Here is a 115,343-nt window from a genome sequence, read left to right as displayed (position 1 = left end):
TTGAACACGGTCTTCAAAGATCGACAGCCGCTCTCGAGCCACGGCGAGCGCTTCCGGATCGCGATCTATTCCGATGATCGCCGTACGGGGCGACGCAGCGAGGATCGCGTGGGCGTGTCCGCCAAGCCCAATCGTGCAGTCGACGAACGTGCCTTCCTCGGGCCGCAGCCACTCGACGACCTCGTTGAGCAAAACAGGTTCGTGCAGTTCATCTTTTTCTCCGATGTTTGTCGCCACGGCCTCATCATCAGATTTCAGTTCTTCGAAGAACCTGTACGGAGTCCTCTGCGGGCGCCCCTTCTTGGTAAACGCTTCTCAGGACTAAAGGGCGCCTGCGGAGAGACGCGCGAGCGCGAGTGCTAAATCCCAAGCGCCGCGAGACTGGCGGCGTCCTCATCGGTGAACGGCTGGCCGTCGATTCGAGCCTTGAACTTGTCCAGCTCCCACACCTCCAGGTATTGCAGGTATCCCAGCACTGCCACGTTTCCGATCAGTTCGGCGCTCGATCGAAGCAAGGGGTGAACCAGGATTCGGCCCTGCGCGTCTACATCGGCGAGTTGACCGTAGTAGTTCGTCCGATCGAGGAACTTCCTGACGGCGGCGTTGCTTGTGCCTTTCGATTGGAGCTTCTCTTCGATCGCCATCCATTCGGGCATTGGATACAACCGCGCGCATTCACCCGTCAGGCTCGTCACATAAAACTCGGAGCTGTAGTTCTCGTCGATATAACGGCGGTAGGCCGCGGGAAGCTTGATCCGCCCCTTCTCGTCCATCCTGACAGTGTAGTGTCCTCTGAGCATCCAACCGGCTTCGCTCCCATCCTCTTAGTTTCTATTCCACTCCGCTCCACTCCGCTCCACTATTGCCGCCGTATGGTACGTCAGATGCCAGGGTGTGTCAAGCGTGAAATTATTTAACGATAAGAGGTTGTGGCCGTTTGGCGGGGTGTGCGGGCGAGCCTCTGGCGCAGCGTCTAGCGTCTGATGGAGTTTAGTTCCGCGAGCCGCGCAAGACTATGTTATAGTGCCGAACTTTACTGAGCGAAGCGGACACGACGCCAATGGGCAGAACCACGCTGACCATAATTTGCTACGGGCTTGCGGCCGCGGCTGCGAACCTGTTGGGCGGGCTTTTAGTCTCATCGCACAGGCTCGGACAGGCCGCGCTACGATACTTGATCGCGCTAGGCGCCGGATTCATGCTGGCCGCGGTCTTCCTTAAGATGATCCCCGAAGCGATCGAGCAATGGGCAGGCTCAGCGCTCGTTCCTATGATGTGGCTGCTGGCTGGCTATCTCCTCATCCAATTCGTGGAGCACACGGTCGCGCCGCATTTTCATTTCGGCGAAGAGACTCACGAGGAAGCGATGCTCGAGCAGCACGCGGCGATGGCCGGGGTGAGCGCGCTGATGGTGCATACGTTTTTCGACGGCGTCTCGATAGCCGTGGCGTCGCTGGTGAGTCAGCAGCTTGGAGTGTTGATCTTCATCGCCATCCTGCTGCACAAAGTTCCAGAGGGCTTCACTGTGGCGTCGATGATGCTGGCCGCGGGTCGAAGCCATCGCAGCGCGAAAATATCGGCGCTTCTGGTTGGGTTGGCGACACTTGTGGGTGTCACGCTGGTGCTTATGTTTGAGGACACAGCCGTCTACTCACGCCCATTGTCCGCGCACGTGCTCCCGTTGTCGGCCGGAGTGACGCTGTATGTCGCAGCATCAGACCTGATTCCAGAGGTCAACAATCGCGAAGGCGGCGTTAAGACTTCGGTGATGGTGTTCGCCGGAGTAGCCCTGCTGTACCTCACCGAACTGGTGATGGAGGCGCTTCAGTTTGGACACTAGACTCGGACCAGTGGCGCCTCGGGAATTAAGAATTGAAAAATGAAAATTGAAAAATGAAAACTGCAAATTGAACGAGGTCGTCGGGGCTTTCCTCAATTTTCAATTTCTAATTTTCAATTGTCATTTTTCAATTCCCTTTTTTCAATTGCCCTCCGCCGCCTGCTTCTATTTCCTTCCCGAAAGCATTTCATTCGTCACGCGGGTGTTCTCTTCGATGTCCATGAACACGTACATCCATTCGGAATACGCGTATAGAAAGACAAACACGAATACGCCGTAAACGAGCATGAGCAGGCCTCCGACGACTCCTCCGAACAGGGCCGCCGGTCCGGTGTCGCCGAACCCGCTGGTCTTCGAGCTCGAAGCCACGCCCGCCGCAAGCATCACAAGCGCCCCGATGATGCAGATGGCTCCGGCAATGAACGCAAACACCTTGATCAGCACCGCAATGAGACGGAGTACCTTGTACTTTTTCTGAACCGTTGGCGGTGTGTTTCCGCCGTAGCTCGGCGGCGGGTTCATCATCGGGCGAGCTTGTTCGTAAGACGCTTCCGGGGAAAACGGGGGTGGCTGTGGGGGAGCCGTGAGGGTGGTTCCACATCCCCCGCAGAATTTGGCGGTCGACGGAAGTTCGGCGTTGCAGACTGGGCATTTCATTTTAAGATCGCTCCTTTGAAAGTGTCCGGCAAACTTCAGTTTGCCGGAGCGTCCAAATTGCGGCTCATCAGCGACTCGGCGACAAACCGAAGTTTGCCGGTTATCGCCGCCAGAAGCGGCTCGAGGGGCTGCGGCCGGGTGACAAGATATTCTTACTTGCGCGCGAAATCAATCCGATCTTCCGCGTTTTAGCTTTCGCTTGACCATCGTTGTGCCGCTTCGTATTATGGTTCGTGCTTTTCATAGCTACTGACATGGCGTCACCGCCAAAGGCGTCAGCGGTCAATCGGGCGTCACTAACGCATCACACCCTAAAGCAGGAGAATCCATATGGTAACTGAGCAGGAACACGGCGCGATCGTGTGGCGCAACGGCAAGCTGGTCCCGTGGCAAGAAGCTACCATCCACGTGATGTCTCACGTAGTCAACTACGGCTCGTCTGTCTTTGAGGGCATCCGCTGTTACAACACCAAACGCGGCTCGGCGATATTCAGGCTCAACGCACACATCGAACGGCTGTTCAATTCAGCGCACATTTACCGGATGCAGGTTCCGTTTACATACGAAGAAATCTTTGAGGCCTGCCGCCAGCTCGTTCTAGCCAACGAGTACGAGGCGTGCTACCTGCGGCCAATCATCATTCGCGGCTACGGAACGTTCGGAGTAGATCCCTTTCCGTGCCCCATCGATGCGTATATCTGCACGTGGCAATGGGGCAAGTACCTGGGCCCGGAAGCCCTCGAGCAGGGCGTCGACGTGTGCGTTTCGAGCTGGACGCGCATTGCGCCCAACACGCTCCCTTCGATGGCCAAAGCAGGCGCTAATTACATGAACTCGCAGCTCATCAAGATGGAAGCGAAGGTCAACGGCTACGTCGAAGGGATCGCGCTCGACCCGGAAGGCTACATAAGTGAGGGCTCAGGCGAAAACATTTTTTTGGTTAAGAATGGAACGGTGATGACCCCGCCGCTTTACTCGACGATCCTGCCGGGTATCACCCGCGACTCGGTCATCAAAATATGCGAGCGAATGGGAATCCCGGTGCTCGAGCGAGCGATCCCGCGTGAGATGCTGTACATCGCCGACGAAGTCTTCTTCACCGGGACGGCTGCCGAGATCACGCCGATTCGCTCGGTGGACAAGGTTCAAGTCGGAACAGGCCGCCGTGGACCGATTACGGCTGAGATTCAAAGACAATTCTTCGACATCATTGCTGGTGAAACGGAAGACGTGTTCGGCTGGCTCACCCCGGTTGAAGAAGGTAAGGCAGCCGTGCAACACGAGCCGCAGATGGCCTAATCCAAGCGCCCGGGCTTGATGAACGAAATTGGAAAAGAGATCATAGACGGCATATAATCCGCTCAAGGGCGAGCATCTACACACGGGCGCTTCGAGGGCAGCAAGGCATTATGAGCACTAAGGCTTATGACGATGTGTTGGATCAACGGCGCCCACCGGGCGCGGTTGAGGCAGGAACTCCGCCGCTCGAAAACGGCGACCGGCTTACCAGATCGGAGTTCGAACGGCGCTACGTTGCAATGCCATCGCTCAAGAAGGCCGAGCTGATTGAAGGAGTCGTCTATATGCCGTCACCGGTTCGAGTGAAAAATCACGGGACGCCGCACGGCCAGATTATGGGTTGGGTAGCAGTCTATTGCGCGGCTACACCCGGAATAGAGTCCGCAGACAATGCAACGCTGCGCCTCGACCCCGACAATGAGCCTCAACCCGATGTAGCATTGTGGCTCCCCGAAGCCTCGGGCGGGAGAGCCCGCATCAGCGAGGACGATTATCTCGAAGGCGCGCCCGAAATGATCGTGGAGGTCGCCAGCAGCAGCGCCGCCTATGATCTTCACGACAAGCTGAACGTATACAGGCGCAATGGAGTCGAAGAATATGTCGTGTGGCGCGTCTATGACCGGCAGATAGACTGGTTCGCGCTCGAAGCCGAACGCTACACGCGCATCACGCCGGACGCGGATGGCATACTCAGAAGCCGCACCTTCGTGGGACTGCGTTTGTGCGTGCCTGCTTTGCTAGGCGGTGACCTCGCTCGAGTCCTAGCTGAATTGCAAATCGGTCTCGCCTCAGAAGAGCACGCGGCGTTCGCAAGACGGCTCGCTTCCGCCCTGTCAGAGAACACACAGAATTAGTCCTTTTGACCCGCCAAAGGCCTCGATTTCGAAACGGACCCGGTCTCACTTGCGCTTCCATTTCGTTCCCTGAGGAGTGTCTTCAAGGATAATGCCGCGCGCGGCGAGATCGACTCTTATCTGATCGGCTTTTTTGAAGTCTCGATTGCGGCGCGCCGAGTTGCGCTCTTCGATCTTCCCTTCGATCTCAGGTTCGAGAAGCTTTTCCTGCTCTTCGCCCAACACGCCCAGCACCGAGTCGATCCGCGCCAGCAACTCGAGCACAGCCGCGCGATCGCCGGCGCCGAACTCGCCTGCGTCCATCGCCGTGTTCGCGTCCCGGCGAAACTCAAACATGGCCCCGAGCGCCCTCGAAGTGTTCAGGTCATCGTTCATACCCGCTTCGAAACCGTCGCGCGCCTGCTCGATGAGTTTCTGCACTTGCGGGTGAGAGCCCCGATCCCCGTTAAAGTCCGCTACCCGGCGGCGGAAGCGGCGAAGCCCTTCGAGCGCCGTCTTCGCGCCGTGCAAGCCCTCGGTCGTGAAGTTCAACTGTGTTCGATAGGGAACCGAGAGCAACAGGTATCGAATCGCCATCGGCTCGTGACCTTGCTCGATGAGATGCCGCACCGTGTAGTAGTTGCCTTTCGACTTCGCCATCTTCTCGCCTTCGACAAGCAAGAATTCCGTGTGAATCCAGAAATGCACGAACGGCTTTCCGGTCGCGCCTTCCGATTGCGCGATCTCGTTTTCGTGATGCGGGAAGATCAGATCCACGCCGCCGCAGTGGATGTCGAACGATTCGCCGAGGTACTCCATCGACATAGCCGAGCATTCGAGGTGCCAGCCGGGCCGCCCTTCGCCAAACGGTGAAGGCCAACGCGGCTCGCCCTCCTCTTTTGCCGCCTTCCACAAAACGAAGTCGCGAGCGTCCGCCTTCTCGTACTCATCGACGTCGACTCGCGCGCCCGCCACGTTGCCTTCAAGCTTCAGACCCGAGAGCTTGCCGTAGCCGGGGAACGACGAGATGCTGAAATACAACGAGCCGTCGCTCTGGTAGGTGTGCCCGCCATCCGCCAGACGCTTCATGATTTCGATCATCTGGGGAAGGTGCTTCGTCGCATAGGGCATCATCTCCGGCCGCTCGATGTTGAGCGCATCGCTGTCCTTCAAGAATTCTTGAGTGTAGAACTCGGTGTACTCTTCCAGGCTCTTGCCGGATGCGAGCATCCCGCGAATGATCTTATCTTCGACGTCGGTGATGTTCATGATGTGCTGCAGTTGATACCCGAGATATTTCAGGTAGCGGCGCAGCACATCAACCGACACGAACGTCCTGAAGTTGCCGATGTGACCGTAGTCGTAGACCGTCGGCCCGCAGGCGTACATCCGCACGGTATTGCCTTCGAGCGGCTTGAACTCTTCCTGATTGCGGGTGAGCGTGTTCCTTAGCCTGAGCATTTCGTTTAGGCCTTGTCCTCGGTCATCGATCTTTGGCTGAAATCAAAAATCAGATCGTAGCGATGGCCAGACGACGTTGTCAACAAACGCAACTTTCATCGCGCCCTCAACACCGCCTTAAAAGTTTTGGGCGGCCCGTTGTGGCCGCCCCTCGCTCAATGACTGGCGCTGTGATTCGAATCGCGCGACGCAGGGGCGGGCGTGGAGGCCCGCCCCTGCAAGCTCACAACTGCAGCGACTTCGTTTCCAGGAACTCCTCCAGTCCGTACTTGCCCATCTCGCGCCCGTTCCCCGATTGCTTGTAGCCGCCGAACGGCGCGAATACGTTGAACTTGCCGCCGTTGATGTCCACCTGCCCGGTGCGAAGCCGCCGTGCCACGCGCTTGGCCCGTTCAACATCCGAAGACCACACACCGCCCGCCAGTCCATACACTGTGTCGTTCGCTATTCTCACCGCGTCGTCTTCGTCTTCGTATGGAATGATCGAAAGCACCGGACCGAAAATCTCTTCACGTGCGATCGTCATATCGTTGCTCACGTTCGCGAATACGGTAGGCCGAATGAAATAGCCCTTGTCCAAACCCTCGGGCGCTTCGGGGCCGCCGGTGACAAGAGTTGCGCCTTCGTCCAAACCTTTCTTGATGTAGCCGCGCACCCGATCGCGCTGAACTTCGGAGACGAGCGGGCCGAGCTTGGCTTTGCCTTCGCGAGGATCGCCGACCGTAAAACTCTCGGCTGCCTCTTTGGCGATTCCTACCGCTTCGTCGTGGCGCTCTCGCGGGACAAGCATTCGAGTCTGAGCGGAACAGGTCTGGCCCGAGTTGAAGTAGCAATTGCTCACGCCGCCTCGAACAGCTTTCTCGAAGTCCGCGTCGTCCAGGATGATGTTCGCCGACTTGCCGCCGAGTTCGAGAGCGACCCGCTTCACCGTCTGGGATGCAAGCTCGCTCACTCGCTTACCCGCCCTGGTCGAGCCGGTGAACGAAATCATGTCGACGTCGGGATGCGACGCCAGCGCTTCACCGACGACGGGACCGAGGCCAGTGACGAGGTTGAAGACGCCCGCAGGTAGACCGGCGTCGTCGACGATCTCGGCGAGGATGAAGGCGGTGAGCGGCGCGACTTCACTGGGCTTCAAGACGACGGTGCATCCGGCGGCAAGCGCGGGCGCGACCTTCGCCACGACTTGATGAAGCGGATAGTTCCACGGCGTTATGCACCCGACCACGCCAACCGGCTCTTTCACCACAAGCGAGTTGCCGACCTGCTCCTCGAACGAGTAGTCGGCTAGAAGCTTCGCGTAGGAGCCCATCACCATCGCGGGCATTCCGGCTTGAACCATTGTCGCCAGCGGCAGCGGCATGCCGACTTCGCTGGCGATGATCGCTGCGATCTCGTTTTGACGCGCCGCGAGTCCCGCCGAGATCTTCCCGAGGAAGCCGGCGCGCTCGGCCGCTGAAGTCGCCGACCACGAATCGAAAGCTGCGCGCGCCGCGGCTACCGCGCGATTGATGTCTTCGGGCGAGCCTTCGGGAACGCGCCCCATCACTTCTTCGGTTGTCGAGTTGATCACATCGAGCATTCCCTTGCCTGCGGGCTCGGCCCATCCGCCGTTGACGTAGAGTTTGTCGTGAACGCTCACTTCTGGTTGTCGTGAAGCTGTCATTGGTGGTCTCCTTGAATAAATATCTCTTTGTCTTTTGAGTGAACTCACATTGTAACGGCTGCCGAGCCGGTGCGCCAAAAGAATCGGGCCGCGCGATCGGATCGACCTCGCGGCCCGCGTTGTTGCGCAATTTCGAAGACCTGTTCTTCAGGTCCCCGTCGATTCATTCACGACGATGGTTCTCGAACCTGATGCCCGGGCATCACACCGGTGTGCCGCAGCTCGCACAGAATTTCGATCCGGGCTGAACCGGCGACTGGCAGTTCTTGCACGCTTGAGGAGCAAGCGACGTCCCGCAGCTTGCACAAAATGTGGTCCCGGCCTGCACCTGCGCGTGGCAGGAGGGACATTCCACGGAAGCGGCTTGAGGAGCCTGTTGTGTGGCGCCGCAGTTTGAGCAGAACTTCGCGCCGGTTGGATTCTGGGTACCGCATTTCGCGCACGGTACGGTCTGAGTCTGGGCCGCGCCCGATCCCTGGGCATGCGCGCCGCCAATCGCTCCGGCCATCATCTGCCCGTAGCCCAACCCGAGCCCGAGTCCCATTCCTTGCCCGGCTGCGCCGCCTTCTTGTTTCGCCGCGTCCGGCAGTGCCTGAGCGGCTTTGAACTGCATGTAGGCGGTCATATCGCCGATTGCGCCCATCCCCGAGCGCTCGTCGATCATCTTTTGAACTTCCTCGGGCGGAGTGATCGCCGAGATGATCAAATCGACAAGCTCGAGCCCCTGCTTGGAGAAGTCATCGGCCACCCGCGACTTTACTCCGGCGGCGAGCTCATCGTAATAAGCTGGGAGATCGAAAATGGTCTTAAGGTTTTCGCCGAGCAGGTCGTTGAGCCGGGATACGACGATGTCGCGCAGGAATGAGCCTATCGCCTCGGACGATACGATTCCGCGGGTGCCGACGATCGAGCCGGCGAATAACTGCGGATCGGTGATTCGCATCGAGTACTTGCCAAACGCCCGCAGCCGAACCATTCGAAGCTCAGTATCGCGAAACGCTATTGGCTCTTTCGTTCCCCATTTCAAGTCTTGAAACGTGTGTCGCGCAACGAACAACACGCTTGCTTGAAACGGAGACTTTCCTCCAAACGGGATCGACAAAAGCGTGGTTAGCAGTGGTATGTTGTTAGTCGTGAGCGTGTGGCGCCCAGGACCAAAAGTATCGAGCGCCTTTCCATCGCGGAAGAAGACCGCCGCCTGGTTCTCCTGCACGATCAACTGAGCGCCCAGCTTGATGTCCGAGGATCCACTCTCGGGTATGCGATGAACCAACTCGGTTCCTGTTTGGTCGAAATACTGTAAGACTTCAATTGCCATTCTTTGCTCTCCTTGAAAGTTCACTGCTTCGCGAGTTTGATGCTGCCGTTGACAGTCGTAAGCTTGAGGGGCGGGCCCCCTGACCCGATCTGTCCGCTTGCACGTTGACCCACGACTTGCCTTTGCACCTGGATTCCAAACTCGTCATCAATGTCTATGCCGCCGTGAACTGTTGAAGCTTCCAGGTTGGCGTCAAAGTCGGATTTGATCGTCAAGTCTATTTTGCCGTTGACCGCAGTGAACTCCATCGGGTCGTTCGTCGCTTCTTGCAGGACGGCAATAATCTTCCCGTTGGTTGTTTGAACCTTTGACACCCCGACAACATCGGTCAGCTCTATATTGCCGTTAGCACTTTCTGCGCTTATCTGGCCGGTCACTTCAGAGAGCTTGATTGAGCCGTTGACCGAGCTGAGTTGTACACGGCCCATCTCGCGAGGGAGCTTCACCTCGTAGCGAATATCCTGGTTGCCGCCATTGCCGCCATTGCCGCCGGGCACTCCAGTCCTCAGAGTTACGCTATTCGCGCTACTGGTGAAGAAAACCTGTGCGCCACGATCGGCGCCGCGCTTTATCACTTTCACTTCGGCCTTCGGTTGATCCCAGCCCTCGACAGAAATGCTCCCGTTGACGTTCTTAATCGAGAATCGCGCGCCGTCCCTGAGCGGAAATGTCTTGACCAGCGTGGTCTCGTTTCCGTAAGACACGACCTGGTCAGCATTCGTTTCGCTCAAGACCTTCTCGTCGCCCTGTGGCACAGCCGGAATCGACGGAGGTCGATCGGGAATGCTGCCTAACTGGCGGCGCCCAAAGCGCGCGACCATCATCACGGCGAAAACCACCGCGACGAACAGCCCGATGCCGATGAAGGCTATTATCCACCCCACGCGCGAGCGCGCAGGCGGCGGGGTGTATGGCGGGAAAGCTTGAGGGTGCATCGCCGGCGCCATCGGTTGATAGCCAACGGGATCATAAACAGGACTCGTCTCGGGCCGGGAGGTTGGGGCAGTGCTGGCGGCGCTGCGCGCGCCCCAATCCTCGGGTTGTGGAGGCATCCTGCGGGTGGGTGCATGCTCGTCGGATAGCTCTTCGGTCGATGCGCCGCAAGCGCGACAGAATCGCTGGCCGACGAATAACTCCAACCCACAGTTTTTACAGTTTTCTGCCATCGGCTTAAAAGCGGTTCCGGGTTTCGGGTTCAGGGTTCAGGGTTCCTGGTGCAGAGGTTTGTGGTTTCTAGTTTCTGGTTTCTCGTCTTTAGGCTCGCCAGCGAATTTCCCAACCAGAACCCGGAACTCTGAACTCTGAACCCTTAACTAACTGAACAGCGGTTTGCCCGGAGGCTGGCCTTCCGCGAAGTTGTTAATTGCTTTGTAGCGTTCGTCGAAAGCGCGACCAGTCTGATCGATCTCGGCCGCGACTTCGGCGACTGCCGACTTCAGCCCATCCGGAGTTCCAGCTCGGGGGCTCAACTCTGATAGCTTCGCTTCAATTTTGTCAACGCGCTCGACCAGCGCGAGATCGAACTGGTAAATCGCGTCCAATTGTTGTTGCTCGATCTTCACAACATCGAAGAAGCCCGCATAGCCATAGCTGGCAAACCTCACTCGGTTTTCAAGGTGATCAAGTTTCTTTATCGCGGCATCGACAGGCCCGACCTCAAACAGCCGTCCGCTGCCGGTCAACTCACGCATCAGGTCCGTCAGCGGCGCCTTGAGAGCGCGCAATCGGTCTGCCAGATGCTCACGGTGAAGCTTATCGATGTCGCGCCGGCGCTCGCGGTCAACGTAGCCGCTGTAGCCGGGTATCTTGCTGCTCAATCGCTCGATCCAGTTGCGTCCCTCTGCTGTGTCACTGCTCATTGAGAATCCCCCCGAATGTTGTCAGAACTTTCCACTCTGACGATTCAAATCGAATCGGGCTGACAACGGGTTAACGATCTCGGCGCTGCTCGCGGTTTCATAATAATAATCCGCGCGCTTTTTCATCCCCCCGGAGAGGTCGAAGTCGAGTCAGCGCTGCGAAAACTATGCCGGCGCCTTCTGGTTGCCGGTGTCCCGAGAAAGCATTTTCAAGTATTCGTCGTAAGCCTGACGGTCTGCTGCAGCCATGTCTCGTATGTAAACGCCGACGACCCAAAACAGCCCTTCCGCTTCGGGTCTGTACCACGCGGCAAATCCTGTGTACCGGACCGTACCGTTTGGCAAATCAACTTCGACTTCAAGCTTGTTCTTGAACGCGACTGTGTGGTCGCGAATGATATGAAGCTGTCCGGTCTCGATCGTGCCCGTCTGTATGCGCATGCCCTGTTTGCCGAAATCGAGGCCGAGCCCATCTATTACGCGCGAGCGATGTCCCTCATCGCTCTGATCAATTATCGTGAGCCGCAACGGCACCGGCTTCGGCGGAGGCGGAATCTGCCGTTGACCCTCGCCCTGCTGAAGCTCGTCTGTGTTCTGAACGGAGCGAATAAGCTTCAGCCCGTCGAAACTGCAGAAGGTATTCTGATCTGGAAAAAAACGGCGGCAGGTTGGACATTCTTTCATAGCATCACCCTTCGGCGCTCCGCCGATTATACTAGTACAGTCGTCATTAGTCATTGGTCAACTATGGAGTAGTGACCAGTGACCAATGACTAAAGAGGAATATTTCCGTGCTTCTTCGGAGGGTTCTGATCCCGTTTGGTATCCAGCATCTCCAGAGCGCGAATAAGTTTAAGCCGGGTCACTCTCGGCTCGATGACTTCGTCTATAAAGCCGCGTTCGGCTGCCACGTAAGGCGATGCGAACTTCTCGCGAAACTCGTCGGCGCGACGCTTTGCTTCTACCTCGGGGTTCTCAGCCTGAGCGATCTCGCGGCGGTATAAAATACCGACCGCGCCCTCTGCCCCCATCACCGCGATCTCGGCCGTTGGATAGGCGAAGTTGACGTCGGCGCGGATGTGCTTGCTTGCCATCACGCAATACGCTCCGCCATAGGCCTTGCGAGTTATCAGGGTGATCTTCGGCACGGTCGCTTCAGCGAACGCAAACAGCAGCTTCGCGCCGTGACGGATGATCCCGCCGTGCTCTTGCTGCACGCCCGGCAGAAAACCTGGAACGTCCTCGAACGTGATCAGCGGGATGTTGAAGCAGTCGCAGAAGCGGACGAACCTCGCAGCCTTGATTGAAGCGTCTATATCCAGCACGCCGGCCAGGTGCGCCGGCTGGTTGGCGACGATCCCAACGGGCCGGCCATCGAGCCGCGCGAATCCTACGACGATATTTTTCGCATAGTGCTCATGCACTTCAAACAGATAGCCGTCGTCAACCACCAGATGAATGATGTCGCGGATGTCGTAAGGCACATTTGGCGCTTCGGGCACGATCCGGTTTAGCCGCTCGTCGGCACGATCGACCGGGTCTGTGGTTGCGATGCGAGGCGGGTCCTCGAGGTTATTGGACGGAATGAACGAGAGCAACTCGCAAATGGTCCGCAAGCACTCCTCGTCGTTTTCAGCGGCGAAGTGAGCTACGCCCGAAACCGAGTTGTGAGTCATCGCGCCGCCCAATTCTTCCTTGCTCACCTCTTCGTGCGTCACCGTCTTTAGGACGTCGGGGCCGGTGATGAACATATAGGAGCTTTTCTTCACCATGATGTTGAAGTCGGTGATTGCCGGCGAGTACACCGCCCCGCCCGCGCACGGTCCCATGATCGCCGAGATTTGAGGCACGACTCCCGAAGCGAGAGTGTTGCGCAAAAAGATGTCGGCGTAGCCGCCGAGCGAAACCACTCCTTCCTGTATACGGGCGCCGCCCGAATCATTCATACCGATTACCGGCGCTCCGACTTTCATCGCCATATCCATTACCTTGCAAATTTTTTCGGCGTTGGTCTCGGAGAGCGAGCCCCCGAAGACTGTGAAGTCCTGGGCAAAGACAAAAACCCTGCGGCCGCCGATCAGTCCGTGGCCCGCGATTACGCCGTCGCCTGGGTATTGCTGAGTCTCCATGCCGAAGTCCTGACTCCTATGCTTCTTTAAGCGATCGAACTCTTCGAACGTGCCGTCGTCCAGCAGGAACTCGATACGTTCGCGAGCGGTCATCTTCCCGGAGGCATGTTGGCGCTCGATACGCTCGCTACCACCGCCGGCGAAAGCGGCCGCGTTCTTCTCCGCCAGCTTCTTCAATCCGTCAGTGGGCGGTTTCTCTTCAATTTTGCTTTCGGACATAGCCATCGTTGATCCTCAACTGGGTGATCGTAGAATGGGCGATCGCAATCCGCCCGGCGTCGGGTCACAGTCTATCAAAGCAGCGCCGGTCAGCGAAGCTGTCGCAGTGATGTTCATACCGATTTGCTTCGCTTTCGTGCGCCGCTCAAAACACATCCGCGAGCGCATCATCTTTTCGTTGACACCCCATTGGTCGGCTCCTATAATGCAGCCCTACTAAATCGGACTCTCAGTGTTTCAAACAAAGTCGTGAGCGGGAGGCCAAAGTGATCAAGCTTGATATAGTGAATCAGGTTGCCGACAGGACTGGCGTTCCTAAGATCAAAGCCGAAGTGGCGGTCGAGTCGTTGTTCGATGCAATGAAGAAAGCTCTGCAACGCGGCGAGCGAATCGAGTTGCGCGGGTTCGGCGTCTTCGTCGTTAAGCCTCGTAAGCGCGGCGTTGGGCGCAATCCTCGAACGGGAGAGGTCACCGACATTCCGCCCGGCAAGACGATCAGGTTTAAGCCCGGGAAAGAACTCCAATCGTGATGGTTGACAGTTAACTGTTCCAGGGTTGTATTCTAAATCCGTGGAGAACACAGAGCAGCCATACCTCTTCACTGAGTTTCAATCTGCGCCACCTTCAGTCCAAACACGCGAGATCGAGTTATCGCCGTCTCGCGTGCTGCTCCACACCGCATTGCTCGTGACAACGGCCATCAGCACTACCCTGACCGGGGCGGCGTTCGCTGTTCAGGTGCAGGATGATCCCACGGTCATCGGCTCGCTGCTCGCTCCCGTCCTGGCAGTCCTGAAAGAAACCGCCATTGGGAATCTCGATCCGCTGCTGAAGGGGCTTCTGTTCACATTCACGCTGCTGACTATTCTGGGCGCGCACGAACTCGGGCATTATTTCGCGTGCCGCCACTACGGTATTCGTGCCACCTTGCCGTTTTTCATCCCCGCTCCTCCGACCATAACTTTGTTCGGCACATTCGGCGCGGTCATCAAAATCAAGGAACCAATCAGATCGCGCCGCGCACTGTTTGACATAGGAATCGCCGGACCGTTAGCCGGCTTCGCATTCGCTTTGCCCGCGGCGATAGTGGGTCTGGTCTTTGCTACACCGGCGGCACCCAGCGCGGTGTCTGCCGCAAGCGCGGGCATACAGTTCAATGACCCCCTGCTCTTCATCATAGTCACCAAGCTGCTGGGGCTTCCCAAGTGGATCGACTGGAACCCGATCTATTGGGCGGCGTGGGGAACGATGTTAGTGACGGCGTTGAACCTGTTTCCGGTCGGGCAGCTCGACGGGGGCCACGTGCTCTACGCGATCGCAGGACGCCGGACACACAAGTGGATTTCGCGTATCGTCGCGTTCGCGTGCGCCGGACTCGCGATCGTTTCGATTGTGCTGCATCAGCCGCCGGTCTACTTGTTATGGACTCTTGTGCTGCTGTTCTTGATGGCGGTCGGGCACCCGCCGGTGATCGAGGAAGAGCCGCTCGGAACAGCCCGAGTCACGTTAGCCGTCGTCGCTGCGCTTGTATTTCTGCTTTGCTTCATGCCCTTTCCTATTACTTCGAACTGATCCGTGTCTTGCAAAAGTGCGGAGGATATCTTTAGGAAGCCGTGCAATCGGTGTGCTATCATCGAGCCGTTCGAGCCCGAAGTAGCGACCATCAATAGCTAGTTGGAGCCAACAGATGGACTCAACCATCACCGCCGCACTCACTTTTGGATTTATCCTGGGACTCCGTCACGCACTCGACCCGGACCATCTGATAGCGGTTTCGGCGATCGTGAGCGAACACAGGAGTGTAGCGCGCTCTTCGCTGGCCGGCACGTTCTGGGGACTCGGACATACGGCTTCACTCCTCGCGATAAGCATCGTCATCCTTTTGCTCCGCGCATCGATACCTGAACATATCACGCTGTGGATGGAAGTTCCGGTTGCCGGCATGCTGATCGCGCTCGGCGTAACTGCGACATGGCGAGCGATGCGAGAGCGCGGATGGCTGATCCATACTCATACTCACGCCCACGAGGAAGGTACTTCGCCACATGCTCACATCCACATGCATACGCGCGACGAACACAGCCATCAGCATCGCTTGTTTCGGATAGGCCGCAGACCTTTCATCGTGGGCATGGTGCATGGCGTAGCCGGCAGCGCGGCGCTCACTCTCGCGGTGCTGACGACTATTCCTTCAGTCGCGCTCGGCTTGGTTTACATCGCGGTGTTCGGGATCGGCTCAATCGGAGGAATGCTTTTGATGAGCGCGATGATTGGTCTTCCCTTCGCGGTGACCGCCCGGCGCTTTTCAATCGTCAACGGCGGGATAAGGCTTTTTGCGGGGATCTTCAGTGTGCTGTTTGGGCTTGTGCTCGCGTGGAAGTTGCTTCATGAAATCTGGAAGGTGAGTTCATAACCCAACGGTCCACGGTAAATCCGGGCCCTTGCTGGGTTCGTCGATGGTTCTCAGATAAAGATGTCACTGCCAAATCCTCCCAACTCTCCGCCGCTGCCATACCTGAACGCCGAGTTTTTGAAGAGCCCGGAAGCGCGGGTCATCAGAATACTGTCAGAGTACCTCGAGCCGGAGGCGCGACTGCGGCGACATCGGGTGCGCGACACTATAGTTTTCTTCGGTTCAGCGCGCTCGATATCACCCGAGCAGGCGGCGGCAGAACTCGCATTGGTAAGGGAAGGACTAAAACCCGGCGATGAGATTACGCGCGAGGTTCAGGCCAAACTGATGCATGCCGAACAGGCGACGAAACTGGCCCGCTATTACAACGATGCGATGGAACTGGCGCGCAGGGTAACCGAGTGGTCGAAAGGGTTGACCGGCAACTATCACTTCATAGTGTGCTCGGGGGGATCACGCGGGATGATGGAGGCAGCAAATCGAGGAGCATCGATGGCCCGAGGCCAGACGATCGGCTTGAATATCCAATTGCCGCTCGAACAAGAGGTAAATCCATACGTCTCTCGCGAGTTGATCTTCAACTTCCACTACTTCTTCATGCGCAAGTTCTGGTTTGTTTATCCGGCCAAAGCGCTGGTGGTTTTCCCGGGAGGCTTCGGCACGATGGATGAGCTGTTCGAAGTGCTCACGCTGATTCAGACTAAGAAGCCCAGCAAAACGATGCCGGTGATACTGTTCGGCTCGGAGTTCTGGGACGAGGTACTTAACTTCGACGCGCTGGTGCGCTGGGGTGTCGTGAGCTCAATGGATCTGGATATATTTCACAAGACCGATTCAGTTGACGATGCGTTTGAATACCTGACGAGCCGCCTTGAAAAGCTATATCTCTCACCTAAGGGACTAGAGCAGGTGAAGCTGACGTGATGCTGTCTGCCGCGTCGTTTCATCCGTTGTCTACTGTATCAATCACTTTCTCGATTTGGGCCAGATACTTCGCGAAGGTCTCGTTGGTTTCGGACTCCAGCCAAACTTCTTCATCGGGCGCATATTGGAAGATGCGCGCGAGAACGTTCTTATCCAGACGCAGCTCGTCGGCGAGGGCCATGACGCATTCACGCTTATTGAAGGGCGCTTCCTTTCCAAGCATCACGAGCACGTGCCGAAATAGAACTGCAAAATTGTCCAACGATTCAGCCATCAGCCGCGCGAGCAGATTGGCATTTCGCGAGGACGGTATGTAAACCCTTCTCAGCCTCAGCAATTTGGCGCGCAACTCATACTCGAGTTGATGACGAAGATTCTTTGTGGAAATATCGAGTCCCTCGAACGGATCTTTCCCGTAGAGGACGTGGTGGACCTGACTCATATCAATGAACTCTATTGGGAACACATCCGACGAGTCGGCCATCTCTTTGGTTGTGAAGTACACAGCGACCGGATTGCCTTCTGATCGCCACCACTCGGCAATCCCATGTTCGGCCTTTAGTTCGTCAGGCGTGATTCGATCGAGCACAATAAGAACCTTCTTTGGTCGATCGTCATCAAGCTGCCCTCCGAGAACTGCGGAGCCGTAGAGCACCACAGATCCCAGATTCTCCCCGTGCGCTTTTTTCAGCTTTTCTACAAGCTCGTTTAGTTCGTCAGCCAAGGTGTCCTCCAACTCCGAATGATGACCTATCTCGCGGCTATCGATCACCATCCTTCGTTCATCGTTAAGTGTCTTACCAACTATCGCTCGCGCCGCCGCCGCCGAAGTCGCCGCCGCCGCCGCCGCCGCCGAAGTCACTTCCACCGCCGCCGCTGAACCCGCTTCCAAGGAAGCCGCCCCAGCCACTGCTCGCCGTGCTTGAGTCCGGGCTGCTGCTCCAACTACTCGGGTCGGAGTGCCCATCGTTGCCAAAGAGACTAATTGGGGCGTCTGGATGACCGCGTACCTCCGGATACGTCGAGCTTGAGTGCGGGCTACTGCTCCGACTACTCGAGTCGGAGCTTCCGGTGTTAAATAGACCAATCAGTTCCCCCGAATCGGCGCCCCGCAGCCGACGGGAGATCGCATAAAAGATTAGTCCAGCGATGAACATCAACACCATGCCGAGGATGATATCTCGGAGAACGAGGTTCTCTGCCTTGCTAGCCCCAGACACGCTTGCTGGCTGGACAACGGGTTGCCTTGCTGCTTGCCCAGGATCGATTCCCTCTATCGAAACTGCAAGCCGCTCAGCAAGAGTGGCGAGGATCGTTTGCGTACCGGTCGTGAGTGCTTGATCGAAGCGCCCAGCCACGAAACCGTCTCGCATCTTGCGAATGAGCTCGGCCGCAAGAATGTCTGGTATGTCGCCTTCAAGGTGCCGGCTAACTTCCAGCCGCGTGCCTCCGCTATAAACGCCTTGGGCGCTGGCCGGTTTGATCGCCACCAGAAGCAACAGCGCGCGCTTTTGTGAATCGCGGCCGACGCCCCACAGTCGACCGAGTCGAAGCGCGTACTCTTCGATCGGATAGCCCTGCATATCACTAAAAGGAATCGTCACGACGGCAACCTCGATGCCCGTACGATTCCGAAAGTTCAACAGCAACGTTTCGATTTGCCGCTTCGTCGCGGGGCTGAGCTTGCCCGCAAAGTCGCTTACCATGCCTCGCGGTAACGGCAGTCGCTGCTCGCTGGCCGAGGCCTGAGTTGATAAGCACGAACCAAACGCAGAGAGAAGGAGCAATACCGCTGCTCCTTGCAGGACTCGTCGTGCTCCTATCGTTACCATCTTTCCCTCGAAACGAGCTTACCAGCTATCGCTCGCGCCGCCGCCTCCGAAGTCGCCGCCGCCGCCAAACCCGCCGAAGCCTCCTCCGTCGCTACCGCCGCCGCCGCCCCAGCTTGAGTCTCCACCGCCGCCGAAGCTACCCCAGCCGCCGCCTCTGCCGCTGCCAAACAAAACGGCCCAGAGCAGCCAGTCCGAGCCAATTCCTCCCCGTCGTCCTCCGCCTCCTCCGCGGCCTCCACCAAACAGCGCTCGGATGATCGCGAACAAGACAAACCCGATGATGACGATTGTGAACAGGGAGATTCCGCGTCCGCTGCTTCGGCTCCCGCGAGCCGGCTGCCGGACGGGTTGCCGCGCGGCCTGACTTGAATCGATGCCGTCCATTGAGATCCCGAGCCGCTGAGCCAGGGTCGCCAGGATTGTTTGAGTGCCGGTCGTCAGAGCTTGATCGAACCGCCCCGCGATGAAGTCAACGCGCATCTTGCGAATCAGCTCCCCCGCAAGAATGTCCGGCACGTCGCCTTCAAGGTGACGGCTGACTTCGAGTCTTGTTCCTCCGTGATAACCTTCACCGTCAGCCGGCTTGATCGCGACAAGAAGCAACAGCGCACGCTTTTCCGAATCCCGGCCGACGCCCCACTGCCGGCCCAATCGAAGCGCGTAGTCTTCGATCGGGTAGCCTTCCATGTTGTCGAACGGAATCGTCACGACGGCGATCTCGATGCCGGTGCGATCGCGAAAGTTGCGAAGAAGCGTTTCAATTTGCTGCTTATTTGCCGGGCTAATTTTCCCCGCAAAGTCGCTCAACATGCCTTGCGGCTGAGGCAACTGCGGATCCGCGAATGATGCATTCCCGAGGAGAAGCAGGATCGCTGCGGTTGCAAGGGATAATCTAAGTACTTTGACCATAAATTCCGAGAAACGTCGCGACACTCAAGGTTCTACAACTTTTGCGTTATCTCGTCCGGCTTGACGACGATCGGTTGCTAGGCCTGACGTTGCCGCCACTGGATTATGACTGATGACTGACTGCGCGCGAAAGGAAACTATTAACAGCCCTTGCAAGCGATCCGTTAGGTGTAGAAATAATGGGCGCTAGTTCCTGAAGACACATAGTTCCTGAAGACACGTTGACAGGCCGCCCTCGGGAACATATACTTAGCAGTCTCGTTGGAGAGTGCTAACGCGCGCATGTATTTCATTCTCATCAGCGCTTAGTTTCAATTCATTAGAAAGGAGCGAAAAAAACGTATGGCAAGAATACGCCCACTTCAAGATCGTGTGATCATCAGGCGGATCGAGGAAGGGGAGCAGATCCGTGGGGGCATCATCATTCCCGACAGTGCCAGAGAAAAGCCGCAGGAGGGCGAAGTCATCGCCGCCGGAGAAGGCAAGAAGCTCGATAGTGGCGAGCGCCTGGCGATGGACGTCAAAGAGGGAGACCGTGTGCTGTTCGGCAAATACGCCGGCACCGAAGTCAAACTCGATGACGAAGAGTATCTGATCATGCGCGAGGACGACATTCTCGGCGTGATCGAGAGGGCCTCCGAGCACTCGAAGGCAAAAGGAAAAGGCAGATAGCAATTCTTATAACCAGGAGAAGAACAAATGGCTAAACAGATAGCATACGGGGAGGAGTCGCGACGAGCTCTGCTCACGGGAATTAATCGCCTTGCAGACGCGGTCAAAGTGACTCTCGGCCCCAAAGGTCGCAACGTCGTCATCGAGAAGAAGTTCGGATCCCCAACGATCACCAAGGACGGTGTTACCGTCGCTAAGGAGATCGAGTTGGAAGACAAATTGGAGAACACCGGAGCGCAGATGGTGCGCGAGGTCGCTTCGAAGACCTCTGACATCGCTGGCGATGGAACCACCACTGCTACCGTTCTTGCTCAGGCAATTTTCCGCGAAGGCGTGAAGACTGTAGCCGCCGGAGCGAGCCCGATGGCTTTGAAGCGCGGCATCGACAAGGCAGTCGAGAAAGCCGTCGAAGAGATTCAGCGTTTGTCCAAGAAGGTCAAGGACAACGAGGCGATTGCCCAGGTCGGGACTATCTCCGCCAACGGCGATGCGACCATCGGAAATTTGATCGCCGAAGCGATGGGTAAGGTTGGACAAGACGGCGTCATCACCGTCGAGGAGTCCAGGACGCTTGAGACGGCCCTCGAAGTAGTAGAAGGCATGCAGTTCGACCGGGGCTATCTCTCGCCCTACTTCGTCACCGATCCGGAGAGAATGGAAGCCGTGCTCGAAGACGCCGTAATCCTTATTCACGAGAAGAAGATCTCGTCCATGAAGGACCTGCTTCCGCTGCTCGAGCAGGTTGCTCGCGGAGGCAAGCCGCTGCTCATCATTGCTGAAGATGTAGAAGGCGAGGCGCTGGCTACCCTGGTTGTGAACCGGCTGCGCGGTACCTTGCAGGTGTGCGCAGTGAAGGCGCCGGGATTCGGCGATCGCCGCAAGGCGATGCTTCAAGACATCGCGATCCTCACCGGCGGCAAGGCCATTACCGAAGACCTCGGCATTAAGCTCGAGAGCATTCAGATCGCAGACCTCGGCCGAGCGAAGAAGATCGTGGTCGACAAGGACAACACGACAATCGTCGAGGGCGGCGGCAAGCCTGCCGAGATCGAAGGCCGCGTAAAGCAGATTCGCGCTCAGGTCGAAGACACCACTTCCGACTATGACCGCGAGAAGCTGCAGGAGCGGCTGGCGAAGCTCGTGGGCGGCGTGGCGGTCATCAAGGTCGGCGCGGCTACCGAGACCGAGTTGAAGGAGAAAAAGGCTCGGGTCGAGGACGCCATGCACGCGACCAAGGCTGCAGTTGAAGAGGGCATCGTGCCGGGCGGGGGCGTTGCTTTCATCCGGGCACAGAAGGCTCTCGAAAGCTTCAAGCTTGACAACGAAGACGAGAACATCGGTGTTGCCATCGTAAAGCGCGCTCTTGAGGAGCCGCTTCGCCAGATCGTCGCGAACTCAGGTCACGAAGGCGCTGTGGTAGTCGACAAGGTCAGGAACAACAAGTCAGCGAACTACGGCTTCAACGCGGAGACCGAGGAGTACGGCGATATGCTGGCGATGGGCGTGGTCGATCCGACCAAGGTCACCCGCTACGCGCTGCAGAACGCAGCTTCGATTGCCGGGTTGCTGCTGACCACCGAAGCTCTGGTGTCCGAGCTTCCTGAACACGAGAAGGAAGCTCCTCAGATGCCAGGCGGCGGCGGAATGGGCGGATTCTAGAAATCCGTTACCTGTTCTAAGAAACTTGTACGGGCGACCCTCTGTGGACGCTCCTCTTCCGCACAGAAGCAGCAACCGGAATGAGGGGCGTTTTCAGATGGTCGCCCGTACTCGCATGATTGAGCTTGCTTTTTATTGGGCGCGAAGCGTTACCAGCGGCTTGCGAGAGAGCACGTCAACGGTTGCCAGCGTTCCCACCGCGGTAACCATTATGATTGTAGCTACGATCCCTCCGAGGTTTACTACGGGGGTAAAGCTCCACGGAATCTCGAACACGAACCGCGATGTCACGTAGGACAGGCCAACCGCCGCGAGCGAACCAATGACTCCGGCGACAAAACCTATCAACCCATACTCCGCGAGTAAAATCTTCAAGAGCACCTTTCGTTTTGCGCCGAGTGTCTTCAGAACAGCGACTTCGTAGATCCGCTGGAACTTTGTCATCGCAAGCGAGCCGATCAGTATCAGCGCGCCGCTTAGCAGAACGAATACGCCCACGAATGAAACCGCCAGCGTGATGTTGTTTATGATTCGCTCGATCGCGCGGACTATGTCCACCACGTCGATGACCGAAACGTTGGGATACTTATCGACCACCGCCCGTTGAAAACGTGACCGCTCCAATTCACCGGCCGGTCCGTTCAGCGCGCCGACCATCATCTGAGGCGCGCTTTCAAGCGCCCCCGGCCGAAACAGCACCATGAACCCCGTTCGCGAGTTGCGCCAGTCAACGTGCCGAATGCTCGTCACTCGAGCCGCCAGCTTGCGGCCTTGAATGTCGAACGTGATCTCACCGCCAACGTCCAGTCCCAACATCCCGCGCATGCTTTCCTCGATTGAGACCTCGGGTTCGGACGAAGGCAACGCGTCCCAAAACTGACCGGCGATGATCTTTTCGTTTGACTCCAGCCCGGGCCGATAGGTCACAACATACTCTCGGCTTAGCCGGCCGCGCTCGCGTTTCATCTCCGCGTCGTTGAAGTCGATGTCCTTGCCGTTAATCGAGACCATACGAACGCGAACGGTGGGAACCAGCAGCGGGCGCTCGCCGGTTATCTGCGAGACCAACTCCGCGAGGCCCTGCTCTTGATCCTTCTGAATGTCGATCAAAAACATGTTAGGAATGTTGCCGCCGCGGCCCAGATTAAATTCGCGTATGAGGTTCGATTGAAGCGACTGGATCGTGATCACCAGGAACACTCCCAGCCCTACCACCATAACGATCACACGCGTTTGATTGCCCGGCCGATGAAGACTGTTGATCGCTTGTTTCAATGCAAACGACGCTACAGGACGCGTCCGGCGCACGAGTAAGATCAGCAGCGTTGCCGCGAGGTACAAAGCTCCAGCGGTCACCGCCAGCCCGCCCAGAAAAAAAAGACCGACTCGGAGCGATCCCGCTTGCCACGAGACGACAAGAAGCAAACCCAATATCACTAAACCCGCTGTCGCCCATCGCAATACATCTATGGCGCCGCGCTTCGACACCGCGCTCTCGCGCAGAAGCACGTTGGGTCTTATATGCCGAATGCGCAGCAGCGGCAGCGCAGAAAAAAGTATCGATATCAGGATGCCTGTGCCGAGACCTTGAGCGGCCGCTCCAAAACGAAGGCCGTAAGTCATGTAAGCCGGCAGCTTGTCGGCGAAGATGTATTGGATTAGAAACAGCACCGCCTTCCCGAACAGGAGTCCCAGCGCGCTTCCAATCACGCCCATCGTGAGCACCTGAGCCAAATAGGCAACCGTTATTCGCTTGCCGGTTGCCCCGATGCACTTCAATACGGCTATGGTCTTTTTCTTTTGCTCGATGAATACGCGAGTAACGTTTGATATGCCGATTCCGCCGAGGACCAGGATCACAAGTCCGGTCAAAGAAGAATAGTCTTCGGCGCGCGAAAACTGCTCGCTGAGGTTTTCTTGCGACTCCTTGTATGAGCGAACGTTGACCAGATTGTTCTTCAACTCGTCTCGCAGTTGCCGCACTAGTGTTGGGATGTTATCTACCGAAGTTGTGAAAAAGATCTTGCGTCGCGCGCGGCTACCGAATCCAGTTAGCCCCGCTGATTCAACCGCCGCTCGCTCGATGAACACTCGAGGACCGACACGAAAGCCGCTTCCGCCTCCGGGTTCTTTGTCGATCGTACCGCGAATCTGAAAGGTCGAGTTTCCGATCTTCACGTCGTCGCCAACTTGGAGCTTCAATCGATCAAGCAGCGCAATCGACACGACCGCGCCATTGTTTTGAATGAGCGAGTAAGTAACCGGTTCACCGTTTGTCAGGTTGAACTCACCGACCAGGGGGAAGCCCGAATCGATTCCCTTCAGCTCAACCATCATCGCGCCCTCGTGAGCCGGATCGGCCGGGCGGAGCATCGTCGGCGATTCAATCGTTTCAGTTCGTGCTTCGGCAAAAGGCAGCGCGACGCGATCAATTGCGGCGAGGGTTTCGGGGGTCCACGGGCGACTCGAATCAACCTGCACATCGGCGGTCAGGAGGTTGCGCGCTTCCGCCGCGATCGCGACGGCCGCGTTTTGCAGCATCGACCGGCCCGCGACGATCGCGCCCACGCCGATCGCTATGCAAGCGAAGAAGAACAGCAGCCTGCGCCACGAGGCTCGAAGCTCCCGCCGCGCCATTTGCAGAATAAATCTCATGAGCGGCTCGCCTCCACGGCGTCTTCCTTTGGACTCAACACGTCCGCATCGCTGTCGCTGACGACTCGGCCGTCTCTCAACGAAATTCGCCGGTCGGCCAGCGCTGCAAGCTCGTGATCGTGGGTTACGAGCACGAGCGTCGCATTGTGCTTTCGATTCATCTCGACCATCAACTCGAAAACGTGACGGCCGTTGTGCGAATCGAGATTCCCCGTAGGCTCGTCCGCAAGCAGGATCGACGGGCCGTTGGCGAACGCGCGGGCGATCGCGACTCGCTGCTGCTCACCCCCGGAAAGCTGCGAAGGATAATGATGTGCGCGCGCCACCAGATCCACGTCTTCCATCAACTGATTAGCACGCTCCGCCGCGTCGCGCGCGCCCGCGATCTCCATCGGTACCAGAATGTTTTCGAGCGCGGTCAGCGAAGGTATCAGATGAAAAGACTGAAAGATGAAGCCGATCTTGCCGCCGCGCAGCTCGGCGAGCGAGTCTTCATTCATAGCGGTGATGGCCTGGCCGTCGATGCGGATTTCGCCAGAAGTCGGCTCGTCGAGTCCGGCAATCAACCCAAGCAGAGTGGACTTCCCGCTGCCAGAAGGCCCTACGACCGCGATGAACTGGCCGTCTGGAATCGTCAAATCGAGCGGGTGAAGAATCGTGAGCATCTCTGCGCCAGAGGGAACAACTTTGGATACCTTGTATAATTGAATCATGAATCGTCTTCTACTTTACCTGGTCCTGATCGCGGCGTTGGCCGTTACAGCCTGCAGAGCCGCGGCCCCGAAGGAAGCGTCTCCAGCATCGCCTGCCGCTCGCGCGAAGCCTGCGAAGAGTTTACCGAAGATAGTAGCATTCGGCGACAGTCTCACGGCAGGCTTCGGACTTCCCGAGGGTTTGAGCTATCCGGCGCTTTTGCGAAAGAAGCTCGACGCCGAAGGCTTTGCTTATGAAGTCGTCAACGCCGGTGTATCAGGAGACACATCAGCGGGGGGAGTGAGACGAATCGATTGGGCGCTCGACGGCGACGTCAAGATAGTGATCATCGAGCTGGGCGCGAATGACATCTTGCGCGGCCAGCCAATCGACGCGATGAAAGAGAATCTCGCGCAGATTATCAAGCGAGCGAAAGCTCACGGCGCAACAGTGTTGCTGGCCGGGATGGAAGCTCCGACGAACTCAGGCGCCGAGTATCGAATAGCGGTTCACGAGGCATTCGCATCTCTAGCGCGAGATCATCAAGTGCCCCTCATTCCATTCTTCCTCGAGGGGGTGGCAGGAATCGACACGCTGAATCAACGTGACGGCATTCATCCGAGTGAAGAGGGGACAAAGGTCGTGACAGAGACGGTGTATCGGTCGCTTGTGCCGTTGTTGGAGAAGCAAGGACTGTGAATCGAACCGCCTGCAAGAAAACGCCAAGCTTACCTGCGCACCAACGCTCCACATCACCGTGCCGCGCGGTTTGCGGCTCTTAAGAAACCATCTCGCATATTTCGATGTAGAAGATACACTCTTATTGGAGAGGGTGTGGGTGTGGGTGCGCTTCGGCGCGCTATTTCCTGGCGAGTGCAGAAACTTGTTCGCACTTCTCGTACAGGGTTTCAGGAGCAATGTCCGCCCCGTTGGGCCAAGCGATGGTGCCTCCTTCGATTCTTGCCTGCCGGAAGAAGTCGCGATCCTTGAGTGGCGCAAAAATGGGTCCGCGTTGCAGGTACTCCGAGAAATCAATGACAGCACTGGTGCCGTCATCAAAAACGATCAGGAAAGAATAGTCTGCTTTGTACTCAATCTGTTTGACGTCGTTGAGATTCCACATGGCTCGCCTCAATCCAATGGGTCGATCTTCTTGATTTCCTTCCCCGCCTGGGCGAGCTCCCAATCCTCGAGCAATTCGGCGACGTGCAAGTCGATCCATTCACGCACGAGTTTGATGGCGGTTCGCGATTTCAGATTTCCCTGCGTGATATTTCCACTCAGATCAAACACCGCCTTGTTACCTTGATGCTCCGCGTGGATATGCGGAGGATTATGCTCGTCAAAAAACATCCGAATGATGATCCCGAAGAACCTGCTGATCTCAGGCATTCACCATCTCCTACTAATCGTTCCTACTTGCCTCAAAGTACCATACGCCCCGATCTTTGTCAGTTCCATTCCTGTGCATCGAGCGAATGAAAGCGCGAGGCGCAACGGTGTTGCTGGCGGGAATGGAAGCTCCGACGAACGCCGACGACGAGTATCGCAAAGCCATTCACTAAGCATTCTTGTCTCTCTCGCGCGACTACAACGTGCCTCTGATTCCATTCTTCCTGGATCGTGTCGCAGGAATCGAATCGCTCAATCAGAGCGATGGCATTCATCCGAATGAAGACGTACAAAAATAGTGGCTGACACCGCAGTAGCGCTTCGTCTCGCCGTCGGATCTAAGACGGCCATTTCACCAACGTGGCGACCCGCCGCTCTAGTCGCAATTTGTCGACCGTTTACTGTGATGCCAAACTCCCCGCTAATTATGAAAAACAAGTCGTTATCGGCGTCACCTTGCACAGCGATCCGATCTCCTGGTTTAACGTCGACCAGCGTGCCCGCAGTAACCAGTTCACGCGCCAAAGCCAAGTTACCCGCAACACACGTCTGAACAGATACGCATTCGATAAGTCTCCTGCGTCCATCCTTACCGCTGAAGCGGCGAATCATGCTTGGCGAGGACTTGGTGGTCATTTGTCCTTATCGTGTCTAGTGGGTAAGTAAGAAATATCGTCGAAATTGACCGCCCAACGATACCATGACCTAGTGCCTTACTGAATAGGAGTGTGATAACGTTGCACCCGGTTTTGGGTGCAAACTCTAATTGCACCGTTTGAGGGGTGCAGAAGAATGGTTCGCTACAAATGGAACTTAAGCGGATGGGGTCAGGCGTGCAAATTGCAATTTCGTACGGGTTCAGCGCCCGAGAGTTGAATGATTCGACGCACGATCGAGACGCATCGAGCCTCGTTTCTGGATGCCTGGCATGAACATTTTGGCTAGCAGCGATCCGGTCGTCCAAGACGTGCAGGTCGCCGACGACGAAATCATAGTGAAGCTTGCCGACGGTCGCGTCATTAGCGTCCCGCTAGCGTGGTCTTGGCGACTGTCTGAGGCAACTCCGGCGCAGCGAGCAAACTGGCGGTTAATCGGGACCGGCCAAGGGGTGCACTGGCCAGACATCGATGAAGACCTCAGCGCCGAGGGCTTGCTCTACGGCGTTCCCGCGTATCGTCCACCTTCAGTAGCAGCCGAGCCGAAAGCCGCCGCCAGCCGCCCGGCTAAGAAACGCGTGCAGCCCGGACGCAGCAGCGCCAAGCTTCGGCGAGGTTCGAACCGAACCACGGAAAAGCCACGATAACGTCGTGCAGAACATAGCGAAGGCCATTCCTGCGCCTACTCGAGTCTCAAAGTTGGCCGGCACCCCAAGTCATTCAAACACGCGACGCAAGGCGGCTAGCAATTGAGCTTTGTTAGTCTCAATGAGCCGATGCCTGGTGAATGCCAAAGACAAACATCGGCGCGGAGCGCATTCGGCTGGTACATTTTGGCTGTTTATTCACTATGTGCCGAGTCTCAAAAGAAGGGCGATTGTCCGACAAACTTCAGTTTGTCGCATAGGACGGCTCGACGATAAACTGAGGCTAGTCGACATCGGACCGCTGCGACGACAAACTGAAGTTTCTCGGACAATCAAGCCGCCTGATGTTGAGAATGCGGACACTGGATACGAAGAAGAGTCGCAAGAAGCGAAGAAGGCTGAAAGCATACCCTTACCTTCGCCAGCAGATAACCTTCACGCACGCCGGCAAGAGGTCGTAATTGGCCGGCGCTGTGCGGCGTGACTTCCTCCGGCTGCGAGCGCCGGAGTCTTCAAAGGAGAGTTGAAGATGAAAAAACTGATCCCGAGCGCGTTGTGTATTGCCTTCATCGTCATAATGCTGGTTCCCGAGGACTCGATGGCCCAGCGCCGCCGCCGGGTGGTGGTCCGCACGCGGCCCCATCGCACTACGATCGTCGTTCGACCTGGGCATCCCATCCGCCGGGCGCTGCCTGTCACAGTACTGGTAAGGCCCGCGCGAAGGGCAGTAGTGGTGGCGGCCCCGCTGTTGTTCTTGACTGCGGTGGCATGGACGGCGGCGGTGGTTACGCTACCAGCCCGCGAGCGGTTCGTGTGGCAGGACAGCGAGACCATCGAAAAAGATGAAGGCTGGGTGGATACAAACTTCGGCGTCGATGGCAGGGGCGACGCGCTATACCTCGAGATCATCGGCAACGCTGAACTCAACTTCGCCGAGGTCACCTTCAACAACGGCAACGTGCAGGTCGTGGATTTCAATGAGAAGACGCACGGCAGCGGAATCTACAAACTGCTGGACTTCGCCGACGGCCGGCACGTATCGACCGTGCGAATCCTGGCGTTGTCAAAGTCGGAGGACACCAAGCTGGTCGTCTACCTTAGCAAGTAGCCACCGCAGGGCTGGTAGTCAGATTCTCTGAAATCTGCCAGACCAACTGACTTCAAAAGATAGATAGTGGGGTAACCTCACCCCACTAACTTCAATCCGACACGCATGATCGTCGGCGGCGCTGACGGTTCACGGGTGCTCATCTGCGGGGTTGTGCTTCTGCAGCCTTACCTCTCAGCCCGTTAGCTCTCAACACCCGGTCTTCCTGCGCCAACGCGAGGCTCAACGCTTAGCCGGCACTCCAAGTCATTCGAACACGCGACGCAACGCAGCTAACAATTGATCTTTGTTAGGGCCGCCGATGGCCTCCTCTGCTCGTTTTCGCATGGTCACGTCCTCGCGGTAGATGCCCAGCGTAGCGATTGCAGCCGTAGCCAGCCGGTCGTCGCCCGATTCCAAAACCGATATCAGGAAGTCACGCGCTGCTTCAGATCTCGTAAGCGCTATTGGAAGCAGTAGAGTTTGCTTGAACTCGCGGTCGAACGTAGCGGTCCACTTCGACTTCAACACCTCGAAGACCTCAGGCAGCCGTGACTCCGAAAGTGCGAGCGCGGCATGCTCGTAAAGCGAGGGGTAATGTTGATCGACAAACCTGGCGACGAACTCGAACGAAGCGCTCGCCGAAAGAGCCATCAACCCATTAAAGCACTCGGCAATCACTGCCGGCTCGGCGTCGCCCGTGAGCACCTTGAATCTCAGAAGCGGCGCCGCGGAGGGTCCGCAATGTCCGAGCGCACGTGCCGCGCCTATGCGGGCATCGGCCTCGGAGTCGGCGAGCAGCGCCGCCAGTTCATTCATCGCGTCCGTGGAACCTACTTGGACCAAACCGAGAGCGCACAGCGCTCTCAACGGCGCGGCTGTGTCGGCGCGCCCACCCCAGGTTGGTTCGAGTTGCACGTGCCGGATGCCGGTTAGAAAAATCTCTTCGTCATCGCAATTGGCGGCAAGCAGCGCTTTGACGACGGCGCTCTTAGCGGCGCAGCCCTTGTCAGTTTTCACCGCGTTCAGCATAAAGCGATGAAAGGCCGCGATGAGATCGGGAACTAACTCGTGGTCCTCGATATGAGCGACGATCTCCGCGGCCTTGGCGACGACGAGACTGACCTTGCTCGCAAGATGCTTCCGAAATTGCTCGCGAACTTCGGGTGAGTCCGGCAGCTTGCTGAGCCTGGTAACTTCAGCTAGTTGTTCTTCTATTGAAGCTGCCTTAGCCACGCTCGCTCCACTTGTTCCCTTAGGTTGACGCGCGTTGAGTTTCTACCTGCGGCGGGTGCGTTGTGGAAACTTTACGCGGCGGTAGACTTGACCGACGGTGAGGGTGAGCCCGATCGACTCGAGATGCAGCTCATCACTGAGTTCGGTGAGTACCTCCCAGTTCCAGCGGTCACCTCGCCCGCGGCGGAACACCTCGATGCGCACGCGGTCCTGGGAGACGATCACGTACTCTTTCAGACTCTTCACCTGCTTGTACGCTAGCAGCTTCTCAGACCTGTCAATGCGTTCGGTGCTGGGCGAGCTGACCTCTATGATGAGTCGTGGTTGTTTTCGGTAGTACTCATCTGCGCCGGGACCGTCGCACGCAACCACGACATCGGGATAATAGTAGACAGTCTCGTTGACCCAAACCTTCATATCGGCCATGAACACTTCGCAGGGCCCATCGCCCAGTTTGTCATCGAGCCTGCCGGTCAGATTGATCGCGATGCGGTTATGCCGGTCGCTTGCGCCCGCCATTGCATAGATCTGGCCGTCGACGTACTCGTGGCGCACAGGGCTTTCCTTCTCAGCCTCGAGATACTCGGCGACGCTCAGGCGCTGAAGTTTCTTCGGCACGCTCATAGAATTCCTCGCGGCAATCTTAGCATACGCAGCCACAATTCATCCTTGACGATCCGGTCCGCGCATAAGCCGAGAATCTCAGTCTGTCGTCGGGTATATCTGATACTATGTCGCTCGTCGGACAAGGCGACAAATGGCTTCTAGTAAACATACCGCTGCCGCTCTTCGACAGTAAGCAGTGTTCTTTGTGATTTCGTCTTCCGGGTGATGGGAGGAGTATGCGCCACTTCAATTGTGCGGTTCTTGCGCTTGTTGTAGCCCCGCAGGGCATTTTGCTCGAGGCCAGATACATCAGTGCACCCCCTGTGCGTGATGCCATCGTCAAGTCGGAGTTCATCTTCGAACAAGCGCCCTTCCCGTCGTGTCACGCGTCAACCATAGCCGAGTCAAGAGCCGGCCTGGTTGCCGCCTGGTTCGGAGGCACGCGCGAGAGGAGTCCCGACGTTGGAATCTGGGTCTCCCGGCACGATAAGAACGGATGGTCGAAGGTTGCTGAGGTTGCTAACGGCGTTCAACCAACCGGCGAACGTTACCCTTGCTGGAACCCTGTTCTGTTTCAGCCCGCGCGCGGACCTCTATTGCTCTTCTACAAAGTGGGACCGAGCCCAAGCGAGTGGTGGGGCATGCTGACTACTTCTACCGACGGCGGCGCTAGCTGGTCGAAGCCGCGGCGGCTGCCCGACGGTATTCTCGGCCCTATCAAGAACAAACCGATTCAATTGCTGGACGGCTCGATCTTGTCCGGCTCCAGCACCGAGCACGCGGGCTGGCGCGTTCACATGGAATACACGAGCGACCTGGGCGCAACCTGGCGCAAGAGCGAACCGCTGAACGACCGGACTCAGTTCGGCGCCATCCAGCCGGCGGTCGTGGCTTATCGCTCGGGCGGCATCCAGATTCTTTGTCGCAGCCGGCAGGGCAAAATCACCGAGAGCTGGTCCAGTGACAGTGGAAAAACCTGGAGCGAGATGAAGTCTACGACGCTGCCGAATCCGAGCGCGGGCATCGATGCGGTGATGCTCAAGGACGCACGCGCTTTGCTTGTGTACAACCACACCGAGAAGGCTCGCAGCCCGCTCAACGTCGCCGTTTCATCGGACGGTGAGACCTGGAAGGCGGCTCTGATATTGGAGGACCAACCCGGCGAGTACTCGTACCCGGCGGTAATACAGAGCGCCGACGGATTGGTGCACGTTACCTACACGTGGCACCGCGAGCGAATCAAACACGTTGTGATCGATCCGCGGAAGCTGGTGTTGCGAGAAATGCCCGACGGTCGCTGGCCCGGATGATCCTCTGCGTTCCCCTGCGTCCTCTACGGTTAAAATCCGGATCGAACCGCGGAGGACGCAGAGGAACGCAGAAAATCAACTGACAGCGCCCCGCGAACGCAATGCCAGAAGGAACCTACAAATGGTGGGTCGTCGTCATGCTTTGGTTCGTGTGTTTTTTCAACTACGCGGACCGGCAAGCGATTTTCTCAGTCTTCGAACTGCTCAAATCAGAAATGAATCTAAGCGACGTGCAGCTTGGCATCGTCGGCGCGTCGTTCATGTGGGTGTACGCCGCTTTCGGTCTAATTGCCGGGCTGATAGGTGATCGTAGCAACCGCAAGACGCTCATCATTGGCGGGCTGGTCTTCTGGTCATTGATCACCATTGCGACCGCGCTCTCTACAAAGTACTCACACCTGGTCTTGTTCCGCGCGCTGGAGGGCTTCGGCGAGGCATTTTACTTTCCCGCGTCTATGTCTCTGTTGAGCGACTATCACGGTCCGGGGACCAGGTCGCGCGCGATGTCGATCCATCAGTCAAGCGTTTACGCGGGGACGATCGCCGGAGGGGGCGTTGCTGGAGTGCTCGGCCAGCATTACGGCTGGCGTTCTAGCTTCTACCTGTTTGGCTCGTTGGGCATATTACTCGGGGTACTGCTGCTTGCTTTGCTTCGTGAGCCCGCTCGCGCCCATTCAACTGAGCCCGCCTCGAAGGACCCCGAACTGCGTGGCGCCAATGCGACTAGTCGGGCGCAGCCGGCTGTGCTCGTCGCGGAGTCATTCGCCAACCGGGTCGTGCGTTCACTGAAGAATGCTCTGGCGGCGATCAAAGAGCTATTAGCCAACCCGATGGTGCGAATCCTTACTATGGTGTTCGTCGGCGCGAATTTTGTGGCGATGATCTTCCTGACTTGGATGCCGTCGTTTCTCTTTCGCAAGTTCAACCTGAGCCTGGCGATGGCCGGCATAAGCGCAACCGCCTATTTGCAGATTGCGTCGGTGCTCGGCGTGTTGAGCGGAGGCGTGCTTGCGGACAGGCTTGTCAGAAGAAACCGCGGCGGGCGGATGCTAACTCAAGCGATTGGGCTGACGCTTGGAGTCCCGTTCATCTTTCTGGCCGGCTGGACGCTCTCGGTGCCGGTTGTGATAGTGGCGTTGATCGGGTTTGGATATTTCAAAGGGCTTTATGATGCGAACATCTGGGCTTCGCTTCACGACGTAGTGCGTCCCGAGCGCCGAGCGTCGGCGGTTGGCTTCATGAACTCTCTGGGCTGGATTGGCGGCGGAGTTGCGCCGGTGGCGATCGGCGCGGCGAGCGGGCGCTTCGGCATGGGCGCATGCATAAGCGCGAACTCGGTAATTTATCTTCTCGTCGCGGCGTTGTTGTTCTACGGCATTCGGAGCTACGGGCGATCGTCTCTCGTGGCTGCCCCTGCCGGAGACAACGCGCACGGTGGCAGGTGAGTCGTAAACAGGTTCGGGCGCGGGACGCTGAGCAGGTTGGCTCAATCGAGTTGTGGCGATAGAGTGTCGGCGATCCTTGACCTCAACATCACTTCGCCTTGTAATACTTCTGCCTTCTTTTCATATGAGTGTAGAGCCGCAGCGAAAGCAGCAGCCGATTCAGAAAAGGAGAAGAATCGCAGTTGCTTAACACCCTTTGCTTGATGCCGCCTCACTATGCAACATATGCACATTTCCGAACCGTAAGCATCTATAACTCGGAGCATTGTGTCGGCTTGATCACTGCGAGCGAAAGGCGTAAGATAGCGCCGCTTTGAGGGCCCCGACCAGGCGAAAGAACGAAGACTTCTAAGTGAACCGGGCTGAAAACCTCACTCCAGGTCACTGAAAGACGCGGACGTTTGAGTCGGCAATGGGAAGACCCCTTATGAGTCCAAAGAGAAGTCGGAATATTCTCCGCGCCCATTTTGCCTTTACGAGAACTACTCCTACTCTGAAGCGCAAAGCGAAACCGTCTTCGATCTGCAATCCATGGTTGCGCAGGTTTTTGACTGTTGTCTTTCTTGACGCTCTCCTTGCTCTCATCTCCTTCTCGTCTGAGGCTCAAACGTTGCGAGGGAAACACGCCGTCTCTTTTCATGATTCCGGGACGCACGCCGATCTAACTGGCTGCACAATCGCGCCGGCAGAGATGCAGCAGGCCGATCAGAGCCGGTTGTTTGTACAGTTGACTTTGAAAAACGGCAAACCGCTGGTCGCCCCGGCTGACGCGCAGTTGCGACTGACGGAGAAGTTTTGCGCGAATTTCAGGTGCAATAGAAGCGCGGACGGCACGCTGCTTCCGGCCGACAATGCCTTGCTTGGCCGGTTGTTGAAGCGGCTCAATGCGGCGCTCGCTGCATTGCGCTTTTTTGACGAAGAGGCGCGCGTTGATTTGTTCCCTGAGGAGCCGCTGCCCGCGCCTGTAGAGCCGCCCGCTGATGGCCCTCAAGAAGCAATAGACGACTACAACAAGGCGAAGAAGAAGAAGGAGCTAAGCGACGCCCTCAATAGCGCGATTAACAGTCTGGAGATGACAGCCACACTGCGCAACCACAACGGCAGTTTCGGACCCTTTTTCAAACAAGACGGCCTGTTCGATCAATGGCGCAATGCGGTATTGGAGAATCAGACGGTAAGAAAGGCTTTCGAGGAGTTTTGGAAAGCCAACGAAGAACCAGACCGAGCGTTCACCATTAAAGGTACCGCGGACACCTTGAGGGTATCTTTTCTAGCACTGATCAGCATAGAAGGTGCTTCCAAGCTTGGTAGAAGCGCACTCTCACTGTTCGAGCAGGGCACTATACCCGATACCCGATACCAGGACGGCCTGCTTTGCCACAGAGTCTACGACCCGATCGTTGCGGCCGAGCGAACGGCCGGCGATACGCTGGCCTTCACCGTAGCTCCGGAAGAAGAAACCGCGCGGGTGATCGCAGCGTTAGAGGAGGCCAGGCTGATAAGGCTCCCCTGGTCACAAGAAGAGATCGAGGCGGCGCTTAGAGACTTTTATGCAGACAAAGGCGATCAAGCCAAATTCAAAGTCAGCGACATTCAGGATGAGAAGAAGACGATCAAGGTACTGAGGCAGCGCATTGACTTTATCCGCTTGCCCCAAGTGGCCAATGAAGAGCTTTTCCAAGTGTTACAGCGCACCTTGTCGCGCAAAGAATTCTATGAATTTGCCAGGAATGAGCAGGCGGCCAGTGGCCAGAAATACCTGCGCCGCCCGGCAGCAGACGATCCCGAGGGCTCGATCGCAATCGGGTTGAAGAAAGCTCCAGAGCCGGATGAGCAAGAGGATTCCAAACGGCTGCCAGTGCGCGACACGTTGATCCACTTGAACGCTTTTACGGCGCAGCGCATCGGCGCCGCGCTCAAAGATATTGATTACATACCGGTCCCGAGCCAACCAACGGACGATGCAGACAAGCTTGCCTCTTTTATCAATCTAACGATGATGAAGTCTGAGGAGGCAGCGAAGAAACCGCAGCATCCCAGCCTGCACGCCTTCTTAGACCAGACCCTGTACAAGGTCTGCCCGCAAAACAACAACTACTTTTATGGCGGCTTGGAGTACCGTCCGGGGCAGGGGATTCGCGGGCTGGGCGGCTACAAGTGCTTAAAAGCCGGGCCGGGTACCGCAGGATTTGAAGCCGGAGCCGACGGCGCGGCGATCGGCAATATCAGTTATTCCGGTGTCGTGCCTTTCTTCGGCACAGGACCGGGCGGCGCTTTTCAACGTCCGCTCTTCCTGCAGGTTGAAGGTTCCAGCCTGTATGAACGCAACCGGGTATTCGGCGGGCTGATGACCAACGAGCGCCGGACCGGTGCGATGCTGCGCGCCGTCTTACCTATCCTGACCCCGGCCGAGTCCACGCAATTCGATGTGTTGGCCGAAGCCAAGCGCCAGACCGTGGCGTTGATCAGAGAAACGAAGACCGTTGATAAATTGAACCTGACGACCCTCGAGATGGGAGCGCGGTTCTTTCTTGATAAGCGCGGTGCCGACCGCCCGAGCTTTCTGGAATTGACGCAGCGCTTGAAACTCGGATTGGGCGCGGCCGAACAGGAACCGGTGTTCTCGGTCATCACCCTCAACGGGGTTTTTCATAGAGAGGCCAGCCAGTTATTCGAGTTCGATGTGAAAGGGCGCGTAAGTCTGGCGAGTGACCGCACGCCCGTCTTTGAGTTGCCCGTGTTCGGCGGCGTCGAAACGGTGCGCGGGTTCCGGGAGGATGATGCTCTCGGACGCCGCCTCTGGAGCGTCCAGCCAGAAGTCTGGTTGCGTGCTCGCGGTTTGTTGGCGCCCGACTTCGACCCGGCCACTGGCGGGCAGACGAAATTGAGACAGACGTTGCGGGACAGCCTCGCCCTGGCTTTTTTCTCCGATATCGGAGGTGTTTACCGCACCTTCAGTTCCACGGCCGGGAAGCGCTACGGTCCGGGTTTAGGCATCAGATTCAAGTATGCGAAACAAGCGACCCTCAGACTTGACTGGGCATATGGGATTGGCGACGGCATCAGCGGCAAAGGACATGGCCGTTTCTATTTCTCGTTTGACCTGCTGGAAAATCCCTTTTGATCGCAGCGGATCACCAGCCGCCGAAGCGTAGACGGCGACGCTTCGCGCACCGGGACCGTTGCGACCGTAACCGCGCCGTGACGACGGCGAAAGGAGCAGACGATGGCAAGCTTCACGCTAACCAAAGGGACAGACACGTTTGACTTGGACGTGCTTGGCCCTGTCAAGAATCAGGCAGGGAAGGCAATCGGCAAATGGGATACCGACAAGAACAGCAAGATCGTCGTCAAGAAAGACGCCGGCGGCACGGTGGTCTTCGACGATGTCATTTGGAAATTCAATTCGAACAATCAACTTTGTCTCAACGTCGGCGATACCGAGGTCATCAATTTCCATAAGGCCGGCAACCGGCCATTTTTCGCCACCAACAACGCGACGCTGGTCGTGCGGCCCGACCAGAATAACGTTTTCAGCTTCACTCTGCGCGGCGAGTGGGATCTGAGCGACAAGCACGACTTGAGCATCACCATCAACGGCGTCGTCTCGGTCATAGACGGCTTCATCCAGGATCTGCGCGGGCGCTTCATGTATCACTTCTTTGATAAAGGGTCGAGCACCATCGAAGAATCCATCCTGGGCTTTGCCGGCGAGTGGAAGCAAGATCAGAACGACCCGCTGAAGCTGATCTTCAAGTACAAGAGAGAGAACGCGACCGATGACGAATTCGCATTGGCCAAATCCGTCACGATCAATCGCACTCTCAATCAGTTCATGTACGAGTATGACAAGAAGGGCCAGAAGTTCCGGCTCCAATTCATGGGGCTGGTTAAGATCTCGGACGATTTCGTCATCTCTTACACACTCGATCAGCAGAAGTCGCAAAACGGCGACGTGCTCTCCAAGCAGACGACGCTCACGATCAAGGCCGAAATCGACAAGAAGGACTTCAGCGGCAATGTCGAGTTCAAAGTCACCAAGAGGGATGGCACGAGTTCGTCGATCTCGTTGCGCGGAAACTTCACCGCGCTTCATAAGAAAGGCGTCAAACTTTCGGTCGGGTTCGCCTTTGAACAGACGACCAGCCAGGGGAAGGTTCAATCCAACTTCGCCTTTAACGGCAAGCTCGAATTCGCCGGCGGCGGCAAGATCGTTTGGACGTTCGAGAAGAATTCGACGCGGACTTCAATCACGATCTCGGCAACCGACATCGCCGTTGGCCCGGCCCGCATCGATGGGTCTCTCAATCTTGTGCGCGAAAACGGGCAGTTGGCGGGTGTTCGCGTGATGTTCGGAATCGTGCTCTAACCCTGGATTCAAAGACTCTGTGCAGCGGTCTTTAATAGCCCGGAGTCTAATTGAGTTCACGCTACTTGCCTAAGAGAAAGGAGTCTTCATGTCTGAGCGTCCCGTGGCGCTCTGATTTGCAGACGTGTGCGACCGCCGGTGAGCTTCATCCAGCTATCGCTTGTGCTCCGCGTCATTCGCTAAGACTTCGTTTGCCACCGCATCGTTCCCATCGTTGGGCGCCGGAGTTAAGCCGAGAATCCTCGTCATCACGTTATAGACCTGAACGTTTTCAAACGGCTCGATGACGGCGCCTTTCTTGAACGCCGAGCCGTGCGCTATGAAGATCGCCCGCATTGAGGGAAGCTCATTGTCGTAGCCGTGCCCCCCTCTCAAGCCGTCCATTCGGCCCTCCGCTTTCATCTCTTCGAATTTGGCTCGGGTAGTCAATGCCCAGCCTTCGTCAGGCAGGACCAACAGCGGAGCGATGCGCGGGCTGTTCGAGTAGTGAAACCGCGCGGGCATTTCCGCCTTGCGATGGACCTTCGCTTGCGGCGGCAACTTGGCCTTCAGCGTTTCGTACATCACGGCTTCCTTGCCTTCTCTTGGAAAGATGCTGATGATCTCACTCGTCCATATGACCTTCTCTGCAAGCCTGGTATCGATAAGCTCATCCAGAATAATTGTGTTCTTAGGATCCTGGGCAGTCATGCCGTGATCGGAAACGATGATCAGGTTGACCTGCTCGAATATCCCACGCGCCTTAAGACCATCGACGAGTCTCCCCAGGTCTCTATCGACATTGAGAACAGCATTGCGCGTTTCGACCGAATCCGGACTGAAGTCATGCCCGGCAGTGTCAACATCGCTGAAATACAAACTCAAGAAAGTCGGCCGCTCTCCCGACGGCAGATCGAGCCACGACAAGATCGTATCGACGCGTGCCTCGTTGGTCACCTTCCCGTCATAAGGCTTCCAATAGGTCGGCCGCGTGCCCCCTATTTCAGCCTCGCTTCCAGGAAAGAAATACGGAGCGGCTCTCTGACCCTGCTTTTCGGCGGTGACCCAGATCGGCTCGCCCAACCACCAGCGCCCGTTCTGCACTTCTTCGCGCTTGCTCATCGTGAACATCGCATTGAAGCCTTTGTCGAAAACGTTGTTCTCGACAATGCCGTGATTTTGCGGATAGAGACCGGTCGCGATCGTGTAGTGATTAGGAAACGTCTTGCTTGGAAACGCAGGAATCATCCACTTCGCCTGCACGCCTTCTCGAGCCAGAGACCTGAGGTTCGGTGGTTCGTACTTCTCCAGGTAGTCGCCTCGAAACCCATCAAGCGAAATCAAGATGACCGTTGGTCGAAGGTCTTTGATCGACTTCGATTGAACGCAGCCCCAGAGGCATGCAGTCAGCAACACACACGCTGTAAGAAGCAGGAGATTGAATCTCGCTCTGACTATTCTTCTCATTGGTCCTATTCAAGCGAGGGAACTTGAGGCCAGCTAACTTCGCCGGCCAATCAAGTCAGGGAAGGTAATAGGGTTGAACAGAATATGCAAGACGTAGCTGCGCTGTGCATGGAAGTACTCCGCTACGCACCAGGTGATCATCCGCGGCCACGGCTGTCGGCGCAGGTGATGAGTTGTAGATTTTAGTCCGCCAATTTCGGCTCACTGATCTGTCTCATCAAACTGAGCGTGTCCCAGTTAGTAAAGACCTCTGAGATCTTACCCCGATCAACTTGAAGAATGCTGATTCCATCTACCAGAACCCGCTTCCCAGTCGGAGCGACCCCCAGGAACTCGCCGCGGTGTGTGCCGGACGAGATCCAGTGAATCGCCACCATACGGCTCTCTGCAATCAGGTGTTCGGTTTGGAGCACCAGATCAGGAAACGCGTTGCGATACATCGTGACCAGTCGCTTAGTCGCCTCCGGGCCCATTCCGAGCCGAGGCCCGCCGGGTCGTGATTGACGGCATCCATGTCGATGAGCTCATCCGCGACATTGAGGTTGCCATTGTTCCAGAGCTCTGAGAAGAACCTCCGGACGACGGCTCTGCTTTCGTCTGATAGTGCTGCTGCTGGCATGGCACTGCTCCTTTCGAAAAGCCGGCGGGGAAGTGTGCAGGGATTAAAGTGCGCGTCTTGAGTATCGTTCAGGCGTCCTGAATGTCGTGCGCACAACCGACTGCCAGAGGTGAGCCGACTGTACTCCGGGGCGTTCGGTTTGTCAATGACCGGGTGCAACTTCTCTTAGCTAGGCGCGTTCAATTGTGCTAGATTTTCTTGTGCGCCCCAAAACGCTCGAACAAGGACTCGACTTAGTGATCACCACCGCCGGGAAGCTGGAAGAACTTCAAGCTACAATCGAGACAGTCATACACGGCAAGTCCGACGTCGTGGAGCTTGCTCTTGTGTCGCTTCTGGCTGGCGGGCACCTGCTGATTGAAGACGTCCCCGGCGTCGGCAAGACGACCCTTGCGCAAACTCTGGCGCGAAGCTTCGACTGCACGTTCCAACGTATTCAGTTCACTTCCGACATGTTGCCCTCGGACATCGTTGGATTGGAAGTCTTCAACCAGCGGACCAGCACTTTCGAGTTCAAGTCGGGTCCGATCTTTGCCAATGTGGTGCTGGCCGACGAGATCAACCGCTCGACTCCCAAGACCCAATCGGCGCTGCTCGAAGCGATGGCCGAGGGGCACGTCACCGTCGAGCAGGAAACCTATCAGTTGCCGCGGCCGTTTATCGTGCTTGCTACGCAGAACCCCATCGAGCATCACGGAACTTACCCGCTGCCGGAATCGCAGCTCGACCGGTTTATGATGCGGCTGCGAATGGGTTATCCCGACTCGGAAGACGAAAAGACAATACTCCGGGAGCAAACCCTGAACTCCGCGGTGGACCGCGTCGTCCCGGTGATGCACAGCGACGGCGTGCTCGCGCTGCAACACGAGGTGCGAGAGGTGACCGTCGAGGAATCGCTCATCGATTACCTCATTCGCATAGTGCGAGCAACGCGCGAAGCCGACATACTCGATCTTGGCGTGAGCCCGCGCGGAAGCCTCGCTCTCTACCACGCTGCTCAGGCGCTGGCTTTTTTGGAAGGACGCGACTTCGTGATTCCCGATGACATCAAACGGCTGGTGGTTCCGATCTTCGCTCACCGAATCGTGGTGAACTCGCGCTACTCGACGGGATTGCGCCGCTCGGACGAATCGCAAGCCGCCCTCCAGGAAATTCTCAAAACCGTAAACGTGCCGCTGTGAGGTAGTATGAATCGGCAAGCGTGGCGCGACTTCTTCATCACGGTTTTCTTTCTAGGCCTCGCTTTCATAATCGCACTGCTCAGCTCGGCGGCAGCAGACCAGAAGAGCACGCAACTCGCCGCGATCGCTGCAGCCATCTCTCTGGTGCTGGCGTTGATCGGTGCGCTTTATATCATTCCCCGGCTCGCGCGAAATGTGCGTCTCGAAGTCCTTCGATTCGCCATCCGAACAAGTTTCACAGTCGAAGGCCTGTTGTTCGTTGTGTTCCTGATAATCATCGGATTCGCTGCCTGGAACAACGGCAACAATCTTCTATACCTGGTGTTGTCGGCGATGCTGGCGTTTCTGATCGCAGCGAACCTGATAGCGCGCATCTCGCTGGCAGAGGTATCGATCCAATTGCGCTTCCCCGATCACATATTCGCCGGCGAGCCTGCGAACATAACTGTCACGCTCCTGAATCACAAGCGGTTAATGCCCAGCTATAGCTTGATGGTCGAAGCGCTGTCGGAGGCAGAGGAACGGGACGACGACGAGGAAGAGGACAAGGCGCGCGGCGCGGCTGGGCAGCAGAGAGGCAGGGCCGAAAGAAAGGCGTCCAGTGGAGCGTTGGCTCCGCGCAGCGGCCTGGGCAAGCTGGCCTATTTCGTTCTTGCGCCCGCGCGGTCGAGCGCCAGGCAGCGCATCGAGCACACCTTCGAACGTCGCGGCCGTTATCCGATAACCGGGTTTCACATCGCTACGAAATTCCCGGCGGGCTTCTTCAAAAAGTGGCGAAGGATCGACGCGGCCGGCGAGATACTCGTCTATCCGAAGCCGCAGCCGCTCGACGATTTCTATCACGCGCTACCGATGCTGGCGGGACAGATTCAGAGTCACGCCCGCGGTTCGGGCGACGATCTGTATGCCATTCGCCGCTATCATCCTTCGGACCATATGCGCAACATCGACTGGAAAGCGACGGCGAAATCGATGGCGATGATGGTGCGCGAGCATATGCGCGAGGATGAGTGGCGGCTGACGATCGTCTTCGACACTGCCTTGCCGGCCGGTTCAACCTCGTCGGCCAGCGCGCCGGGCTACTCCAAGAGACGGTCCGAATCGCCCGCGGAAGAATCGCCCGGTAGCAGCACGCAGCCAGACCCGAATGAATTTCGGGAGCGATTTGAGCGAGCCGTGCTCATGGCCGCCTCGCTTGCAGATCATTTCATACTCGAACGCTCGGAAGTCGAGCTGATAAGCACCGGCGAGCACCACAACGTTGCGTCTGGCTCGGGCCAGGAGCACCTTTACAAGATCCTTGCGTCGCTCGCAACGCTTCAGCCGACTGAAACTCCTGATGACGGTGGTCTGGTTGATGACCGAACGCGGCGGCGCGGGTGGTTACTGGGGAGGTTTCGGCGCCAGGCAGAACCAGAAGCTGCGTCCGATTCCGCCAGCCTGCCCCGCAAATCGAACGGAGGAATTACCTGGCGTCTGCTTGACGAGGTGCCTGTGCTTCGCGACGACCGCCGGTTCAAGGTTTTGATCACGCCGGCAAGAAAGGGAACTATCCCCGCGCATATTTGGCGTAGCGCGCACGTTGTTTTTATGGAAGACCTGTGACAAGTGACGGGCGACCGGAGACGGAGGACCACTCGTCCGTCATCGGTCGTCCGTCGTCCGTCGTTCTATGGAATCTTATTCGTCTGCTTGACGAGGTGCCTGTGCTTCGCGACGACCGCCGGTTCAAGGTTTTGATCACGCCGGCAAGAAAGGGAACTATCCCCGCGCATATTTGGCGTAGCGCGCACGTTGTTTTTATGGAAGACCTGTGACAAGTGACGGGCGACCGGAGACGGAGGACCACTCGTCCGTCATCGGTCGTCCGTCGTCCGTCGTTCTATGGAATCTTATTTCAGGACAACTTCATATGCGCTCGTCATCACCGCGTTTCTTGCGATAGCGCTGACCGGCGAGCTCGACGGCCTATCAATCGCCCTGTACTCGATTGCCGTGGTCGTTTGCCTCTACCGGGACATCCGCGGCGCAACCCGCCTGCGGCTGCGCGAGTGGATGTGGCGCGCGCTCAGCGTAGCTTATGTGCCGTTCGTCTTCATCGATGGAGCGCTGCTCAGCAATCGTATTCTTGCGCTCGTGCACATGACTCTGTTTGTTTCGGCGGCCAAGCTCTTCCAGAACAAGCGCGACCGCGACTGGGTATTCTTGTACCTGATCGCGTTCTTTCAGATGCTGCTCGCCGCAGGCCTGACGTTCGACGCCATGTTCGTAGCCTCGCTCGCGACCTTCCTGTTCTGCTTCATCTCCACTCTGGCTGCCTTTGAAATCCGCCGAGCGCGGCGCGAGGTGGGTCATCTCGAAGAGGAGATCGTCACTCCGCTCAAGCAACCGCAACGGGTCAAATATCGCGCAAAGGAAGGCCCCGCTAGCACGAAAGCAAGCGGCCGGGTGCGCTATCTTCTCGGAGCGTCGGTGGCGCAAACCTTCATCGTCGCCGCGCTGACGCTGCCGTTCTTCTTCTTGATACCGAGACTTGGGGGAGGCGGCGTCGCGGGGGGCATGGGTGAAGGCCAGCCCATCACGGGGTTTTCCGACCGCGTCAAGCTCGGGGAAGTCGCCAAAATCAAAAAAAGCTCGCGGGTCGCCATGCGAGTACGTCTGGATCGTCAGCCTCAACGGTACCTGCGCTGGCGCGGCGTGGCGTTCGACGACTACGACGGACGGATGTGGAGCGTCACACCCGAGCCAGGGCGGCAGGCCAGTGTTAACCAGGGAGGGATCTCGGACGGCGAAATAGTCGGTAAAGACGGTCAGTTCTGGTACAGGCACCCGCTGAAGGGCCGGCCGAGCAGCCAGCCGGCTCTGATTCAGCAAAGATTCGTTCTGGAGCCGCTCGATTCTCCCGCGCTTTTTGCAGCTCAGAAGGCCCTGGCGTTTCAGGGTCCACTGGCGACGCTGTCCCGGGACAAATACACCAACGCGCTGTCGGCGGCCGGGCTGAAGGGCCGGATAGGCTACGCAATCACATCCGATATAAGCGTTCCAACCGACCAGGAACTCCGAGCCGACGCGCCGGCCGCGTCACCCGACGATATCAAACGGCTATATATGCTGCCTCCGCGCAAGTTGGACTCTCGAATCTTCGAACTCGCTCACGATATCGCCCGTAACGCCCCAACTCCCTACGACAAAGCGAGGGCGATCGAGACCTATTTGAAGACCAACTTTCGTTACACACTCGATCTGAAAACCGGTGAAGACGATCCGCTGGTAGAGTTCTTGTTCGCTACTCGTGAAGGTCATTGCGAGTATTTCGCCACCGCGATGGCGATAATGCTGCGGACGCTCGACATTCCAGCGCGCATAGTCAACGGGTTTCAGATGGGCGAGTACAACAGCCTCAATGATATGTATACCGTCCGCGAGAGCGACGCGCACTCATGGGTTGAGGCGTACTTCCCTCATAGCGATGCGTGGATCGAGTTCGATCCGACGCCTTCGGCAGGCATCAACGACTACACGCAGGGCGGGTTGCTGGCGCGGTTGAGAAAGTACGCGGACGCGATGGAAGTGTTCTGGCTCGACTACATCGTGACGCTGGACAGCGACGAGCAAGCTTCAATCATGGTCGATCTGCAGCACCGGCTGCTGAGCATTAAGGATCGTTTTCTTGTCTACTATCTCGACGCGAAACTGTGGACGCGGAGGATGCTGAACAAGCTGATCATGGACCGGAGCTGGAGCGCAGGCGAATTGCTCAAGCTTACAAGCGCTCTCGCTATTCTCGCTCTATCGATCGTGTCGTTGTACGTAGTCCTCTCTTACAGGAAACGCCGAGGTCTTCCACCAACCGGCTACGGACCGTGGTGGCACCGGCTCTTTATTTTGCCGATGTGGCGGCGCAGGGTGACGCAGCGCGACTATAGACAGTCGGCGATCCTCTTCTACGAGCAGATGCTGGCGATCGCGCGGCGGGCCGGGCTGGTGAAGCAACCTTATCAGACACCGGTTGAGTTCGCGGCCGCTTCCGGGCTTTCACCGATTCGCGAGATAACCACGTTGTACAACCGCGTGCGATTCGGCGGCGCACAACTTGACGAGAGCGAAACCCGCCGCGTGTCGGACCTGCTGGGAGAGCTGAAGCAAAGCGTCCGCAGGAGATAGGGTGGTATGAAAGGGGCTCTGGGAGACAATTCCGCGATGATCGATCGTTGACCACCGTTTCGAAGCCGTGCGCTTGCCCGGCCAACGACATCGCAGTGCCATCATACATGATCAATCGAACATCGATTGGCTGAAACTCGGCGTCCGAACCTCACAACCCATCTTAAGGCGTCAGAATTCTTCTTTTCTCCTTCTCGCATTATTTTGTCGCAAGGGCGTCGCGCATTCTTAGTTTGACAAGCATCACAAGCGCGAAATAGCATGCGTCGGGTACAAGGAAAGGCCAGCGGGTATGAAAATCTATGATGTGACGGTCCCTCTCTCAAAGGAACTGGTAGTTTATCCGGGCGATCCACACGTAAAGATCAATCGCAGAACGAAAGTTAACGAAGACGACGCGAAATATAATCTGAGCCGCTACTCTTTCAGCTCGCACGCCGGAACGCACGTGGATCCGCCGTTCCACCTCATCGACGGAGGCATCACAGTAGACAAGCTCCCGCTCGAGTTGCTGATGGGACGCGCTCGAGTAGTCGAGGTGACTGCTCCATTCATCGATGAAGCGGTGCTCGAAGAGTTCGACTTCACGGTTGACGCTCGAGTGCTGTTCAAGACGCGCAACTCGTACCTGTGGAGCAAGAAGAATTTCGTCGAGGACTATGTCTACATGACGCCGGGAGCGGCTCGGTCACTGGTGAAAGACGGCATCAAGCTGGTTGGGATCGACTACCTGTCCGTGGACAAGTTCGGAGGGGAGCCGGAGACCCACATGGCGCTGCTGAGCGCGGGCACAATAATCGTAGAAGGGCTCGATCTGCGTGACGTAGAGGCCGGCGACTATGAGTTGATTTGTCTGCCCCTGAAGGTCAAGGACGGTGACGGCGCTCCTGCTCGCGTCGTTCTTCGGCAGAATTAAAAGAAATTGGTCCTATTGGTCCTATTCGTCATATGTCATTAGCCAGTTATGAAAGACGCTGAACTCGTCACTTCTGTCGAGGCTCACAGGGTGTTTGCCGTGGTGCGCGCCCGGTCGGCCGAGTCCGCGGTGCTAGCAGCCGAGGCTGCGATCGTCGGTGGAATCAAGCTCGTCGAAGTGGCGCTCGCTACGCCGGGCAGCTTCAGGGTGATCTCGGATTTGCGTCATCGCTACGGCGACCGCGTCTGTGTGGGCGCGGGTTCGGTGACGAACCACGACCAGATGGACCGCGCGATCAAGGCCGGGGCGCAGTTCATATCGATGCCTCACACGAGCACTACGCTGGTCGAAGCCTGCCGCCGCGCGCACGTGGCCCCCGTGATCGGCGCACTCACTCCGACAGAAGTCGCGACTGCGTGGGCGATGGGCGTGCCAATGGTGAGCTTGTTCCCGGCGTCGTCGTTGGGAGGGCCGGACTACGTTGCGGCAATCACGTCGCGGCTCAACGATGTTCGGCTTACGGCTGCCGGCGGAGTTGGCCCCGAGAACATCATCGACTACTTCAACGCCGGCGCCTTCGCGATCGCAGTTGGAAGCCGCCTGTTCACAAGCGGCGATCTGAAGAATGAAAACTACGCGGCGATAGCCGAACGCGCTCGAGGAATTATCCGTCTCGCCGGCGTAACGTAACCCGCCCGAAGCCAACCGAGCCTAGCTGTGTGCCTTGTGGCTTACGGTTCTTAGCAGCAGACTCTTCAGCCGCACTTCATCATCACTTTGGAGTTCAAGTTGAGCCGCGTAGATCGGGACATCACCGTGCGTCAGGCCTTCCAGCCGCACAGCATCTTTTTCGGTGGTGACAATAGCATCTGCTCCTGCTTCCCGCGCGTCTCGGCTAATCTGATCGAGGTCTTGTTGGCCGAAAGCATGATGGTCGGCGAAGAAGCTCTCGCTCACGATGTTGATGCCGGCTTGAAGAACATCTTCGGTAAAGGCTCGTGGGTTAGCGATGCCACAGGCGACGGCTGTATTCCAGCCGCCAAAGTTCCCGGCTTCATAGACCTCGCCGGTTGCCAGGTGCCGCAACCCGGTGATCGTCGAGTAGAGATACATTATCGGTATTCTCTCGCCGCAATAATACTTGATGATCGCTTGAGTCTGACCCTGATCGAATGGCCGGTCGGCGCGAGTGACGATTATGGCGTCCGCTCGCTTCATGCCGTAGAGCGGTTCGCGCAGGCGGCCAAACGGGGGCATCTCGAATCCGCCGAACGGATCAGTCGCGTCAATCAGCAGAAGGTTCAGATCGCGTGCCAGCGCCAGGTGCTGATAAGCGTCGTCGAGCACTAATACTTCTGAACCTAGCTTCCGCTCGGCCCAACGTCCCGCTTCATACCTGTCCTTGTTGACGATGATCGGAATATCAGGCAGAGAGCGAGCGAGCATCAGCGGTTCATCGCCGAACTCTCGATATGACTTCGCTGCTCCGGGCCCGCTATCGTTCGCGGGATCATTCAGGATTCGCATACCTGACGACTCGCGCCGGTAGCCTCGGGTCAGCAGCGCGACCGAGTGCTGCTCGGATTTGAGGTAGCGCGCAACGTAGTGTGCGACAGGCGTCTTACCCGAGCCGCCAAGCGTCATGTTTCCCACGCTGATCACCGTCGCATCGAGCCGCTTAGGCTTCAGGTAGTCAGTCTCGTAAGCGGCCACTCGCAGGCGCACCGCAAGCTCGTACAGCTTGGCAGGCGGCCACAGCAGGGCGCGCTTGAGCTTTTCGTCTTTGCCGATGATCACCAGTAGTCCGTAGTTCAGTAGTCCGTAGTTCAGTAGTCCGTAGTCCGTAGTCAGTAGTTAGTGGTTAGTAACGTAGTGCTGCGTAAGAGAGCCACTGACTACGGACTACGGACTACGGACTACTGACTACCCTTGTTCTTCATGATTTCTTCAATTGCTGCGACGGTGCGTTCAGTCGCCCCTCGATTCCTAAGCAAGATGTCGCGCGCGCGCTCGCCCAACGCGCGAGCATGTTCCCGATCGGACAACAGGCCGATCATTTCGCGCGCGAGACAATTCACAACGTCTTCGCCCCTTTCACTGATCTGAACAACCGCGTCTGCGCGCGCGAAGTCCGAGACTATCTGCCGGAAGTTCTCGGTATGCGGGCCGACGATAATAGGCTTCGCAAAAGCGGCTGGCTCGATGATGTTGTGCCCGCCCCGCGGAACCAGGCTGCCACCAACGAAGACTACCGCGGCGAATTGGTAGACCGATGCGAGTTCACCTATCGTGTCCAGCAGGATTAAGTCTGCAGCTCGCGGGCCCGTCGGATCGCCTGCGCCGAACTCCGTTTCAAAGGACAAGTCAGAGCGGGCGCCGCCGGTCTCGATCGCTGATTTCACCTTCTCATGCGAACGGCGGGCGAATGTGAAACTCGATCGCGCCATCAAGCTTGCTACCTCATTGAACCGCTCAGGATGACGGGGAGCGATCAACAGCCGAGCGCTCTCAAGCCCGGGGCGGTTGCGTACCTGCTCCAGAACAGCAAGCAGCAGCTCTTCCTCCCCTGGAGCTGTACTGCCCGCGACGATCAGATTGGGCGATGAGGAGAGTCCGAATTGACGATCGATCTCACAAGAGGGGATGGGAGATGGGGATTGGGGGTTGGAAGCGTCATGCGGTTCTTCCCTAACCCCCGGCCCCCGACCCCCATCCCCCGGCTGATCGTATTTGAGGTTTCCGAAGACTCGCACACGGCTGGCCTGAGCGCCGAGTTGACGCGCGCGATCCGCGTCCGCTTCTGATTGCATGACGACTAGTGAGAAGTCTTCGAACACCCGTCTCATGAAAGAGCGCACGCGCCTATATCGACGAAATGAACGCGGTGAGATCCGGCCATTCGCCAGGATTGTCACCACGCCGCGCGTCCGGCACTCGTGTGAGAAGTTGGGCCACAATTCGGTCTCGAGGATGACCACGATACCGGGGTTGACCTGATCGAGCGCGCGGCGCACAGAGAACTTCCAATCGAATGGAAAATAGAACGCGCCGTCGAACAGGTTCGAGTGGGACCGCGCGAGCCGCTGGCCGGTGAGCGTCGTCGTCGAGACCACGATGCGATGGCCGGGCAGATCGGTCTTGAGCCGGTCGATCAACGGCCGCGCCGCCAAAAACTCGCCGACCGAAACGGCGTGCACCCAGATTGTCTTTCGGCCGTCGCCGTGCAGTGACTCGGGCAGCCAGCCCATTCGCTCTTTGAAGCTGCCGGCATACTTGCGGTGACGCGCGGCTTGATAGACGAAATAGGGCAGCAGAGCGAGAAACAGCAACGAGAGGACGAGGCTATAGAGGAGGTACATTCACTATTTCACGCGTTCGAGGTAGACGCCCTTCAAAGGATCGACCCGTATACGGTCGCCTTCCTTTACGAACGGCGGCACCTGGACGGTCACGCCTGTTTCGAGTTTCGCGGGCTTGGGGCTGTTGGAAGCCGTCGCGCCTTTCAACTCGGGTGTAGTCTCGACGACGGTCAGCTCGACCGCGGGAGGGAGCTCGACCCCTATGGGCGCGCCTTCGAAAAACTCGACTTGAATCTTTGTGCCGGGAGTCAAATAGTTGGTCGCGTCGCCGAGCGACTCAGCATCCAGCGCGATCTGGTCATAAGTCTCGGTGTTCATGAAATGGTGCATGTCACCGTCGGCATAAAGGTACTCCATCTCGTGATCTTCAAGCGAGGCGCGCTCGATGTTTTCGGTAGAGCTGAACCGGACTTCGGTCGAGGAGCCGTTCTTGAGGCTTCGCAGCTTAGCTTGAACGAATGCGCGAAGATTGCCCGGCGTGCGATGCTGGAAGTCGAGCACTCGGTACGGTTGGCTGTTGTAAATAATAATCATCCCGCGCCGGATGTCATTTGCGTTCATCTGAGTTTGATTCCCTTCGCGTGTCAGTATGTCACGAATACGGCCCTCGGGCCAACTTGCCAGCTTAGAGGATTAATGCGGACTGCTGCAAGCCTGCGGGCATTCCGTCAGAAGGAAGCCTATGCACATCGTTCTATGCCAGACCGGCGCGAAGCTCCTGATGTATAATGCTAAAGCTTTGATCACTCGGCATCGACTGAAGGAGCACAACTATGAGCACCGATATAGGCTCGCTGATTGTAAGCGCTCCTGAAATACGGCATGGCAGGCCTTGTATTGCAGGAACGGGAATCACGGTTCATCGCATCGCTATATGGTACAAGCTAGGCCATAGCCCGGAAGAAATCGCGCGCCGGTATGGCCACTTAACCGAAGCACAAGTCTATGGCGCGCTAGCCTACTACCACGCTAACCGAGATGAAATCGAAGCTGAGATCGCCGCCGATGAAGCAAGCGCTGACCGCATTGAGCGGGAGTGTGTGCAAGAGAAGCAGAGCGGTTGATGAAAATTCGCCTCTACCTCGACGAGGATACGATGGACGCTGACTTGGTTCGCGCTAACTGGTCGTCGTGGCTAATGCATCGGCGAGGACCTTGTTCGGTAAGAGGTGCAGTACCCTCGAACAGTGTCTTACACAACACGCGTTTCTAAGTGTCAAAGCCAGATTGACGCGAATACTCAGTTGACTATAATTCTAGTCAATGCCACGCCGCCTTAAGTTTGAGCTAATATTCGCGCCGGAAACTGTTGACCACCTTGACGCCATTGAGCGCAAGTATCACGGTCTGATCGAACGAACGCTCGACGAGCAATTGAGTTATACGCCGGAGAAAGAAACCCGGAATCGTAAGCCTCTCGAACCGCCGGCCCCTTTTGAAGCCACTTGGGAACTTCGTTTCGGGCCAAAGAACCGCTTCCGCGTATTTTACGAAGTAGACCTGGAAGACAGCACGGTAGACGTGTTAGCCATCGGTGTAAAAGAGGGGAACCGACTATTCATCGGTGGCAAGGAGATTCTGCTATGAAAATCGCCTCTGTAGCCGACGTCAAAGCGCGACTCAGTGCTTACTTGGAAGAATGCGAAAGCAAAGGACCGGTCGTTATCACGCGAAATGGGAAACCAGTCGCCGTGCTGCTGTCTCCCGCGGATGACGATGATCTGGAACAATTGCTTCTCAGTCGTTCGCCGCGGTTCAAAGCAATCTTGAGCAAGTCGCGGAAGAGTATTAAGGCTGGCCGCGGTCTTTCTCGCACCGAATTCTGGAAGGCCGTGCGGCAACGCAACAAGACTGGAACCCGCTCCGCCTAAGGCGGCTCAAATGACCGTTCACCGGAGCGGCCACCGTTCGATGTCTAAATCGCGAACTCGGTTTCCATCGCGAGTTGCGCCTTGCGCAATTCGAAACGCGCGCGCCCCACGTTGCCGCCGGGATTGAGCGCCAGTAGCAGAAAGTATTCAGAGGTGATAGGCCGAAGCAGAAAGCTCATCGTGTCGGTCGCGAAGACCATCTCACGCAAATCGCCGAGTTCGGTGTCTGAAGCGGTGCGCATGCTGCGCCTCACCAGTGTTGTGAACTCGGTAGCGACCGTCTCGATATCCAGTGAAGCATCCAGGTCTTGAACGTGCCGCTCTATGGGTATGCCGTCGATGCCCAGGATGACGACGGCGGCGCATCCTTCGATGCGATTGGCGAGGCCGGTGAGCGTGTCAGTGAACCCCATATGATTGCCGATTGCCGATTGGCGATCGCGAAAAACAGATCATTCTGCAATCCGCGATCGGCAATCGGAAATTCTTAGTGTCCCGCTTTTCCGCTTGCGGCGGTGATAGGCGGCGGAGCTGGCTGAGCCGTCTTGGGATCTTGCTTGGTGTCCGATGCGCCGGCCGCGGGCGTAACAACCGCTCGCTGCGGGGCGTTCGGATTAGGCATACCCTCAACCGAGCTGCGTTGCGGAACTCGCGGGCCAACACTGCCGTCATTTCTCACAATGCGCGGCGTCAGGAAGAACAGGATCTCATCGGTATCACGACGGGTTTGTCGTTTCTTGAACAATTCGCCGAGCAGCGGGATGCGCGAGACTCCAGGAGTCCGGTTGATCGAGTGCCCCTCCGTGTCGATGTTGATCCCGCCCATTACGGTAGTCCCACCGTCGGCAACCAGCACGGTCGATTCAGCCGATTGAGTATTGATGCCCGGCGTGCCGTTGTTGAACTGTCCGGCAAGCGAGAAATTCACAGTGTTGTTTTCGGCAACGACGTGCATCAGAACCTGGCCGTTCTCCTCGATTATCTGCGGTGTGATTTCAAGCCGCAGGGCAGCAGTCACAAACGTCGTCGTTATCGTATTGTTCGAGACCGTCTGCACGGGTATCTGAACTCCGTTGACTATCTCAGCCGTCTTGTTGTCAGTCGTGGTTACGCGCGGGCTGGCGATAGTTCGTATCTGGCCCTTGGTTTCGGACGCCGACAGCGCCAAGGATAGAATGCCGGTTCCGATCGCGCCGGTGGTCAAACTCAAAACTGTGTTTGCAACTCCCGCGCGAAGGGCGGTGTCCGCAAAAGGACCGATCAGGTTTGGACCCAGGCCCTTGCTTGAAGAGCTTCCCGAGCCACTGCCCGTGCCTGTGCCAGTACCAGTTCCCGAGGAGCCGCCAGAGCTGCCAGCATCCTTGCCTCCAGCAGCCAGTCCGGTGCCGTTGATTGCAACGGGCGTGGTCTCGAATAACCCCCCGCGTCCGCTCTTGGCAAACGCTCCGCCTGCCAGCTCGGTGCCCACATCGCGGAGAAAGTTTCGGTTGGCGATCACTATTCGCGCTTCGATCTCGACCTGAGGCTCGGGCCGGTCGAGCTTGGCGATCATCTCCTCGATCACCTGTGTGTATTCAGGAAGGTCGGTAATGATCAGGCTGTTGGTGCGGCTATCGACTTCGCTGCGCCCGCGCGGGCTCAACCGGCTGTCGACTATCGAAAGCAGCGATCCCTTACCGGCGGCGCCTCCGCCTCCCGTGCCGCTACTCGACCCTCCGCCTCCACCGCCACGACCCGACGCGCCTGCGCCGCTGGATCCGAGCGCGCCTGTAGCGCGAGCGTATTTGAGGTGAATGATCTTGGTCACGAGCGGGATTTGCTTGGCCTTTTCTTCGACTATCGCTCGTTGCTGCTCCTCTTCTTCTTTCACGGCTGAGAGTGTGGCTATTCTGATAATGCGGCCGTTGCTTTCGCACACCGCGCCGAGGCGGTTCGCGCGCAGCACGGATTCCATCACTTGATTCCACGGTATGTCGGTCACCCGGATATCCACCGGCACGGCGGTCACCGATTTGTCGACTATGAAGTTGACGCCGTATTGCTGCGAGATGAACCGAAGCATGTCGCGGATGTCGACGCCTGCACGCAGGTCGAAGCTTATCATTCCGCCGACGTAGCTCGGGTCGCAAAACGCGAGCTCGCTGCGCCTCGGCGCCCCTGAGTTGGGTTGAGCCGGCCGCTGAACGTCCATCGCGCTGCGAATAACGGAAGGCTGCGCCGGTGGAGCCGTGGGCTTTCCGGAGCCTTGCTGTGCTGTTGACTGCGAAGGCAAAGGCAGCGATCTGTTAGGCTGAGGGGTAACTCGCTGACCCGTGCTTTGTGTGTTCGCTTGAGCAATCAGATTAGATGGCGTGATCGTGTCTTTTGCGTCTTGATCAGCCGGCTTCTTGTTATCGGTTTTGTTCTCGATGCGATCACCGGCGACTCTTACCTCGGGCTTGTGCTGAGGCTCAGCAGCGTCTTTCACCGGATCACCGTTCTGCTGCGCTTTGAGTTCAACCTTGGGTTTCGCGCTGTCCTCTCGCGAACTGCCCGTGTCGCCTACGATGATGACTAGCGCTGCACCCTCGCGAACCACGCGATATGAAACTTTAGACCTGGTGTCGAGCACTATCCGAACGACGCTCGGGCTCGGCTGGCCTACGCGGAAGCGCTCGACTGAAGCCGAATCTACAACGGTAGTCTTGTTGCCGAACGCCGAATGCACGCCGGTGATATCGACGACTACGCGCCACGGGTTAGGCAGCACGAAATCCTTGTACTGCGCCGCGCCGTCGGTATCGACCACGATTCTTAGGCCGCCGCCGGCCGCTTCCGAGCGAACCGCGCGGATAACCGTGGCCGGTTTTAAGTCGCTCGGCCGAGGCTTGACGCTCTCGACTGCGGGCTCTGTGCCGGCCGCCGGCGAACTCTTAGCAACTGGAGCGGAGTACACCATCACGCCTGGCACCGCCGCGCGCGTATCGCTATGGCTCGCACGCTTTGCGTCCCTGGTAGCGGGGGTGTCCTTCTCGATCTTCGCTCCGGCTGGCGCCGTCTTGGTGTCAGCAGAGATTTCGAGAACCAGCGTGTTGCCATCAATTGTTGAGCGGTCGCGAGCACCGGCTCGAACGCGGACCTCAATTCTAGCCATCGCGCGCCCCGCCGTTGTGCTGCCGCCGATCCGCGTCTGGCGAACCATGATCGAGTCGACCAGTGCACTCTTGATGCTGTATTCGGGCGCGAGACGAGAAGCCTCGCCGCCCGGTAGATCAACGACGATCAGCCGGTCCGTCGGTCTGAAAACTGTGTAGAGGGGTGGTGCGCTCGACTCGATCAGGATGCGGGTCAGCGATCCCTCGGTCTGGTGTTTGAGCGACACCAAAGCGAACGCCTCGGCCCTCGCGCCTCGGTTCAATCCTGCAAACACGCTTATGTTGCTCACAAGCGCGAGCAGCACCAGTGATACGACAAGCCTCCTGGCAATCTTAGTCATTGTTTCCCCTCTCATCATCGAAGCTAAGCGGACGCGACCTTGGAGGGCTTGATTGATTCCGTTGTCCGCCCGGCCACTTTGAATGCATCTTCTCACCCGAATGTTTTTAGTGCAGCTCATCGCCGATCATCGGCCGATCAAACGCTGCAAGCGATTATAGTGCGATCCTCTGCTAACACAAGACGGCTCACTTCTTCTCCCCCGGCGCCTTTGTCACTATGCGCTCCTGAGGCGTTTGTTTCCCGTTGACTTCCTGGTAGGACACTTCGCGAAACATGACCTTCGCGCCGGCGGGATCGGAGGCGTCGGCGCCGATGCGCATCACCTCGCCGTTGTAGCAACGCGCGCCGTTGCGCACGAAGAACATGGTGCCCGTGGGTTGCGCTCTCACGAACGCGCCGAATCCGCGATCGTCGCGGAAGACGCCGGTGATATCAAGCTCTGAAACCAGGTATTGCGAGACCGGATCGGGCTCGGCCCCATCGCGCGCCCGCGCTTGATCCACCTTCTGCCGGAACTCGGCGCGCCGGACGTCAAGGGACGGAAACCCGAGCAGGCGAGCCTGCTGCTGTTTCCCGCGCGGGGTCTTCGGCTTGATGGTCCTCTTGAACGGGTCCTTGCCGGACGATCTATATGGCCGAATCGAATCGGCGGTCGGTCCGAGATATTCCTTACCCGTGTTCACCTGTTGAGGCTGAGGCGGGGCATCCGGCTTGACCGCCGGCTTATCCTGCGCCGAAACCATGACCACCATAGTCAAAACAAGCAGGATGTTCGATGTCATTCTCTTGATGGTTTTTGCTTTCATAACACCCACTCCGCTATTTCGCCTTAATCCCTGACGCAGCCGGTGTAGCGGGCGGCAGCGCGGCGGGCTTCGTCGAGGTCAGCTTCTCGAGGTTCTCAGGCGCGATGTAGTAAGCGGTCACCACAAACGAGCCGTTTACCGATCGGCCCACCTCTTGTCCGCTGTCCTCCGCCTTCTTGATCTCGACCTCGCTCACGCTCAAGATGCGCGAATAGAATCCCAGACGTGAGAAGAACTGGCCGAGCGAGTCGTACGACCCGGTGACTTCGATCTGAATCGGCTGGGCCGTGTAGAAGTCGGCGGAAACCGATTTCATGTGCACGAACCGTTTCAGCTCGAGCTTCTGCTCGCGCAGGAAGTCTTTGAGGCTGTCGTAGACGCGGGATATCTCGACCTGATCGGGAAGGAGGTCGCGGAGTCGGTCAATCTCCTCGCGCTTCTCTTTTAGCGTCTGCTCGGTTGCCAGCAGGTTCTGACGGATTATGCTGCCCTGCGCGTTCTTAGCCTTGAGCTGTTGAACCTTGTCCTCGATCTTGACTGTCTCGGCGCGCTTCTCGCTGTAAAGCAGATAATCAGCGGCAAAGATCAGCAAGCCCGAGAGCAACAGCAGCACGCCCATCTGGTAGTACCACGGCATACGCGTGAAGAAGCTGCCTCTCTCTTCGGCGCCCTTCACTACAGTAGTCATCGTCGCTGCCATAAATCCTCTCCTTCACTTGCCCGGTGGCGTTGATGCGGGCCCCGCGCCTTCCGCGCGCGGCTTGTTGTAGTCGCAGTCGATCGTGAACTGGAACACTCGGGCCACGTCCGGGATCTCAGCGCTCTTATCAGCGTCCTTAGCCGCGGGGCCCTTTTTGCCGGCCTCTTGCTTATCCGACTCTTTCTTCTCGGCCCTGTCGGACAAGTCTTCGACTTTCACCTCTTTGCCTTCGATCGAAAGCATCAAGTTGCTGAACAGCCCGTTTGAGAATTCAAGCTGACGCGAGAAGTCAGCGATCACTTGCTGGTTGAGCGAGGTGCCGATGATCTGAAGGTGACTGCCCTTCTGTACGATCGCCTCGAGGCGGAAATCAGCCTGGCCGCCAGGCATTCGCTCGTTGATCGCCGAGAGCATGGCGACCGGGCCTTTCTGTTCGGCTCGAAGCTGCTTGATGACCCTGATGCGTTCATCGACCTGTTTCAACTCGGCTTCCAACTCGTCTTTGCGCTTAATGTCGGCTTCAAGCTTCTTGGCTTCTTCCTCTTCGCGAGTGAGCTCGGCTTGCGCGGCGGCGTGCGCGCTGTTGGTCCAAAGATGATCGCCGCCGATCGCGATCAGAAAAATGAGAAGCGCGCTAGCCAGCATGAAAAGCTGCTGTCCTCGGCGCGCCGCGACTTTTGTCTTCTGCACGGAAACGCGATGCTCGGCGGTCCCTCCAAGTAGATTGACTCTGATCATTGCGTCACCTCCGCCACTCGGACCGCCAGCCCGACGGCCACGGCCATATTCGGTGAAAGCTCTCTCAGGTACTCGTCGTCGAACTTCTTCGAGTCGACTTTGATCGAGCGGAATGAGTCGAATCGCTCAACCGGCATCTGAAACTTGTCTGCCAGATACTCGGTCAATTGATAGACCTTCGACGAGCCGCCGGCTATCAACATTCGGTCAATTGCCGGTGAGTCAACAGCCGTCGCCCGGAAGAAATCCAGCGTGCGCTGAATCTCGAGCGCCAGCATTTCGGACACGCTCTGAATCGCCGGTTGTATCTGCTCCATCGAGAGCTGCTGGTCCGGGGTTGCGCCTCGCTTGAGCGCTTCGGCTTGCTCGAATGTGAGATTCAGTTCTTTTTGAAGAAGATCAGTGTACTGGTTTCCGCCTGCCGAGATGTCGCGAGTGAAGATCGACGTCGCGCCCCGAACTATGTTGATCGTCATTACCGCAGCGCCGATGTCCAACAACGCGACTGTCTGATTAGGCGTGGGGTGGTAGTTTACTTCGTATGCGTTTTGCAGCGCGAAGGCGTCGACGTCCACGATGACCGCTTGCTTGCCCGTCTGCGAGATCACCTGAGTGAACTGCGCGATCTTGTCGCGCTTGCAGGCGACCAGGAGAACGTCCATGTTCTGACCCGACGCATCGTGGCCTATGATTTCGTGATAGAGGTTAACGTCGTTGATGTCGAACGGAATGTACTGCTCGGCTTCCCAGTGAATCTGTTCGTCGAGTTCCTCTTCGGGCATTGACGGAAGCAATATCTTTTTTACAATGACTGCGTGCCCCGAAAGCGACGTGGCCACCTGATCGGTCTTTATGTTTTGCTCGTTCCAGAGGCGGCTAATCGAGTCGCTCACATGATTGAGGTCGATTATGTGCCCGTCGACGATCGTGTCTGATTGAAGATTCTGATGAGCCATGTGGACCAGCTCGTACCCGTTGCGCGTGTGCTTGAGCTCGACCGCCTTCAGCGCGCTTGAACCGATGTCGAGTCCAACGACGCCTTTTTTCTTTTTGCCAAACATGTGTGTCCCCCGGGGAAGGTGCTCGACTTGTTCACGATTTCGGACGGGCGAATGAAGTAGCCGAGCGACGAACTCGCCATCGCAGATTGCATCGAAGGGGCATTGGCGTTTTGGGGACGAGGAGAGAATTGCGAGACTGTCGAGGGGCGGGCGGCAAAAGGGGTCAAACAATCCGAAGCCGGGATTAAGTCTCTACAAACTCTCAAGTATCGGTTGTTGCTTTGTGACGCGCCATTTCTAACATTCACCCATATCTAAGTCAATAATAAATTTCTTCGAGTTCTTTCGCGGCTCGCAATCACCCGTTCAGGCTCCGGCGCCCAGTTGGCTAATGGTGTGCGTGTTGTCGGGCGTGATCTGCTTCGTCGCGGCGCTTGAGTCTGCTCTACTTTGGATCGGCCTTGATGTTGGGCGGCGCCTTGATCGTGCTCCGTTGAACAAACCGTTTGTTGCCTGTGAAAGACCTCTTGTCGCCGCGGCCGTTAAGGATCGGCTGACTCCGGAGAACATATCGCTTATAGTCCTCCTATTCCTCTGGGATGTAAGACAGGAGTGCTCGATGTTCTGTCCACAATGCGGCGCCAATCAAAGCGACGAGTTGAAGTTCTGCAAATTGTGCGGAGCGAATTTGTACGCCGTACGCCAGGCGGTAGCGACACGCGAGACGGGCGAGAAATTCGATTGGAGCAGGACCTGGGTCGCCGAGATGTTCCTTTCCGAAGGGGAACGTAAGAGACGCAAAGAAGAGCTTGAGCGACTGCGCGGGACTACTTCCGAGATACAGCGCTCCAGGGAAATCAAAGCTGGTGTCATCACGGCAAGCGTCGGCATTGGGGTGGCGATCTTTCTCTATGTGTTTATGCAAGGAATCATTTTGAGTGGCAATGTCGCGCCGGATGCGGTGGAGATCCTTCGCCGTCTTTGGGTTGTCGGTGTGATTCCTCTCTGCATTGGGATCGGGCTAGTGTTTAACGGCGTGGTGGTGAGTAGAAAACTTGTTCGCGCTGCCAGCCAGGCATCCACAAAGCTGGGCGCTTTAGAGAGGGAGACGGATCCTCATTTCCTGCGATCAGCCGACACGGCTGGACTTGATCCTCCCAACTTTAGCGTAACCGAAGAAACGACGAGACACTTAAAAGGTCCTGACCAGAATGAACGATAGAGGTTGGTTCAGTTTGGAATCCTGACCAAGAAGGCTGTGTGCTCCGGCTATCCTTGCCGGCCACACATGATGCCCCGTGCCGCCGATTGGGTAGTGTCCTAATCTTGGGTTGGTCGACTAGGACACTATCGGGCGACCGCGTATTTGGACTGCGGTGGCGTCTTTGCATTGCCACCGCTTTCTGTCGTTTCATGGGCGATAACCAAAAAGCGGCGGCAACGCACAAAGGCCGCCGCAGTCCAAATATTTCGTCGCCGTCATCAGTCGTGCGCCAGGGCACCTGCAAATACCAACACAAGATTAGGACTCTACCGCCGGTTGCCACTCGTTGACTCACCCTATGCCATCACCTAGAATCACTATCGTATGACCGCACTATTGAACAAAGCCGCAACTAAGATTTTCGGCAGCGCGAACGAGCGTTTGCTCAAGCGCTTGTGGCCCATCGTCAGTGAGATCAACGCCCTCGAGCCGGAGATGGAGCGCCTCTCCGACGAAGAGCTTCGCGCGAAAACCATCACGTTCCGCGAGCTTGTTGAGAAACGCATGGCCGGCGCCGAGCTGACGGGCGGTACCGCCGACGAGCAAAAGAAGGCGCTGCGAGCGGCGCTCGATGAAGTGCTCGACGAGATATTGGTCGAAGCGTTCGCCGTCGTGCGAGAAGCTTCGGTGCGCGCGACCGGCATGCGCCACTTCGACGTTCAGCTCATCGGCGGGATGGTGCTTCATCGCGGGATCATCGCCGAGATGAAGACCGGCGAAGGCAAGACGCTGGTTGCGACTCTGCCGGCATATTTGAACGCGCTCACCAGCCGCGGAGTGCACGTCGTGACCGTCAACGACTACCTGGCCAAACGCGACACCGAGTGGATGGGTAAGATATACCGCTTCCTTGGACTCACCGTGGGTTGCATACAGCACGACATGGATGATTCCGAACGGCAGGAGGCTTACCGCGCGGACATCACCTACGGGACCAACAATGAATTCGGCTTTGACTACCTGCGCGACAACATGAAGTTCGAGCCTTCCGCGATGACGCAACGCGGCCACTACTACGCGATAGTGGACGAAGTCGACTCGATCCTGATCGACGAAGCGCGAACCCCGCTAATCATCTCAGGCGCCTCGGAAGATTCGACCGAGAAGTATTACATCGCCAACGACTGCATGATTAAGCTGAAGGCGGAACAGCAGAGACGCATCGCAGAGATTCGCGCGACCAATGGCGACGTCGATCTCAAGCAGGACGCGCGGCTGCTGTATCACGTCGACGAGAAGCAGCACAGCGCCACGCTCACCGAAGAGGGAGTCGAGGTTGCCGAGCGCTTCACCAGCGTCGACAATCTCTACGATCCCGCAAACATGGATCTGCTGCACTGCGTCGAGCAGTCGCTCAAGGCACACTCGCTTTATCACCTCGACAAGCAGTACATAGTCAAAGACGGCGAGGTCATCATCGTCGACGAGTTCACCGGACGCGTCATGCCCGGCCGGCGCTGGAGCGATGGGTTGCACCAGGGCGTCGAAGCAAAAGAACTTGTGAAGATCGAAGCCGAGAACCAGACCCTGGCGACGATCACTCTTCAGAATTATTTCCGCATGTACGCGAAGCTCGCCGGCATGACCGGAACCGCTGAAACCGAAGCTTCCGAGTTCGCCAACATCTACAAGCTGGACGTTGCGGTAATGCCGACCAACCAGCCAATGGTCCGCAAGGACTTTTCCGACGTGATATATCGCACCGAGCGGGAAAAGTTTGACGCGGTGGTCAACGAGATCAAAGAGCTCCACGAGAAGGGCCAGCCGGTGCTGGTAGGCACCGTGTCGGTCGAAAACTCTGAAGGGCTGGCGGCTCGGCTCAAGAAGGCGCGCGTGCCGCACAACGTTTTGAACGCCAAGCCTGAGCACGCGGCTCGCGAAGCCGACATCGTTGCGCAGGCCGGTCGAAAAGGGCAGGTGACGATTGCGACTAACATGGCCGGCCGCGGAACCGACATCTTGCTCGGCGGCAACCCGGAGTTTCTAGCGAAGCAGTATTTGAAGGAAAAAGAAATTAACCCCGACGAAGCCAGCGAGCGCCAAATGAACGACGCGCTTGCTCGCGCCAAGCAAACCACTGATGTCGAGCACAAGGATGTTGTCAGTGTCGGCGGGCTTCACATCCTGGGCACCGAGCGGCACGAGTCTCGACGTATCGACAATCAGCTTCGCGGACGTTCAGGACGGCAGGGCGATCCGGGCTCATCACGGTTTTACCTTTCACTTGAAGACGATCTGATGCGGATTTTCGGCGGCGAGCGCATCAAGGGCTTGATGCTGCGTCTCGGCATGGAAGAAGGCGTGCCCATCGAATCGCGGCTTGTGTCGAAGCGAATCGAGAGCGCGCAGAAGTCCGTCGAGGGACACAACTTTTCAATCCGCAAACACCTCCTCGAATACGACGACGTGATGAACAAACAGCGCGAGACTGTTTATGGTCTGCGTCGTGACCTGTTGATCGGGTTTGAAGGTGACACGCCTGAAGAGCAGGCCATCAATCAGCGCAACTACGTTCTCAGCATTGCTGAAGACAACTTCGAGGGTTTGATCGATCAGTATATGCCGAAGGAGCAGCGTGCGGACGAATGGGACATCGTAGGATTAAAAGAACAGCTTAGATTGAACTTCGGGTTTGACGCGGACGGCGAACACCTGGATCTCTTGGAGATGAGCCCCGAAGAGGCTCGCGAGGTGATCTGGCCCAAGATCGAAGAGAAGTACAAGGAGAAAGAAGTTCAGTTGGGCGTCGAGGCGCTTCGCAACCTTGAGCGCTACATCATGCTCAACATTGTAGATGCGCAATGGAAGGACCACCTGCTGGCGCTCGACCACTTGAAGGAAGGGATCAGCTTGCGGGGGTACGGGCAGAAGGACCCGCTGGTTGAGTACAAGCGGGAGTCATATTACCTGTTTCAGGCGATGCTGGAGCGCGTCGACACTGAGACAATTCGATACCTGTTCAACTTCCAGGTGCAAGTGACCGCGCCCGTCGAGCAACAGTTGCTCGAGCGCCGCCGCCGCCAACGCCGAGGCCGTGTGGCTTTCACAAAAGCGAACGAGACGGCTTTTGCTGGGGGCGAAGAAGAAGCCGCCAAGCCGGTTCGCAACAAGGGACCTCGCATCGGCCGCAACGATCCGTGCTCTTGCGGCAGCGGTAAAAAGTATAAGAAATGCCACGGCGCGTGATCACAGATCACTTCCTTGTGTGTGCTAAGATAGTGCAAATTCGGACGCTTTGGCAGGTGAGGCATGAGCAGAACGGTAAACATCGACGATGAAGTTTACGCCCGGTTGGAAGACCAGGCAAAAGACAGCGGAGTGACTATCGCGCAAGTTATCGACCGTCTTTCGCACCAAATTGAAGAGACAAACATCGCTCGCGCTATTGAGCGTATGCGTACCACAGGCTTGCTGGCGGCCAAGGAACCCGGATCAGCGCAAACAGACTTCAGCCCTGTCGAATTTCAAGGCGAGCCCCTTTCTGAAATGATAATCAGAGAACGGCGCTGATGGCAGCTTTCTATTTCGATACCAGCGCGCTCGTGAAGCGATACGCGCGAGAGACCGGAAGTTCATGGGTCGTAGGCATAACCGGCGCCGCTGCTAATAATGAAGTCTTCATCTCAATCGCAACAGGTGCCGAGATGGCGGCGGCCCTCACTCGTAAGAGCCTTATCGGCCAGATGTCCAGTCAGTCGTCATCCGTGGCTATCGTTGCCTTCAAACAACACTTCAAAAGCGAATATGAGGTCGCGTCACTCACGATGAATATTGTTGACCATGCGATGAAGTTGGCCGAGGCTCATGGTTTGCGCGGCTACGACTCCATCCAGTTGGCGACCGCGTTGGCAGTTCAATCCGAATTAGCTTCCGCCGGAGTTAGTAACTTCGCTTTTGTTTCAGCAGACGCGGACCTGAACAGCGCGGCTCAAGCAGAAGGGCTCTCAGTTGATGACCCTAACAATCACCCGTAGCCCTCGATCCATTTGGGTGCTTCACCACATTTGAGGTTGTGTTCTAGCGCCCGACCCTTCACAGTCGGACGGTGCGGAATGTAACTCGCCGTAGCGTCTTCGAGAATCTGAGCTGCCACCTGCATACTTCAAGGTAATCCCGATCTATCACAAGTCCCACAGCCCCTTGCCTCGCTTCCTGCCCCATACGCGTGAGGAACTCTCGAAGCTCCTCGGCATACGTCTCAAGATCCGTCTCGTTGGTGTAGTACTGAACGACTACTGGAGCATCGTAGAGCGAAGGGCAGAGTCCTGCTTTTGGGGCAGAAAGTCAAGACCTCAATCCCCACCATCAGCTTCGAGGACGCTCGGGGCGGCAAGGTGATCCAGGCTCATCCCGGTTTTTCCTTTCACTCGAAGACGACCTGATGCGCATACTCATCATAGGGCTGAAGGAACAGCTTAGATTGAACTTCGGGTTTGACGCCGAGGCTGAACTCCCCATCTCTTATGAATAGACCCGTTTCCTGTCCGATTACTCGGATTGAGCGTCCGTTCCACCGGACAATCTCATACTGCAATTCAGATCGACTCGCGGCTAAAGCCTCGATCTAGGGGAGTTCTTGCTTCGTTTCTGCCTGGCGAATAAATTGCCTTTGGACGGGGGCAGGGATTGAAAAGGAGGACCCCATGAAGCATCAAAGTCATTTGCTCGTTCCCTTGAACGCGCGACTGTTCCGCGCGAACCGTCCGCGAAGCAGCATCTGCATTCGATCAACCTACGACCGCAAGCTGAGGCTGGTCTGCGCTGATTACGAAGCCTCTTTGGACGACGGAACCTTGCCCCCAGAGTGACCAACCTCGATCTTTTCCGTGATGCATTCTAATGTTTGGATTTCGATGTATGTGGAAAGCTGAAGATTTAATCGTGCTGAGCGACATACACATGGCAGCCGAGCAAGGCAAAGGGATGTTCCAAGCCGACGCCGAGTTGACCAGCTTCTTAACGTGGGTCTTTGAAGAAGCTCCCAACGCTACGATGGTGCTTGCGGGCGACATCCTCGACTTTCTCGTAGTGGAGCACTGTGAACGCGCCGAAAAGGCGCTTCACCCGGCAGGGGCCCCTGCCAGGACTGCATCGATCCTCGAGAAACATCCCGAGGTCTTCGACGCATTGGGCCGGCTCGCGCGCTCACCCGAGCACAACGTCATTTGGATGGCCGGTAATCACGACCCTGAACTCGCCTTTCCTTCGGTGAGAGAAGTGATTGAACAGAGGCTTGGTTGGTCTGCGGCGGCTCCGCCGGTGAGATGGCTTGTTCACAGCGAGGCCGCGACGATTCGAGTCGGCGAAGCAACTGCGCTGATCGAACATGGAGAGATGTTTGATGATTGGAACCGAATCGACCACGACGCTCTCCGAAGAGCGTCCAGTCTGGCTAGCAGAGGTCTCTTGGAAAATCATAAGTACACTCCGCCGCCCGGCAGCAAGCTGGTCGTCGAGTACCTCATAGAGTTACGCGAAAAGTATCCCTGGCTTTATCTTCTCAAGCCAGAACGCGAGGCGGTCATTCCCATTATGTTTGCATTCCTCGAACGCAAGGAACAATACAAGCTGCTCCCTGCCCTGAAACACTGGCTGAGTTCCGCCGTGCGCTCGGCGATCACCGAACTTGAGATCCAATCGGACCCGGCACGAATCGTGAGGTCTACAAATCACACGAGCACGAGGAAGCAGAAACTGGTTGCCTGGCTGGAAGAGATGGAACGCGAGCCCAAAAGACGCGCCTCTCAAGCGGACCGAATCGAGCGGCTGATTCCGAAGCTGCGCGAAGTTGCGGCGGAAGATGACTTCTTTGACCTGCAAACGCCGGACAGTGTGAGTGAGGTAGTGACCTACCTTCTTAAACAAGGCTCAGACCTTGTCATTCACGGCCATACGCACTCGGCGAAGGCGTACAGACTCGGAGCGGGGCTCTACCTGAACACCGGGACGTGGGGTCGTCTCTTACGCCTGCCCCCCGGCGATGCTTCTGATGCGGACTGGCGTGAGTTCCTCGAAGGGCTTTTGAACGGCCGCGATGAAGGTGTGACTCGGCCAACTTTCGCGCGTGTGACTCTCGACTCTCAGAGCGAGACAACTGACGCTGCTTTGGTGCAATGGGATGATACTGGTCCGTCGACACTGGCGAGTTGGCGGTTCGATTCGAGCGACCGACAGTGGCAGCGTGATTAGAGCAAAAGCATGTTTTCCGACTTGCTAAAGGATGCGCTTGATTTCGTCAACGAGTACCGGCACGTCTTGATGATCTTGACGGCGGCGATGGCGGGATTCTTCGCCGTGGTGATTCTTATCCTTCGGTACTTCGCACTGTCGGCCGAGCGCTGGGCGAAGTTCTTCGCGTGGGGATTCGCACTACTTGCAATACAATACATAATTCAGCGTGGCGGCTATCACATGGCGGCCGTCCAAACCTCCACAAGTGCAGGAGAATCCATTTACCAGATCCTTCGTGTGCTGAATCTTTTCTTTTCAACCGCAAACAATCTGCTATTTCTCGCAGCGGCATTCGATCTGTTGGACAGAAGGCCGGCGGTACCGAAGCTAGCTTGGTGCATTGCTGTTCTTGCAATTCTTTGCGGGCTTCCCGGCGACGCCTTCTTATGGTCTCGAATGCCAGATGCTCTTTTCTCCGCCGCCTGTCTTGGGTTGGTCATTTACGCCACATTCACTAACATTGGATTTCGCCGCCGCCCCATCCTTGCGGCCATCGCCATAAATGTCGGCAGCGTTTACGCGCTAGTGCAGGTGGTTTACGGGTTCAACCCAATTATCGCCTCAAGTCAATGGAGATGGGTGATTGAGTTGATGCATCAGTTCGACATAAATGACGGACCCCACGACGCATTACACTTCTTGGACGCTCTGACCATTCTCGCTGCCTGGCCGCTCAAGTATGGCCTTTTCGTGTCGGCGTTTTTTCTCCTCATGCGAACTCTAGTTGTAGTGTCGTCGGGCGACGTCAAGAAGATGATGAGTGGCATTACTGCCGGCAAGGCGGAGTATCTGGAAGGCCCTGGCATCGTGCGATCTATCGCGGAGAGCGTTGGAGCGGACCGCACCGAACTATCTTTAAGACTTCCGGGGGCTACGCTAGGGCGGGTCAAGACCTTGAGTTGGGACGTACGAAAGCAATCCGGGGATGGACGCGGGAGCACCCTCTTTCCCCCGACGTACGACAGCATTCAGGAAGAGGTATTTGAAACGGGACAGGAGTTCAGATACCCTCGACCGAACTGGGAGAAGTCATTCACCGCGCACGCATTCGAACCTCAGGACAACCATTCCTCAATTGTTGCGGTGCCCATTCGATTTCATGGCGCTGTAATCGGATGTCTGAAGGTAATCTGGGAAACCGCGGCGTATAGCGCGACAGCGCTTCAACACATAAGACAGTTGGCCGATCTAGTGGCTCCGGCGGTTCAATCCAATCGGGAGCTCGCGGCCCTCGACCAGCTTGGCTATGGCTTTTCGAGGTTACAGGTAGAGCAGCCGATGGCGGACATTGAAAGGTCGGTTGAGAAAATGACGCAGATCCTGCACGACGTTCTCTCGCCTCTCGGCACCTGCATTCTGGTGGATAAGGGATTCAGATCTTTTCGCAAGATTGAGGCGGCGGACCCTGCCTACCGCGATATCCTCCAACAAGACGTTAGAGGCCGTTTGAATCAAGTTTGGTCCTCTGTAGTTGATGACGACGGACATCAAACTACCGAGATCGCCCGGAGTCACCTAGTGGCGATGCGATCGGCGGAACCAACCCCTGATGTTTTCCTAGGTGAACTCATCTTGCTCGTGCCATCTGGCCTTGACGAAGTATCGCATCCTTCGCTAGGAACCAACTACGTTCATCGGAGAGCCGTAGCCTCATTGGTTTCCGATGCGCTTCTTGACTCGGCCCGCAAGTACTTTGATGACCTATTGAAGGAGCTTGGCGTGCGTCTCAACCAAAAGGAAGCGACCAATGTCGCTGCCTGGTTCAAAGCGGTCCAAGAGATTGCCGGCAAAGCCGGTCTGAGGTGGGTAGTATCAACACAGCCGGGAACCGAAGAGCTCTTAGGAGACGAGGAGGCAATCGCGATTGTCAAAAGCTTGGGGCCGGGCGCCGGTGATGGTGACGCCATCGCATTGATTCATCAGTATTCGGAGGGAGGTAACTGTAATCAACTCGTCAGGATTACGCTTCCAAACACTAAGGGTCGCGTTTGGATGGGAGTGGAGCGCGAAGGCTTCGGCCCCGAGCTGACCTTCCATTCGCCATGGAGCTTGTTTCTTGAATACTTTGGTGACATTGCGGATTCCGCTTTAGTAAGAATAACCGCTGCAATCGAATTTCAACGACTCCAGGCAGATGCCGCTCAGTATCAGGGGTTGGCCACGGTCGCCGTAACGACGGGAACGCTGATCCATCAGTTGACCAATATGGTGAAGGGATTGCAGGGTCCAGCGAGCACCCTGAAGGATGCTGTTGCACTCGGAAGGATCGAGTGTGATGAACAACTCAGTAGGCTCATAGCTCTGATGAGCGATTCGACCACGAATCTCTTGCAACTCCTCAGCCCAATCGCTAACGTCACCAAGTTGGATGCGCATCGACCCTGCTCGCTAGCAGACGCAGCGCAACACGCCCGGAAGCTGTTTGAGGTTCTCCTTAGTCAGCGTCAGATCGCTCTCACCGTGACAGTTGCTCCTGATCTGGTGATCGATGTGCCATTTCACGTTGCGGGACTCGCCCTGGCTAATCTTGTACACAATGCTAGCGATGCGTTGAGCGGCGCCGGCACAATCCGGATTGACGCTGACGACGTTGGGGATGTGGTGCTCTGCCATGTGACCGATGATGGTCCGGGCGTCGCCAACCACATAAGAGATCGCATCTTTGAATTGGGTGAGACCACAAAGCCAGGCAGCGGCGGATGGGGCCTGTACCTCGTGGATCGCTCCTTGCGAGAGAATCGTGCTGGAATCGAGCTAACGAACCCTGGTCCTGGCGGCACCAGATTCACCATTCGATTTCCCAAACCTAGACCGGAGGATCAAATATGATAAGCGATACGATCCTGATTGTTGAGGACAACGACTCTCAACGACTGGCATTACACACGGCACTAGAGATGCGCGGCTTTAGCGTGGAGAGCGCAGGAAGTGTGGAATCGGCCCGCGCACTAGTAAACAAACTCGGCGATAAACTCGGAGTGATGATCTTGGATATGCGCTTGGAGGACCGCCAGTATCCATCAATCACGGGCGCAGACCTTGGTCTCGAAGTTCGCGCTTCGCGACCTGCATGGCGACCGGAGTTCTTAATCACATCAGCCTTCTCGGAAGTAGATTACTATCGCTTGGCCGTAGAGCTGGGAGTAGCAGCTTACCTGCACAAGGAAGAGCACACGCAGAACCAGGTTATTAGGCACGTGCGGGGACTCATGCTTAGGCGAGCGCTGAGCGTTGAGAGACCGGGCGCCGCGGAAGAGATTGGCGTGATAGCGGACGCCAGTCGAGACCGGGCCGATGCGGTGCTCAGATTCTGCCGACAAGTCTTGGCGCCCGCATTCGAGGCGGTCGCCGGAGTGCCGTTCGTCATTCTCGCGACGGTGGTGAACGGGGTCACAATCTGCATTGGAAACGCCAACTTGCCCGAGAGTGAGGACCCAGTCTACAAGACCTTACAGGGCTTAGTTCACGGCGAGGCAAACCGAACGCACCCCTTCGTTTTTGACTCAGCGAAGCTAGGCGGCATGGATAATGCGCAGGCTTGGAGCATTGCAGAAAGGTTCAGAGACACCGCGTTTCTTCCTCTATCAAGCGGCAGAGGATTTACACTTTCGGTCGGCTTCCTTGACGGGGACGCTGGCCAGAATCCTCTTCGCGAGAACGCGCTCGAATTGTGCAAAGTGCTGGGCGGATATCTTCGTCCGGCGGTCGTTGAACACTTGCTCACAGTCCTCACCCAGCTTGGCGTGTCTGCCATACAACGTCGGCGGGAAGTGCTCCGCGCGACGGCTCGCCTCTGTCTCTTTATAGGTCAGGAGCAACTGGACGTCCTATCAGACGCCGAAGATTCCGACGAAGCTCCGCGAGGACTGCACTTTCGCAGACTCCAATCCCTTGCTGAAGACCTTCGCGACACGGGTGAGATGCTCACGTCTCTAACCGACGATGAGGACAAGGAAACTGAAACCACCCGTGCGACGCCTCCGGAACGTACAGTCTCGATGTCCCGACTTGTTTCGTCGGCTTGGGAAGAGATTGTCAGGAACCAGCCGAAGGACCAAATCGCCATCGACCTGGACGGGGACTGCAAGGTCCTGGCGACGCGCGAGGACCTTTTCATTGTAGCCTCGCGATTACTTCAATGGCTCGCGCGACGACGCGTTGAGGCCTCCTCAGAAATGCCTCACCTAATAAGTGTCCGATGTACTGAAACTCCGGACGGTCCGCAAGTGACGCTTGAAGACCGCAGCCGCAGACTACCCGAGCGGCTTCGCCGCCAGCTCTTCTTCCCGTTTTCTCAAGCGGTCCCTCTGTCTGTCCTGGAGAAGGACAAGGGACCGGGTATTCACCTGCCGCTTTACCTGGCCAAGATGATCGTCGAAGTGAAATATCGCGGCCGGCTCGAAGATCGTTCCGACGAAATCGAAGGTGACGCCGGCCACAGATTCGTCATCAGTTTCCCTAAGCCCGACACTCTGGCGAAGTAAGAAGTAGAGGATTGAATGTCAACCGACGTCATCATACTGCCGCAGGGCGGACACGAGCCGCTTTGCGCCTGGACAGTGCGATCGGCCTTCGACCTCCAGCTTGATGAATGGAGAGACGCCGCGCTCCAGTTCGAATCGCGCGCCGCCCAGGGCGACTGGCCGGCGGTAGATGTATTTCTGTGTCCGTTGGGTGACCACTTCCTGGCTTGGGATTCCTTCTTCATGGAAAGGCTGCTCCGGACGGCGCGAGACTACTGTTGGGGGTCGGACATCTACATTGTCGCAGACCGGCGGATAAGAGTTTCGGCAGGTCAGATCGACGACCACGCCTCCATGTCACATTGGTTCAAGACCGCACAAGAGCAGGGAACAACCGATATCATTCAAGTTGATATCGACCGCTCGGGATTCAATCCAGTGGATCCGATCGATCTGAGCCGGGCGTCGGAGCTATCGAAACTGCGGCAAGAGGTTCTAGGGTCACGGATCTTCACCGGCAATTGGAAGTGTCATCTCGCCGATTTGAAACGCCGCTTGCCAGCCTTTCTCGATCCTTTTGTGATATACCCGGTGGAGCCACGTAGCGACGCGAACATTGTAATCGTCGTGGACAAGGGCGCCGTCGATCAAACCGAGTTGGTAAGAGATGCTCGCACTCGTTACTCTGCAAGCCGCTATCTCGTGTCGGCCCTCGGTGTGCACCCTTCAGCGGATTTGCGTGCAATGTGTCAGGGCGACCACGACCTTGCGCTTCTTAGATGCCGTGGCCACTTTGAGCTGCGCTACCTTATGGCTCAGCTTAATACGACAAGCCATCGACGAACCACAACTCGAACGTGTGCGAGCCAGCGGGTAACTATCAAGGACCCGATTTTCGCGCCGCCCACCGCACAAGAGAGACCAGGCTTGCTCGTCACCAGCAGTTTCGATCCAGCCTCTGAGTATGGCCAGTACTTCGAAGCCGCGCGCGATGCCGGCGCGATTGCATACGAAAGGCCTCCAGGTACTCTGTATCGAGCCCATCAAGCAATAACGCGAGGGAACCTCGCACAAGTGTTGAGATCATTTTCGACACTGACGGCTTGGGTCTATCTTGGTCATGGTGATGGCGAGAGAGGTCTCCAAGAAGCAGGTTCGGGAGGGTTCGCGGAGCCTGCGGAGTGGCTTGCTTGCTTCACTGCCTACGGCAGCGCTCTTCCCCTCGCGGTTTTTTCGGCGTGCAGGTCAACCGCGATTGCTCGTTGCTTTGCGGAGGCCGGGACCGGTTTAGCAATAGGATTCGAAGAGGATGTGCCACCGGAAGCCTGCAGACTCATTGCAACGCCCGTCGTGCGAGCAGCGCTTCTGACCCACGGCGACACGCAGGAAATGCTCAATGCTTACCACGTCGGCTGTACCGACCTGATCGCAGCAGGCTATAGTGGCGTAGGCCCCAAGGCTTTCTACGCGGATCGATAGAGGTAGCCATGCCCATCGTTCTGTTCGCACCTGGTGACTTTCCAATCGATGAAGTTGCAACGGTCCTCAACGAGTACGACCTGGACGTCGTTTCGCTGCAATTGGATTCGAGTCTTCGCAACGCGGGCCTCTCCGTCCAAGTGGATAAAGCCATCGCGGTGATTCCGAAACAGGGCGTTGTTGATGTAGGCGAGGAGGTATCCTCGCTCAGAGAACTCATTGGATCGGAGCCTTCGTTACTTCTTTGCACCGCTCAGCCAAGTTCTCGGCGGATACTACATGAATGCGGGGCTTCGCAAGTGATTACGCCACGAAGCTGGACAGCCGCTCACGTCGCCGAGCGCATACTTGCTGAATTCATACTGGACGGTAGCATTCATCCTTTGCATTGCGGGTCCCTTCGCGGCGGAACCCCACAGATGCGAGAGTTGTATCGGCACATCGACAAGCTTGCGCCGATTTCAGAAACGATCTTGATTCTCGGCGAAAACGGAACTGGAAAAGGATTAGTCGCAAAAGAGATTCACGAACGAAGCGGGAGACCCAACCCGTTTCTGCCCGTTAACTGCCCTCAACACAGTCGCGAGCTGTTGCCAAGCGAACTCTTCGGCCACGAGCGCGGGGCGTTCACGGGGGCGACGCAGGCGCGTCGGGGCCTGCTTGCTGAAGCTCAAAGCGGCACCGTCTTTTTGGATGAAATCGGAGAACTCGATCTGGCGGCGCAAGCTCAACTACTCCATGTGATTGAGGAAGGCGAAGTGATGCGCGTAGGAGGAAGTCGATGGGAGAAGATTCAGGCTCGTATCGTTCTTGCGACGAACCGGAACCTGACTGAGGAGTGTGCAGCGGGGAGATTCCGAATGGACCTGTACCAGCGGATTCGAGGGTTCGCGCTGGAAGTGCCGCCATTACGAGAGCGAATGCCTGATATTCCGCTGCTCGCAAGTCATTTTGTGAGCGAGTACAACACCGAACACAAGACTAACCTAACAGCCGCGCCCGGCTCCGTTGAATGTTTGTTCCGCTACGACTGGCCCGGTAACGTGCGTGAGCTCCGCCTGATGATTAGGAAGGCTGCGATCTACGCGGACGCCCCGACCGGGCATATTAGCGCGGCCGTTCTTCAAGAGAGCGTTCGAACTCGCGAATCGTCTCGGCCCGCACATTCCGTGAGTTTCAATCCAGCAATGGATAGCTGGCGCGACTTCGTCGATCGAGCCGAAGCTGCATACTTTCGCGCCGTGTTAGCCGAAGCAGGCGGTAACGTCACGCGGGCGGCGGAGCTCGCAGGGTTGAGTCGGTCACAGTTTTACAAGAAGCTTGAGGAGATCCGGGCGGCACGGGCCAGACCGGACCAGTAGAGTCGAGAGTATGCGGAATCACCTCACCCGAGATACCGCTCGAGAGGATGCTGAAGAAACATCAAGTGATCCCCAGCGAGAATCTACCGCAAAGTCTGCTACGATATTTGAATGCAAGATAAGACTCCGAATCTTGAATTGGCGGACCGTTGCCGAGGACGGGCTGCCCGAGCGCGTGCACTGTTGTTCTATTCCCTCTAGGGTCGTTCAGGCTCCTGGAGAAAACAATTCCTTGAAGATTTGTTGCCCCAAGTGCCACGATCTTTGAGGCGGGAATTGAACAGACCAAGATCTCAACATCGCTGCAAGAATAATTAGGTGGAGGCTTATGAGAAGGCTTCGAAACCGCATTCCGCCGGAGATCTGGGAACTCTGGACGGAGAAATCTTTCATAGAAAGTTTTGCAGGTGACCTAAGCTTTGTTATTTTCACCGCGGCCGAACAGGATCGACTATGCCATTGCAAGGTGAGATGTATGGGCATTTTACAGCATCTGGTAAATTAGCCCTTTTGATGGACGAGTGGGTATCATTGGCAGAAAAGCAATACGGCCTGCCACAATTGCCTGTAACCATCATCAATCGGCGCGATCACCCAAAATTATCGGGCGACAGAGGTGAGCTTAACACCGCAGTACCTGAGCTAGTCAATGGGCAGCCGATGTTGGTGGTGTTTTTGGAGAATACTGACGCGGTAAATGAGATCTTAGTAGCGCACGAAATAATGCACTGGATTTTGAATCTGAATGGGTTCAAAGGTGTCAGTGAGGCATCTAGATTCTATGACAAGATCGCATCCTATCTAACCTCACTTGTTTCTCACGTGCCTCTAAATAGGTTTATGACGGAGCGCGGCTTTGACTACCTCTCCTATGAGAACGAGCGCGCTACAGAAACATTGAATGCCCTGCCCCGAGAACTCAAGAAGCCGCGGGTTGAGCAAACGTTAGTCTGGACAGTACTCTACCTATGCGACGTGATTCTGAATTGCTCTCCTAAGATTCGTAATGAGATAGAGAAGCAAATCGCCGCGGATGGAAGAATCAACGCAAAGGTGAACCAAGTGCTTTCCATTCTCGGGGGCTTCAACCTACACGACGTGAATGAAAATTCAGCCGCCCTCCAGAGCTTATTGACAGAACTTGAGCTGCATAGGTTTGGCACGTTTAATGTGAGTGACCATTCAGAGTACATTAATCAAGTACTCAGCAAAGGAAGGTAAGCATAGTGGCGGAAAGCACGCGCATCTCAAACCGGGGCTACCCGTCAATTTCTCTCGGACTTAGGTTAATCATTGCGGGCTCCGCGGCAAAATGAATTGCCAAGCAGAGCAACGTCCGCACGGGCTGACTCTGAACAGCGAGCCTGCTTTGGGCTGATAGCCCTGAGCAGGAAGTAGGAGATGACAGGTTAGCCTGCTTTTCTTCGCTAGGTCTGGACTTGTCGGTTCGCTAACTCGTACAGCTTCTTGAAATGAACGCAAGATAATGCAGAGGGGTGGGTAATGACTATGGGGTTTGAAAGGGTCTTCGATGCGGGAGGTGTCCAGGGGCGAGCAAGTAGACGGAAAGCTCTGCGCTGTTTGACTGAGTAACTCACTGTTTAGCTCCGGCGGTTTTGGGCACGGGAATCGATTCTGCGCCAGCGGCGATACCATATTCAGTTCGTGTGAGATCGCTGCCGAACCCACCAAATCGCAAGAACGAAATCTTCCGGCGTTCAAAAGAGTGAATGAGACAACACAACGAATCATCGATGAGTATCGACCCACTATCCGCCCGCGAGTTCAGGAGAGAAAGATCATGAGACTGGGAATGCTTGCTCTATTGAGACCGGGAATGCTTGCTCTATTGAGACTGAGAATGCTCCCTCTACTGAGACCGATATCAAGACCGAGAATGCTGACTCTATTCGCGCTGCTGCTTTTCGGCGCCACTTCCGCTTACGGACAAGGTGTGATCCTGCCGCAGGAGTGCCGAAGATGCCCTCCGATCCCAATGCCAAGACCTGTTCCAATTCCGCGAGTGCTCAACATCAAATCGGTGAAGATCACTACCAAAATTGATGCGCAGGTCGCGACCACAAAAGTCGAGCAGGTCTTCGAGAACGACACGCCGTATCGGCTCGAGGGCTCTTACTTCTTCCCCATCCCGGAGAGCGCGTCCATCTCGGACTTCGCTATCTACGATGGCGACAAACGCATGGCCGCCGAGATCGTTGAAAGAGCAAAGGCGCGGCAAATCTACAACGAAATCGTGCGCCGCCAGATTGATCCTGGACTGCTCGAGTACGCAGGCAAGGACTTGTTTCAGGCCAGCGTGTTTCCCATCGAGCCGCGCAGTACCAAGAAGATCGAGCTGACCTACTCTCAGGTGCTCAAGAACGAAGGCGGCACCGTGAGCTATCGCTACGAGCTTGGCTCAGGCCGCCGCATTCAGCCGCAGCCCATTCGAGAAATCGCCGCCAGCGTCGAGATCACCTCGCCAATTGATTTGAAAAACATCTTCTCGCCCTCTCACAAGTTCTCCGTCAACAAAGACGGCGAGCGCCGCGCTCGTCTCAGCTTTGAAGGCAAAGGCGAAGACACGCAGAAAGATTTTCTACTCTACTATTCGCTTTCGGAAAAAGACTTCGGCCTGTCGCTTTTGACAAACCGCGAGCCGGGCAAGGACGGCTATTTCCTTATGCTCATCTCGCCGAAGTCGAACATCGGCGAGCAGGAACGCGCCGCCAAAGACATCGTCTTCATTCTCGACACCTCCGGTTCAATGAGCGGCGAAAAGATAGACAAAGCGAAAGCCGCGCTGAAATTCGGCGTCGAGTCGCTGTCGCCGCGCGACCGCTTCAACATCATCTCGTTTTCAGGCGAAGAGCATCTGATGAAAGCAGGTCTCGTCGAAGCGAACCAAGACGGCAAGCAATCCGGCCTCAAATTCATCGCGAACCTGCGAGCCGAAGGTGGCACCAACATCAACGACGCGCTCGTGCAGGCGTTCAAGCAGTTTCAATCCAGCGAGCGTCCGGCGATGATCGTCTTTGTGACGGACGGCTTGCCGACCGTTGGCGCGACGGACGTGAAGCAGATAATCAAGAACGTAGCGGACGCGAATCGCGCGGGCGTGCGGCTGTTTTCGTTCGGCGTCGGCTACGATGTCAACACCAACCTGCTGGATAAACTCTCGGCGGACAATCGCGGCGCGAGCGATTACCTCGAGCCGCAGGAAGACCTCGAAGTCAAAGTCTCGAATTTCTTCGCACGGGTGAACTATCCGGTGCTGTCGGATTTGAAACTCGATTTCGGCGGAGTCGAAACGGAATTGACTTACCCGCGCACGCTCGGCGATTTGTTCAAGAACTCGCAACTGGTCATCGTAGGGCGATACAAAAACAGCATGAACTCCACTACCGTTCGACTGACAGGCAAGGTCGGGGCGCGCGAAGAAGTCTTCACGTTCGGCAAACAAAGCTTCCCGGAGGAACGCGGCGACAATCCGTTCCTGGCGCGACTGTGGGCCACGCGAAGAGTTGGATACCTGCTCGAACAGATTCGCTTGAACGGCGAGAACAGAGAGTTGAAAGACGAGATCATTCAGCTTGGCACGCGCTACGGCATCGTCACTCCTTACACGTCTTTCCTTGTGACCGAGGATATGAAAGACATCGGACGACGAATCATCCCGATGGAACAACGCCGCGCTTTGGACAGCATGTCGCGAGGGGCTGGTTCAGTAGGCGGAATAGGCCGCACCTTCGAGCAGGTAACGGTCACGGGCGAGTCCGCCGTTGTGTACAGCAAGACGGAAAAGAAAATGAAGGAGTCGGATAAGCTGGAAAGCCCCGAATCCTACCTCACCAACATTCGCACAGTCGGCGACAAGACGTTTCAATTGAAAGGCGAGGAGTGGGTGGACACCCGGCTCAGGGAATCGTCAACACTGCCGAAAATCGAGGTGCAATTCGCCAGCGAGGAGTTCTTCAACCTGATTGCCAAAGAGCCGAAGCTGGCCGACTTTTTCTCGCTGGGCAAGAAAGTCGTCGTCGTTTTCAAAGGCAAAGTCTATAAAGTTGTTTGATCGAGCCGCCGGCACCGAGGGCGCGTCGCTTTCACAAAGGCTAACGGGACCGTTCGCGGGGAAGAGGCTGCTAAGCCGACTCGCAATAAGGTCGCTCGGGTTGGGTGTGCAACGACCCGTGCCCGGCGGCCCTAGCAGGCTGCTGAAAAGGGCGACAGCTCTTACAGCGGCTACCCACAGTCCCACCAACTCGGTTGGGGGTACCCCACACAGCAGTGTGGGGAACCCCTCTGCCGTGGGTGGGATTCTCGGGTGTTGACACAGTCTCTGAACGCCTGGGCTAATTCGTAGAAAGCCCGAAACGGATCTCGATTAGGTTCGGCGTACGATTCAAACCTGACAATCAAGCAGCCGGCTTAACCGCGTACACACGAACGCTCGCAGCATAGTCATTGACTCTGTAGCGGCTCAGCAGGTCGGTCAGGTGATTGCGTTCCGAGGTTTCAGCCGGCGCGCAACAACCGGTCGCCGCAACCGGCAACGCTGTTGAAGGCGTGCAACAGGCCTGCTGATTGTCGATCTTGTCGTAGACGTTGAGATCGCGTTTTGTATCCACGATTTCCGCGTGCGCGAACCCCGCTTCCAACAGGCCTCGTTTGTAATCGCCGGTTAGAATCGCCCCGGCCACGCACCCCACGTACGCCAGTAGATCGCTCGACACTTCAGGCGGCAGCTCCTTCTTGAGCGCGATGTCGCTCACTGCAAGCCTTCCCCCGGGTTTGAGCACGCGGACGATCTCTCGAAAGACGGCTTGCTTGTCGGGTGCGAGGTTGATGACGCAGTTGCTGATCACGCAGTCAACAGAGTTGTCCGGGAGCGGCAGATGGTCGATCTTCGCCAGGTGAAACTCGACGTTGGTGTAGCCTCCCTTCTCCGCATTTCTGCGAGCGCGCTCGATCATCTCGGGCGTCATGTCGATTCCGATTGCCCGGCCTTCGGGACCAACCTTGGGTGAGGCGAGGAAAATATCAAGCCCGCCTCCGCAACCGAGATCGACCACGACCTCGCCCGGGCGAAGATGCGCGGAAGCCGTCGGGTTCCCGCAAGACAACCCCATGTTGGCTTCGGCCGGTATGGAGGAGAGCTCTTCGGCTGAGTATCCGAATGCTTCGGCAACCGCTCGCACTCCCGCGTGCTCACTTGAGAGCCCGCTTTCGGCAAATGAACCGTATCGGTCTCGTACTGCTTCTTCAATTTGCTTTGACACTGTTCATCTCCTTTTTTCGCTTTCTTGGTGGCGATCCTGTTCATATCAGGAACAACTCTCACTTTTTCGGATGCTCGTGTTTATTGTTCTTTTCGAGCACGTCTTTAGCGAGAGGTTTCGTTTTGAAATCGAAGCGCAGCAACTCCGCCGGTGCGTTGCCGGCATTCTCGAATCTCTGTTGCTGACCGGCTGCGATCCATCTTGTCTGACCCATCTCGAGTCTCAACGCGCCGGTCTTGCGTTTACCTTCGTCCACCTTGAAATTCGATGGGATCAACGCTACGAGCAAAGCCGGCTCGGTTGCGTTGGTAGAGAATTCCAGCGACTTGCCGGGTGCGCAAACCAAACGGCTGATTCGTATCTGTTCATTTTCAAACTGCACTTTTTGAAAGTTCTCACCGGCCGGAGAAGCTTCGCGATAAAAACGGCCCCGCAGGGTCTTCTCGTTCAACGGTTCGGTTTTGAGCTCAACCCGCAAGAATTCGCTTGGAAGGTCCGACAGGTTCTCGACTTCGTGAATCTCCTTCAGCCCTTGATAAAGGCGGAAGCTTCCCGCCTTGGTTGCAGGTCGAGTGACCGCCCCATACGCCAGGCCAATGTGTTTGAAGACGACCGGGCCGCTGTCATTCAAGTAAACATACGCGGATGCGGTCTGCGTATGTTGATGTGGCGGAAGCTTTTCGTTGGGCGCGTAGTGAACCCGCGTCACTTTCACCCAATCGTTTTCAAAGTGGAGTTTGTAGGCTTGAGGCAAGGTCTTCAAAGGGTCTTGAGCCAATGCCTGAGCCGTGAATAGACAAATGGTCAACAAAGCGCAGATGTGCTTTATACCAAGCGTCCCCTTATCTCGTTCGATACCATTCACGTGCGATTCCCCCTTTTCTGTTAACTGACCGCCTCATCCGGCTTCGCGTCTACCTTCGGGCCTTTGGAGAAGTGATCTTAACCGGTTCGACCACTTTGCTGCGTGTGCAGCATTCGGCGTAGAGAAAACCGAGCAGGTCTTGAAGCGCGTCGGCGTTTGCCGAGTACCACAACCACTGCTTGTCTTTCCGCGCGATCACCAGCCCCTCCATCCTGAGCTTTTCGAGATGGTGAGACAGCGTCGAGTTTGGTATTTCAAGCTCGGTTTGGATGTCGCCGACGATCATCCCGTCCGGGTGGGCTGAGAGCAGGAGCCGGACTATCTGAAGTCTCGGCTCGGCCCCGAGCGCCGCGAACATATCTGCATACCGTGCCGTCCCCTCGCTGTTCATATTTCCAGAATACTAGAAATACCTGAATCGCGTCAAGAACTTTTTCAGGAACGCCTGTAAGGGCGGCCGTCCGTGGCCCGCCCTCCCCCCGTTTTGTTTTTTGCCAAACGCGATTAGTTGCGGTAAAAGTGATCGGCGCCGAGTACGGCCACGGAGGGCCGCCCTCACAGGTCTACGCCGCCCGGAGGTATGAATGAGAAGGATCGTGTTCGCGAGCTTGCTGCTGACTCTTATTAAGCCAATGTGGTTCGCTTCGGAGGCGCAGAATCCTGCCGCCGTGCCCGTCGTGCTTATCTCGATCGACGGGTTGAAGCCGGACTACGTGCTCGAAGCCGACAAGCACGGCTTAAAAATTCCGAACCTGAGAAAGCTTGTTGCCGGGGGCGCTTACGCTTCCGGGGTTACCGGTGTGCTGCCAACCGTCACCTATCCGAGTCACACGACGATGGTCACCGGCGTCTCTCCGGCCAGACATGGCGTCATCGCCAACTCGCCGTTCGATCCCTACAGCAAGAACCTGAACGGCTGGTACTGGTACGCCGAGGACATAAGAGTTCCGACCCTGTGGGACGCATGCGCGAAGGCCGGAATCGCGACAGCCAGCGTAGACTGGCCGGTCACAGTTGGCGCGAACATCAGCTTCAACATCGCTCAGTACTGGCGCGCCGACAACGCTGAAGACCGCAAGGTGATTCGCGCGCTGTCAACGCCGGGACTTCTGCGCGAAGCCGAAGCCGCCGTCGGTCCTTACACAGATGGGAACGACTATTCTGTCGCGGGCGACGTTCGACGCGCGCTTTTCAATGTCTACCTTCTCGAAAAGAAGAAGCCGCGTTTTCATCTTTCTTATTTTGGCAGCCTCGACGACGAGGAACATCGAAGTGGTCCTTACAGTGCGCAGACCTTTGTTTGGCTCGAGAAGATAGATTCGATCGTCGGTCAGCTTCGCCAGGCGGCCGAGAAGATCGGCAACGGCCGCGCGATCATCTGCGTGGTGTCGGACCATGGCTTCAAGCTAACCGACAAAGAAGTCAATTTGAACTCGGCGCTTCGCGAAGCGGGACTGATCGAGTTGAACGAGCAAGGAAAAGTAAAATCCTGGCGCGCGTTCGCCTGGTACGGAGGGGGCTCGGCCGGAATCATGCTTCGTGATGAAGCCGACAGTGAAGCGAGAAAGATCGCGGGCGAAGTCCTGAACCGGCTGGCCAGCGACCCGGCATCGGGCGTAGCGAAAGTCGTCGATCGCGCCGCGGCTCGCGGGCTGGGTGGTTTCCCGGATGCTTTATTTGTTGTTGCGTTGCGATCGGGCTATCGGCTTGGTTCGAAGCTTCAAGGGCCGGCGACGGGGGCAGTCAGACCTGGAGGGACCCACGGTTACGCGCCCGATGTAGCCGAGATGAACTCATCGTTCTTCATCGCCGGTCCTGGCATCGCGGCGGGCCGTGACCTGGGTCAGATAGATATGCGAGACATCGCTCCAACGCTTGCAACGCTGCTTCGAGTTTCGCTCCCGTCGGCCGAGGGTCACAGCCTGACACTTCGCTGAGCGTCGCTGTTCAATCCCACCAACGCAGTTGGTGGATTGTTCATACCTAGCCTACAGCCAAAGGGTCTACTCCCTCTCTTCGGGATTCCTCTTTCGCGCGCCACTCACGCCGCGAGTGGCGCGCGAAAGAGGAATCAGGAGGGAAGCGGCGGGGGCCTCGCACTTGTAGGCTGAGTATGAACGATCCCCCAACTCCGTTGGGGGGATTCCCGGGAAGTCTGACTCTTACACACTCTTACGTTGCGCTTTGCTCGGCGAGGAAACCCAGGATCGCGTCATGAGCCGCGTCTGGTTGATCGGTCGGGAAGATGTGGCTTGCAACGGGGATCATCACCAATTTCGCGCCGCTTATTAGCCGCGCAAGACGCCGGCCGTTCTCGGGCGGAACCAACCGGTCTGATTCGCCGTGCACGACCAGCGTGGGCACTTTGAGTTGAGACAGGCGGTTGAGAGATTCGTACGCAAAGATTCCCTGAACCTGCGCAAAGTAGCCCTGAGCCGTCGGGAACGTTCGCCGTCTGATTTCGAGATCCTCTTCAATCCGCTCGAGCGGAGTCGAGGGAGCGTAGATGAAAGGGATCATCGCGTGAATCCCTTCTTCGGCGGACATTGTTCCTCTCGCCATCAGCGTGGTGATCACTTCCGCATCGGCCAGCACCGACTGTGGTCCGCCGTGACTGGTGCAACCTAGAATGAGCGAACGCGTGCGCTCCGGATATTGAAGCGCGAATTCTTGCGCGATCATTCCACCCATCGATATACCAAAAACGTGCGCGCGAGTCACTCCCGCTGAATCCATAACCGCGGCCGCGTCCGCAGCCATCGCAGCAATGGGATAAGGACCGGGAGGAACGTCGGTGCGCCCAACGCCGCGGTTGTCAAAGCTGATCGTCCGATAGTGTTTGGAGACGGCGGGCACAGTGCGATACCACATGTCCATCGTGTAGCCCAGCCCCATAATGAGCAGAATCGGGTCGCCCTCTCCCTGCTCCTCCCAGTAGATTTTCACCCCAGAGTTGTCGGCGTACGGCATAGTGTTTGAGGTCTCCTTCTGCGTTCAGGTTAGTTCTTGGATGCCTTCGACCCGATTGGGTCGCCGGGTGGCGTGGGCAACGGCGGAGTCTGCTTGCGCGTGGCATCGGGGCGCGCCAGGAAACGTTCGATGTCTTCGCGTGTGGCGTTTCGATGCGCGGCGTTGCTCGCCCCCGAGGCCGGAAGCTTCAACCAGGAATTCAATCCGCGAAGTGTCTCCGTTGCGACGGCTCGAACTTGCGTCGAGGCGGCGGAATCAGCCGCAAGCTCCATCAGTTGGTTAACCGTCAAGCTCTGCACCGCGCGAGCGATCTCCGCGTGATAAGCGTTCTTCGGTGTTGCGGTCTTCCAGGTGGCTCCGACCAACGCGTCGACCACTTCTTTGAAGTCGGGGTTCGCGCCGTTGCGTGAGTGGAACTCGATCAGCCGCGCGGCTCGGTTCGGATCGAGCAATCCCGAGACGCCAAAGTCCGCCGCGATGGTGGCCGCCGCAATGGGGTCGAACGTCGGGGCGGTTCGCTTGCTGAACAGTTCAGTAGTTCCGCCCTCGTAACCGAACGCCCGCGGAGGAATCAGATCGAGTATTCGCGGCGGGATTGCGAGCGCGTCAACCTTTATCGTCTCCAACACCGCGGCGAGCGCGTCGCGCTGCCGCGCGGGCGAAACGATTTCCTGCACCTTGGCAGGATTGGCTCCTGAAGCCGTCTTCACGGCATAGGTATAGTAGACTCCTCCGACGGACTTGACCGCCGCTTGAAGCTGATAGCGATGATGCAAGTAGAGCGGAAGCAGCCTGGCTTCGAGCAACGACAACGGGGTGCCCGTCGGAATGTTCTTCAATCCGAATTCCGAAAGCCCGATGCGTCGCACTTCCATCTCGTGTCGAAGCGTCGCTATCGGGTCGTCACCGTTGTCCCAAAGATTCGCAAGCGGATGAGCGGCGCCAGGCGGGCGCGCGTCCGCGTCCGAGATGAACAACATCCCCGCCGCACCGCCTTCTTGCAGTATGCGTTCAAGCTCAGCCGATTCGTTCGCGCCCGGAGCGAATTCGGAGTAGGCGTACTTGATCGCGAACTTGTCGTAAGCGCCGATGCCCACCGCGTACGCGTTTGACAGATCCAACTTGGCGTTCTTTATTTCGACCGTCGGCGCGGGGTAGTCCATCACCGAGGCGCGGCCATAAGTGCTCGCCGCGAAGTTGTGCGCCAGCCCAAGAGTGTGCCCGACTTCGTGCGCGGACAACTGATGTATCCGTGCCAGCGACATCGCCGCCGCATCGGTCGCGGGATCGAGGTCCGTGAGGTAGTCCAGATCCGCGGCCGCGCCGAACTCACACTCGCCTTCACCCTGGCCGTTGGCTGCGAACGCCGGAATCAGACCGGTCCCCAGCATGTAGTCCTGTCGAATTCTTAGCGAGCCCAGGGTAACGTTGCCTTTGATGATCTCACCCGTTCGCGGATCGGTGACGCTTCCTCCATATGACCAGCCGCGAGTCGAGCGATGCACCCAGTTGATCATGTTGTAGCGCAGGTCCATCGGGTCCGCGCCTTCCGGCAGGACCTTCACTTGAAAGGCGTTCTTGAAACCGGCGGCTTCGAACGCCGCGTTCCACCACGCCGCCCCATTGACCAACGCGCTGCGAATCGGCTCCGGCGCGCCGTTGTCGACGTAGTAGACGATCGGCTTCACCGGCTCGGAAATGGCCGCGGTGGGGTCTTTCTTCTGAAGCCTGTGACGCGCGATCCAGCGCTTCTCGACCGGCTCGATGATCGGCGAAGCGTAGTCGTTGAAGGTTATGCCGTGCACACCCACTCGCGGATCAAGCTTGCGGGGTTTGTAGCCATCGCCGGGCAGTTCGACCAACGAGTGGTGTTCGCGGACGGTTAGCGACTGAGGCGAGGGCACGGTCTCACGCACGAGCGGCCCGGGGTCGCCGTCGGATGAGAACGTCAAAATGGTTTCGACTTCCGTGTTTTTCGGGAAGGCCTTCGTGCGCGCAAGGAAGAACGCGCTCCGGGTTTCATCGAGGCGATACTGACCTTGTCTCGCCTGCCGCAGCCGGTCGATCACGCCATGTGCGTCGCGCAGAAAGAACGCAGTCGCGTCAACCAAAACGCGGTCGCCTTCCAAGGCCTCGACTTTGAATCCCCACAACACCGATTGCGCGAATGATTCTTCTACAGCGCGGCGTTCGGCGGCCTCCGGCGATATCGCGCGGTAACGATAGTTCGCCGCTATCATCAACACCTTCGGCCCGATGCGTTCGAAGCGCACGACTTGCGAAGCTCCGAGCTGCCCGCGGTCGAGTCCCAAAGGATTGGAGCCGACGCCGGTCGGAAGCGAAACTTGATAGAGGAACTCCGCGTTGAAGCGCGAGATCTCCATCAGCATCTTTCCGCCGTTGGCGTCCCAGTACAGCGGGACGTAGCCGTCGAGCTTTTGAAGGCCTACGGTGCGGGCGCTGATGGTTTTATCCTGCGGCTTTTCTTGCGCGACAACAGCCAGAGGCGGCAGGGCGATAACTGTTATCAAGAGAGCGATCATCAATCGTGGCATAGTGGACCTTTCGAGAGAAGACGAATTTCACAGAGATCGTTAACCTCGGAATGGAAAGTTAATTCGGCTGACGAAACCAACTCGCGAAGAACCGCAGAATACTACCGACACTCGTGGCGATCAAGCTGACATTTGGACTGCGCCGCCCTCATTCAAGCCGTTTGTCATTCGCGCGTTTGGCGGCGCTTTGGCTTCGGAGCCAGGCGAATACGGGGAAGCGAGGCGCTCCTTGATTGCTGCGGGGCTTTGGACCGCGCCGCACGAAGCCAGCAGGCGCCAGCATCCACGGGCGGCGTTTTGTTTCTTGCCGCGATTCGTAGGAGTGCTTCGCTTCCACATATTCGCCTGGCCGCGAAGCCAAAGCGCCGCCAAACGCACGAATGACAAACGGCTTGAATGAGGGCGGCGCAGTCCAAATATCACCTTGATCGCCACAGCCTAAATATCACCTTGATCGGCTCGGTCCAAAGCGCTGGCTGCCAAAGAGTCGACGTGATACAAATCATTTGTCCTTAAGATGACGTAACCACAACGAGGTCAGATGAGCGAAGAACCACACAACCGGCAAGAACCTCTCTTCGCGCCGCGCGGCTTAGCGCAGCTTCGGTACGCGATTATCGCAGTCCCTGGGCGCCTCGCCGCAACTTCACGCGAACGCGCCGCCGTCAAGCTCTCGCCTGAAAGCTGGTCGGCGAAGGAGGAACTGGGTCACTTGATTGATTCCGCAGCCAACAATCATCAACGAATAGTGCGCGCGCAACTCGAAGACAATCTCGCGCTGCCTGGTTACGACGGCGACCGATGGGTTGAGCTGCATGGCTATCAGAATCGCGACTGGAATGATTTGATAGCGTGGTGGCGAGCGGGAAACTCGCAGCTCCTGGCCGCCGGTGAATCAGCGCCCGATGCTGCCTGGGCGCACACCCTGAGCGTCGGCGGGTCAGAGCCGATGTCGCTCGGGTTCGTGCTCGATGACTACGTCATGCATATGGCCAGTCACCTTCGCCACATTGGAGTTGAGGTTGATGACATCTTCACCGCTGTGTCTTCAGACGTAGTATCGATCTATCCCGAGAAGCCGGCGCAAACGGATTATCCCATCAACGAACTGATGCCCCGTCGTTGGAGTCCGCGAGCGTTCGAGGAAGGCCGGCCTGTCGAGCGCGAAAAAGTGCTGACGATGCTCGAAGCGGCGCGCTGGGCGCCGTCGTGTTTCAACGATCAGCCGAGGCGCTTTTTGGTGTTTGATGGATCTGACCTGGACGCGCTCGCCAAGGCCCGAGACTGTTTGACCGAGGGTAACGCCTGGGCGCGCAAGGCTCCGGTGTTGATGTTGTCCGTTGCCCGCGAAACTTTCGAGCAAAGCGGTAAGCCCAATCGCTGGGCGCAGCACGATACAGGACTCGCCACGGAGAATCTGTTGTTGGAAGCGGTTGAACTGGGACTTGCGGCTCATCCGATGGCGGGCTACGACGCCGACCGCGCGCGAAGTGAGTTTGGAATTGCGGAAGGCTTCACTCCGATTGCGATGATTGCTATCGGCTATCCTTATCGGGGCAACCTTGGTGAACTGGACGAAAAGCTACGCGGAAAAGAACTCGCCTCGCGCGAGCGCAAGGCGATTGGCGAGATTGCATTCGCCGGGAAGTGGGGTGCGCCTTATCCGGAAGGATGAGCAACCTAAAGAAAGATCCAGGCGAACTTCGCTGAAAACAGCAGAGCCGCTCGACTGAAGTTTCAGAAGAGCGGCTCTATTCATCGGTAATTCCGCGGCCATCCGGCTCGCGACTATGAGTGATTACGGCTTTTGAGGTCCCGGTGTGAGCTGGCCTCTGATTTCGCCTCCAGGGAAGAGGGTTGTATGCACGTTGACGTATACGGCGCCTTCGCGAATGGCTCTCAGTACTTCGGCGAACTCTCCCGCAGCGACTCCCTGTGCTGCCGCGCCTCCGATAACGTCGGCTGCCGTGATTCTTCCGCTGACGCTACCCGACGTAGTCCCGGGGCAGAGCTGCGTCCCTACAGGACCATTACCCAGGTTCGTGCAATAGAAGACCATAATTTGAACACCTTTCCACCTTTCATTACAAACGTCACGCGAGTCAGCGCGTTGATGTCAGCCAGCGGATCGCCTTCCACGGCGATGATGTCCGCAAGCTTTCCAGTTTCCACGCTGCCGATCTGCTTTTCCATCCTAAGCAATTCCGCGGCGCGCGTTGTCGCCGACCGAATTGCATCAATCGGCTTCATCCCGTACTCGACCATCTTCAAGAACTCACGCGCCGAGGTCCCGTGCTCGAAGGCGCCCACGTCCGTGCCGAAACAAATCTTCACCCCCATTCGCATCGCTTTTTGAAAGACCTCTTTGTGATGAGCAACTATTCGGCGGCGCATCTCAGTGTTGTCCTCTGTTGACTCGGGCAGGTAAACCGACAACGTTGGGCACCAGAAGGTTCCGTGCTCGACGAGCAGCTTCAACGTTTCGTCGTCCATCAACATGCCGTGCTCGATCGAACGCACGCCGCCGCGAATCGCGTTCTTCGCGCCTTCGCCTCCGTAAGCGTGAGCCGCAACGTCGCGACGCCAGCGCGAGGCTTCGGCGACGACGGCTCTCACTTCGTCCAGCGACACCTGGCTGAGCGATTCGAGCGTCACCGGATCGACGTGTCGAAGCGTGCCCGTTGCATAGAGCTTGATCCAGTCGGCGCCGTACTTCACCTCGCGTCGTATCTCGGCGATCATCGCGTCGCGTGAGTCCGTCAGCGTCGCAGGCTCGGGAATCGCGATGTCCGGGTTCAGCCCGGCATTATTCATGTGCCCGCCGGTTATCGTGAGAGCGTAGGTCGAGACGAAAAGACGCGGCCCGGGAATGATTCCCCGATTGATCCCATCGCGAATAGCCACGTCGGCGAAGCCCGCGCCTTCGCTGTCGAGGTCGCGCATGGTCGTAAACCCGGCTTCCAGATCCCGTTTTGCAGCGGCGACTCCTTGCACGGTGCGAAAAGCTTGCGACTTGGTGACGACGGGCGGCGCGCCTTTCTCGTCTTCAGGTTGAAGCAAGACGTGAGTGTGGCAATCGATCAACCCCGGCAAGACCGTGTAAGCCGAGAGATCAATGATCTTCGCTCCGCTGGGAATACTGAGGCCCGCGCCGGCCTGTTCGATACGTTCACCGCGTACGATGATGACGGCATTCGCGGTGACCGAGCCGTCTACGGGGTTGATTAGCCGCCCGCATTTAATCGCGGTGACGATGTTCGACTGACCAAGCGCCGATGAGCACAGAACTAGAATCAAAGCGAAGAGAAGAACCCTTGAAGCGCGTGCGTTGACCATAGTTGTTCCACCTTTGGTTGAGTAATTGACGACAGAAGTCTCGATTATCGGAGAGCGCAACGAGAGTCAGCATCAGGCGTTTGCCCACCGGATTCGCAGCCAGCCCGATGATTGAGTTTCTTCGCGGAGGTCACTGAGATCTGCGACCAAAATAGTCCGCTCCGCTGATCACACGAACGGCGCAGAAGCGCCTGATCATCTTAAAGTCGCGCAGATTCTCGGTCACCAGCAAAGCGCCGGCGCGACGCACCGTGCGTGCAATCAACACATCGCGAACGATGCGCTGCTTTTCGGATGCGGAGAGCCGGGGCGTTCGGCCGCCGGATTTAGACTTCAGACCTCGCAAGAGCGAATTGAGCACTTTCCCTGCCAACCACCAGTCTTCGCCCGTCGGGACCAGCAGTGCTCCCGCTTTCTCGTAGGCGCGTCGTGCAGCGTCCCATTGTTGAACCTCTGACTTATCTGCAGCTCCTGCAGTCAGCTCCTGAATCACTACAACAGACATAAGGAAACCGGAAGGGAATTCGGTGGGTTTGTACGCTATTATCGCTGATGTGTCGTATGTAACGGTCGCCATCGAGCCTTTGGAGGATCCCTGCGAATTGAGCCTTGAAGCTAATCGAGGCGTCGCTTGCGAGATTTGACCTTTTGCTGTTTCCTGATTGCCTTGCGCGTGGCGCTGACAAGACTGCTATAGCCGAGCAGTTCAAGGTTTCCCAGCACACGCTCGCGATTCGCGTAAGTCATTTCCCAGGCCCGAAGCGCGATCTCGTTGGGTGATCCCTTCCCGTTGGTGGGATGCGACCGCCCCGATGAAACGGCGACGCGCTTTGGTTTCCCTCGCGTCGCGGTAGACTGACTTTTAGTTTCTGTTTTGATAACTTTCATTCAACAAACTCGCGTGCTGCCCTGAAGTTTAACACAATTGAGTATCCTAACAATCGGTCGGGAGTCCATGAGGCGATGTCTTCGGCGAGATTGCACCCCACGGTGTGCGGTGGATATACTTGCCGTCCAACTCAGGAGGATCACAATGCACCGTCACACGCTCAAGACAATCACCGGCATAGTTGCGTCTTTCGTCATCGCTCTCAACGGTCTGGCTCCCACAGTTGCAGCACAGACAAACGGGAAGGCCCGCTCGCTCCGCGGGTTCACCGACGCCAACTCGGCGGTCGAGAGCAACTGGGAAGAGAAAATGCGCGCCCTTCCCAAGCCGGAGCTTCTGCGCGAGTACATGAAGCACCTGTCGGCCGAGCCTCATCACACCGGCTCGGCTTATGACAAGCAGAACGCTGAGTGGATTCGCGACAAGTTCAAGTCATGGGGAATCAACGCCAAGCTCGAAGAGTTCGAGGTGTTGTTCCCGACTCCGACCGAGCGTGTGCTCGAGATGCTTGAGCCCACACACTTCCGCGCAAGGCTTAAAGAGCCGGCAATCGCCGAAGACCCGGACTCGGGCGATGCGAATCAACTCCCGACCTACAACGCTTATTCCATAGACGGCGATGTGACCGGGCAGCTTGTCTATGTGAACTACGGCGTGCCTGCCGACTACGAAGAGCTCGCGAAGCTTGGAGTCGACGTAAAAGGCAAGATAGTGATCGCGCGCTACGGCGGGAGCTGGCGCGGCATCAAGCCCAAGGTGGCCGCCGAGCACGGTGCGATCGGCTGCTTGATCTATTCCGATCCTAAAGACGACGGCTACTATCAAGGAGACGTTTTCCCTCAAGGACCTTATCGGCCCGAGCAAGGCGCCCAGCGTGGATCGGTGATGGATATGCCAATTCATCCGGGCGATCCGTTGACGCCCGGCTGGGGCGCGGTCAAAGGCGCGCGGCGAATCCCTCGCGAACAAGCCGAGGTCATAACCAAGATCCCAGTGCTGCCCATTTCATACGGAGATGCATTGCCGATGCTTCGCGAGCTGACCGGCCCGGTTGCTCCCGATGCGTGGCGCGGCGCGTTGGGCATCACTTATCACATCGGCGGCGGACCTGCGCGTGTGCGCTTGAAAGTCTCCTTCGATTGGTCGATGAAGACACTCTACAACGTGATCGCAAGAATCGAGGGCGGCGCCTATCCCGATGAGTGGGTCATCTCGGGGAATCATCACGACGCGTGGGTCAACGGCGCGGAGGACCCCACCAGCGGAATGGTGACGGTGCTGGAAACAGGCCGCGCGCTGGGCGAGCTGCTCAAGCAGGGCTGGCGGCCAAAGCGCACGATCATCATGTGTGCATGGGACGGCGAAGAGCAAGGACTGCTGGGCTCGACTGAATGGGTTGAGACTCACGCCGATGAGCTCAAGCAAAAGGCAGTGGCATATCTCAACTCGGACAGCACCGGCAAGGGGCGGCTGAACGTTGGTGGGTCGCATTCGCTTGAGCGCTTCATCAACGAAGTCGCGCGCGATGTGCAGCAGCCGGGCGCCAAGAGGTCTGTCTGGGACGCGATGAAGGAGCGCCGCGTCGAGCAAGCGCGAACCGACGAAGACAAGAAAGAGTTGAACGAGCGCGCGGACCTTCGCATCGGCGCGCTGGGTTCGGGCTCGGACTACACGCCGTTTCTTCAGCACCTGGGAATCGCCTCGATGAATACGGGTTTCGGCGGGGATGGCGGGGGCGGCATTTATCACTCGGTCTACGATTCGTTCGCCTGGTACATCAAGTTCGGCGACCCGACGTTTGAGCACGGCCGCGCGCTGTCTCAAGTGAACGGCACGATCGTGATGCGGCTTGCGAGCGCTGACGTGCTGCCTTTTGAGTTCACTAATCTGGCGGACACGATAGGCCGCTACGTGGATGAAATCTACAAGCTCACGATGGGAGGAAAGCGGCAGAGAGATATCGACCTCTCGCCTTTGAAGTCGGCCGTGAAATCGCTCGGTGAAAGCGCCCGCAGGTATGAAGATGCACTTGGAAGAGCTAGCGCGAGCGGCTTCAAGCAGGTGAAGCAAGCTAAGTCGCTCAACCAACTGCTCTATCAATCCGAGAGGAAGCTGACCAGTGAGCAAGGCCTCCCCCGGCGGCCGTGGTTCAGACATCAGATTTACGCGCCGGGCTTTTACACCGGCTACGGCGTGAAGACGATTCCAGGAGTGCGCGAAGCGATCGAAGAAAAGAATTGGAACGAGGTCGAGCCGGGGGTCAAGAATGCGAGCGCGGCGATTCAGTCACTCGCGTCGCAGATCGAGGCGGCGGCCCGGTTGTTGGAAGGCAAGTAAGAAGGGAAGCCGCTTGCCACGTGTTTGCGAGTGCTTCGCATGCTAGGATTCGTTGAGGAGTAACGATGGAAGAAGCAGAACTACTCAAACGCATAACGGTGAACCCCCAAATCTTCAGCGGCAAACCGATCATTCGCGGACGACGGCTTGCCGTCGAGCACGTGCTGGGCATGCTCGCTGCCGGCGACACCCAAGAAACCATCCTTGAAGGCTACCCGTGGCTTGAAGCTGAGGACATTCAGGCCTGTCTGGCTTACGCGCACAGGCTGGTTGGTCACGAGCGCATAGAGCCACTTCTTGTCGAGTCGGGTGCATGAAACTCCTCCTCGACACATGTGTCTGGGGTGGCGTTGCCGTAGAGCTTAGAGCGGCGGGCTACGACGTCGTCTGGTCGGGCGACTGGTCAGAAGACCCCGGGGACGATGAGACATTGGCGAGAGCCTACGACGAGGACCGCGTCTTGGTGACGCTGGACAAGGACTTCGGTGAGTTGGCGATCGTGTTTGGGAAACCTCATTGCGGCATAGTGCGACTCGTAAGCCTTGGCGCAAGGCAACAGTCAACTGTCTGTCTTCGAGTGCTTGCTTTGCACGGGACCGGCTTGGAATCAGGGGCCATCGTGACGGCCTCACCAGGGCGGGTGCGAATACGTCCGGCGAAGGGGATCGAAGAGGCTGATTGATCTCATCTCTGGAAATGCGAGGTATCAATTGGAATACAAGAATTTTGTCCGATCTACTGCGATGTTCCTGCTTGCGATGGTTCTGACACAACTTGGTTTTGTAGTTTCCGCCCAGGAGCACAAGACTCCGCCCGTGACCCGGGTTGATAACGTCGCGGAAACGCTTCACGGCGTTACCATCACGGATTCGTATCGATGGCTCGAAGACCAGAACAGCCCCGATACGCGAGCGTGGATCAGCGCCCAAAACAAGTACACCGCGGCTACGCTCGGAGCTCTGCCGATTCGAACCAAGATTCGCGAACGCCTGACACAACTGCTGAAGATCGACACCATCGGCGTTCCGAGAGCGCGCGCCAACCGCTACTTCTTTTCGAAGCGTCGCGCTGATCAGAACCAGCCGGTCTTATACATCAGAAACGGATTCAACGGGAAAGATGAAGTGTTGCTCGATCCGAACACGATGAGCACCGATCAAATGACGTCGGTCGGGATTCAAGATATCTCAGAAGACGGCAAGCTGATGGTGTACGGCGTGCGGCAAGGCGGAGAAGATGAAGTCTCCGTTAAGCTGATGGACGTCGATACTCGCAAGGATCTTCCCGACCGATTGCCAAAGGGCCGCATAGGAGTTTCGCTCAAGCCTGACAAGAGCGGCTTCTATTATTCGCGATTCACTAACAACGTTGGCGGGCGCATCTTCTATCACGCGATGGGCTCGGATGTTTCAAAGGATGTGGAAGTCTTCGGCAAAGGGTACGGTCCCCAGGTCTTCGTAGGAGCAAGTGTGTCGCCCGATGGCCATTATCTTTTCCTGGTCGCGAGCCACGGGTCCGCGGGCGATAAGACTGAGCTTTACTTCCAGGACCTCACGACCAACGGTCCGATCACGCCAATCGTCAACGACATCAACGCAGGCTTCATGACGGACATCGCCGGCGATCATTTGTACCTGCTGACTAACTGGAACGCGCCCAATCGTCACATCTTCGACGTCGATTTGAAGAAACCCACGCGCGATAACTGGCGCGAGGTTGTTCCCGAAGGCCCTTCCGTGATCAGTGGTGTTTCGGCGGTCGGCGGCAAGTTGTTCGTTAGCTATCTCGAGAACGTCGCCGCCACGATCAAGGTGTTTGATCCGTCCGGCAAGCAGGTTCGCGAGATTGCTTTCCCGACGCTCGGCAGCTCGAGCGGGATGATCGGCGACTGGGACCGCGACGAAGGCTTTTACACCTTCAGCTCGTTCGCTCAGCCGACCACCATTTATCGCTACTCAGTGGCCTCGGGTAAGCAGGAAGTGTTTGCGCGCATCAACGTACCGGTACAGAGCGATCAGATCGAAGTGAAGCAAGTCTGGTATGAATCGAAAGACAAGACCAGGGTCCCGATGTTTCTGGTTTACAAGAAAGGTCTGAAGCTCGACGGGAATAATCCGGTGTTTCTCACCGGCTACGGCGGCTTCAACGTGACGCTCACGCCAAGCTTCTCGTCGCTCGCGGCGTACTGGGCCGAGAGCGGAGGAGTCTACGCGTTGCCGAATCTGCGCGGCGGGGGCGAGTTTGGTGAGAAATGGCACAAGGCGGGAATGCTCGCGAACAAGCAGAACGTTTTTGACGACTTCATCGGCGCCGCTGAATGGCTGATCAAGAACAAGTACACGAATCCTTCGAAGCTCGCGATATCGGGCGGCTCGAACGGCGGCTTGCTTGTTGGAGCGGCGATGACTCAACGGCCCGGTTTGTTTCAGGCGGTGGTGTGCTCTTACCCGCTGCTGGACATGGTTCGCTATCAGAGTTTTCTGGTGGCGCGGTTTTGGGTTCCCGAGTACGGCTCGTCGGAAAACGCCGAGCAGTTCAAGTACATTCACGCCTACTCGCCTTACCAACACGTAAAGAAAGGCGAGAAGTACCCGGCGGTGCTGTTCGTCACCGGCGACGCGGACACGCGAGTGGCTCCGCTTCATGCGCGCAAGATGACGGCGCTCGTGCAAGCGTCGACCGGATCAGACCGGCCGGTGCTCTTGCATTACAACACAAAGGCTGGTCACTCGGGTGGCTTGCCGGTGAGTCAGATAATCGAAGATCAGACGGATGAGTTGAGCTTCTTGTTCTGGCAGTTGGGAGTGATGGGTAAATAAGCCGAACGGACAAAGACACGAAGCCACGAAGTAGCACAAAGACTTTGTGAATCTTCGTGTCTTTGAGTCCTTCGTGGCCTGATTACTTGAGCACAATGTCAGCAATCTGCCTCGAAAGACTCGCTAGTCCGCCGCCGATTCCTTCAAGGTTCGTCATCAGCACAACGGCCAATCCCTTTTCGGGAATCGTGTACAGCATAGTGCTCACTCGCTGTTGAGCGCCGCCGTGTTGCACTTCCTTCATTCCGTTTCGCTCGTCCACTCTCCATCCCAATCCGTAACTTGTCTCCTTGCCGTCGCGAGTCTTAAGCGATGTCCACATTTGGTTGAGCGTTTCCTTCTTCACAAGCGCGCCGGTCTGCATTGCGATCGCGAACCTGGCCAGGTCTTCTACAGTAGAGATGAAACCTCCACCGGGAATCTTGTAGCTGGTATCGGCCAGGCCGGAGTTGTGCAACTCGCCGCTTTGAGTCTTCACATAGCCTTGCGCGCGATTCGGAATGATGTCCGCGACGTTGTCTACTCGAATGCGATCCATCGCCGCCGGTTTGAAGACGTTTTCACGCACATAGTCTGGAAAACTCATTCCTGAAGCGCCTTCGACTGCGCAACCTAAAACAGCGAAACCGTGAGTCGTGTAGGAATACTTTGTGCCTGGCTCGAACAGAAGCGGATCGTCCTTGAACATGTCGAGTCCTTCGACAACGCTGTTGTAGTGACGAGTGCTGCCGTACTCGGCCTCGCCTTTGTAGTGACGGACGCCGGCCACGTGACCAAGCAGGAGCCGGGCGGTGACTGGCCATTGCTTTGCGGGAAACGCCGGGCAGTACTTTTGAATCGGCGCATCCAGATCTAGCTTGCCACGCTCAACCAATTGCATAACCGCCGCTGCGGTGATCGGCTTCGATATCGAGCCGAGCCGATATGCCGTAGTCGCTTTCGAGGGAACAAAGTTCTCGACATCCGCGGTCCCGTAGCCGTTCGACCATCGAAGCTTGTGATCGACTACGACAGCTATTGAGAGTCCGGGTATCCCCTGCCGCGACATCTGCGCGGTGATCGCTTTCTCGATCTTCTCGAGCTTGTCGGCAGGGAGACCTTGCGTTTGTTGAGCCTGGACGGAAGCGACCAGAAGAACCAAGACCGCCATCAATGAAGTAGTGTGTTTTTGAAATCGATAGAGCACCGTCTTAACCTCCCTGGGAGCGCAGGCATCCTGCCTGCTGGCTTTCGCAAGAGAACATTCGCCGGGCACGCAGCGACGTTATGGCTTGCGACGATGGCTGTCAAGCGGCAAACTAATCGCGCTTTTGACAGACATCTCGAAGGTTTTCTTCGGAGGACACGATGATCAAGTCTCTCGCTCACCGGTTCGGCATACTCGTCCTGATGTTTAGCGTTTCGCTCCTCGCACCTATCTCACTCGCACAAACTCCTAAGCCCGTCCCGCCGCTGCGCGAACAAGCCGAAACCCAACAGCAATGGTTGAAGCTTCGCCTGGAGCGCGTGCTGCCGAAGCTCATGCGCAAGCACGGCGTGCAGATGTGGCTGGTGATCTGCCGCGAATACAACGAAGACCCGGTGTTCTTCTCGTTGGTGTCGCCGACTATGTTTGCAGCGCGCCGCCGCACAATCTATGTCTTCTTCGATGGAGGCGAAGAGAAGGGCATCGAGCGATTGGCGCTCGGCGGAGGTTCGAACGGCGGGCTGTACGCAGTCTATCGCGATCCCGAAGTCGAGGGCCGCGAAATTTACGGGGAAGGTCAATGGGTGCTGCTCAAGAAGTTGATCGCAGAGCGTAAGCCCGCGACCATCGCGATCAACATCTCGCATACCCACGCGTTCTCGGACGGCTTGTCGGCAGGCGAACACGAAAAACTCGAAAGCACGCTCGGGCCTGAGTATTTGAAGCGAATCGTCCGGGCTGAGAATCTCGCGCTTGAATACGTTGAGATGCGCTTGCCTGAGATGCTGCCAATCTATCGCCGGATGATGGAGACTGTTCACTCGCTGATCGGCCGCGCGTTTTCGAATGAAGTCATCACGCCGGGAAAGTCTACGGATCAAGACGTCGTTTGGTGGCTGCGTCAGCAGGTGAACAACCTGGGACTCGGCACGTGGTTTCATCCTTCGGTGCGAGTTCAAAAGTCATCTAAAACCGGCGTGAATCTGCTCGCAGAAGACGCCCCCACGGTGATCGAGCGCGGCGATGTTCTGCACGTCGACTTCGGGATTACCGCGATGCGATTGAACACCGACACGCAGCATATGGGTTACGTGTTGCGCGACGGCGAGACCGATGTCCCAGCCGGAATCAAGCGCGCACTTGCAAATGCGAATCGGCTACAGGATTTGTTGATGGAGCGAATAAAGCCAGGCCGCTCGGGCAATGAAGTGCTGATGGACACGCTCGCGGCGATGAAGGCTGAAGGAATCAACGGATCGATTTACACTCATCCGATCGGCGATCACGGCCACGGCGCGGGACCGCTTATTGGCTTGTGGGATCGTCAGCAAGGCGTTCCCGGACGCGGCGACGTGTTGGTGCTGCCCGGCACATGGTTTTCGATCGAGCTTTCCGCAACCACGCCCGTGCGAGAGTGGGGTAACAAAGACCTGTGGGTAGGGGCAGAAGAAGATGCCGTCATAGATGAGTCGGGCCGCGCATCGTGGGTGCTCAAGCGTCAGACCGAATATCACTTGATCAAGTAGAGCCGGCTCGATCGCGCGGTCGAGCGAGTCACTGTCCTCGCCCGACCCGGTGTCCGCTATCGTTGAATAGCGCTGCCGCCAGCAGTTTGAGATTGCGGAAGTGCGGCCAGTTCTATTATTCGCCCGCGCACCGTTTGGGCCAGCATCGCGACATCTTGCGGGCTGTAGTTGGCGGCGCGGAAGGCGTCGCTAATTTGTTCGTCGCTCAAGCGCGACAACAACTGCCCGATCCACCTGGCCTGGCCGATAGTGATGTCGCGAACCATATCCTTCCGTTTTCCGCTATAGTGGAAGTCGATTCGATTGTTCTTTAGCACATCGACGAATTTCGCCTCGGCGAAATCCGCCGGCTGGTTGCGGCTTCGGGTGATGAGCCCACCGGTCTTGCCAATGGTCGCGCCGAGATCGCTTACCATGTAGCGCAGCTCGTCTTCTCCAGTCTGTTCGTTGTGAACGCGCAGAATTTTGTTGTTGCTGTCTTTGATGTCCCAGTTGCCGATCAACACCATCATGACCTTCAAGCCTTGAAGCTCCATCGTGCCGACGAATGGGTTGTGGTCCCATTGCCATTCGCCTAGTCGCTTGATGTGTTTCGGCCGCGCTTCGAATCTCACGTTCTTAAAAGTTCCCAACCCTTCGATCGTGACGCTGGGCACCAGGTAGTTGATGTCCGTGGTATAGCCGGCGGCCCAGAGCAATCGAGTGGCTGCCGTTTCAGGCTGGGCTTCGACGCCGATCTTCGCCACCCATTCATGGCCGCCGCCGTCGACGACTCGATACTTCTTGGACCATCCGCCTTTCTCCTCCTTGATGAAAGTGACTTTACTGACATCGGGCTTCATCTCCTCGCCGCCGGGTCCAAGCAGCAAGTTGAGCGAAGTGATATCGGCAGGTTCTCGCCAAAGCACCGGCGTGCCCACGGCGCGATCCTTGTCCTTAGATTTTGATTTGTCTGATTTGTCATCCGCGGCATGGGCGGATAGACCCAACGTCAGTACTGTCAACGCGAGCGTGAAGCGGCGAACCTTTCCTCGAAGCAACATAGTCGTTTCCCCCTTGGCAAAAATTCGGTTATTACTCCATCCGATTTAAGGACAAACCGCATTCCACATAAGGAGGGCGATTTAGGGTGTTTTTGCTTCGTTGTTGCGACTGAATTCAGGCGGGCTGTCTCGCAAGCGTACACGGAACGAGAGAGACTGTACGCCTGTATCGTACGGTAGGAAGCGGTGACTATGATCGTCACCAGAGAGGAAAGGCCGCTTCGAAGCCGGAGCGGCCTTTGGTGTTCGGTTATTTGTTGACGCTCGAGTGGCCTGCCGACACCTCGATCGACTTTAGGTTTCCGGCGTAGTCCATCACGTAATCTTTCAGCGCGCCGTGACCCCAGCGCGTGTAGAAGTCAAAGTCCTTCATTTCTTTGTAAGCCTGATCGAAATCCCATCCGTACTTGTTCATGCGGTAGACGGCGCCTGCCACGCCGGTTCGGTGACGGCCGCCCAGGCAATGCACGTAGAACGTTCCGGTTGCCGGATCATTTGCAAGCTTCAAGAACTGTTCGATCTGCTCCTCTCGCGGAGGTCTGGAATCGCTCATTGGAATGTTGACGTAGCGCATTCCTGCGGCTTCGGCGGCGCGCTTTTCATAGCTGACTGGTTCATCCTGCAAATCAATAACTGTCTTGATACCCAACGCAGCAAGGTCCTTGAAGTCTCCCTCTTTGGGCAGCGCGCCTCGATAAAAGCGTTCGTCGAGCTGGCCGAAATTCTTGACTCTTATGTTTGGAAAGCTGTGCGCAGACTGGGCGACTGCCGGCGCAGTGGCGATCAGGTTGACTGCCAACGCAAGCAATCCTGCCTGCAAGCTCCTTCGCGTGATTTTTCGAGGTTTCATCCGACTCTACCTTTCCGTTTGTTCTGTGATTGTTTGCTCTCCTCGTAATAAGGAGCCAGCAGTATGATTCGCTAATGGCCCTCCTGGTTGCCGGTCTTTATCAAGCAATATCGAGCAATCTGCTTCAAAGGAGTACGTGTTCCGGCTCTGCTGAGCTTAAAGCTCAGACTTGGGCCGAGAGTGTTGCTCTATAGTGACGACGAATGTGTCAAAAAGGTGCGATGGATCGTGCGGGCCAGGCCCTGCCTCCGGGTGATACTGAACCGAATAAACCGGAAGGCTTCGGTGCCTGAGACCTTCGACCGTATTGTCATTCAAGTTGATGTGCGTGATTTCGCAATCGGCAGGAAGCGAGTCGGCATCAACAGCGAACCCGTGATTCTGTGCCGTGATCTCCACCCGCCCGGTGGTCAGGTCCTTCACAGGTTGGTTCCCGCCGTGATGCCCGAACGGCAGTTTATAAGTGCGGCCGCCGAACGCGAGACCCATAAGTTGATGCCCAAGACAAATGCCAAAGATCGGGTAGCGGCCGATCAGCCTTTTCAGATTGGTCACAACGCCGGTCAGCGGCTCGGGATCGCCCGGGCCGTTGGACAGCCACACACCATCGGGCTTCATCGCGATCACGTCTTCAGCAGAAGTGTGAGCGGGGACCACGGTCACGCGACAGCCGAGCGCCGCGAGGTTGCGAAGGCTGTTGTGCTTCAAGCCGAAGTCATACGCGACCACATGAAAGCGCGGGGCGTTCTTTGCGCCGTCTTTGGCGTTTGGGTGAAGCAGTCGCGGCGAGCCATAAGCATGGGATTGATCGTCGGTCCACACATAAGGCTCGCGGCATGTGACTACCGAGGCGAGATCTGACCCGATCATCTCGGGCGCGCTGCGAGCTCGCTCGGTCACAGCTTGTTCGTCGGTCTGGGAAGTGGAAAGACATCCTCTCATCGAGCCACGCTCGCGGATGTGCCGAACGAGCGAGCGTGTGTCGATGTCGGAAATGCCGGGGACACCGGCCTTCTTTAGGTATTCATCGAGCGACTCGCCGGCGCGCCAGTTCGAATAGGTGCGCGACAGCTCGCGCACGATGAAGCCTTCGGCAAACACGCGGCGCGACTCCTGGTCTTCGTCGTTTACGCCGTAGTTTCCGATGAGCGGATAGGTCATCGTCACGATTTGCCCACAGTAAGAAGGATCGGTGAGGATTTCCTGATAGCCGGTCATCGAAGTGTTGAATACCACTTCGCCGACAACTTCGGCTTCGGCGCCGAAGCCGCGGCCTCGCCATACTCTTCCGTCATCGAGTGCTAGGATTGCGTTCAGTGAATAATCCTTTCTCAGAATCTATGCTGATCCACTCAAGAGTGGTCGGCTTCATACATTACCCGTCCCCGCTTGATGATCTCTCGCATAAAGCTGTCACCCATCTGAATTCTTCCTGTACCTGCTGGCTAGTACGCACGAGCAAATCCAAGGGCATTATGCCAATGGCCTGTACCACGTGGCCGAGAACTACAGACGCCTGTCGGAACGGGCTTCCCTCGAATGGCATTACAACCAGCAGATCAATATCCGACCCGAGGCGCGGGTTGCCATAGGCGTGAGAACCAAAGAGCACGATTTTGTCGGGATGAAACTCGCGCGCTATCTCGCTGCACACAAGCTTGATCTGATTGCGCTGCAGACTTCGGGTGAGCTTTAGCGGCCGTGCTACGCGCCTGGAGGTTTCTATCCGTCTCTCGCTGGGTTGACGACGTGCCATCTATTCCTCACTCGCAGTCGTCAGTATAACTCATTGCCTATGACTTCGGCTTCGGGGCGCCAAAGCCTCGTCGTCGCCAGATTCGTGCGTCTTCAATTGCCAGGATTGCGTTCAACGAATTCCTTATCGAGGTTCGCGCAAGAGCTGTTAGCCGGAGACGACATCGCGGAGCAAGTTTATCCCCCAGTTGGTCATCCTTCGTCACTGACCACCCACCACCACGCCCTGCGAACGCAAGAAAGCCTGCGCTTCGCTTGCCCAATGTTTCTCAGCCCGGTACTTGTAAGCCGGCGACGTGCGCACCGCTTCAATGCAAGCCTTCATCTCAGTAGCCGCATCATCAGACCTGCCCAATCGATGAAGCGTCAGCCCATAACGATAGCGGCCTTCTGCGTCCGACGGCCGCTTATCGATAAATCGCTCGAAAGCCGCGCGCGCGTCCTGGTACTGCGCGGCTTCAAAGTAAGCGTGGCCGATCTCGCGCCACACTTCGCTCAGGCTGTGCTCGGGGCTGCGGCTAACCACGGCGTCGAAGTGATTGATCGCATCGGCGAGTCTGCCTTCTTCGCTAGCGATCCGGCCGAGTTGATAATGCGCGTCGGTCTCTTCGGAGTCGATCTCGATTGCCCGATTGAAGCTCGACTTGGCTTCCTCATACTGGCGTCGTTGTTGGTAGATCAGCCCGAGGTTGTAATGCGCCGAGGCGTCGGCGGGGTTCAACGTTGCGGCTTCGAGGTTTCGCTTGAAATCTTCACGCGCGCGCTGCGCGCTCACCATATCCCCCAACAAGTTTCTTAGCAGGATGATGACAAGGATGAGCAGAAACGGAGAGGTCAGTATGAAAAGCAATTTTGGAAGGAGCGGTAGAGCGAGCAATGACAGCGACCCGAGCACCACGACCCCCGCTGATTGACCATAGCTCGCGCGCAGCACAACGCGCACGCCGATCAACATCAGAAAGACGAAGTAAGGCAGCGGGACGAGCCGGAGCGTGGCTTCCAGCGCCGCGGCGTCTGGGCCTCCCGGCTCGAACATCAAGGTCGCCGGAATCAGCATGATCAAGTGCGCGGCCGCCCAAGCAAACAGCGCGCAACTCGCCAGCGGGGCATACTCTTGACGAAGCAGCACGCTGAAGCTCGCTCGTCGTTGGATCAAGCTTGCAGCCAGCAGGCACGCGGGAACGAACACAACAACCAGAAATAGCACTGGTGCAGCGTGGCCGATCATACCCAGGACGACACGGTAGATAAACAGGAGGAATGGCGCGAACAATCCCATCGAACGCTCGCGGCTGAAGGCGTTGATGATTTTAACGAGCCTTCCGCTGAGCACCTCGTAGTAAGCGAAGGTTGCCACGAGCGAGAGCGCGGCGCCTGTGATGTACGGCGCCCCGGCCGAGATTTCAGACATCGCTTGAAGCGGATTGTAGAAGAGTTTGACTAGGGGCGTCAGCCTGGAGCGCATTAGATGAAGTGTAGCATCGATCTTGATCTGTGCGTTCGTCGCGAGACAGAGACACAGACTAAAGTCCATGCTACCTAAGGTCTCTGCTACCGTTCGTCCTCGATGTCAACCGTGCCGTTCAGCGATCCGATTCGCGGAAACGGCCAGTATCGAAACATCGCTTTGCCGTAGATGTATTTTTCAGGCACCAACCCCCACGAGCGGCTATCGTTGGAAGCATCGCGGTTGTCGCCCATCACAAAATAATAATGTGGCTTGACGTACTTGAAGTCGGCGCGCACCTGGTTCCAGCGCGAGCGAGCCGCCTGGTTGCGTTCGGGCGCCAGATAAGGCTCCTCGATTGCGTGCCCGTTTATCGTGAGGTGGCCAAACTGGTCCATATCGATGCTCTCACCCGGCAAGCCGACTACGCGTTTGATGAACGACTTCGTCGGATCTTCCGGATACCAGAACACGACTATGTCGCCGCGCTCGATCGGAGTGAAGTTGTATTCAAACTTGTTGACGAAGATGCGCTCGTCATTCTCGAGGCGCGGTTGCATCGAAGTGCCTTCGACCTTAACGGGCTGAACGACGAAAACGACGATCAACACGGCCATCACCGCGGCGAAGATTATGTCGCGGGTGATCGACTTGACCTCGGTCCACAGCCCGGCGGAGGCGGACGGCTCTTCCGGATAGGTGACTTCAATGTCGGGATCGTCTTCAGGGGCAATGCCAGGGTAGATTGCGTGCTTCATAATGGTGAACAGCTAAACGGATATCAGGAGATGAACGTTCAATCAGAAGGTTACTTTTGGGTTGAGGGTTTGTCAATGAATCGGGCTGGCGAATACATCCCGGCAAGCCAGTGGAGGGAGGGTATCACCTGATCTTGATGCAGGGAACTGCAACGATGTATCTTGAGGAGAGTTTGAAGATGGAGCAACGCATAGACTGGTGATTGGGCGACCGGCGGTGCGCGCGTTGAGTTGTGCAGCGCCCAAGTACATGAAGTTCAACCTTTCTGTCTGTAAGCTTTCTGAAACCAGCTCGTTACTCTTGGAGACATAAATGCCAATTGTTGATCAGATCAATCGCGACCTAACCGAAGCTATGAAGGCCAGAGAAGCCGAGCGGCTCAGCGCGCTTCGAATGGTCAAGACCGCGCTCACGCTCCGCGAGACAGAATTGCCGGGAGCGGTCGACGACACCGAAGCGATGAAGGTGCTAAACACGCTGTTGAAGCAGCGTCGCGATGCTGCCGAGCAGTTTCGAGCCGGTGGCCGCGAAGAACTTGCCCTCAAAGAAGAGAACGAAGCGCGAATCATTCAGACTTACCTGCCGGCATCCGCCTCTGAAGAGGACATAGCTCGGGCAGTTGAAGAAACGATCGCAGAACTGGGAGCTTCGTCGATAAAGGACATGGGCGCGGTGATGAAGGCGGTGCGTCCGAAGCTTGAAGGCAAGACGGTTGATGGAAAGGCGCTCAGCGATATGGTCAAGGCGAAACTCACTAGTCCGTAGTCCTCAGTCAGACGGCATTAACACTGACTACTACGGACTCCTGAGCTACTTCCTCTTACGATTGATCAAACTCGCAACGAAACCCGCCCCGAAGCCGTTATCGATATTCACCACAGTTACATTCGAAGCGCACGAATTGAGCATCGCAAGCAACGCCGCCAGCCCATCAAACGACGCGCCGTAGCCGATGCTCGTTGGTACTGCGATCACCGGCACGGAAACCATCCCGCCTACCACAGACGGCAGCGCGCCTTCCATCCCGGCCACAACAATGATCACACGAGCGGATTCGAACTCCGGCCGGGCTCCCATCAGCCGATGAATGCCCGCAACCCCGACGTCGTAGACGCGCGAAACCCGGTTCCCCATCGCCGTCGCGGTGACTGCTGCTTCTTCCGCGACCGGAATGTCAGACGTTCCTGCCGAGATGATGGCGATCGTTCCGTCTCCGCGTTCAGTTCTATCTCGCTGGACAGAAATCATCCGTGCTTCCGAATGAAATTCAGCGTCAGCCGCGATCTCGCGAACGTGGCTGAAAACCTCTTCTGTCGTTCGCGAGACAAGAAGGTTCGAGCTGTTGGTCAGTATCCGCTCGGCGATCTGAGTGATCTGTTGAGCGGTCTTGCCCTGGCCAAGAATGACTTCAGGAAACCCAAGCCGCAGGTCGCGATGGTGGTCGACTCGCGCAAAGGCGATGTCTTCGTAAGGCAGGCTCGCCATCTTGTCGACGGCTTCGTCGACGTCAACGCGCCCCGCCTTCACCTGTTCCAGCAGCTTCTTGAGTCGTTCTCTGTCCATTGCCCGTGATTGTAGCACGCGCGCGTCACCTCAACGGCGGTCTTCCAATGCTATTGAACCGTCCTGCTCAGTCCCGTAGTTTGATAGCCCTCGCGCGCGAATGCTAGAATCGAAGCGAACTCAGCATCGAGCCCTATCAACTGATCTCAGATGACCAACGACCCACAAATAACAGTAATCGGCGGCGGGCTGGCCGGCTCGGAAGCCGCCTGGCAAGCTGCCGAGCGCGGCGTCAGAGTTCGGCTGTACGAGATGCGCCCTGTGCGTCCGACTCCCGCTCACGAGACCGCGAACCTTGGTGAGATCGTGTGCTCGAATTCTCTGAAGACGGATGAGCCCGGCACCGCGCCATATCTTCTCAAGGAGGAACTACGCCGCGGGGGATCGTTGCTCATCAGCGTAGCTCACCAGAACTCGGTGCCCGCAGGCTCAGCGCTCGCGGTTGATCGCGAGCGGTTTGCTGAAGAGGTCACCCGCCGAATCGCTTCTCATCCGAACATCGAAGTGCTGCGCGAAGAAGTTCAAACTCTGCAACTCGAGGGACCGGTTGTTATCGCCACCGGCCCGCTCACATCGCCTGCGCTTACTGAAGAGATCAGCAGACTGACCGGCGCCGGACAACTTTACTTCTACGACGCGATATCGCCGGTAGTCGATGCGGAGTCGGTCAATTGCGAAATTGCGTTTCGCGCGGCGCGCTACGGAAAGGGCGGGGACGACTACCTCAACTGCCCGTTCAATGAAGAGGAGTACGATCGCTTCTACGACGCGCTGCTCGCGGCAGAGTCAGTTGCGCTGCACGAGTTCGAGAAGACGATGTATTTCGAAGGCTGCTTGCCAATCGAGGAAATCGCGCGTCGCGGCCGCGACACGTTGCGTTACGGACCGATGAAACCGGTTGGCCTTCGCGATCCGCGCACCGATCGGCAGCCCTTCGCGGTTGTACAGCTACGGCAGGAAACTCTGATGGCCGACAGCTACAACCTGGTCGGGTTTCAAAACCATCTGAAGTTCGGCGAGCAAAAGCGCGTGCTTCGTTTAATCCCCGGACTCGAACAAGCTGAGATGATTCGCTACGGTCAGATTCATCGCAACACGTTCATCTGCGCGCCGGCTGTGCTCACCGAGACGTTGCAAATGCGCGCTCAGCCGCGCGTTCTCTTCGCGGGACAGATTTCCGGCGTCGAGGGATACATCGAAGCGATGGCGACAGGATTCATGGCGGGCGTGCACGCGGCTGAACTTGCGCGCGGGCGCAAGCCGCAGGCCCCGCCCCGCCGGAGCGCGATGGGGAGCCTTACGAATTACATCGCGAACGCAGACGTCAGGAACTTTCAGCCGATGAACATAACCTTCGCGCTTTTGCTGCCGTTGGACGAAGCAGACCGGCGGCGGCTCAGGCGCAAAGTCGACCGGCGCCATCTCCAGGTCGAGCTTGCGTTGAAGGACTTTGAAGAATGGCGCGCGGCGTATCTCTCGAAGGCAGCAGCGTCGGAAGCGAGGATATGATTCGAAGGCAAAAGGCAAAAGTAAAAAGGAAAAACCTCGGACGCGACGTTCAAGCGCTGCTGATGTTTTTTCCTTTTGCCTTTCTCCTTTTACCTTTTGCCTTCGCGTTTGCCCAGTCGGGCAGACCAACGCCTCCGCCTCCGAAACCTCAACCGCCTTCGCAATCGCAAGGACGCCGGCCCGTTTCGCCTCCCGCCGAAGAAACCCGTCCGCGCCGCGCCACCGAAGACTCGCAGGAAGACAAACCCATAAAGCTGAAAGCCGATCTGGTCACGGTGATTACCTCGGTCACCGATTCGGCCGGCAATCAGGTCAACGATCTAACCGAAAAAGATTTCGAGTTGTACGAGGACAACTCACTTCAAGACATCGCCGGCTTCTATCGCGAAGGGCAGATCCCGTTGCGGCTGATCTTCTTATTCGATACCTCAGGCTCGATACGGCACCGCTTTGACTTCGAGCAACGGGCGGCGGCCCAGTTCTTTCGAAACGTGATGCGCCGGGGCGATCAGGCCGCGCTGATGAGCGTATCGAGCGAAGCAAGGATCGAGTTGCAGTTCACTTCTGACGTCGATCAGCTTGTCAACGCGCTTGGACAGCTAAAGGCGCAAGGCGCGACCGCGCTGTATGACGCAATGATATCGGCCGCCAGATATCTGCGCCCCGCGGAGGGGCGGCACGTGATGGTGGTCCTGTCAGACGGCACCGATACGGTCTCGACTTCAACGCTGGCGCAAGCGCTCAACGAAGCGCAGAAATCGGACGCGGTTATCTACGGCGTGCACTCGACGGGTGTTGCGCCTTCGCCTAACGTTCAGGACCTGGCAGGTGAGTTCGTGTTGAAGGCGATGTGCGAAGACACCGGCGGCCGCGCATTCTTTCCACCCATCTACGAAGACCAGAAAAAGGAAACACGCGACCTGGACGAAATATACAAGCGGCTGGCTGCGGAGGTTCGAGCGCAGTATGTGCTGACTTACTACAGCAAGGTCGAGCCGCGCCCCGGCACGTTCAGAGCGATTCGCGTAGAGGTCAAGCGGCCGGGCCTTCAAGTACGCGCGCGGCGTGGATACTACACTGCAAGATAGGCGGGCCAGACCCCCACTTCCAACGAAAAGGACTCTCACACCTATGCGCACATCGCTTCTAAGACTCTCGCTGGCATTCTGCCTGGCCGCAGCGCTTGCGGCTGGAGGTTTCGCGGCGGCGGCTGTTTCCGGCTCCACTGCGGCCACATCGCAAAAGCAGAAGCCGCGGCGCCGCCCGGCTGCTCCATCGCAATCGACTGAAGACGCTCTACGCGCGCGAGCTGAGAAGCTCCATCGCCAGTCGATCGTCATCGACACCCACAACGACATCACGTCTCCGCTTGTCGACGACGGATTCGATTTGGGAATGCGTGGCGATGATCCAAACGCGAAGGTCAAGACCCACACCGATCTCAGGCGAATGAAAGCCGGCGGCCTCGGGGCGGAGTTCTTCGCCGTGTACGTTGGAAAAGAGTTCGTCAATAAGAAGCCCGCTGAAGGGGGAGGCGCGGCCCGCCGTGCGCTCGACGTGATTGCGGTCGTCCACGAACAAATCCGTCGTCACCCCGAGTCCCTCGCGGCGGCTTCGACCGCAGCCGACATTCGCCGCATCGTGAAGAGCGGAAAGATCGCCGCGTTGATGGGGATCGAAGGCGGCCACGCAATCGAAGACAGCCTTCACGCCCTGCGGATGTTTTACGAACTGGGCGTTCGCTATATGACGCTCACTCATACGAACACCAACGACTGGGCGGATTCTGAAGGCGACATAAACAACCCGAGCGTGAAGCATCACAACGGCCTGACGGATTTCGGACGCGAAGTTATCCGAGAGATGAACCGCATAGGAATGATGGCGGACATTTCGCACGTCGCGGATAAGACCTTCTACGACGTTATCGCGACGACTCGCGCGCCGGTCATTGCTTCGCATTCTTCGGCGCGAGCCATTGCCGGCCATCCTCGAAACATGAGCGACGACATGCTGAAAGCTTTAGCCAAGAACGGCGGTGTGGTGATGGTGAATTTCTATGATGGCTTCCTGGATCCTCGCAAAGCGGAACTCGCGCTGCGCTCGCGGAGCATGGAAGACGAACTGAAGGTCACGTATCCGAACGAACCGAAGCGGGTGCAAGACGAGGTCGAGAAGTGGCGAGTTGCGAACGACCCGGGGAAAACGCCGCTCTCGGTTCTGATGGATCACATAGATCACATAGCCAAGGTGGCCGGGGTGGATCACGTTGGCATCGGTTCAGACTTCGACGGCGTTCCGCTGACAGGACTGCCGGTGGGAATGGAAGACATTTCCAAGCTGCCGACAATCACATATGAGCTCATGAAGCGCGGCTACTCGGACGGGGATATCAAGAAGATTCTGGGTGAGAATCTGCTGAGGGTCATGTCGGAAGTCGAGCGGGTTTCCGCGACGGCGGGTGGCCGCGGCAAAGGACGCCGGGAACGCGAATAGTATAGGTCGACAATGACGGCTCCGAGCGGTAGTGATGGCCCGCGATCGCCCGGACACCTGGTTGCGTGCATGTAGCATCGACGGAAGCTTGAGCTTGGTTACTACGCCTTCGATCGCCGACTGCTTCTTGCTTTCAAAGGTTGTTCCCTTCGAACATCACCTCTGCCATTGCGGCCCAGCTTTGCCATCCAACTCTTCGATCCGAACTCCCCGGCCAAAAGATTCGGCAAGCTGAAGTCGACATCGAGACTGGGCCAGCGAAGCCCGGCGCCAGATGGCGTTACCTGCACCTCAGCCAGATCCTTCGGCGATGCTCCCGCCAACCCCTGCGCCAGCTCGGCCGGAAACATGAAGGTTGCCCCGTTGCGCAGTTCCACGACTATGCGATTCGTTCGGCGATCATAGCGCGCGGACTTGGCACGCGGCTCAATTCGATCGGCTCGTGCGGCTGCCCGTTTCGCTCTCTCATACTCTTGATCGAACGCTCTATCTTCCATGGATCTCTTCCCATTTCTGCAACAAATACTCCTGGTTCTCGGAGACAATTCGTTTCGCCTTTCGCGCAACCTGTCTCTTCATATTCCAGACTTGCTTCACCTCAACCGGATCGAGATTGATCTTCGCTTCACCGTCTCCCTTAAAGGCATGGACGTGAGCAGGCTCGTGATCGTTGGAGCGAATCACGATTTCATATCCTTCTTGCCTGAGGACCGTTGACATCGTGAGATTGTGACAGCCTTCCTCCGCCTATCTCATTTCTTCGTTTCGGTTACCAGGCGATCTCTTTTCCATTCCGAGCGTTCATGCCGCGCGGCGACGAGTCTCGACCTTCGCGATCAAAGACTCACTCGCGAGCGAGATTGCCTTTGCAATTGCTTCCCGACTAATGCCGTGATAACCGCTGACGATCCAATCCCAATCCTTGCCCTGCGCGACATAGTAAAGAACATCATTCACCAGCACACGCGTACCCTTGAAGGTTAAGTCCCCGCCGCAGATCTTCGAGTCTGAGACGATGTACTCGCCGTACTCTTTTCGTTTGCGTGCCGCCATAACTTGCTCCTCGTTCTCGGTGCTTGCGGCCAACGCCTCGCGCGCCAGCTCAACCGCTTCAGCGATAGCCTCGTGACTGAGCCTTCCATCGTAAGCTTTGGGAATCCAATCCCAATCCTTGCCCTTTGCGACATAGTAAAGAACATCCTTCACCAGCACACGCGTGCCCTTGAAGGTTAAGTCCCCGCCGCAGATCTTCGAGTCTGAGACGATGTACTCGCCGTACTCTTTTCGTTTGCGCGCCGCCATAGCTTGCTCCTCATTCGATGATCGCGCTGAATAATTTAGCACTCAGCAGCCAGCCGAACAACGGAACCTTCCGTTCATTCACCCAGTTTCAACCAATCACGTGGATGGAAGAACTCCCACGCTTCGGCTTCTCGCGTGCCGGGTTCGGGATGATACTCGTACTGCCAGCGCACAAGCGGAGGCAGTGACATCAGGATAGACTCGGTGCGTCCCTGTGTCTGCAAGCCAAAGTGCGTGCCGCGATCATAGACCAGGTTGAATTCAACGTAGCGTCCACGCCGGAGCAACTGAAATTGTCGCTCGCGGTCGGTGTAGGGCTCACCCTTCCGGCGCTCCGCTATCGGAAGATAGGCGGGAAGAAAAGAACGCCCAATCCGCTGAACAAACTCAAAGATGGATTCGATGCTGCGGTGATCTGTGGACCGTTCGTCGCTCGCGGAAGGCTGTTCGTGCCCTGAATCGCCGGTCAGGTAGTCGAAGAAGACACCGCCCACTCCGCGCGTTTCATTACGATGCTTAATAAAAAAATACTCGTCGCACCATTTCTTGAAGCGCGGGTAAAACTCCGGGTCGAACTCGTCACAAGCATCCTTCAACGTTCGGTGAAAGTGAATCGCGTCTTCAAGGTATGGATAGTACGGTGTGAGATCGGTGCCGCCGCCAAACCAACTTCCAGAGCCTCGTTCAAGATAGCGAAAGTTTGCGTGGACCGTCGGTACGAAAGGGTTGGAAGGGTGGAGTACCAGCGAGACTCCGGTTGCGAAGAATTCGGTGCCGTCGCCAATCGGAAGCCTCTCGGCAAACGCCTCGTCGAAGTGTCCGAAGACTTCCGAGAAATTCACACCGGCTTTTTCGAACATCGCGCCGTCTTCCATCACCCGCGTGCGACCGCCGCCCCCTTCGTCGCGCGTCCAGAGGTCCTCGCGAAACCGGCCTTCGCCGTCAAGCAGTTCGAGCGCCGAGCATATGTGGTCTTGAAGCTCGGCGAAAAACGTTCTGGCTCGCTCCTTAAGAATAGGCTGGTCGGTCACTTTCTTGCGCCTCCCGGCGGTGAATTGCGTACGGGTTCAATGCGTATTTTGGGGCCTTTTAGCGAGCAAATCATACGAAGTTGTTGCGGCGAAGTTTTTCGTTGCAGGCTCACGGAACTCAAGGTACCATAATCCTGCTCACTGGAAAATCGAGCAATTGGTTTTGTGGGTTTTAGGAAGGAGATCTGATGCGCGCGTTTCGAAAACTCTCACCTGTATTCGTATTCGTCACATCCGTTTTTATCTCATTAGCAATCCTTTCAGTCGCGCAAGCCGCACAGGGCAACAAAACACCGAAGTGCCAGGTCAAGAATTTCGGTTGCGTCAATGAGACGTTTTACCGAGGAGCTCAGCCGAAAGAGCAAGACTATGCGGGCCTGGCTGCGATGGGAGTGAAGACAGTCATAGACCTCCAAATGGGCGGCGTAGATCGAGAGCAGGCCCTGGTCGAGGCGCAAGGCATGAAGTTCCATCGCATAGGAATGAGCGACAAAAACCAGCCTTCCCCCGAGCAGGCCGAGCTCTTCCTGAAGATAGTGAATGACCCGGCAAACCAACCCGTATTCGTGCACTGTGCCGGCGGCCGCCATCGCACTGGAGCTATGAGCGCGATTTACAGGATCACCCACGATGGATGGACGGCAGAACAGGCTTTCCAGGAGATGAAGCAATACGACTTTGACTACGGCATGGGTCACGGTTCGTTGAAGCGCTACGTTTACGACTACTACTCGCGCATCGACACAAAGGGCGTCGTAGTCACTACGAGCCGAAACAAGTAGGAATCGCATTCGGCGCGCGAAGACTCGAGTAAGCTTCAAATCAAAATGAAAAATCGAACTGGCAGGTTGAGCGCCGTGGTGTGCGCCCTGATGCTGCTCGCGGCGGCAAGCCAGGCTCAGCAGGAACCCAGCTACAAGGAGCTTCCCAATTTTCACAAAGTAAGCGAACGACTGTACCGCGGCGCGCAACCTCGCGACGGGGGTATAAGAAAACTGGCGGAGCTTGGCATAAAGACGATAATAAACCTGCGGGGCGAAGACGAGCGCATCAGCGCAGAGCAAAGCGAAACAAAGTCCGCAGGGCTGCGCTACTTCAACATCCCGATGCCGGGCCTGAGCGCGCCGTCAAACGAACAGGTCTCCAGCGTATTGGCGATAATCGATAATCCCGAGAACCAGCCGGTTTTCATTCACTGCAAGCACGGCTCCGATCGAACGGGAACTATCACCGCTATCTATCGCATCTGGCACGATGGCTGGACCGGGCAGCGCGCTATTGCGGAGGCCAGGCGCTACGGCATGAGTTGGGCAGAGTTTGGAATGAGAAGATACATCGCGGACTACTACAAACAACAGGTTCGCAGTCAGAATCAACCCGCCGCTACAACAAGCCATTGAGCGACTATCGCAATAACAGATTCAGAGTCATGTGACCGGCGCTTCGCGGCCGCGAGAAGTTACCCGCTCCACTCCAACAATGCGGCCGCTCTCAACCAGCAGCGCGTGATCAAAGTTGTTAACCGTTGGACAGATGTGCCTGGGGACAAGATAAAGCGCATCGCCTATGGCTGGCGGTGAGCCCTCGAAGAAGTCAATTGGAAGATGTTCCTCGCTCGGTTTGGACGGCAGGTACTCCGGCCGGCCGATCACGGCGCATGTTGGAATGCCCGAGTCAGCCGAAACCGTTTTGTGTCCCGCGTCGCAAGTGAAGCGGCCGGGCGATGGGTGAGAGACAACCGCTGAAACAACGACCGCAGCCGGACGATAGCCGTACTCCGCCGGCAGTTGGCCCATACTGGAGCAGTCGTTGTACACAACCGTTCCCGGCGATGCGCGATGAGTGAACGAAGATGTTGCGAAAGCCGCATAGGAGAGCGTGCATGGAAAGGCCGGCGTCCCCGCGGTTATGATCTCTGCAATCTCAATTTCCGCGCGCTCGAAGGCGGCGGTGACTTCCATCAGGCGATCGTAACCTCGATGCGCGACATTCTCGCGTTCCGGGAGAGCGAGAGAGGAGAGATGGCCGTCATAATAGTGCAGCCCACGAAAGGCCTGACCGGTATTCTTTATAGCTCGCGCGAGTTGGACTATTTCATCTACTCGATCTTGCTCGATGCCGGATCGATTCATTCCGGGGTTCAGGTCAATGAACAGTCCGACGCGGCTTCCTTGCCAGGGCTTGATGTGCTCGCGAGATTCAACCAGGGCCGACACGGAAGTTTTAGAGAACTGCTCTGCTATATTTCTCACCCGGCGAGCGTTAGCGCCAACCATTGGATAGGCAACAACGACGTCCGCAGCGCCGGCCTCGCACACCGTCGACAGCTCGAGCGCGGTTGCGCACTTGAAGTTCGCGATGCCGTGGTGGGAAACCAGCCGTCGCATGATGTACGCAAGCTTCGCCGTTTTCACATGAGGCCGCCAGCGATTAGCATCGCCGCCTAATAACCGCAAAGTCGTTCGGATGTTGGCGTCGACTATCTCGGGATAGATCGCAAGCGCGGGCGTCAAGACTCCCTCGACGCCATCAATCCGATAGTCATCGAGTGCGATATCATGTAGCGGAAACTTTTGTGGCGGGCCTGTCATATTACGATGGCCCATGATGCTGAAGTGCGCATCGCGGGCTCATGCCGACTCCATCGACAACGGATCTTCTACTAGGTCAAACCGTGCCAGTCAAGACCGCTGAGAACTCGAATGACGTGCTTGTTTCGATCGTTACTTTGGTGCGCGTCAGATTTTCGCGCATACCCACGCCTGCCAGAGACCGTGTGAAAACTCCTGGAATCCCACCCACGACAGTCTCTGGCAGGCGTGGGTATGCGCGAAAAGCTGACGCGCCCCCAGGAATGACAACCCGCGAGTGATGCTTCGGTTTCACGGATGCTACTGTGAGCTTTCCCCAGGAGCAGCTTGCTACGAGGCCAGCTCCCCTGACTCGAAGTAAAACTGAACACCTGGACGGAGCTTCACCGTCTTAGTCGCGGCTCCAGCGGCCTCTTTCACCTGCCCGCTCACTTGCTGTGCCGCCTTGATCCTCTGGCCCGGCGTATTCTTCTTACCCGGGAAAATGATCGGCGCGCCCTTGCTTAGCTCTTCGTCCGTGAACTTCCTGTCGACCTGTTTCACAGACAGCACTTGATCGAAGTCCGGTGGGCTGGTGATCAAGTGGGCCAGGAAAAGGTCCTGACCTTTGCCAAAGAGGAAGTACTCGAGTTGGGGTAAGCCGGCCGCCTCAGAGTCGAACTTGCGAAAATGGACGACTCTGGTAACAGTCGCGACCACTTTCTCATTGATGGGATTCCCGCCGCGCTCGAAATGGCCGCGAAAGATGGTGCCCTTAAACGAGCTGCGCTGCGGATTCTTCGGGTCGAGTTCCGGCAGGACGAAGGGCTCCGGTTCGAAGGTATAGATTCTCGTCGAGGGGTGCTGCCGGCGGTCCTGCACATAAGCGGCTTGCGGGTCGCTGCCGGCCTTTGTGAGGGTCACCTCCAGAATCACCTGATAACGATGGACCGGCATACTGAACATTGGCAGGTGAGAAAGGTAGACGCTCTTTTCTCCGAAAAGCAGCATCCCGTGAGTAGCAGGTGGATCTGGCAAACCCGCGCGATGCCCGCGAACAATGATAGTCGGGCTGGCGGCGGTGATCTCAGGAATTCCGCGGTATGCGAGTCCGAGGGTAGCTGCCGCGCCAGCCAGCAGAAATTCTCTCCGTCCCGTGCGATTGTCGTTAGCGTTGCTCATGATTGTCGTCTCCTTTCGTGAGTTGTTCTGTCGCTGAAGTAGGAATATGATCGAGCGCCATTCGCTTAGACGAAGCGTGCCTTCGTTGCCAGAAGGTGGACTGCGGCCAGCGTTGCTCGCGACCGTAGTAGCCTTCATAGAGTTGCGCGTAGCGCCTGAAAACCGTCTTTGTTTGGGTGTCATACTGATGCAGCGCTTCAGCATCTCCGGCGAGATGGCGTTCCAGTGCCTGGCCCGCGCGTGCGCCTGATTCCAGCGCTTGTGAAATACCTTGGGATGAAAGCGGGTCAAAAGCCATCGCGGCATCACCGGCTGCCAGCCAACCGCTGCCCGTAATGCGGTCGAGGGTTGAGCTGTTAGCTACAACCACTCGCGGGGGATGAGTGATCTTGAACGAGCGAAGACGCGCCCGCGTGTAATCGGTCTGCTGCAGCCGCGCCTGCCAAAACGCGAGTAGCGGGCCGCGTCCGCGGGGTAGCAAATCGGCATCGGTCATAAAAATGCCGATCATTCGCAGGTCGGGCAGCAGAGCCGAATACCACCACCCGGACTCTTTAGCTTCCACCAGCGTGTAGAATTCGGGAGTGACTCGACCTGCACGCGGCGATAAGAACCCGACGACTCCGACCAAGGCGTCGTGCGCTTTCCTGACCGCCTCGTTGCGCCGCGCAAATGAAGCTGCTCGCCCGGTGGCATCCACCACGAACGAAGCCTGGAATCGGTGACGCTCGCCCTCATGCCTCAGGCTGGCGCACCAAGCGTCGCCCGCCTCTTGCACAGTTTCCTCCAGACGGCCTCCAAGGTAAACCGTTGCGCCAGCCTCCGCGGCGGCTTCGGCGAGCATTGTATCGAACGACTGCCGATTGAGATGCCAGCCCGAGCCGTAGGGGTGAAACGTGAAATCTTGTTCGTAGAGTTTCGGCTCGCCCCAGGCTGAGCGGATCGCGTAAGACTGCGCGTGGCCTTGCCGCTCGAATCGCTCCCACAAACCCAGGCTGGCCAGGCTAAGCCGGGCGGCGGGCGCAAGCGTCTCGCCGACGCGCGGCTGTTCATAACGCGAGCGTTCGATGAGCACTACCGCGCGCCCGGCGCGTGCGAGCGTCAACGCGATCGTACTGCCTGTGGGTCCGCCTCCAAGCACCAGCGCATCGATTCGTTTCATCTTCATCTTTCCACAACCGGCACTTCACAGTTTCTATCGGACAAGGGTTT

Annotated in this window: 100 protein-coding genes and 3 pseudogenes (1 of these 103 cut by a window edge); 50 read left to right on the top strand and 53 right to left on the bottom strand. The window is 57.2% G+C overall.

The window, feature by feature from the left end:
- Together rsmH and AABO57_06700 are read right to left on the bottom strand one after the other, a co-directional pair.
- On the bottom strand, positions 1–237 hold the beginning of the coding sequence (gene rsmH / locus AABO57_06705) for a 16S rRNA (cytosine(1402)-N(4))-methyltransferase RsmH (GenBank protein MEK6285412.1). The gene continues 756 nt to the left of window position 1, outside the view; the window shows 237 of its 993 coding nt (coding positions 1–237); its start codon is at positions 235–237; its stop codon lies off the left edge, out of view.
- Positions 238–359: 122 nt separating this feature from the next.
- Entirely contained in the window at positions 360–800 is a 441-nt protein-coding gene (locus tag AABO57_06700) for a division/cell wall cluster transcriptional repressor MraZ (protein MEK6285411.1), read from the bottom strand.
- A 260-nt stretch (positions 801–1,060) separates the two neighbouring features.
- On the opposite strand from AABO57_06700, the gene AABO57_06695 reads away from it, so the two are divergent.
- The gene (locus AABO57_06695) at positions 1,061–1,840 is read left to right on the top strand and encodes a ZIP family metal transporter (protein MEK6285410.1); all 780 of its coding nucleotides are present in this window, start codon (positions 1,061–1,063) and stop codon (positions 1,838–1,840) included.
- A 165-nt stretch (positions 1,841–2,005) separates the two neighbouring features.
- On the opposite strand, the gene AABO57_06690 is transcribed toward AABO57_06695, so the two are convergent.
- Positions 2,006–2,497 (bottom strand): zinc ribbon domain-containing protein, encoded by a 492-nt coding sequence (locus AABO57_06690; GenBank protein MEK6285409.1) that lies wholly within the window; start codon positions 2,495–2,497, stop codon positions 2,006–2,008.
- Positions 2,498–2,827: 330 nt separating this feature from the next.
- Here AABO57_06690 and AABO57_06685 point away from each other — a divergent pair, with 330 nt between their 5' ends.
- Complete coding sequence (locus AABO57_06685) at positions 2,828–3,796, top strand: branched-chain amino acid transaminase (GenBank protein MEK6285408.1); 969 nt, start codon at positions 2,828–2,830, stop codon at positions 3,794–3,796.
- 110 nt (positions 3,797–3,906) lie between these two features.
- Entirely contained in the window at positions 3,907–4,650 is a 744-nt protein-coding gene (locus tag AABO57_06680; GenBank protein ID MEK6285407.1) for a Uma2 family endonuclease, read from the top strand.
- Between the two features lie 45 nt (positions 4,651–4,695).
- On the opposite strand, the gene cysS is transcribed toward AABO57_06680, so the two are convergent.
- The 7 genes from cysS to AABO57_06645 all read right to left on the bottom strand — a co-directional run bounded on the left by cysS (position 4,696) and on the right by AABO57_06645 (position 13,281).
- A complete protein-coding gene (gene cysS, locus AABO57_06675; protein ID MEK6285406.1) occupies positions 4,696–6,090 on the bottom strand; it encodes a cysteine--tRNA ligase in 1,395 nt (464 codons plus the stop codon).
- 223 nt (positions 6,091–6,313) lie between these two features.
- A complete protein-coding gene (locus AABO57_06670; protein MEK6285405.1) occupies positions 6,314–7,732 on the bottom strand; it encodes an aldehyde dehydrogenase family protein in 1,419 nt (472 codons plus the stop codon).
- Between the two features lie 226 nt (positions 7,733–7,958).
- Positions 7,959–9,074 (bottom strand): SPFH domain-containing protein, encoded by a 1,116-nt coding sequence (locus tag AABO57_06665; GenBank protein ID MEK6285404.1) that lies wholly within the window; start codon positions 9,072–9,074, stop codon positions 7,959–7,961.
- A gap of 20 nt (positions 9,075–9,094) precedes the next feature.
- Positions 9,095–10,240, bottom strand: coding sequence for a DUF4097 family beta strand repeat-containing protein (locus AABO57_06660; protein MEK6285403.1), 1,146 nt, complete (start codon positions 10,238–10,240; stop codon positions 9,095–9,097).
- Positions 10,241–10,387: 147 nt separating this feature from the next.
- The gene (locus AABO57_06655) at positions 10,388–10,933 is read right to left on the bottom strand and encodes a hypothetical protein (protein MEK6285402.1); all 546 of its coding nucleotides are present in this window, start codon (positions 10,931–10,933) and stop codon (positions 10,388–10,390) included.
- Between the two features lie 165 nt (positions 10,934–11,098).
- Positions 11,099–11,617, bottom strand: a complete 519-nt coding sequence (locus AABO57_06650) for a hypothetical protein (protein ID MEK6285401.1) — start codon at positions 11,615–11,617, stop codon at positions 11,099–11,101.
- Positions 11,618–11,706: 89 nt separating this feature from the next.
- Positions 11,707–13,281 (bottom strand): acyl-CoA carboxylase subunit beta, encoded by a 1,575-nt coding sequence (locus tag AABO57_06645; protein MEK6285400.1) that lies wholly within the window; start codon positions 13,279–13,281, stop codon positions 11,707–11,709.
- Positions 13,282–13,547: 266 nt separating this feature from the next.
- Between AABO57_06645 and AABO57_06640 the strand changes: the two genes are divergently transcribed.
- The 4 genes from AABO57_06640 (at position 13,548) to AABO57_06625 (ending at position 16,618) form a co-directional block, all read left to right on the top strand.
- Entirely contained in the window at positions 13,548–13,811 is a 264-nt protein-coding gene (locus tag AABO57_06640; protein ID MEK6285399.1) for an HU family DNA-binding protein, read from the top strand.
- Positions 13,812–13,851: 40 nt separating this feature from the next.
- Positions 13,852–14,853, top strand: coding sequence for a site-2 protease family protein (locus AABO57_06635; protein ID MEK6285398.1), 1,002 nt, complete (start codon positions 13,852–13,854; stop codon positions 14,851–14,853).
- Positions 14,854–14,968: 115 nt separating this feature from the next.
- Positions 14,969–15,694 carry an urease accessory protein UreH gene (locus AABO57_06630; protein MEK6285397.1) on the top strand — a complete coding sequence of 242 codons (726 nt, stop codon included), beginning with the start codon at positions 14,969–14,971 and terminating at the stop codon, positions 15,692–15,694.
- 60 nt (positions 15,695–15,754) lie between these two features.
- Complete coding sequence (locus tag AABO57_06625) at positions 15,755–16,618, top strand: LOG family protein (GenBank protein ID MEK6285396.1); 864 nt, start codon at positions 15,755–15,757, stop codon at positions 16,616–16,618.
- A 19-nt stretch (positions 16,619–16,637) separates the two neighbouring features.
- Here the strand turns inward: AABO57_06625 and AABO57_06620 are convergent, their stop codons facing one another.
- From AABO57_06620 to AABO57_06610, 3 genes are read right to left on the bottom strand one after another with little or no spacing between them, the layout of a single operon-like run.
- Complete coding sequence (locus tag AABO57_06620; GenBank protein ID MEK6285395.1) at positions 16,638–17,480, bottom strand: hypothetical protein; 843 nt, start codon at positions 17,478–17,480, stop codon at positions 16,638–16,640.
- Positions 17,416–18,450 carry a TPM domain-containing protein gene (locus AABO57_06615; protein MEK6285394.1) on the bottom strand — a complete coding sequence of 345 codons (1,035 nt, stop codon included), beginning with the start codon at positions 18,448–18,450 and terminating at the stop codon, positions 17,416–17,418. Before AABO57_06615 ends, AABO57_06620 begins: the two co-directional genes overlap by 65 nt.
- An 18-nt stretch (positions 18,451–18,468) precedes the next feature.
- Positions 18,469–19,359: a TPM domain-containing protein gene (locus AABO57_06610; GenBank protein ID MEK6285393.1), complete on the bottom strand. Its 891-nt coding sequence runs from the start codon at positions 19,357–19,359 to the stop codon at positions 18,469–18,471.
- A 342-nt stretch (positions 19,360–19,701) separates the two neighbouring features.
- Here AABO57_06610 and groES point away from each other — a divergent pair, with 342 nt between their 5' ends.
- Positions 19,702–20,031 carry a co-chaperone GroES gene (gene groES, locus AABO57_06605; protein ID MEK6285392.1) on the top strand — a complete coding sequence of 110 codons (330 nt, stop codon included), beginning with the start codon at positions 19,702–19,704 and terminating at the stop codon, positions 20,029–20,031.
- A 27-nt stretch (positions 20,032–20,058) separates the two neighbouring features.
- Positions 20,059–21,690, top strand: coding sequence for a chaperonin GroEL (groL, locus tag AABO57_06600; GenBank protein MEK6285391.1), 1,632 nt, complete (start codon positions 20,059–20,061; stop codon positions 21,688–21,690).
- A 132-nt stretch (positions 21,691–21,822) separates the two neighbouring features.
- On the opposite strand, the gene AABO57_06595 is transcribed toward groL, so the two are convergent.
- Both AABO57_06595 and AABO57_06590 read right to left on the bottom strand, forming a co-directional pair.
- On the bottom strand, positions 21,823–24,345 hold the full coding sequence (locus AABO57_06595; GenBank protein ID MEK6285390.1) for an FtsX-like permease family protein: 2,523 nt from the start codon (positions 24,343–24,345) through the stop codon (positions 21,823–21,825).
- A complete protein-coding gene (locus AABO57_06590) occupies positions 24,342–25,058 on the bottom strand; it encodes an ABC transporter ATP-binding protein (protein MEK6285389.1) in 717 nt (238 codons plus the stop codon). The genes AABO57_06595 and AABO57_06590 overlap by 4 nt, the downstream gene beginning before the upstream one ends.
- Here AABO57_06590 and AABO57_06585 point away from each other — a divergent pair.
- Positions 25,057–25,737, top strand: a complete 681-nt coding sequence (locus AABO57_06585) for an arylesterase (GenBank protein MEK6285388.1) — start codon at positions 25,057–25,059, stop codon at positions 25,735–25,737. The two genes, AABO57_06590 and AABO57_06585, sit on opposite strands and share 2 nt — an antisense overlap.
- Positions 25,738–25,897: 160 nt before the next feature.
- Here AABO57_06585 and AABO57_06580 read toward each other — a convergent pair whose 3' ends face one another.
- A complete protein-coding gene (locus tag AABO57_06580) occupies positions 25,898–26,161 on the bottom strand; it encodes a DUF2442 domain-containing protein (GenBank protein ID MEK6285387.1) in 264 nt (87 codons plus the stop codon).
- 8 nt (positions 26,162–26,169) lie between these two features.
- Entirely contained in the window at positions 26,170–26,430 is a 261-nt protein-coding gene (locus AABO57_06575; GenBank protein ID MEK6285386.1) for a DUF4160 domain-containing protein, read from the bottom strand.
- Between the two features lie 185 nt (positions 26,431–26,615).
- Between AABO57_06575 and AABO57_06570 the strand changes: the two are divergent.
- From AABO57_06570 to AABO57_06560, 3 genes and pseudogenes are all read left to right on the top strand, one after another.
- Positions 26,616–26,729 (top strand): annotated as a pseudogene (locus AABO57_06570) (arylesterase).
- Positions 26,730–27,358: 629 nt separating this feature from the next.
- Positions 27,359–27,733: a DUF2442 domain-containing protein gene (locus tag AABO57_06565; GenBank protein ID MEK6285385.1), complete on the top strand. Its 375-nt coding sequence runs from the start codon at positions 27,359–27,361 to the stop codon at positions 27,731–27,733.
- Positions 27,734–28,262: 529 nt separating this feature from the next.
- Positions 28,263–28,841 carry a hypothetical protein gene (locus AABO57_06560; protein MEK6285384.1) on the top strand — a complete coding sequence of 193 codons (579 nt, stop codon included), beginning with the start codon at positions 28,263–28,265 and terminating at the stop codon, positions 28,839–28,841.
- 246 nt (positions 28,842–29,087) lie between these two features.
- Here AABO57_06560 and AABO57_06555 read toward each other — a convergent pair whose 3' ends face one another.
- Both AABO57_06555 and AABO57_06550 read right to left on the bottom strand, forming a co-directional pair.
- Positions 29,088–30,056, bottom strand: coding sequence for a hypothetical protein (locus AABO57_06555; GenBank protein MEK6285383.1), 969 nt, complete (start codon positions 30,054–30,056; stop codon positions 29,088–29,090).
- 42 nt (positions 30,057–30,098) lie between these two features.
- On the bottom strand, positions 30,099–30,680 hold the full coding sequence (locus AABO57_06550) for a Uma2 family endonuclease (GenBank protein MEK6285382.1): 582 nt from the start codon (positions 30,678–30,680) through the stop codon (positions 30,099–30,101).
- A 218-nt stretch (positions 30,681–30,898) separates the two neighbouring features.
- Between AABO57_06550 and AABO57_06545 the strand changes: the two genes are divergently transcribed.
- From AABO57_06545 to AABO57_06530, 4 genes are all read left to right on the top strand, one after another.
- A complete protein-coding gene (locus AABO57_06545) occupies positions 30,899–31,972 on the top strand; it encodes a sialidase family protein (GenBank protein ID MEK6285381.1) in 1,074 nt (357 codons plus the stop codon).
- A 101-nt stretch (positions 31,973–32,073) separates the two neighbouring features.
- Positions 32,074–33,417, top strand: coding sequence for an MFS transporter (locus AABO57_06540; protein MEK6285380.1), 1,344 nt, complete (start codon positions 32,074–32,076; stop codon positions 33,415–33,417).
- 868 nt (positions 33,418–34,285) lie between these two features.
- Positions 34,286–36,541: a BamA/TamA family outer membrane protein gene (locus tag AABO57_06535; GenBank protein ID MEK6285379.1), complete on the top strand. Its 2,256-nt coding sequence runs from the start codon at positions 34,286–34,288 to the stop codon at positions 36,539–36,541.
- A gap of 102 nt (positions 36,542–36,643) precedes the next feature.
- Entirely contained in the window at positions 36,644–37,786 is a 1,143-nt protein-coding gene (locus tag AABO57_06530; GenBank protein MEK6285378.1) for a hypothetical protein, read from the top strand.
- A gap of 153 nt (positions 37,787–37,939) precedes the next feature.
- Here AABO57_06530 and AABO57_06525 read toward each other — a convergent pair whose 3' ends face one another.
- A complete protein-coding gene (locus AABO57_06525; GenBank protein ID MEK6285377.1) occupies positions 37,940–39,232 on the bottom strand; it encodes an ectonucleotide pyrophosphatase/phosphodiesterase in 1,293 nt (430 codons plus the stop codon).
- 182 nt (positions 39,233–39,414) lie between these two features.
- A pseudogene (locus tag AABO57_06520) lies at positions 39,415–39,729 on the bottom strand (ester cyclase).
- 307 nt (positions 39,730–40,036) lie between these two features.
- Here AABO57_06520 and AABO57_06515 point away from each other — a divergent pair.
- From AABO57_06515 to AABO57_06495, 5 genes are all read left to right on the top strand, one after another.
- A complete protein-coding gene (locus AABO57_06515; GenBank protein ID MEK6285376.1) occupies positions 40,037–41,032 on the top strand; it encodes a MoxR family ATPase in 996 nt (331 codons plus the stop codon).
- Between the two features lie 6 nt (positions 41,033–41,038).
- Complete coding sequence (locus tag AABO57_06510; protein MEK6285375.1) at positions 41,039–42,637, top strand: DUF58 domain-containing protein; 1,599 nt, start codon at positions 41,039–41,041, stop codon at positions 42,635–42,637.
- A gap of 279 nt (positions 42,638–42,916) precedes the next feature.
- Positions 42,917–45,196 carry a DUF3488 and transglutaminase-like domain-containing protein gene (locus AABO57_06505; GenBank protein ID MEK6285374.1) on the top strand — a complete coding sequence of 760 codons (2,280 nt, stop codon included), beginning with the start codon at positions 42,917–42,919 and terminating at the stop codon, positions 45,194–45,196.
- A 292-nt stretch (positions 45,197–45,488) separates the two neighbouring features.
- A complete protein-coding gene (locus AABO57_06500) occupies positions 45,489–46,112 on the top strand; it encodes a cyclase family protein (protein ID MEK6285373.1) in 624 nt (207 codons plus the stop codon).
- Between the two features lie 48 nt (positions 46,113–46,160).
- Positions 46,161–46,802 carry a bifunctional 4-hydroxy-2-oxoglutarate aldolase/2-dehydro-3-deoxy-phosphogluconate aldolase gene (locus tag AABO57_06495; protein ID MEK6285372.1) on the top strand — a complete coding sequence of 214 codons (642 nt, stop codon included), beginning with the start codon at positions 46,161–46,163 and terminating at the stop codon, positions 46,800–46,802.
- A gap of 21 nt (positions 46,803–46,823) precedes the next feature.
- On the opposite strand, the gene lpxK is transcribed toward AABO57_06495, so the two are convergent.
- The 3 genes from lpxK to efp form a co-directional block, all read right to left on the bottom strand.
- Complete coding sequence (gene lpxK, locus AABO57_06490; protein ID MEK6285371.1) at positions 46,824–47,909, bottom strand: tetraacyldisaccharide 4'-kinase; 1,086 nt, start codon at positions 47,907–47,909, stop codon at positions 46,824–46,826.
- A 119-nt stretch (positions 47,910–48,028) separates the two neighbouring features.
- Complete coding sequence (locus tag AABO57_06485) at positions 48,029–49,471, bottom strand: 3-deoxy-D-manno-octulosonic acid transferase (GenBank protein ID MEK6285370.1); 1,443 nt, start codon at positions 49,469–49,471, stop codon at positions 48,029–48,031.
- Positions 49,472–49,474: 3 nt separating this feature from the next.
- A complete protein-coding gene (gene efp / locus AABO57_06480) occupies positions 49,475–50,032 on the bottom strand; it encodes an elongation factor P (protein ID MEK6285369.1) in 558 nt (185 codons plus the stop codon).
- 212 nt (positions 50,033–50,244) lie between these two features.
- On the opposite strand from efp, the gene AABO57_06475 reads away from it, so the two are divergent.
- The 3 genes from AABO57_06475 (at position 50,245) to AABO57_06465 (ending at position 51,342) form a co-directional block, all read left to right on the top strand.
- Positions 50,245–50,535: a DUF433 domain-containing protein gene (locus AABO57_06475; GenBank protein ID MEK6285368.1), complete on the top strand. Its 291-nt coding sequence runs from the start codon at positions 50,245–50,247 to the stop codon at positions 50,533–50,535.
- 199 nt (positions 50,536–50,734) lie between these two features.
- On the top strand, positions 50,735–51,058 hold the full coding sequence (locus AABO57_06470) for a type II toxin-antitoxin system RelE/ParE family toxin (GenBank protein MEK6285367.1): 324 nt from the start codon (positions 50,735–50,737) through the stop codon (positions 51,056–51,058).
- A complete protein-coding gene (locus tag AABO57_06465) occupies positions 51,055–51,342 on the top strand; it encodes a type II toxin-antitoxin system Phd/YefM family antitoxin (protein MEK6285366.1) in 288 nt (95 codons plus the stop codon). The genes AABO57_06470 and AABO57_06465 overlap by 4 nt, the downstream gene beginning before the upstream one ends.
- A gap of 44 nt (positions 51,343–51,386) precedes the next feature.
- On the opposite strand, the gene AABO57_06460 is transcribed toward AABO57_06465, so the two are convergent.
- From AABO57_06460 to pilM, 6 genes are all read right to left on the bottom strand, one after another.
- Positions 51,387–51,755, bottom strand: a complete 369-nt coding sequence (locus tag AABO57_06460) for a hypothetical protein (GenBank protein MEK6285365.1) — start codon at positions 51,753–51,755, stop codon at positions 51,387–51,389.
- Between the two features lie 74 nt (positions 51,756–51,829).
- On the bottom strand, positions 51,830–54,817 hold the full coding sequence (pilQ, locus tag AABO57_06455) for a type IV pilus secretin PilQ (GenBank protein ID MEK6285364.1): 2,988 nt from the start codon (positions 54,815–54,817) through the stop codon (positions 51,830–51,832).
- Positions 54,818–55,004: 187 nt separating this feature from the next.
- Positions 55,005–55,625 carry a hypothetical protein gene (locus AABO57_06450; GenBank protein ID MEK6285363.1) on the bottom strand — a complete coding sequence of 207 codons (621 nt, stop codon included), beginning with the start codon at positions 55,623–55,625 and terminating at the stop codon, positions 55,005–55,007.
- Positions 55,626–55,638: 13 nt separating this feature from the next.
- Entirely contained in the window at positions 55,639–56,325 is a 687-nt protein-coding gene (pilO, locus tag AABO57_06445; GenBank protein MEK6285362.1) for a type 4a pilus biogenesis protein PilO, read from the bottom strand.
- 12 nt (positions 56,326–56,337) lie between these two features.
- Positions 56,338–57,063, bottom strand: a complete 726-nt coding sequence (locus AABO57_06440) for a hypothetical protein (GenBank protein MEK6285361.1) — start codon at positions 57,061–57,063, stop codon at positions 56,338–56,340.
- Positions 57,060–58,124, bottom strand: coding sequence for a type IV pilus assembly protein PilM (gene pilM, locus AABO57_06435; protein ID MEK6285360.1), 1,065 nt, complete (start codon positions 58,122–58,124; stop codon positions 57,060–57,062). Before pilM ends, AABO57_06440 begins: the two co-directional genes overlap by 4 nt.
- Before the next feature lie 559 nt (positions 58,125–58,683).
- Between pilM and AABO57_06430 the strand changes: the two genes are divergently transcribed.
- The 12 genes and pseudogenes from AABO57_06430 (at position 58,684) to AABO57_06375 (ending at position 76,934) form a co-directional block, all read left to right on the top strand.
- Positions 58,684–59,286 (top strand): hypothetical protein, encoded by a 603-nt coding sequence (locus AABO57_06430; GenBank protein MEK6285359.1) that lies wholly within the window; start codon positions 58,684–58,686, stop codon positions 59,284–59,286.
- A 366-nt stretch (positions 59,287–59,652) separates the two neighbouring features.
- On the top strand, positions 59,653–62,514 hold the full coding sequence (gene secA, locus AABO57_06425) for a preprotein translocase subunit SecA (GenBank protein ID MEK6285358.1): 2,862 nt from the start codon (positions 59,653–59,655) through the stop codon (positions 62,512–62,514).
- 63 nt (positions 62,515–62,577) lie between these two features.
- On the top strand, positions 62,578–62,838 hold the full coding sequence (locus AABO57_06420; protein MEK6285357.1) for a hypothetical protein: 261 nt from the start codon (positions 62,578–62,580) through the stop codon (positions 62,836–62,838).
- Positions 62,838–63,302 carry a type II toxin-antitoxin system VapC family toxin gene (locus AABO57_06415; GenBank protein MEK6285356.1) on the top strand — a complete coding sequence of 155 codons (465 nt, stop codon included), beginning with the start codon at positions 62,838–62,840 and terminating at the stop codon, positions 63,300–63,302. Before AABO57_06420 ends, AABO57_06415 begins: the two co-directional genes overlap by 1 nt.
- 329 nt (positions 63,303–63,631) lie before the next feature.
- Positions 63,632–63,718 (top strand): annotated as a pseudogene (locus AABO57_06410) (hypothetical protein).
- A gap of 467 nt (positions 63,719–64,185) precedes the next feature.
- Entirely contained in the window at positions 64,186–65,517 is a 1,332-nt protein-coding gene (locus AABO57_06405) for a metallophosphoesterase (protein ID MEK6285355.1), read from the top strand.
- 9 nt (positions 65,518–65,526) lie between these two features.
- Positions 65,527–68,388, top strand: a complete 2,862-nt coding sequence (locus AABO57_06400; protein MEK6285354.1) for a HAMP domain-containing sensor histidine kinase — start codon at positions 65,527–65,529, stop codon at positions 68,386–68,388.
- Positions 68,385–70,043 carry a response regulator gene (locus AABO57_06395; protein MEK6285353.1) on the top strand — a complete coding sequence of 553 codons (1,659 nt, stop codon included), beginning with the start codon at positions 68,385–68,387 and terminating at the stop codon, positions 70,041–70,043. Before AABO57_06400 ends, AABO57_06395 begins: the two co-directional genes overlap by 4 nt.
- Before the next feature lie 15 nt (positions 70,044–70,058).
- Positions 70,059–71,501, top strand: a complete 1,443-nt coding sequence (locus AABO57_06390; GenBank protein MEK6285352.1) for a hypothetical protein — start codon at positions 70,059–70,061, stop codon at positions 71,499–71,501.
- Positions 71,502–71,509: 8 nt separating this feature from the next.
- Positions 71,510–72,862, top strand: a complete 1,353-nt coding sequence (locus tag AABO57_06385; GenBank protein ID MEK6285351.1) for a sigma-54 dependent transcriptional regulator — start codon at positions 71,510–71,512, stop codon at positions 72,860–72,862.
- A gap of 453 nt (positions 72,863–73,315) precedes the next feature.
- Positions 73,316–74,083 (top strand): hypothetical protein, encoded by a 768-nt coding sequence (locus AABO57_06380; protein MEK6285350.1) that lies wholly within the window; start codon positions 73,316–73,318, stop codon positions 74,081–74,083.
- Positions 74,084–74,858: 775 nt separating this feature from the next.
- On the top strand, positions 74,859–76,934 hold the full coding sequence (locus tag AABO57_06375) for a VIT domain-containing protein (GenBank protein MEK6285349.1): 2,076 nt from the start codon (positions 74,859–74,861) through the stop codon (positions 76,932–76,934).
- A gap of 343 nt (positions 76,935–77,277) precedes the next feature.
- On the opposite strand, the gene arsM is transcribed toward AABO57_06375, so the two are convergent.
- Genes arsM through AABO57_06360 form a run of 3 tightly spaced genes read right to left on the bottom strand, consistent with a single transcriptional unit; the run spans position 77,278 to position 79,397 of the window.
- Positions 77,278–78,141, bottom strand: coding sequence for an arsenite methyltransferase (arsM, locus tag AABO57_06370; protein MEK6285348.1), 864 nt, complete (start codon positions 78,139–78,141; stop codon positions 77,278–77,280).
- Between the two features lie 58 nt (positions 78,142–78,199).
- Positions 78,200–79,006, bottom strand: a complete 807-nt coding sequence (locus tag AABO57_06365; protein ID MEK6285347.1) for a hypothetical protein — start codon at positions 79,004–79,006, stop codon at positions 78,200–78,202.
- Positions 79,007–79,055: 49 nt separating this feature from the next.
- The gene (locus AABO57_06360; GenBank protein ID MEK6285346.1) at positions 79,056–79,397 is read right to left on the bottom strand and encodes a metalloregulator ArsR/SmtB family transcription factor; all 342 of its coding nucleotides are present in this window, start codon (positions 79,395–79,397) and stop codon (positions 79,056–79,058) included.
- 193 nt (positions 79,398–79,590) lie between these two features.
- Here AABO57_06360 and AABO57_06355 point away from each other — a divergent pair, with 193 nt between their 5' ends.
- A complete protein-coding gene (locus AABO57_06355; GenBank protein MEK6285345.1) occupies positions 79,591–80,943 on the top strand; it encodes an ectonucleotide pyrophosphatase/phosphodiesterase in 1,353 nt (450 codons plus the stop codon).
- Positions 80,944–81,178: 235 nt separating this feature from the next.
- Here the strand turns inward: AABO57_06355 and AABO57_06350 are convergent, their stop codons facing one another.
- Positions 81,179–81,976 carry an alpha/beta fold hydrolase gene (locus tag AABO57_06350; GenBank protein MEK6285344.1) on the bottom strand — a complete coding sequence of 266 codons (798 nt, stop codon included), beginning with the start codon at positions 81,974–81,976 and terminating at the stop codon, positions 81,179–81,181.
- 29 nt (positions 81,977–82,005) lie between these two features.
- The gene (locus AABO57_06345; protein ID MEK6285343.1) at positions 82,006–84,531 is read right to left on the bottom strand and encodes a zinc-dependent metalloprotease; all 2,526 of its coding nucleotides are present in this window, start codon (positions 84,529–84,531) and stop codon (positions 82,006–82,008) included.
- Positions 84,532–85,072: 541 nt separating this feature from the next.
- On the opposite strand from AABO57_06345, the gene AABO57_06340 reads away from it, so the two are divergent.
- Positions 85,073–86,206, top strand: a complete 1,134-nt coding sequence (locus AABO57_06340; protein ID MEK6285342.1) for a nitroreductase family protein — start codon at positions 85,073–85,075, stop codon at positions 86,204–86,206.
- Positions 86,207–86,550: 344 nt separating this feature from the next.
- On the opposite strand, the gene AABO57_06335 is transcribed toward AABO57_06340, so the two are convergent.
- From AABO57_06335 to AABO57_06325, 3 genes are all read right to left on the bottom strand, one after another.
- Positions 86,551–87,867, bottom strand: coding sequence for an amidohydrolase family protein (locus tag AABO57_06335; GenBank protein MEK6285341.1), 1,317 nt, complete (start codon positions 87,865–87,867; stop codon positions 86,551–86,553).
- Positions 87,868–87,997: 130 nt separating this feature from the next.
- Positions 87,998–88,444, bottom strand: coding sequence for a type II toxin-antitoxin system VapC family toxin (locus tag AABO57_06330; GenBank protein ID MEK6285340.1), 447 nt, complete (start codon positions 88,442–88,444; stop codon positions 87,998–88,000).
- Between the two features lie 38 nt (positions 88,445–88,482).
- On the bottom strand, positions 88,483–88,755 hold the full coding sequence (locus AABO57_06325; GenBank protein ID MEK6285339.1) for a hypothetical protein: 273 nt from the start codon (positions 88,753–88,755) through the stop codon (positions 88,483–88,485).
- Positions 88,756–88,900: 145 nt separating this feature from the next.
- Between AABO57_06325 and AABO57_06320 the strand changes: the two genes are divergently transcribed.
- From AABO57_06320 to AABO57_06305, 4 genes are all read left to right on the top strand, one after another.
- A complete protein-coding gene (locus AABO57_06320; protein MEK6285338.1) occupies positions 88,901–91,093 on the top strand; it encodes a transferrin receptor-like dimerization domain-containing protein in 2,193 nt (730 codons plus the stop codon).
- Positions 91,094–91,158: 65 nt separating this feature from the next.
- A complete protein-coding gene (locus AABO57_06315) occupies positions 91,159–91,410 on the top strand; it encodes a DUF433 domain-containing protein (GenBank protein MEK6285337.1) in 252 nt (83 codons plus the stop codon).
- Positions 91,407–91,775 carry a DUF5615 family PIN-like protein gene (locus AABO57_06310; GenBank protein MEK6285336.1) on the top strand — a complete coding sequence of 123 codons (369 nt, stop codon included), beginning with the start codon at positions 91,407–91,409 and terminating at the stop codon, positions 91,773–91,775. The genes AABO57_06315 and AABO57_06310 overlap by 4 nt, the downstream gene beginning before the upstream one ends.
- Positions 91,776–91,803: 28 nt before the next feature.
- The gene (locus AABO57_06305; GenBank protein ID MEK6285335.1) at positions 91,804–93,912 is read left to right on the top strand and encodes a prolyl oligopeptidase family serine peptidase; all 2,109 of its coding nucleotides are present in this window, start codon (positions 91,804–91,806) and stop codon (positions 93,910–93,912) included.
- An 82-nt stretch (positions 93,913–93,994) separates the two neighbouring features.
- On the opposite strand, the gene AABO57_06300 is transcribed toward AABO57_06305, so the two are convergent.
- Positions 93,995–95,098: a serine hydrolase domain-containing protein gene (locus AABO57_06300; protein MEK6285334.1), complete on the bottom strand. Its 1,104-nt coding sequence runs from the start codon at positions 95,096–95,098 to the stop codon at positions 93,995–93,997.
- 161 nt (positions 95,099–95,259) lie between these two features.
- Here AABO57_06300 and AABO57_06295 point away from each other — a divergent pair, with 161 nt between their 5' ends.
- Positions 95,260–96,624, top strand: a complete 1,365-nt coding sequence (locus AABO57_06295; protein ID MEK6285333.1) for a M24 family metallopeptidase — start codon at positions 95,260–95,262, stop codon at positions 96,622–96,624.
- A gap of 56 nt (positions 96,625–96,680) precedes the next feature.
- Here the strand turns inward: AABO57_06295 and AABO57_06290 are convergent, their stop codons facing one another.
- The 6 genes from AABO57_06290 to lepB form a co-directional block, all read right to left on the bottom strand.
- A complete protein-coding gene (locus AABO57_06290) occupies positions 96,681–97,667 on the bottom strand; it encodes a hypothetical protein (GenBank protein MEK6285332.1) in 987 nt (328 codons plus the stop codon).
- Positions 97,668–97,917: 250 nt separating this feature from the next.
- Entirely contained in the window at positions 97,918–98,517 is a 600-nt protein-coding gene (locus AABO57_06285; protein ID MEK6285331.1) for a tyrosine-protein phosphatase, read from the bottom strand.
- A 156-nt stretch (positions 98,518–98,673) separates the two neighbouring features.
- The gene (carA, locus tag AABO57_06280) at positions 98,674–99,834 is read right to left on the bottom strand and encodes a glutamine-hydrolyzing carbamoyl-phosphate synthase small subunit (protein MEK6285330.1); all 1,161 of its coding nucleotides are present in this window, start codon (positions 99,832–99,834) and stop codon (positions 98,674–98,676) included.
- A gap of 58 nt (positions 99,835–99,892) precedes the next feature.
- A complete protein-coding gene (locus tag AABO57_06275; GenBank protein ID MEK6285329.1) occupies positions 99,893–100,273 on the bottom strand; it encodes a nucleotidyltransferase domain-containing protein in 381 nt (126 codons plus the stop codon).
- Positions 100,274–100,474: 201 nt separating this feature from the next.
- Positions 100,475–101,806 carry a tetratricopeptide repeat protein gene (locus AABO57_06270; GenBank protein ID MEK6285328.1) on the bottom strand — a complete coding sequence of 444 codons (1,332 nt, stop codon included), beginning with the start codon at positions 101,804–101,806 and terminating at the stop codon, positions 100,475–100,477.
- Positions 101,807–101,823: 17 nt separating this feature from the next.
- Complete coding sequence (lepB, locus tag AABO57_06265; protein MEK6285327.1) at positions 101,824–102,477, bottom strand: signal peptidase I; 654 nt, start codon at positions 102,475–102,477, stop codon at positions 101,824–101,826.
- 313 nt (positions 102,478–102,790) lie between these two features.
- Between lepB and AABO57_06260 the strand changes: the two genes are divergently transcribed.
- Positions 102,791–103,243 (top strand): GatB/YqeY domain-containing protein, encoded by a 453-nt coding sequence (locus AABO57_06260; protein ID MEK6285326.1) that lies wholly within the window; start codon positions 102,791–102,793, stop codon positions 103,241–103,243.
- Positions 103,244–103,288: 45 nt separating this feature from the next.
- On the opposite strand, the gene larB is transcribed toward AABO57_06260, so the two are convergent.
- Complete coding sequence (larB, locus tag AABO57_06255) at positions 103,289–104,041, bottom strand: nickel pincer cofactor biosynthesis protein LarB (protein ID MEK6285325.1); 753 nt, start codon at positions 104,039–104,041, stop codon at positions 103,289–103,291.
- A 150-nt stretch (positions 104,042–104,191) separates the two neighbouring features.
- Here larB and trmFO point away from each other — a divergent pair, with 150 nt between their 5' ends.
- From trmFO to AABO57_06240, 3 genes are read left to right on the top strand one after another with little or no spacing between them, the layout of a single operon-like run.
- A complete protein-coding gene (gene trmFO, locus AABO57_06250) occupies positions 104,192–105,550 on the top strand; it encodes a methylenetetrahydrofolate--tRNA-(uracil(54)-C(5))-methyltransferase (FADH(2)-oxidizing) TrmFO (GenBank protein MEK6285324.1) in 1,359 nt (452 codons plus the stop codon).
- Positions 105,547–106,638 (top strand): VWA domain-containing protein, encoded by a 1,092-nt coding sequence (locus AABO57_06245; GenBank protein MEK6285323.1) that lies wholly within the window; start codon positions 105,547–105,549, stop codon positions 106,636–106,638. The genes trmFO and AABO57_06245 overlap by 4 nt, the downstream gene beginning before the upstream one ends.
- 43 nt (positions 106,639–106,681) lie before the next feature.
- Entirely contained in the window at positions 106,682–108,046 is a 1,365-nt protein-coding gene (locus AABO57_06240; protein MEK6285322.1) for a dipeptidase, read from the top strand.
- Positions 108,047–108,147: 101 nt separating this feature from the next.
- Here AABO57_06240 and AABO57_06235 read toward each other — a convergent pair whose 3' ends face one another.
- The 4 genes from AABO57_06235 to hemF all read right to left on the bottom strand — a co-directional run bounded on the left by AABO57_06235 (position 108,148) and on the right by hemF (position 110,379).
- Positions 108,148–108,543, bottom strand: a complete 396-nt coding sequence (locus tag AABO57_06235) for a DUF2442 domain-containing protein (GenBank protein MEK6285321.1) — start codon at positions 108,541–108,543, stop codon at positions 108,148–108,150.
- The gene (locus AABO57_06230) at positions 108,533–108,730 is read right to left on the bottom strand and encodes a DUF4160 domain-containing protein (GenBank protein ID MEK6285320.1); all 198 of its coding nucleotides are present in this window, start codon (positions 108,728–108,730) and stop codon (positions 108,533–108,535) included. Before AABO57_06230 ends, AABO57_06235 begins: the two co-directional genes overlap by 11 nt.
- Positions 108,731–108,847: 117 nt before the next feature.
- Entirely contained in the window at positions 108,848–109,348 is a 501-nt protein-coding gene (locus tag AABO57_06225; GenBank protein ID MEK6285319.1) for a DUF433 domain-containing protein, read from the bottom strand.
- Between the two features lie 74 nt (positions 109,349–109,422).
- Entirely contained in the window at positions 109,423–110,379 is a 957-nt protein-coding gene (hemF, locus tag AABO57_06220; GenBank protein MEK6285318.1) for an oxygen-dependent coproporphyrinogen oxidase, read from the bottom strand.
- Positions 110,380–110,567: 188 nt separating this feature from the next.
- Between hemF and AABO57_06215 the strand changes: the two genes are divergently transcribed.
- Positions 110,568–111,161: a tyrosine-protein phosphatase gene (locus AABO57_06215; GenBank protein MEK6285317.1), complete on the top strand. Its 594-nt coding sequence runs from the start codon at positions 110,568–110,570 to the stop codon at positions 111,159–111,161.
- 45 nt (positions 111,162–111,206) lie between these two features.
- The gene (locus tag AABO57_06210; GenBank protein MEK6285316.1) at positions 111,207–111,779 is read left to right on the top strand and encodes a dual specificity protein phosphatase family protein; all 573 of its coding nucleotides are present in this window, start codon (positions 111,207–111,209) and stop codon (positions 111,777–111,779) included.
- A gap of 27 nt (positions 111,780–111,806) precedes the next feature.
- Here the strand turns inward: AABO57_06210 and AABO57_06205 are convergent, their stop codons facing one another.
- The 3 genes from AABO57_06205 to AABO57_06195 all read right to left on the bottom strand — a co-directional run bounded on the left by AABO57_06205 (position 111,807) and on the right by AABO57_06195 (position 115,293).
- Positions 111,807–112,970: an alanine racemase gene (locus tag AABO57_06205; GenBank protein ID MEK6285315.1), complete on the bottom strand. Its 1,164-nt coding sequence runs from the start codon at positions 112,968–112,970 to the stop codon at positions 111,807–111,809.
- 330 nt (positions 112,971–113,300) lie between these two features.
- The gene (locus AABO57_06200; protein ID MEK6285314.1) at positions 113,301–114,131 is read right to left on the bottom strand and encodes a hypothetical protein; all 831 of its coding nucleotides are present in this window, start codon (positions 114,129–114,131) and stop codon (positions 113,301–113,303) included.
- Entirely contained in the window at positions 114,118–115,293 is a 1,176-nt protein-coding gene (locus tag AABO57_06195) for a tryptophan 7-halogenase (GenBank protein MEK6285313.1), read from the bottom strand. The genes AABO57_06200 and AABO57_06195 overlap by 14 nt, the downstream gene beginning before the upstream one ends.
- Positions 115,294–115,343 lie beyond the last annotated feature (50 nt).

The organism is Acidobacteriota bacterium (assembly GCA_038040445.1).
Lineage (GTDB): Bacteria > Acidobacteriota > Blastocatellia > UBA7656 > UBA7656 > Onstottus_A > Onstottus_A frigus.
This window is presented reverse-complemented; position numbering and strand designations above follow the sequence as displayed.

Bases quoted from the DNA above. Each gene is read 5' to 3' on its own strand.
- AABO57_06700 (MEK6285411.1), bottom strand. From the start codon at position 800: ATGCTCAGAGGACACTACACTGTCAGGATGGACGAGAAGGGGCGGATC.
- AABO57_06695 (MEK6285410.1), top strand. From the start codon at position 1,061: ATGGGCAGAACCACGCTGACCATAATTTGCTACGGGCTTGCGGCCGCG.
- AABO57_06690 (MEK6285409.1), bottom strand. From the start codon at position 2,497: ATGAAATGCCCAGTCTGCAACGCCGAACTTCCGTCGACCGCCAAATTC.
- AABO57_06685 (MEK6285408.1), top strand. From the start codon at position 2,828: ATGGTAACTGAGCAGGAACACGGCGCGATCGTGTGGCGCAACGGCAAG.
- AABO57_06680 (MEK6285407.1), top strand. From the start codon at position 3,907: ATGAGCACTAAGGCTTATGACGATGTGTTGGATCAACGGCGCCCACCG.
- cysS (MEK6285406.1), bottom strand. From the start codon at position 6,090: ATGCTCAGGCTAAGGAACACGCTCACCCGCAATCAGGAAGAGTTCAAG.
- AABO57_06665 (MEK6285404.1), bottom strand. From the start codon at position 9,074: ATGGCAATTGAAGTCTTACAGTATTTCGACCAAACAGGAACCGAGTTG.
- AABO57_06660 (MEK6285403.1), bottom strand. From the start codon at position 10,240: ATGGCAGAAAACTGTAAAAACTGTGGGTTGGAGTTATTCGTCGGCCAG.
- AABO57_06655 (MEK6285402.1), bottom strand. From the start codon at position 10,933: ATGAGCAGTGACACAGCAGAGGGACGCAACTGGATCGAGCGATTGAGC.
- AABO57_06650 (MEK6285401.1), bottom strand. From the start codon at position 11,617: ATGAAAGAATGTCCAACCTGCCGCCGTTTTTTTCCAGATCAGAATACC.
- AABO57_06645 (MEK6285400.1), bottom strand. From the start codon at position 13,281: ATGTCCGAAAGCAAAATTGAAGAGAAACCGCCCACTGACGGATTGAAG.
- AABO57_06630 (MEK6285397.1), top strand. From the start codon at position 14,969: ATGGACTCAACCATCACCGCCGCACTCACTTTTGGATTTATCCTGGGA.
- AABO57_06625 (MEK6285396.1), top strand. From the start codon at position 15,755: ATGTCACTGCCAAATCCTCCCAACTCTCCGCCGCTGCCATACCTGAAC.
- AABO57_06615 (MEK6285394.1), bottom strand. From the start codon at position 18,450: ATGGTAACGATAGGAGCACGACGAGTCCTGCAAGGAGCAGCGGTATTG.
- AABO57_06610 (MEK6285393.1), bottom strand. From the start codon at position 19,359: ATGGTCAAAGTACTTAGATTATCCCTTGCAACCGCAGCGATCCTGCTT.
- groES (MEK6285392.1), top strand. From the start codon at position 19,702: ATGGCAAGAATACGCCCACTTCAAGATCGTGTGATCATCAGGCGGATC.
- groL (MEK6285391.1), top strand. From the start codon at position 20,059: ATGGCTAAACAGATAGCATACGGGGAGGAGTCGCGACGAGCTCTGCTC.
- AABO57_06595 (MEK6285390.1), bottom strand. From the start codon at position 24,345: ATGAGATTTATTCTGCAAATGGCGCGGCGGGAGCTTCGAGCCTCGTGG.
- AABO57_06585 (MEK6285388.1), top strand. From the start codon at position 25,057: ATGAATCGTCTTCTACTTTACCTGGTCCTGATCGCGGCGTTGGCCGTT.
- AABO57_06590 (MEK6285389.1), bottom strand. From the start codon at position 25,058: ATGATTCAATTATACAAGGTATCCAAAGTTGTTCCCTCTGGCGCAGAG.
- AABO57_06580 (MEK6285387.1), bottom strand. From the start codon at position 26,161: ATGTGGAATCTCAACGACGTCAAACAGATTGAGTACAAAGCAGACTAT.
- AABO57_06575 (MEK6285386.1), bottom strand. From the start codon at position 26,430: ATGCCTGAGATCAGCAGGTTCTTCGGGATCATCATTCGGATGTTTTTT.
- AABO57_06565 (MEK6285385.1), top strand. From the start codon at position 27,359: ATGAACATTTTGGCTAGCAGCGATCCGGTCGTCCAAGACGTGCAGGTC.
- AABO57_06560 (MEK6285384.1), top strand. From the start codon at position 28,263: ATGAAAAAACTGATCCCGAGCGCGTTGTGTATTGCCTTCATCGTCATA.
- AABO57_06550 (MEK6285382.1), bottom strand. From the start codon at position 30,680: ATGAGCGTGCCGAAGAAACTTCAGCGCCTGAGCGTCGCCGAGTATCTC.
- AABO57_06545 (MEK6285381.1), top strand. From the start codon at position 30,899: ATGCGCCACTTCAATTGTGCGGTTCTTGCGCTTGTTGTAGCCCCGCAG.
- AABO57_06540 (MEK6285380.1), top strand. From the start codon at position 32,074: ATGCCAGAAGGAACCTACAAATGGTGGGTCGTCGTCATGCTTTGGTTC.
- AABO57_06530 (MEK6285378.1), top strand. From the start codon at position 36,644: ATGGCAAGCTTCACGCTAACCAAAGGGACAGACACGTTTGACTTGGAC.
- AABO57_06525 (MEK6285377.1), bottom strand. From the start codon at position 39,232: ATGAGAAGAATAGTCAGAGCGAGATTCAATCTCCTGCTTCTTACAGCG.
- AABO57_06510 (MEK6285375.1), top strand. From the start codon at position 41,039: ATGAATCGGCAAGCGTGGCGCGACTTCTTCATCACGGTTTTCTTTCTA.
- AABO57_06505 (MEK6285374.1), top strand. From the start codon at position 42,917: ATGGAATCTTATTTCAGGACAACTTCATATGCGCTCGTCATCACCGCG.
- AABO57_06500 (MEK6285373.1), top strand. From the start codon at position 45,489: ATGAAAATCTATGATGTGACGGTCCCTCTCTCAAAGGAACTGGTAGTT.
- AABO57_06495 (MEK6285372.1), top strand. From the start codon at position 46,161: ATGAAAGACGCTGAACTCGTCACTTCTGTCGAGGCTCACAGGGTGTTT.
- AABO57_06485 (MEK6285370.1), bottom strand. From the start codon at position 49,471: ATGTACCTCCTCTATAGCCTCGTCCTCTCGTTGCTGTTTCTCGCTCTG.
- efp (MEK6285369.1), bottom strand. From the start codon at position 50,032: ATGAACGCAAATGACATCCGGCGCGGGATGATTATTATTTACAACAGC.
- AABO57_06475 (MEK6285368.1), top strand. From the start codon at position 50,245: ATGAGCACCGATATAGGCTCGCTGATTGTAAGCGCTCCTGAAATACGG.
- AABO57_06470 (MEK6285367.1), top strand. From the start codon at position 50,735: ATGCCACGCCGCCTTAAGTTTGAGCTAATATTCGCGCCGGAAACTGTT.
- AABO57_06465 (MEK6285366.1), top strand. From the start codon at position 51,055: ATGAAAATCGCCTCTGTAGCCGACGTCAAAGCGCGACTCAGTGCTTAC.
- AABO57_06460 (MEK6285365.1), bottom strand. From the start codon at position 51,755: ATGGGGTTCACTGACACGCTCACCGGCCTCGCCAATCGCATCGAAGGA.
- pilQ (MEK6285364.1), bottom strand. From the start codon at position 54,817: ATGACTAAGATTGCCAGGAGGCTTGTCGTATCACTGGTGCTGCTCGCG.
- AABO57_06450 (MEK6285363.1), bottom strand. From the start codon at position 55,625: ATGAAAGCAAAAACCATCAAGAGAATGACATCGAACATCCTGCTTGTT.
- pilO (MEK6285362.1), bottom strand. From the start codon at position 56,325: ATGGCAGCGACGATGACTACTGTAGTGAAGGGCGCCGAAGAGAGAGGC.
- AABO57_06440 (MEK6285361.1), bottom strand. From the start codon at position 57,063: ATGATCAGAGTCAATCTACTTGGAGGGACCGCCGAGCATCGCGTTTCC.
- pilM (MEK6285360.1), bottom strand. From the start codon at position 58,124: ATGTTTGGCAAAAAGAAAAAAGGCGTCGTTGGACTCGACATCGGTTCA.
- AABO57_06430 (MEK6285359.1), top strand. From the start codon at position 58,684: ATGTTCTGTCCACAATGCGGCGCCAATCAAAGCGACGAGTTGAAGTTC.
- secA (MEK6285358.1), top strand. From the start codon at position 59,653: ATGACCGCACTATTGAACAAAGCCGCAACTAAGATTTTCGGCAGCGCG.
- AABO57_06420 (MEK6285357.1), top strand. From the start codon at position 62,578: ATGAGCAGAACGGTAAACATCGACGATGAAGTTTACGCCCGGTTGGAA.
- AABO57_06415 (MEK6285356.1), top strand. From the start codon at position 62,838: ATGGCAGCTTTCTATTTCGATACCAGCGCGCTCGTGAAGCGATACGCG.
- AABO57_06405 (MEK6285355.1), top strand. From the start codon at position 64,186: ATGTGGAAAGCTGAAGATTTAATCGTGCTGAGCGACATACACATGGCA.
- AABO57_06400 (MEK6285354.1), top strand. From the start codon at position 65,527: ATGTTTTCCGACTTGCTAAAGGATGCGCTTGATTTCGTCAACGAGTAC.
- AABO57_06395 (MEK6285353.1), top strand. From the start codon at position 68,385: ATGATAAGCGATACGATCCTGATTGTTGAGGACAACGACTCTCAACGA.
- AABO57_06390 (MEK6285352.1), top strand. From the start codon at position 70,059: ATGTCAACCGACGTCATCATACTGCCGCAGGGCGGACACGAGCCGCTT.
- AABO57_06385 (MEK6285351.1), top strand. From the start codon at position 71,510: ATGCCCATCGTTCTGTTCGCACCTGGTGACTTTCCAATCGATGAAGTT.
- AABO57_06380 (MEK6285350.1), top strand. From the start codon at position 73,316: ATGCCATTGCAAGGTGAGATGTATGGGCATTTTACAGCATCTGGTAAA.
- AABO57_06375 (MEK6285349.1), top strand. From the start codon at position 74,859: ATGCCAAGACCTGTTCCAATTCCGCGAGTGCTCAACATCAAATCGGTG.
- AABO57_06360 (MEK6285346.1), bottom strand. From the start codon at position 79,397: ATGAACAGCGAGGGGACGGCACGGTATGCAGATATGTTCGCGGCGCTC.
- AABO57_06355 (MEK6285345.1), top strand. From the start codon at position 79,591: ATGAGAAGGATCGTGTTCGCGAGCTTGCTGCTGACTCTTATTAAGCCA.
- AABO57_06350 (MEK6285344.1), bottom strand. From the start codon at position 81,976: ATGCCGTACGCCGACAACTCTGGGGTGAAAATCTACTGGGAGGAGCAG.
- AABO57_06345 (MEK6285343.1), bottom strand. From the start codon at position 84,531: ATGCCACGATTGATGATCGCTCTCTTGATAACAGTTATCGCCCTGCCG.
- AABO57_06340 (MEK6285342.1), top strand. From the start codon at position 85,073: ATGAGCGAAGAACCACACAACCGGCAAGAACCTCTCTTCGCGCCGCGC.
- AABO57_06335 (MEK6285341.1), bottom strand. From the start codon at position 87,867: ATGGTCAACGCACGCGCTTCAAGGGTTCTTCTCTTCGCTTTGATTCTA.
- AABO57_06330 (MEK6285340.1), bottom strand. From the start codon at position 88,444: ATGGCGACCGTTACATACGACACATCAGCGATAATAGCGTACAAACCC.
- AABO57_06325 (MEK6285339.1), bottom strand. From the start codon at position 88,755: ATGAAAGTTATCAAAACAGAAACTAAAAGTCAGTCTACCGCGACGCGA.
- AABO57_06320 (MEK6285338.1), top strand. From the start codon at position 88,901: ATGCACCGTCACACGCTCAAGACAATCACCGGCATAGTTGCGTCTTTC.
- AABO57_06315 (MEK6285337.1), top strand. From the start codon at position 91,159: ATGGAAGAAGCAGAACTACTCAAACGCATAACGGTGAACCCCCAAATC.
- AABO57_06310 (MEK6285336.1), top strand. From the start codon at position 91,407: ATGAAACTCCTCCTCGACACATGTGTCTGGGGTGGCGTTGCCGTAGAG.
- AABO57_06295 (MEK6285333.1), top strand. From the start codon at position 95,260: ATGATCAAGTCTCTCGCTCACCGGTTCGGCATACTCGTCCTGATGTTT.
- AABO57_06290 (MEK6285332.1), bottom strand. From the start codon at position 97,667: ATGTTGCTTCGAGGAAAGGTTCGCCGCTTCACGCTCGCGTTGACAGTA.
- AABO57_06285 (MEK6285331.1), bottom strand. From the start codon at position 98,517: ATGAAACCTCGAAAAATCACGCGAAGGAGCTTGCAGGCAGGATTGCTT.
- AABO57_06275 (MEK6285329.1), bottom strand. From the start codon at position 100,273: ATGGCACGTCGTCAACCCAGCGAGAGACGGATAGAAACCTCCAGGCGC.
- AABO57_06270 (MEK6285328.1), bottom strand. From the start codon at position 101,806: ATGGACTTTAGTCTGTGTCTCTGTCTCGCGACGAACGCACAGATCAAG.
- lepB (MEK6285327.1), bottom strand. From the start codon at position 102,477: ATGAAGCACGCAATCTACCCTGGCATTGCCCCTGAAGACGATCCCGAC.
- AABO57_06260 (MEK6285326.1), top strand. From the start codon at position 102,791: ATGCCAATTGTTGATCAGATCAATCGCGACCTAACCGAAGCTATGAAG.
- larB (MEK6285325.1), bottom strand. From the start codon at position 104,041: ATGGACAGAGAACGACTCAAGAAGCTGCTGGAACAGGTGAAGGCGGGG.
- trmFO (MEK6285324.1), top strand. From the start codon at position 104,192: ATGACCAACGACCCACAAATAACAGTAATCGGCGGCGGGCTGGCCGGC.
- AABO57_06245 (MEK6285323.1), top strand. From the start codon at position 105,547: ATGATTCGAAGGCAAAAGGCAAAAGTAAAAAGGAAAAACCTCGGACGC.
- AABO57_06240 (MEK6285322.1), top strand. From the start codon at position 106,682: ATGCGCACATCGCTTCTAAGACTCTCGCTGGCATTCTGCCTGGCCGCA.
- AABO57_06235 (MEK6285321.1), bottom strand. From the start codon at position 108,543: ATGGAAGATAGAGCGTTCGATCAAGAGTATGAGAGAGCGAAACGGGCA.
- AABO57_06225 (MEK6285319.1), bottom strand. From the start codon at position 109,348: ATGGCGGCGCGCAAACGAAAAGAGTACGGCGAGTACATCGTCTCAGAC.
- AABO57_06215 (MEK6285317.1), top strand. From the start codon at position 110,568: ATGCGCGCGTTTCGAAAACTCTCACCTGTATTCGTATTCGTCACATCC.
- AABO57_06210 (MEK6285316.1), top strand. From the start codon at position 111,207: ATGAAAAATCGAACTGGCAGGTTGAGCGCCGTGGTGTGCGCCCTGATG.
- AABO57_06205 (MEK6285315.1), bottom strand. From the start codon at position 112,970: ATGACAGGCCCGCCACAAAAGTTTCCGCTACATGATATCGCACTCGAT.
- AABO57_06200 (MEK6285314.1), bottom strand. From the start codon at position 114,131: ATGAGCAACGCTAACGACAATCGCACGGGACGGAGAGAATTTCTGCTG.
- AABO57_06195 (MEK6285313.1), bottom strand. From the start codon at position 115,293: ATGAAACGAATCGATGCGCTGGTGCTTGGAGGCGGACCCACAGGCAGT.